We start from the raw sequence: 114,186 nt of genomic DNA, 5'->3' as shown, positions 1-114,186 counted from the left end.
CGGTCACCTCCTCGACGCCATCGCGGCATCCGCGCAGCGCGTGGCGATCGGACTCACCATCGGTGTTCTCATCGGCGTCGGGCTCGGCCTGCTCGTCGGGCTGAGCAAGTACGCGGACTCGATCGTCGACCCCAACATGCAGGCAATCCGAGCACTTCCGCTGTTCGGACTGATCCCGCTCTTCATCCTCTGGTTCGGCATCGGGGAGATGCCCAAGGTGTTGCTCGTCGCCCTCGGCGCGCTGTTCCCGCTGTACCTCAACACCTCGGCCGCCATCCGGCAGATCGACCCCAAGCTCGTCGAAACCGCACGGGTGCTGGGATTCTCGAGACTGACCACCATCCGCGACCTCATCGTCCCCGGCGCGATGCCGCAGATCCTGGTGGGTCTCCGCCAGGCCCTCGCGATCGCCTGGCTCAGCCTGATCGTCGCCGAACAGATCGCCGCGACCTCCGGCCTGGGATACCTGATCAACAATGCCCGGGACTTCCTCCGCACGGACATCATCTTCTTCGGCCTGATCGTCTACGCCGCACTGGGTTTGATCACCGACGCCATCGTGCGCGCCCTCGAGCGCTACACCACCCGGTACCAGAACCGTTGACGTACAACACACCAGACCATCCGAGACCATCCCGACCAGGAGAGCCTCAGTCATGACCGCCATCGCCACCCGCGACCTCGAGGTCACCGCCTCCTCCGCCCCGGGGGAGACGGCCACCTACGCCGCCGAGGTCGACAACGCGAGCCTCAGTTACGGCGACAACCCCGTCCTGCGCGACGTGACCCTCCGCGTCGGCGCGCACGAGATCGTCGCGCTCATCGGGCGCAGCGGCAGCGGCAAGTCCACGTTGCTGCGTCTGCTCGCCGGTCTCTCCCAGACCGAAACCGGCACCGTGCGCACCGCCGGTTACCCCGCGGTCTCGTTCCAGGAACCACGCCTCTTCCCGTGGCGCACCGTGCTGCAGAACGTCGGTTTCGGTCTGGTCCGGGAGAAGGTCGGCAAGTCCGAGGCCAAGGAGCGCGCCCGCACAACCCTCGACGAGGTCGGTCTGACCGACAAGACCGGCGCCTGGCCGGCGCAGCTGTCGGGTGGTCAGGCGCAACGTGTTTCGCTCGCCCGCGCCCTGGTCGCACGGCCGCAACTCCTGCTGCTCGACGAACCGTTCGGCGCGCTCGACGCACTGACCCGCCGCACCATGCACGAGCTCCTGATCTCGCTCTGGCGCGACAACCGGTTCGGCGCACTGCTCGTCACCCATGACGTCGACGAGGCACTCCGACTCGCCGATCGTGTCGTCGTGCTGGCCGACGGCCGCATCGTCGAGGACATCGCCGTCCCCAACCCGCGCGGCGCCGCCGGCCGGGGCGACGGCTCCGACGACATCGTCGATCCCGAGATCCCGCGGCTGCGTGCCGAACTCCTCACCGCGCTCGGCGTCGCCGAGCCCGCGCACTGACCGTTCACCCACCTGTACTCCGACACCGAAAGCACCTCGCCATGACGAACTCCGACGTTCCCGCACGCCCGTCTCGTCCCAGACCCTCCGGCCGACGCGTCCTCGCCGCCGTGCTCGTCACCGCCGCACTGACAGTGGGCCTGGCCGGCTGCGTCCAGCGGGACGATGCCACCGACTCGATCGCCGACGAGACCGTCGACGTCTCCTCGCTGCAAGACCTCACGCTCCACGTCGGTGATCAGAAGGGCGGCACCGCAGCGCTTCTGCGTGCTTCCGGTGAACTCGAGAAGCTGCCGTTCACGGTCGATTTCTCCACCTTCACGTCGGGACCGCCGCAGATCGAGGCGGCCACCGCGGGCAAGATCGACTTCGCCGTCACCGGCAACACCCCGCCCATCTTCGGCGCCGCGTCGAACGCGAAGGTCAAGGTCGTGGCCGCCTTCTCGAACAATGCGTCCGGCGACGCCATCCTGATCCCGGGGAACTCGACTCTCACCTCGGTCGCCGATCTCGCCGGAAAGAAGGTCGCCGTCGCCAAGGGCAGCTCCGCACACGGACACCTGCTGCTGCAGCTCAACAAGGCCAACCTGACCCTCGGCCCCGGCAAGGACGTCGAGCCGGTGTTCCTGCAGCCCGCAGACGCGCTGTCCGCGTTCACCTCCGGCAACGTCGACGCCTGGGCCATCTGGGACCCGTACACCGCGATCGTGCAGTTGGAGAACAATCCGAAGACCCTGGTCACCGCCGAAGGCGTCTCCAACGGTTACGGATTCGGCATCGCCGGCGACCAGGCGCTCGCCGACCCGCGACGCAACACCGCGGTACGCGAACTGGTGGCCGGTATCGCGCGCGCCGGCAACTGGGCCAAGGCCAATCCCGATGTGTGGGCGGAGAAGTACTCGGCCGAGATCGGCATCGACCCGCGTGCCGGCAAGGTCGCCCAGGGGCGCAGCCTCCGACCGGCGGTCCCGCTGGACGGCAGCGTCGTCGAATCCCTGCAAAAGCTCGCCGACGCCTTCGCCGAGTCGGGACAGCTGCAGGGTGAGGTCGACTTCGCCGCCTTCGTCGACAACCGCTACGACGGGGCGCTGACGGAGTACTTCGCGGAACCCGCATCCTGACCGAACGTCTCGAACCATCCGGCACGACCCACCCGTCTGGAAGGGAAGTCTGATCGATGAGCCGTTTCCACTGGTTCCTGCCCACCGCCGGTGACAGCCGCGGGATCGTCGGGGCATCGCATGCCTCGGCCACCAAGCGGCACCCGCCGGGCTACCGCGCGCCGGAGTTGCCGTACCTGATCGACGTCGCTCGCGCCGCGGACCGACTCGGCTATGAGAGCGTGCTGACCCCGACCGGAACCTGGTGTGAGGACGCCTGGCTCACCACCGCGGCGGCGATCACCCACACCGAGAAGCTGTCGTTCCTGGTCGCCTTCCGGCCGGGACTCATCTCGCCGACCCTGGCGGCACAACAGACCGCGACCCTGCAGCGGTTCTCCGGCGGCCGGGTCGCGGTGAACATCGTGACCGGCGGCGACGAGGTGGAGCAGCGCCGATTCGGCGACTGGGTCGACCACGACCGCCGGTACTCGCGCACCGACGAGTTCCTGGAGATCGTCGAGCGGCTGTGGACCGGCGAGACGGTCGATTTCGACGGCGAGTTCTACAAGATCGCCGGTGCCTTCCTGCCGGACCCGCCCGAGTCGAAGCCGCAGGTGTTCTTCGGCGGATCGTCGGATCCGGCGCTGACCGTCGCGGCCGCGCGCGCCGAGGTGTACCTGACGTGGGGCGAACCGCCCGCGGTGGCGGGGGAGAAGATCGCCGAGGTCGCACGACGCGCCGCCGCAGTGGGCCGGACGCTGGAATACGGTGTGCGCCTGCACGTCATCGCGCGGGAGACCTCCGAGGAAGCGTGGCGGGTCGCCGACGCGCTGCTGCAGGGGATCACCGACGAGGAGGTCGCGACCGCGTTCGCGCTGCACTCGGTTTCGGATTCGACGGGTCAGCGCCGGATGGCCGAACTCCACGGCGGTCGACGCGACGCCCTCGAGATCCATCCGGGACTCTGGGCCGGCGTCGGGCTGATCCGCGGAGGTGCGGGCACCGCCCTCGTCGGCAGCTACGACGAAGTCGCCTCGCTGATCGGCGAATACGAGGCGCAGGGATTCGAGCACTTCATCCTCTCGGGCTACCCGCACATCGAGGAGGCCCACTGGTTCGCCGAGGGCGTCCTCCCCGTGATCCGGGAGAGGGTCGACGCCCTGGCGTGAGCCGTGACACGGTGGCAGCGACGTGACACTGGTGGCGTCGTGCCAGGATGTTCTGCATGATTCTCGCCGAGTCCGCGTCCCCCGACACCTCGGTGATCGTGTCGCTGTTCTGGATCGTCCTCATCGCGGCGGTGTCGCCACTGCTGTCGAAGCTGTCCCGCGGCTACGTGCCCGACGCCGTGCTGTTGCTGGGCTTCGGGATCATCATCGGTCCGCACGCGCTCGGCTGGGCGGACCGCACCGGCATCGACATGCTCAGCCAACTGGGCCTGGGCATGCTGTTCCTGCTGGCGGGCTACGAACTCGACCCGAAGCTGTTGAGCGGCAGACCCGGTCGTGTCGCGCAGGCGTCCTGGCTGGTGAGCCTCCTCATCGCCTGGGGGTCGGTGGCTCTGGTGGCCACCACCCTCGCGCTGGGGCTGGGCGAAGCCGGGTTCACCGCCCACATCGCCATCGCGATCACCCTCACCTCGACCGCGCTCGGCACCCTGCTGCCCATCCTCAAACAGGCCGGCCTCGACAACACCCGCCTGGGTCGTGCCGTGATGGCGCACGGCGCGGTCGGCGAACTCGGACCGGTTCTCGCGATGTCGCTACTGCTCACCAGCCGGAGTTTCGGTGGTGCGGTGATCGTGCTGGTGCTCTTCGTACTGGCCGCCCTGCTGATCGCGGCTGCCCCCAACGCATCCTCGCGCGCATCCCGGGTCTCGGGACGGCGATCAGCCAGATGGCCGGTGGAACCGTGCAGCTGCCGGTGCGCGTCGTCGTCCTGCTGCTCGTCTCCCTCATGACGGTGGCCGCGGTCTTCGACCTCGACGTCGTGCTGGGGGCGTTCGCGGCGGGATTGATCCTCCGGCGACTCATCGGACCGGAGCATCCCCATGTCGGTAAGTCGCTGGAGGTCATCGGGTTCGGAGTGCTCATCCCGATCTTCTTCGTCACCTCCGGGATGAACATCGACGTGTCCGCGGTCGCGTCCGAGCCCGGCACCTGGGTGGTTCTGGTGCTGGCCATCGCCATAGCCCGCGGCGTCCCGGTCTGGTTCAGCGCACGCTATCTCGACGACGGTCACTTCCTGCGCCACCGGCGCGAACGGGGTCAGTTGGCGTTGTTCGCCGCGACCGGCCTGCCGATCATCGTGGCGGTCACCGAGGTCGCGGTGTCGTCGGAGCTGATCTCGGCTGCGCTCGCCTCCACGCTGGTGGCTGCCGGCGCGACGACGGTCCTGCTGTTCCCGCTGGCCGGTCGGCTCATCGGGAAATCCACTCCAGCAACCGATCCGACGACCACGTCGTGACGATCCGGTCCGGGTCGATGTCGTGCTCCACCGCTCGACGCGCACCCAGGACCTTGAACTCGAGCTGGCCGGGCGCGTGCGCGTCGGAGTCGATCGCGAACAGACATCCCGCGTCGAGCGCGATCTCGATCAGCTCGTCGGGCGGGTCCACGCGCTCCGGACGCGAATTGATCTCCACGATCGTGTCATTCGCCGCGCATGCGTCGAAGACGGCGCGGGCGTCGAAGGTCGACGGGGCCGGTGGCCGCGTCCGCTGAGCACCCGCCGGCCGGTGCAGTGACCGAGCACATGGACCCGAGGGTCGGAGACCGCGTTGACGAGCCGCGCCGTCATAGCGTCGTGGTCCATCCGTAAGTGTGAGTGGACGGAGGCGGTCACGATGTCGAGGCGGTCGATCATCTCGTCGGACTGGTCGAGCGCGCCGTCGTCGAGAATGTCGATCTCGATACCCCTGAGGAGATGGAAACTGTTGTCCTGCGCGCTGTTCCACTCGTCGATCACCTCGATCTGGGCGGCCAGCCGGTCGGCGCTCAATCCGTTGGCGACGGTCAGGCGCGGCGAGTGGTCGGTGATCGCCAGCCACTCATGCCCCATGGCCTGTGCGGCAGAAGCCATCTCGTCGATGGGCGCTCCGCCGTCGCTCCACTCGGTGTGTGCGTGGAGATCGCCGACGACGGCGGTGACCAGATCGTCGGCGCCCTCCGGCGGGTACGGCGGGTCCTCGTCCTGGAGCCGGGCGAGGTACTCCGGGACCCGGCCGTCGACGGCCTGCCCGATGACGGCGGCCGTGGTCTTCCCGATGCCCTTCACCGTGGTGAGCGACCGGCTCGTCCGCAGGTCGTCCGGTGAGAGCCGGGCCGCGGCCTGGGCGGCGCGCCGGAACGCCTCCACCCGGTAGGTGCTCTCCCGTCGTTGCTCGAGGAGCCAGGAGATCCGGGTCAGCGCCTCCACCGGGTCGACCGGGGAGGTGAGCGGTTCGAGCGGTTTCATCCGGCGCCCCGGTCACAGACGCCTACCGCCCGGCGCACGATGTGCAGCCGGGCGGTAGGCCGGGACGGGCGAGGAGTTCCTCACGCGGGACCGGTCAGTGAGCGGCCTCGAAGGCCTCGATGATGCTCTGCGGGATGCGGCCGCGGTCGCTGAGTTCGTAGCCCTCGCGGATGGCCCATTCGCGGATCGCCTTGGTGGTCTCCTTGTTGCGCCCGCCGCCGGCAGCAGCGGTGGTGGCCGTCGCGCGCTTGGCGACCCGGCCGGTCTGGCGCGAGATGTCGAGGTACTTCGAGAGCGAATCACGGAATTGCTGAGCGTGCTTCGACGAAGTGTCGAACTCGTAATTCTTGCCGTCGAGTGACCATCGAACAGTTTCGTACTGATCCAAAACCTTGCCGTCGAGATCGTCGATGACCTGAACGATTTCCTTCTTCGCCATGAAACGCTTTCCCCTCGATTTGTGTCATGCGACCAACCCGGCCGTGGATGGTCTGTTAAACCTTATCCGTACCGTTTTGATCTATTCTTCGGTGCACAGCTTAGACCCAAACTATGAGTAGCCGCTGAGAACCCCCGCCTAGACCATAAAGTATCGAAATGATTCAGGGAAGTCGGGACACGAGAATTCTTAGGGAGTTGGCACTGTACTGCTGTTCGACGACCGCGTTCGGGGTGCATCGGCGGGAGGTGACGTCCGTGATGTCCGAGTTGAAGACGTGATGGTCGTCGCACTTCGTGCTGATTCGTCCGTTTCTTCAGGCGTGAGTGCCACGAGGGCTTCAGGTGCACGATCAGCGGCATAGATCGTTCGGTAACCGCTGTCGGTCACCGAGAATCCCGATTTCGAACGGGATTCGAGACAGAACAAGCCGACAGTCTCGACAAGGCACGAGAATCGCGAAATGGAAATCGTGTACCCGAAGTCGACTATTGAAGACCGATAGAGAACGGGATAGCGATTGGCGCAGGCGCCGTGCTGCGGACCATCAGAACTGAGGATCGCGTAATCGGCCGCCCAGTCGCAGGAGGACGATGCCTCCGCCGGACGGCTGCGTCGAGTCGAGGGCCCCGGGTTGCCCCCGTCGTTGATACGGCAGGCCAGCGTCGACGACCCGTTGGTCCCCGTCGAGCAATTGACTGATCGATCGGGCGTCGAGAAATGGAAGCCGGACGAGTCCTGGATGGGTGAATCCGGAGTCACCGAACCCTGGTGGAATCGAGAATTGTCGACCCGGGGGGCCAATGCCACTACTCGGCCAATTGTCCAATCGGGAAGATTCTGTGCCCTGTCCTCACCCGTGGTGGATGTGGTGGACGCCGACTCGACCTCGGTGAGGGTGGACAGTTCGTCGGTCGGTGGAATGACGATTCGTGAAGGCGCGGTGTCGGTGGGTAACGAACACCCCGCGACGGTCACGATTGTCGCGGTTGCCACGATTGCGAACGAAGCGCAGATCACACGGCCGAAATGGGCCGACCGCCGGCGGGGGACGGGTACGGGCCGCCGTGGTCGATTTCCGTACCCTTGCATTGTGTCGACCCCCAAGATCGTTCTGTTCTACGTCTTCGTCCCGCTGCCCGATCCGGAAGCCATTCGGTTGTGGCAGCTGTCGGTGTGCGAGTCGCTCGGGTTGCGGGGCAGGATCATCGTGTCACGACACGGAATCAACAGCACCGTCGGTGGCGACATCGCCGCGGTCAAACGCTACGTCAGGGCAACCCGTTCATATGCCGGGTTCGCCGACGCGGACATCAAATGGTCCGACGGCACCGGCGACGATTTCCCGCGCCTGAACGTGAAGGTGCGGCCGGAGATCGTGACCTTCGGTGTTCCCGACGAGATCGTCGTCGACGAGAACGGCGTGGTCGGCGGGGGTACCCGGCTGTCGCCGGAGGAGATTCACCAGCTGGTCGACGAGCGCGGTGACGAGGTCGTCTTCTTCGACGGCCGGAACGAGATAGAGGCGCAGGTCGGCCGGTTCGACGGGGCGGTCGTCACCAAGGCGCAGACCACTCGCGACTTCATCCCGCTGATCGAGAGCGGGGCCTATGACCACCTCAAAGATCGTCCGGTGGTCACCTACTGCACCGGGGGCGTCCGCTGCGAGGTCCTGAGCACGGTGATGCGCAACAGAGGATTCAACGAGGTCTATCAACTCGACGGCGGCATCGTGCGATATGGCGAGCGCTACCGCGACAAAGGTCTCTGGCGGGGTTCGCTCTACGTCTTCGACAGTCGGATGAGCACGGAGTTCTCCGATCATGCCGAGGTGCTCGGGGAATGCGTCGAATGCGGGGGATCGACCAACAACGTCGCAAACCATCCCGACCGCGAGGGCCGGGACCTCGCCGTAATCTGCCCGGCATGCCTGGCCTGAACGCGTCCCGATCGGCTCGGCCGCCGGTTCCGGTGATCGTCGTCGCCGGGTTCCTCGGGTCGGGCAAGACCACGCTGCTCAATCATCTGCTCCGCAGCGCGGGAGCCGGCGGGACGAGACTGGGTGTACTGGTCAACGACTTCGGATCGGTCAACATCGACGCGCTGCTGGTCTCCGCCCAGGCCGACGGTGCGGTGAGCCTGAGCAACGGGTGCATGTGCTGCACGGTCGACGCCGACGGTCTCGCCGACGCGTTGACCTCCCTGGTCCGGCCGAGCGCGCGGATCGACGCGATCGTCATCGAGGCCAGCGGCATCGCCGAACCGAAGTCGCTCATCCGGATGGTCACGGCCGTACCGGACCCCCGCCTCCGCTACGGCGGTCTGGTCTACGTCGTCGACGCCGCGCACATCGGCGCGCTCCGTGAGGAACACCCAGAGGTCGACGCGCACATCGCGATTGCCGATCTCATCCTGGTCAACAAGGCCGACCTGATCTCCGACGAGGAGCTGCGGATCGTCGAAGGGGTTGTCGCGCAGCTGAATCCGACCGCCGCGGCGATGGTGACGCAGGACGCCCGGATCGACCCCGCGCTCCTGTTCGACATCGACGAGTCCGCCGCCGCCGACGAACCTCGAAGTGGCCAGCTCACCCTCGACGAACTGCTTCTCGAAGATCGCGACCACTCCGATCACGAACACCTGCACGCCGGATACGAGGCCGTCACCTTCTCCAGTGACGAACCGCTCGACCCGCGTCGACTCGCACGGTTCCTCGAACGCCCACCGAGCGGCTGTTTCCGGATCAAGGGCATCGTGCACTTCGATCTGCCGCGGTATCGCCAGAAGTTCGTCGTCCACGGTGTCGGCGGTTTCGTCCGGGTGCACCGCGAGTCGTGGGAGGCGCAGGCCCCGTCGACCGAACTCGTCGCGATCGGTCGCGGCCTCGACCCGGACGCCGTGACCGCCGAACTCCGGGCCGCTATCGCGCGTCCGGAGGATGCGGCGGACGAACACGGCATCCTCAGCGTCCTACGTCACGTGCCTGCCTGAGGCGGGCTCGCCGCGACACCTGTGTCGTGGATCACGCGACACGCCGGGCCGGATGTCACATCTGGCTAACGAAATCGTGAACGCCCAGGTCGCGCATTTCGCAAACTCCGCCCACCCTGTTTCACTGTTAAGTCTGTGACCAGTGTGACCAATGGTGCCAAACGGGAGGAGTGAGGTGAATGACCAGAGCTGAGATGCGCGGTCGTCGCCTCGAAACGCCGATGTTCCAGAAGATGATGAAGAAGCGCACGATGACGACCGCTCTCGCCGTGGCCGCGGTGGCGTCGACCGTGATGGCGTCGAACCTGGTGGTGGCGCCGGCCCAGGCCGCGCCGGCCCGCGGGACCGCGTTGGCGGGAAAGACGGTCTTCCTGGACCCGGGACACCAGGCGAGCGCGGCCGGCCGCAACCTCGCCGCGCAGGTGCCCGACGGACGCGGCGGCAAGAAGAACTGCCAGACCACCGGCGCGACCGGGGTGAACGGTGCCAAGGAGCACACCGTGAACTGGCAGATCACCCAGCTGGTGAAGGCCGGCCTGGAGAGCCAGGGCGCCCGCGTCGTGCTCAGCCGGCCCGACGACACGGGCTGGGGCGGCTGCGTGGACGAACGCGCCGCCGCGGCGAGCCGGTCCGGCGCAGCGGTGGCGGTGAGCCTCCATGCCGATTCGACGAGTCGCGGGGCGGACGGCGCCAAGAAGGGCTTCCACATGATCGTGCCGTCGTTGCCGATCCCGGACGCCACGGTGAACCGCGTGCAGTCGGGTGAGGGCCGCAAGGCGTCGTCGATCATGCGCGACTCCTTCCTCGCGGCCGGCTTCCCGTCGGCCAACTACGCGGGCGTGAACAACGGCATCCAGACGCGTCCGGACATCGCGGCGGTCAACCTGACCAAGGTGCCCGCCGTCTTCATCGAGATGGGCAACCTCTCCAATCCCGCCGAGGCAGCCGCGCTGGCCGGACGCGACGGGCAGCTGAAGTACGCGATGGCCATCACCGACGGCATCCTGAAGTACGTCAACGGCAATGCGGCGACGGGCGCCGCACCCGCGCCTTCGGTGCCGCTGGCCGACGACGCGAGCGGTCTGTCCGTGGTGATCCCGTTCGTCCAGCAGCTCCTCGCCACCGAGGAACCCGAGGCCGTCGTGCAGTTGCTGGCCACCCAGGGTCAGGACGTGTCGGCGCAGGTCCTCAAGGCGATGCTGACGATCCTGTACGGACTGTTCGACGGGAAGCTGCCGATCGGCTGAGCATGCCCGCCTCCGGCGGCTAACCTCGGCCCCATGGGCATTCGAGATCTCCTGGTGATGGACACACCCGTGCCGTCGCTGCACGGACGCAAGGTGCTGATCACCGGCGCGGCGAGCGGGATCGGGCGGGCGACCGCCGAGGCGGCCGCCGCCCAGGGGGCCGAACTCGTGCTCACCGACCTACATGCCGATCAGCTCGACGAGGTCGTCGCCGGGATCCTCCGGGCCGACGGCACGGTGCTGTACCACGTTGCCGGCGACGTCTCCGACTACGACTGGGTGGCCGGCTTCGCGCGGCAGGTCGACGCCGAGGTCGGCGTGATGGACGTCGTGATGAACGTCGCCGGGATCTCAGCGTGGGGCACGGTGGAGAACCTCGAGCACAAGCATTGGCGGTCACTGGTCGACGTCAACCTGATGGGCCCGATCCATATCATCGAATGCTTTGTGCCGCAGATGGTCCGCCGGGGGAGTGGCGGACACATCGTGAACGTGTCCTCGGCCGCGGGGCTGCTCGCCCTGCCCTGGCACGCCGCGTACAGCGCCAGCAAGTTCGGGATCCGCGGCGTCTCGGAGGTCTTGCGATTCGACCTGCGACGGCACGGTATCGGGGTGTCGCTGGTGTGCCCGGGCGGCGTGGACACCCCGCTCGTCGACACCGTCGAGATCGTCGGCGTCGATCGCGACGATCCGCGAGTCAAGGCCGCCATCAACAACTTCCACAAGGTCGCGGTGTCTCCGGAGACCGCCGCCGCGGCGATCCTCAAGGGAATCCGCAAGAACCGCTTCATGGTCTACACCTCCTTCGACATCCGTTTCGGCTACTGGTGGGCGCGGAAATTCGCCCTGCCCTACGAGATCGTGATGCGGGTGGCCAACGACCGTTTCGACAAGCTCGCGCGGATCAGCGGCAGCTCGCTCGAGGCGCGGGCGCGCGACCACCATTCCGCGCAGTGACCCGCGTCTTCCGTAAGACGATGCGGGGCAGCGGACCGCCGGGCGGCCATCCGGACTTCTTCGCAGCCGAGGCCGCAGGCCTCCGCTGGCTCGCCGATTCCGGTGCGCCGGTCGCACAGGTGCTCGCTGTGAGCGAGGATGCCATCGAGCTCGAGAACCTCGACACGACGCGTCCCGACCGCGAGGCCGCTCGAGCCTTCGGCGCAGCGCTGGCGAGGATGCACGACGCGGGTGCCCCGCACTTCGGATCGCCACCCGCCGGTTTCGACGGGCAGTTGTTCATCGGGCGGCGGACCCTCAGTTCCGTCGAGTACGACTCGTGGGGCGAGTTCTATGCCCGGGAACGCGTCGAACCGTATCTGCGTCCGGCTCGTGAGGCCGGCAATCTGACCGCTGCGGATTCCGACGCCGTCCGCGTCGCCTGTGAGCTGATCGCGAGCGGTGCGTTCGACGACGACGAACCGCCGGCCCGCATCCACGGCGATCTGTGGAACGGCAACGTGCTGTGGACCTCGTCGGGCGTCGTGATGATCGATCCGGCGGCGCACGGAGGCCACCGGGAGACCGACCTCGCGATGCTCGCGTTGTTCGGCTGTCCGCTGCTCGACGACATCATCGACGGCTATCAGCAGACGCATCCGTTGGTTCCGGGTCGCCAGGACAGGATCGCGGTCCATCAGCTGCACCCGCTCGCGGTACACGCCGCCGGGCACGGGCCGGGCTACGGCACGGCGCTGGGTCGAGCCGCTCGGGCGTCCTCGGCGCTCGCGCGTGGATGAGGCACGCGATAATCACCCGGTGTCTGATGACGGTGTGCGTGGGAGTGGTGTGTCCGGGAGTGTCCTGATCGTGTCGGCGACCCGAGCGGAGGCGCAGCATGTGCCCGCGGGTTCGCGGGTGCTCGTCACCGGGATCGGCAAGGTCCGGGCGACGTTGGCGTTGAGTCGCGAGCTCGCCGCCGGCGCACCGGTCCGTCAGGTGATCAACATCGGCACCGCGGGGGCGCTGCGCGACGGCGTCGTCGGTCCCGGCCGCGATCTGTTCATCCCCTCGGCGGTGCTCGAGCACGACATCAGCAGTGCCGAACTCCGGGCCATGGGCTACGAGATGACCGACCGCTGGGAACTCCCGGACGGCGACGGCACCGTGCTGGCCTCGGGGGACACCTTCGTCGCCGACCCGGTCCGGCGGGCCGAGCTGGCACGCCACGCGGACCTCGTCGACATGGAGGGATGCGCGGTCGCCCATGTGAGCGCGCAGTTCGGCATCGCGTGCCGGCTGGTCAAGGCGGTCACCGACAACGCCGACGAGGGTGCGATGGAATGGCCCGATCTGGTCGACGCCGCGGCCCGCAAGCTGGGGCACTGGATCGAACTCAACGTCGGCTGACGCCTACCGACGACACCATGCGAGGTCAGGAACGGGTGTCGGCGACGCCCGCCGGGCCGGCGTCCGTGACCGACTCGTAGGCCTGGAAGCCCGACGGCGCGGGCTCGGTGCGCGGAGCGTCCGCCTGACCCGAGAGCGGGGCGTCGGACGGGGTGAGGTCGGGCGCGGCGAGATCCGCGACCGTCGGTCGCGTCGCGGCCGGGGTGCGCTGGGCGGTGGTCCGTTCCACGGTCGCCGTACGCGCGGACGCAGACGTGGACGGGCGCTCCGTCGCAGAGCTGGGACGGGACCGCTGGGGGCGCGACCGGCTCGTCGGCGACTTGCTCGTCTGCCCGGCGCCGGTCTGGGCCGCGCTGCTCTTGGCTCGACGATGTGTCGTCGCGCGCTCGGTCGGCTCCCCGGTCTTCGCGCGAGCGGCCTTGTCGCGGCTTGCCCGGCTCGTCGACGCGCTCCGGGTGCCGGTGGGCTTTGTGCGGCCACCGGAGTTCTGGTCCTCCTCGCCGCGGGTCAGGAACCACCGCACGAGAACCAGCGCCAGCGTGACCAGGAAAACCGTCAGCATCCAGGGGAAATCGGCGGCGATCGGCAGCAGCACCTTGAAGATCAGGCTCTTCAGGCCGGACGACGCCTGCTCGGAGTTGAGTCCGTACAGCGTGACGATGCCGACGAAGAACGCGATCAGCGGGGGCTGCGCGGCGGCGGTGAACAATGCGCGGCGACGGACTGCGAGGGCGGCGACGACGCAGCCGACGAGATAGCAGAACTTGTAGATCCCGCCGAGCGAGTCATTGCTGCCGGCATCGATCGCCGCTCCGAGGGCCGTGATCCCGGTTGCCAGGAGAACGGCACCCCACCACGGCACACCGCGGACCGCGGGCATCACGGACTGCTGGTCCAGTGGTACCGCGGTCTGTAGACGTTGCGGGGAAGGCACATGGTCACGGTACCGGTTCATCGGCGGAAATCGCTCCACCCCCGGACCGTGGCGTGGAGGCGGCCGCCGATGTAGTCGCAGGTGCCGCCACAGATCCCGCCGACCGGCAAGTGTCGTGGATCACCCGGGGCCGTGGGGGTTCGCTCACCTCGCCCAACGCGTCGAGTTCGGCCAGGCGGCGCGCGGTGACACCCAAACGGCTCTCGACCGACCCGATCGTCGAGTTGTAGGCATCGACGGTGCGCTGCAGTGATGTGCCGAGTGTCCCGAGATGACCGAGGACACCGGCGAGACGCTGGTGGAGTTCCATGCCGAGTGCGTGGATGACCGCGGCGTCGCGGGCCATCGCGTCGTGACGCCAGCCGAGGGCCACGGTCCGCAGCAGCGCGATGAGGGTCGTCGGGGTGGCGATCACCACATTGCGGGCGAAGCCGTACTCGAGCACGTCGGGGTCGGTGCGCACGGCGGCCTCGAGGACCGCGTCGGCCGGCAGGAACAGCACCACCATCTCCGGCGTGTTCTCGAAGGCCGTCCAGTAGGCCTTCGCGGAGAGTCGCGCGATGTGTCCGCGCAGTGCCCGGGCGTGTTCGCCGATGAGGCGATCACGGGCAGCGGCGTCGGTGGACTCCGCGGCACGCAGGTAGGCGTCGAGCGGGACCTTGGCGTCGACGACGATGTCCCGTCCGCCCGCGAGGTGGACAACCAGGTCGGGCCGGACCGTCGCGCCGTCCTTCGTCTTGTCCGGCAGCGACACCTGAGTACTGAAATCGCAGTGTTTGGTCATCCCGGCGAGCTCGACGACGCGTTCGAGCTGCACCTCGCCCCAGCGGCCGCGCGAATGGGAGCTGTGCAGGGCGTTCGCGAGCTGCCGGGTCTGGTCGTTGAGCGCAACGGACGCCGCGTGGATGCCGCGGACCTGCTCGGTGAGCCCCGCATAGGCGCCGATCCGATTGGACTCCACCCGGCGCAGTTCGTCGGAGAGCTGGGCGAGCGTGGCGCGCAGCGGCTCCACGATGTGCTGTACCTGGCCACCGATGGCGGTGGACTGGCGTCGTGCCGCATCCTCGGTGGCCCACGACAACGACGACGCCACCTCACTGCGGCCCTCGCGCAGCATCTCGACCTCGGCGCGGGCAGCGGCGACCACCCCGGCGCTGCGCGCGGCATGCGCCCACCACCCCAGCGCGATGCCGAGCAGGACGCCGAACACGAGTGACAGGGCTGCTGCGATCATGCCCCGATGGTGTCGGATGCCCCCGACAAAACCGTCCGGGCTCCCGTCGCGCCGGTTCACTCCTCGGCGGGAGCCTCGAAGTCGAGCAGCCACTTCTTGGTCTCGAGTCCGTAGCGGAAGCCGCCCAGCGATCCGTCGCTGCGCTTCACGCGGTGACACGGCACGAAGAGCGCCGCCGCGTTGCGTGCGCAGGCGGTCGCCGCGGCCCGGACGGCTGCCGGTTCCCCGGCGCGCTCGGCGAACTCGGTGTAGGTGACCGGCCGGCCGGGATCGACGAGACGCAGAGCGTCCCAGGCCTTGTTCAGGAAGGTGCCGCCGGAGAGCTGGACCACCTCGACCCGGGCCGGTGCATCGACCTCGCCCGCGTAGTACGCCGCCACCGCGTCGGTGAGTCTCCCGAGCGCTTCGGAACGCTGCAGGGATTCCGGGCGCAACGATCGGTGGATGAGCGCGGAGAGGTAGGCGGGGTCTTCGGTCCACCCGGAGGCGAGGACGCGCTCGACGTCGTCGGCGATCACGGTGAACGGACCGTTGGGTGTGTCCAGGGTGGCGTAACCACCGGTGCCGGCGGCGGTGGTGGTGGTGGTGTCGATCGTGCCGTCGGAGACGGCGGGGGACGGTGCGGACATGTCGCTCCTGTCGGGTCGGGGTTCGGGTCGAATCGGTGTGAGGTGAGCCGTCATCGGATCAGGCGTCATCTGGGGTCCGCTCGTCATACGTCTTCGCCGGCGCCGGCGAGGCGGTGTCGCCACAGGTGCATCGTCGCGTACGAGCGCCACGGTGCCCAGTGATGTGTGTCGCGCAGGTCCAGTCCCAGGTCGGCGGCGGCCTTGGCGACGACCAGGTCGTTCGCGAGCAGGACGTCGGGATCGCCGGTCACGCGCATGGTGACGATGTCGGCGGTCCAGGGGCCGATGCCGGGCAACTCGATCAGTTGCGCACGTAGATCAGACGCATCGACCCCCACATGCGGTTCCACCCGGCCGTCGGCGATGGCCTCGGCGACCCCGATGACGGCGTCGATCCGACGACGCGGTCCGCGCAGGACATCTCGTCCACCGGCGGCGATGGCGGCCGCGGTCGGAAATGCCTTCGGGACGTGGTCGCGGTCGGTGGGGTCCGAGTCGTGCAGCGGTTCGCCGAGCGCATCGACGAGCCGGTCGATCTGATGCCGGGCGGCCGCGAGACTGACCTGCTGGCCGAGCATGGTGCGGAAGATCGTCTCGTCGGCGTCGAGAGTGCCGGGCACGCGCAATCCGGGTGCGGTGCCGATGAGGGTGCGCAGCGTCGGGTCGTCGGCGAGGGTCTCCTCGGCGGCGGTGATGTCGGCGTCGAGGTCGAGGAGCCGGCGCAGCCGGTTGACCGCGGCGCCGAGGTCGCGCATGTCCAGATGGGAGAGGGCGACGCCGACGTTGTCGTCGTGGGGTTCGATCTCGACGACCGCGGGTCCGTGTGGAAGGGCGATGACGCGCCGGAACCGCCAGCCCAGTGGCGCGTCGGGATCGTCGATGATCGTCTCGACCCCCGCCGCCGCGTGCGCCGACAGGAACCATCGCATCCACTGCCAGCGGTAGGGCGCGCGGAACGGCAGGCGCAGGGTGACACTGCCCGGGGCCGACGGCTCGTCGGCGGGCGGTCGGGAGCGGCGGCTGCGGAGTCTTCTGAGCTCGGTCGGGGTGAGCCCGAAGACTGCGCGGATGGTGTCGTTGAACTGCCGGATGCTGGAGAAGCCGGCGGCGAAGGCGACGTCGGACATCGGCAACGAGGTGCACTGGATGAGCACCCGGGCGTTGGTCGCGCGGTGTGCGCGGGCGAGGGCGAGCGGACCGGCACCCAGGTGGTCGGTGAGGACGCGGTTGAGATGCCTGGGTGAATACTTCAGCCGTGCGGCGAGGCCGGCGACACCCTCTCGTTCCACGACCCCGTCGGCGATGAGGCGCATCGCGCGGGCCGACATGTCGGCGCTGACGTTCCACAGCGGTGATCCGGGGACGGCGTCGGGTGCGCATCGCCGGCAGGCCCGGTAGCCCTGCTGCTGGGCCGCGGCCGCGGTCAGCACGAACGCGACATTCTGTGGCCGCGGGGTCTGTGCGGGGCAGGACGGCCGGCAGTAGATCCCGGTGGTCCGGACGGTGACGAAGAACTGGCCGTCGAAGCGTGCATCCCGTGCCTTGACGGCGCGGTAGCAGCGATCGAAGTCCGGAGCCGAGCCCGGGACGGCCGGTTCGACGGATGCGGTGGTCACCCGTCCACTCTGACATCCTCGGTCGAACGGTTCTGGCGGAAATCGGACGTGACGTCTCCACTGGAATGTGTGACCTGGGTAACAATCCTGTGGCACGATATGCGCCATGTCCACACGGTTCGATGGCCGACGCGGAAGCCGGCACGACGACCCTCCTCTCGCCGGACTGCCCGGATGGGGCCTGGAGATGATGATGGGCCTCTACGGCCCGGAGACGATCAGACGTGCGCTCGAGGAAGAAGCCGAGCGGGGCGTCGAGCCCGTCTCCTGGGATCGCGAACGGGCCGACGAGTCACCGCACCGGCCGCTCGACGCGTCCGATGTCGAGATGTGCGGCCGCGACGACATCCCGCAGGTCTTCAACCAGGTCGACGCCGAACTCGAGGCGGTCAATTCGCTGATCCGCTTCATCGGGCGCAAACTGCGCCGACGCTGACCGGGTGGTGACGCCGGCGCGGCGTCACGTATGTGCCATCCGTCGCGTCGACGTCGCAATGTGATCGCGGTGTGTGAGGATCCACGGGTGACTGACAGCTCGGATGATCAGCGTCCAGACGGCGATGCCGGAACCGACAAGACCGATTCCATCCCGGTGGGTGCCGACGCCGTCCTCGGCGGTGACGCCGTTCTGGGCGGCGTCGAGGACAAGGCGTACCCCACTCGCGCCCAGGTGATGATGGCCGGCCTGCGGTCGTGCGCCACCGTGGGTCTGCAGATCGTGCTGGTGGCCGCGGCTCTCTGGGTTCTGTTCTGGCTGCTCGGCAAGTTCTGGGTGATCCTGCTGCCCGTGCTGTTCGGTGTCATCATCTGCACCATCTTGTGGCCGCCGGTCCGGTGGATGCGCAATCACGGTGTTCCCGCCGCAGCGGCGTCGCTGGTGATGATGCTGGTCGGACTCGGTGTGCTCGGCGGGGTCGTCGGTCTGATCGTGCCGTCGATCGTCGATCAGGCCCCCGAACTCGCGCATCGCGCCACCGACGGCGTTCGCAAACTCCAGGACTGGGTGCAGGGACCGCCGCTCAACATCGAGGACGACCAGCTCGACAACATGGTCGACGCCATCACCAGCAAGCTGCAGTCGAGCGCGACGACCATCGCATCCGGTGTCTTCTCCGGGGTGGGCACCGCGACGTCGCTGCTGGTCACCCTCTTCACGACCTTCGTGTTGGTGTTCTTCTTCCTGAAGGACGGACCGAAGTTCGTGCCGTGGCTCGACCGTTCGGTCGGCAAGCCCTCGGGCACCCACGTCGGTGAGGTGCTGACCCGGATGTGGAACAGCCTCGGCGGCTTCATCCGGACGCAGGCGATCGTCAGCTTCGTCGACGCCGCGCTCATCGGCATCGGCCTGTTCGTCCTCGGGGTGCCGCTGGCCGGCGTGCTCGTGGTGGTCACCTTCCTCGGCGGCTTCATCCCGATCGTCGGTGCCTTCGTGGCCGGTGCCCTCGCGGTGCTCATCGCCCTGGTGTCGAACGGGCTGACCACCGCGCTGATCCTGCTCGGCGTCATCCTGGCGGTGCAGCAGCTCGAGGGCAATGTGCTGCAGCCGTGGTTGCAGGCGAAGTCGATGGATCTGCACGCCGTGATCGTGCTGCTCTCGGTCACCTTGGGCGGCACCCTGTTCGGCATCACCGGTGCCTTCCTCGCGGTGCCTGCGGTCGCCTCGCTCGCGGTGGTGCTGCGTTACCTGAACGAGCAGATCGCCGAACGTGCCGGGGAGTCGCTGGCACCGGAAGGCGCGCCCGTCACCAAGCAGAAGGGCGTGCCCGACGAGGAGCCGCCCAAGGATCCGCCGAACCCGGTGAAGGGATTGCTCGACCGGGACTGACCGCCGGGGCCAGCCACTAGTCCGACGCAGCGTCGGGCGTCGTGACCGGTGCCGATAGACTGGGCGCCCGTGAGTCTCACCCTGGGAATCGTCGGCCTGCCCAACGTCGGTAAGTCGACCCTGTTCAACGCCCTGACCCGTAACGATGTACTGGCGGCCAACTACCCGTTCGCCACCATCGAGCCCAACGTGGGCGTCGTCGAGTTGCCCGACGCGCGTCTGAAGCGCCTCGCGGAGATCTTCGGCAGCGAGCGCATCCTGCCCGCCGTGGTGTCGTTCGTCGACATCGCCGGCATCGTCAAGGGCGCCTCCGAGGGTGAGGGCATGGGTAACCAGTTCCTCGCCAACATCCGTGAGGCCGACGCCATCTGCCAGGTCGTCCGGGTCTTCGACGACGGCGACGTCGTGCACGTCGACGGCCGCGTCGACCCGTTCGCCGACATCGAGGTCATCGAGACCGAGCTGATCCTCGCCGACATGCAGACCCTCGAGAAGGCGATCCCGCGCCTGGAGAAGGACTCGCGCAAGAACAAGGACCTCGTCGAGACCCTCGAGGCGGCCAAGAAGGCCCAGGAGATCCTGGACAGCGGCAAAACGCTGTTCTCGCAGAAGGATTCGTTCGACCTGTCGTCGGTGCGCGAACTGCACCTGATGACCGCGAAGCCGTTCCTCTACGTGTTCAACTCCGACGAGGGCGTCCTCACCGACGATGCGAAGAAGGCCGAGCTGCGCGCCGCCATCGCGCCCGCCGACGCGGTGTTCCTCGACGCGAAGGTCGAGAGCGAGCTCCTCGAACTCGACGAGGAGGACGCCCAGGAACTCCTCGACTCCATCGGTCAGGACGAGCCCGGCCTGACGTCGCTGGCGCGCGCCGGATTCCACACCCTCGGTCTGCAGACCTACCTCACCGCAGGTCCCAAGGAGTCGCGCGCCTGGACGATCCGCCAGGGTGACACCGCACCCAAGGCGGCCGGCGTCATCCACACCGACTTCGAGAAGGGCTTCATCAAGGCGGAGATCGTGTCCTTCGCCGACCTCGACGAAGCCGGATCGATGGCCGCGGCCAAGGCCGCCGGAAAGGTCCGCATGGAGGGCAAGGACTACATCATGCAAGACGGTGATGTGGTCGAGTTCCGCTTCAACGTCTGACCGGTTGCCGCCCTGCCCGGAGTGCTCGCAGGAATTCACCTACGGGCAGGGCGCGCTGCTGGTGTGTCCGATGTGCGGACACGAGTGGTCGGCCGATGAGGCCGCGGCGGCTGCCGCCGACGCGGTGGTCAAGGATTCGGTCGGCAACGTCCTCACCGACGGCGACACCGTGACCATCGTCAAGACCGTCAAGGTCAAGGGCGGTGGCGACGGCGTCATCAAGATCGGCACCAAGGTGCGCAACATCCGGTTGATCTCCGACGGCGTGGGCGACCACGACATCGACGCGAAAGTCCCCGATTTCGGTCCGATGCAACTGAAGTCGAGCGTGGTGAAGAAGGTTCTCTGAGCCTGTCAGTCCGCGACCGAGCGGGCCGAACCGCGGCGAGTTCTCGTTGCGGTTTGTCTCGGTTCGCGGGACAAAACGCAACAGCTGCCCGCCGTCAGGGGGCGACGGGGTAGTGGCTCCGAATCGCGACGCGGTTCCAGGCATTCATCACGACCGCGAGCCAGCTGACCGCGGAGATCTGTTCGTCGTTCAGCGAGCCGTTGTTCCAGTCCTCGCGCGGGTGCACCGACAAGCGGGTGACCTGCTCGGCGAGGCCGAGGGCAGCCTGCTCCTGATCGGTGAAGTACTGCGATTCCCACCAGGCGGCGATGACGGCGAGACGGTCGGCGGTCTCGCGCATGGCGACGGCGTCGCGGGTGTGCATCCGCAAGCAGAACGCGCAGCCGTTCAGTTGCGACACACGGATTTTCACCAGCTCGCCGAGTAGGGGATCGAGGCCGGCCTGTTTGACCGCTTCGTCGGCTTCGCCGTTCAACGCGATCAGGCTCTTGTAGGCAGACGGGTGCTGTTTGCTGAGATTGACCATGTTCTTCGACGCTACTCCCGGGAGATTCCCCGATCTATAGCTCGAACCCGCGCTGAACGCGGGTTGGAGCTATGAAGCGGAGGGTGGGGTTACCGTGGCGTGCATGGCCATCAAACTCGAGAACGTCGGAATCGCCGTCCGGGACATCGAGGCGGCGATCGCATTCTTCACCGACCTCGGCCTCACCGTCGTCGGTCGTGACGAGGTCAGCGGCGAATGGGCCTCCACCGCAGTCGGTCTCGATGGCAACCATGCCAAGGTGGCGATGCTGCAGACGCCCGGCGGGCAGGGGCAACTCGAGCTGTTCGAGTACATCCACCCCGATGCCATCGAGACCACTCCGACGCTGCCGAACGAGATCGGCATGCACCGCGTGGCCTTCTCGGTCGACGACATCGACGCCGCGCTCGAGATCGCCGCGCGGCATGGATGCCACCCGCTCCGCGGCGTCGCAAACTACGAGAACATCTACAAGCTGACCTATGTGCGCGGTCCCAGCGGCATCATCGTGATGCTCGCGCAGGACCTCAGAACGAGCTGACGGCCGGGCCATTCGTGATCGATAGCTCGAAGCCGCGCTGAGCGCGGGTTGGAGCTATATGACGAGGTCACGCAGCGGCCAGCTCGGCAAGCCTCCCGAGGTCCTCGCCGAGCGCAGCCCGCCGATCGCGGTGACGCGCCTGCCTGCCCTGTTTTCAATACAAGGGGTGTCAGATGAAATAGTCGAGGCGGCTCGTCAGCTGGTCAGGGGATCTGGCCGAAGGGATTGATGCCGAAGGGGAGCGGAGATCCGCCCGATCCGTCGGATTCGGGAACCGTCGTCTGCTGCTTGTCGACGACGCTGCCGAGTTCGACCTTCACGGTGCGCGCATCGGACCCCGAGCCGATGGTGACCGGTACGGTCTCGCCCGGTGCGTGCGTGAGCACCTGGGCCATCAGGTCGGCATAATTGGCGACGGGGGCGTCGCCGATCTTCGTGATCACGTCGCCCCGGGAGATGCCGGCTTTCGCGGCGGGCCCGCCGCTCTCCACCGATGAGACGGTCGCGCCGTCCCCGGCGCTCGCCGACGACAACGAACCCGACACGCCCAGAACGGGTTTGGTCGCCTCGCCGTTCTGCAGCAATTGGTTCGCGATGCGCTTCGCGGTGTTGATCGGGATGGCGAAACCGAGTCCGAAGGACTGGGGTCCCCCGCTCGATGCCTGCCCGGTGTCGACGGCGGAGTTCACCGCGACCACCTGCCCTTGCAGATTCACCAGCGGCCCGCCGGAGTTGCCCGGGTTGATCGGGGTGTCGGTCTGCAGGCCGTTGTACACCGTCACCGCGGAACCGCTTTCATCGCCGGCGGTCACCGTGCGCGACAGTGCACTGATGATTCCCGAGGTCACCGTGTTGGTCAGGGCGTCGGGGCTGCCGACGGCCACCACCTGCTCGCCGACCTGCAGGGAGTCCGAGTCGCCGAGCGTCGCGGGTGTCAGTCCCGACGCGCCGTCGAGCTTGATCACGGCGAGGTCATACGACGGGGAGGTGCCGGTGACCTCGGCGGAGTGCTGTTTGCCGTCACTCGTGGTGACGGTGATCTTGCTGCCCGTGCCGGCCCCGGCCACCACGTGGTGGTTGGTCAGGACGTATCCGTCCTCCGAGAGCACGATCCCGCTGCCCACCGCGGTTCCGTTGGCCATCTGCACCTTGATGTCGGCCGCCGACTTCGATGCGACCTGCGCGGCATAGGTCACCGAACCGGGCTTGACGTCGGCTGCGGTCACGGTGTTCGCCGGCTGGGAGTTCAGGACCGGCGCAGTCGGGCTGCCGTGTTGGTCGAGCAGGGCGCTGCCACCGACACCGATCGCGCCGCCGAGCAGGCCCGCGAGCAGCGCGGTCACCACGATCGGCTTCGTCACGCCGCCGGCACGTGGACGTGGGTTCGGGGCGTGCGGTGAGGTGATGGGACCGCCATCCCACTGGTTGTAGAGCGGGGCGGTGGGCTGCGGGGGCGCCGGGTATTCGGGGGCCGGAGAGTTGTCGCCGGGGGACTGAGGTGCGTTCACGTCACCACGGTGCCGCGGTTGTATGTGAGTAGGTCACCAATAAGCTGCGGATTTCCTGTCAACCGTGAGATCGGATCTCAGGCGTTTCTCGACAAGGCGTCGCCGGTGTCAGGAGGCCCGTTGCTATTCGACTGTGATCGGTCCGATCTTCGACGCCGGGCCGTTCCCCCAGAGGAGCTCGGAGCGACGCCGGTAGCCGCGCTTGAAGCCGTGAACGAGAAGAAATCTCGGTATCGGTGGTACCAGGCCGTACATGTAGTCGCGGGTCTCGGGGTCGACGCCGTCGACGATGAAATGGGCCTCTCGACCGAGTTCGGTGAACCCTTTCGGTTTGATGAAGTACTCGTTCTCGACCTCGAGGTACTTGGGGGTGCTGATGGTGGCCGCGACGACCGGCATCGTCTCGAGTTCCTCACGCTCGAGGTGCGGCAGCAGGACTCCGGTGAGGCGATTCAGCGCGTCGAGCAGGAGATCGCGTGCGTCGGGATCGGCGCGGTAGGCCGCCGCGGCGTCGTTCATCGCGTCGATCGCCGGGCCGATCCGCCGGTGGTCGGCCGCCATCTGGTCGATCAGCCCGGCGGTCTCGGGGCTTCTCGCACGGATCAACGGCCAGAGCCCGGTGTCCTCGGCGGTGTGATGCTCGTGCAGGAACTCCATCATCCAGGTCACATGGTCGGCGAGTGCGCGGCGTCGTGCATCGTCGGGATAAGGCGGCGACTCGAGTACGACGCGGGTTCGTTCCAGATCACGACGCAATGCACTGTGTACGACGCCCATGCTGCGTGTGTTGGCGGGTTCGTGCGTCGCGGGTTGCTGTGGGGTGGTGGACATGTCGTGACCTCTCATCTGAGGGTGCGGGTCCGGATCCGGCTGTCCGGACGACGCCGCATCGGCTCGCGACGACGGGTGCGTATACGCGGCGCCCAGGAAGTGAGAAGCTTTGTGCCGGAAACGAACTTGATATTCGGGTGAACAGTTGCGGCGAGGACCCGTGCGGTGATGTCGTCCGCGTGGTCCCGCCGGTCGGGCGAATCGAAACGTCGCATGTTGTACCGTCACCAAAGGTTGAGCCGACCGACTCGTTATCGAGTATGCGACTGTTCGGGTGACGGACACAAGGGTCGTTCGCAGAAGTCGGTCGCCGGCACCGACCGACCCGACCATCCCTGCCGGGAACTATCGGGTTCGGTGCGTGCGCAGGGGCCATGATCGTGGACGAAAGGAGGGCCATGATCGGCACACTCAACGACCTGGTCGACCTCGTCGACCGGCACACCGATGAGCCCATCGACCTCGCGGGCTTCGCCCGGTCCCACGGGACGACCGAGTATCACCTGCGCCGGATGTTCGCCGCGCTGGCCGGGCTGCCGTTCTCGGAGTACGTGCGTCGTCGTCGAATGACGCTCGCCGCAACGGATCTCGTGAGTGGAGGCACCGGTCTGCTGGACATCGCGGTGCGCTACGGCTATTCGTCGGTCGAGGCCTTCGGCCGGGCGTTCCGGTCGGTGCACGGGGCATCGCCGTCGGACGTGCGGACTCATGGCGGCCCTTTCACAACACAAGCCGTGCTCAGGTTCCGCCTGACCGTCGAAGGGAGCCGTCCCATGGACGTCACGATCACCGACCGACCCGCGTTCGTACTCGCCGGCCATGCAGCGCAGGTGCCGCTCATGTACGAGGGCATCAATCCGCATATCCGGCAACACATCGCGTCGATCGCGCCGCAGGAACACACACGCCTCAAGTCGCTCAACGACGCCGAACCCGAGGGCATCCTGGCGATCACGGACGGAAGCGAACCCGATGCGCCGGAGGGCACCCCGATCACCTACCTGCACGGAGTTGCGCTGCAGGAGGATTCGGCGACGCCGGAGGATCTGTCGAGTATCTCCGTGGCCGCCGGCGCATGGGCCACGTTCCGCTCGACCGGGCCCTTCCCCCAGACGCTGCAGGACACATGGGCTGCGACCGCGACCGAATGGTTCCCGTCGAATCCGTGGCGTCTGCGACCCGGGCCCACGTTCGTGCGCTACCTGGAGCTGACCGAGTCGCACGCCGACGCGGAGATCTGGATGCCGGTCGAGCGCGCGTGAGTCCGCGCGATCCATGGCTTCACACCGCGCTCACCGCGGTTTGGGGCTACGAACCTGGGCGGGTGTCGGCATCGACCAGTTCGGCCAGCGGGGCAGGCGTCGGTTCTCCGGAGTCTCGGACGTCGGGCACCGTCGAACGGGCAGGCTCCGGCACCGCGGACTTTCGCGGGTTGGTGAACAGCGACGCGACGGCGCCGATCACGCAGCACACGATGGCGAAGGTGAACGCCGCCGACAGGCCGTCCGCGAACGGCGAACTGATCAGGTGCGGGAAGAAGTCGAGGCCGGTGAGGGTCTCGCGACTGGCGTCGGGGATGCCGTTCAGCTGGTCGCCGAGAAGCATCTCGATCGGGTTGTATCCCAGGAACGCGGCGAACAGCACGGCGACCGCAGGCAGCTGCGCGATCTGTGCGGCGTCGGCGTCCGGAACCCCGTTCGCGACGAGGCCGGACTGCATCGTGTCGGGCAGGTGGGTGGCCAGACCGCTGATCATCAGGCTGAAGAACAGGCCGATCGACAGCACCATGGCGGCGTTCTGGAAGGTCGTCATCATGCCCGACCCGGACCCGCGGGCGTCGACGGGCAGACTGTTCATCACCTCGGCGCGGTTGGGCGAGGAGAACAGACCCATGCCGATCCCGTTGAGCAGCAGGATGATCGCGAAGGCGGGGTAGGAGAAGTCGACCGGCAGCGCGACGAGCGCTGCGAACGTACCGGCGGTGATGACCATGCCGGTCGTGGTGAACCACTTGGTACCCATCCGGTCGGAGAGGGCGCCGAAGATCGGTGCGATGAGCAGGAATCCGACGGTCATCGGCACCATGTAGATCGCCGCCCACAGCGGGGTCTTCTCGAAGGTGTAACCGTGCTGGGGCAACCAGATGCCCTGCAACCAGATGATCAGGATGAACTGCAGGCCACCGCGTCCGATCGACGCCATCAGGTTGGCGATGTTGCCGAAGGTGAACGAGCGGTTGGCGAACAGATGCAGATTGAACAGGGGCTCGGCGACCCTGGTCTCGATCACCACGAACGCTGCGAGCACCAGCGTGCCGCCGATGAGAGAGCTCAGCACCATCGGCGAGGTCCAGCCCATCGCGCTGTCGCCGTAGGGCTGTATGCCGTAGGTGATCCCGACGAGTACCGCGACGAGTCCGACCGCGAAGGTCACGTTGCCCCACCAGTCCATCGCGGCATGCTTGCGCACGCCGGTGTCCTCGAGCTTCAGATACGCCCAGATGGTGCCCAGCACTCCGAAGGGCACCGAGACCAGAAAGATCAAGTGCCAGTTGATCGGTGCGAGGACGCCGCCGACGAGCAGACCGAGGAACGACCCGGAGATCGCTGCGACACCATTGATGCCCAACGCCAATCCGCGCTGTTCGGTGGGGAAGGCATCGGTGAGGATCGCCGACGAATTGGCCATCAGGAACGCGCCGCCGATCCCCTGGATGACGCGCCAGAAGATCAGCCAGATCGCGGCCGACGAACCGTCGAACCAGGTGACCGCCAGGAAGATCGACGAGATGGTGAAGATCAGGAAGCCCAGGTTGTACATGCGGGCCCGGCCGAACATGTCACCCAACCGCCCGAAGCTGACGACGAGCACGGCGGTCACCACGAGGAAGCCCATCATCATCCACAGCAGGTAGCTGGTGTTCTGTGGCTCCAGCGGGTTCAGGTGGATGCCGCGAAAGATGTCGGGCAAGGCGATCAGCACGATCGACGAGTTGATCGTGGCGATCAGCATGCCGAGTGTGGTGTTGGACAACGCGATCCACTTGTAGTGCGGACCGTGGTCGTCGGCGGTCGCAGCCGGGCTGGTGAGTGACGTCGTCATGCTGCTCCTGGAAACGGTAGGGGCCGCTGGGCGCGGCGAACGCGAGGAAGTGCTGAGGTGTCAGTCCGTCGGTTCGGCGGCGGGCGGGCCGGATGCGGACAGCGCGTCGGCCAGCGCGGCAATAGTCGGGGCCAGATGTTCACGCGCCGACGGATCGAGAGTCGCGACCGCGTCGGCGAGGAGGCGGGATTTCGCCGAGCGCGCGTGGTTGATCACCGCGACGCCGGTCGCGGTCGCCTGGAGAAGGCGTGCACGACCGTCGTCGGGATCGACGGTCCGCTCGACGAGGCCGCGCTGTTCGAGATTGGCGGCCACCCGGGACGCGGTGGGCATGCCGATCGACTCGATGTCGGCGAGGGCTGACAGGCGTAGGGGACCGTGGTTGATGACGGTCCAGAGCGCGGAGCTGAGGCCGGCCGTCAGGTCGTCGCTGTTGCCCGCGGTCCGGAGCGTGCGGAACACCCGAACGAGGTCGCGGTAGAGCGCGGCGATCTCGCTGGTGTCCTCGGCCGGTTCTGTGGTCGTGGCGTCGAGCGAAGTCATCTGGGCCTCCTGACGAGATGTCTCAGGAGGCCCAGATTAGTTGCTTGATGCGAAGTAAACGAATCGTAAGCGGCTGGTCATGACGTTCTCGTGTCGGGCGGAAATGGCCGCTACCTGGTCGTTCTCACGTTGCTCACCAGTTGTAGTCGAGGAACTTCCCGTCGAAGGTCACGACCACGCGGTCGCCGCCCGGGTCGGCACGACGCTTGATGTCGACGTTGAAGTTGATCGCGCTCATGATCCCGTCGCCGAACTCCTCGTGGATGAGTTCCTTGAGCGCGGGGCCGTAGACGTCGAGGGCTTCGTAGAAGCGGTAGATCGTGGGATCGCTGGTCGCGGCCTCGTCCGGGGTCCGGGTCGGTTGCTGACGCAGGCTCTCGGCGACGCCCTCGCCGAGTCCGAGCATCTCGACCACGGCAGTCGCCTTCTCCGCCGGTACGGGATGTTTGCCGAGAAGCGCCGCGACCGTCCACACCAGCGGCGCATCGATCTTCTCGGCGATCGTCGCCCAGGTGAGTCCCTGCCGGATCCGGGCGGCGACGATGAGGTCGGCGGCGTCGGACTTCGGCATGATCGGGGTGGTCATCGTGTCTCCTCGGTCGGTTGATCTGACGGCCCGTCGACGTGAGGACTGGCGACGTCGCCGAATCCCGTTGGCACGTCGAGGGTTATCTCCACCATGCACAGTCGGGGATCGAATTCCAAGGTGCTGCCGTAACTCTTGCCAGATTTCACACGGCCGACATGCCGGCACGAGAAGGAAGTAATCCTCGCGAAACATCACGGCGGGACATGTCAGGAGAGAGGTCGATGTAACACCGGGTCGTCTCGACGTCATCTCGTCGACATGTGTCCTCGATTCGATGGGGACAAGAGTCACGAATCGACACGTCGGGGAGAATCTCTTGTCATATGTGAATCCGTCCGAATTCGCGGTGAAGATGGTCGACGCCGGTGAGGCGAAGGTGTTCCTGTCCACCCGCGACACCATCATCCGCGCCTACATGGCCGGAGCGATCCTGGCTCTCGCGGCCGCATTCGCCGTCACGGTCACCGTCCGCACCGGGGAACCGCTGCTCGGGGCGCTGCTCTTCCCGGTCGGCTTCTGTCTGCTGTACCTGATGGGGTTCGACCTCCTCACCGGGGTGTTCACGCTCGTCCCACTCGCCCTACTCGACAAACGACGCGGTGTGACGGTGAAATCCATGCTGCGCAACTGGAGTTGGGTGTTCCTGGGAAACTTCCTGGGCGCCATCACGGTCGCGGTGATGATGGCGGTGATCGTGACCTACGGCTTCAGCGTCGATCCGGACGAGGTGGGCCGGCAGCTCGGCGAGATCGGGCACAGCCGGACCGTCGGATATGCCGAACACGGCGCCGCCGGCATGCTGACGTTGTTCATCCGGGGCGTCCTGTGCAACTGGATGGTGTCCACCGGTGTCGTCGGGGCGATGATGTCGACGTCGTTGCCCGGCAAGGTCATCGCCATGTGGATGCCGATCATGTTGTTCTTCTACATGGGATTCGAACACTCGATCGTCAACATGTTCCTGTTCCCGTCGGGCCTGATGCTCGGGGGTGACTTCTCGATCGGCGATTACCTCGTCTGGAACGAGATCCCCACGGTCATCGGTAATCTCGTGGGCGGCCTCACTTTCGTCGGGCTGACGATCTATGTCACCCACGCACGCACCGGCGCCGACCGTCGGCCCGTCTCCCACGATGAGACGACCGAGGTCGACGTCGCGCCCGCCGAGGTCGAAGCCGTCAAGACGGTCTGACGGGGGTATCGGGTCCCGGGGTCGACGCCGACTCCGGGAGCCGCTCGCTCTGCAGCGCCCTGGCGTACCAGGCGCCGAGGCCCAGCAGGATCAGGCCGGTCACGATGAAGACGAGGACACGGAAGATCCCGTCGAGGGTGGCCAGGTCGAAGAGGAACAACTTGGCCATCGACGCGGCGACCAGGACCAGCCCGCCGGTGAGTGCGGCAGTGCGCTCGCTGCCCGTACGGTGCCGGGCGAAGGCCAGCGCCGCGCCGGCGAGGACGACCCAGCAGGTGGTCGCGACGACATGCCCGCCGAGGAATCCGTCGGCGCCGGCGATCAGCACCCCGGAGGTCACGCTGATGGCGGTCACCGCGTACACCACGACCACCGCGGCCGCGGTATAGGCGACGCGGGCCAGGTCGCCGGCCGTCAGCCGTGTCCACCCGACTGCGATGGCGATGGCCCCGGCGGCGGCGAGCACGCTGCCCACCAGGATCGACAGGGAGGCGTTCTCCTCGACGAGCCGCGCCTGGGCCAGGACGTAGGGCGGCATGTCGTCGAGCAGCGCCGCGAAACCGATGCCCCAGATCACCGTGCTCCCGGCCAGTAGGACCAGCGACGTCGCCGACCAGGACCGGGCGACCAGCGCCGTCACCGTCGCGAGGCCGAGCACCGCGGACACGGCCACCGCCCCGTCGAAGCACACGAGGATCGCGACGAACAGCACGACGAGCGAGGTCGCGGTCCAGATCTGTGCCACGACATCGGGCAGCGATTCGAAGCGCTCGGTCCGCGCCACCGAGCAGATCACGGTGACACCGATGACGAGCACGGCGACCGCGGACTGCAGCGCGACCGCACCCGCGGTGTCCATCACCGCACCGGCGAACAAGACCGGAACCGTCGTCGCCGACGCCAGTCCGGCGAACACCTCACGGAATCGGGTGGCGGGCATCGCCACGAGCGCGCCGGCGAAGCCCAGGACGATCACGACGAGTGTGGCAGCGGCGAACTGGAAACCCGTGTCCGCGGTGCTCGTGCCGCCCAGGGCCGCCACGCCGACGATGGTCAGGGGAATCGTCGGCGCTGCCAGTCGCACCGTGTGCAGCCAGATCCAGTCGCGGTGCCACTGCACCCACGACGACGCGGCGGCGAGCACCACCATGAAGGCGATGAGCGTCATGTCAAGACCGCCCGTCAGCACCGGGCCCAGCACGATGAGCGGTACCACCACGAGCAGTCCGAGATGCTCACTGCGCCACCGGTAGGCGAGGACAAGGCCACCGGCGGCGACGATACCGGCCACCGTCAGGCCCGCCACGATGGGCAACCATTCGTAGATCTTGGTGGCCGCCAGGACGTCGAGATATCCGGCGGCGATACCCGTCGCGGCCGTCGCGATCGCACCGATTCGTCCGTCGGGCTTGCGGCGCAACCAGATTCCGGTACCGACGAGGGCCGCCGCGAGCAGGGCGCCGCCCGCGACGCGGAACTCCGGGCGCAGGATGCCGGCCTGGGCGGCCAGCACGAGGAGGAGGGCGATGCCGATCAGCGTCACGCCCACACCGGCGGTGGCGAGGATCTTGCCGACCAGACCCCGCTCGGCCGCCGCGGCGACGCGCTCGGACAGCGGGCGTGCCGGCGGGCGCGGTGGCAGGGGAGCGGCCGCGGGTTGCGGGACGCGCGCATACGCGGGATGCGGCATCGGACGCGGAGGTACCGGACCGGTGGGCGGCCCGTAGGAATGGGTGGCCTGAGCCGCCGCGGGGCCGGGCGATGCCCACGGAGCCGGCGGGCGCTGCACGGGAGGCGGACTCACCGTGGGCGGGAACGTCGGGGGCGCGGGCGAAGGGGCCGGCACGGGTGTCACCCCCGGCGCGGTGAGGGGGCTCGCCGGAGCTTCCTGCTCAGCCTGCGCGGGGGTGGCCCCGGTGTCTTCGACGATGCGCTTCAGCTCGGCGAACTCGGCCGAGACGGTGGACATCTGGCGGGCGATGGCGGCGAACTCGGTGGAGATCCGCGCGAGCGTCGCGGCCCCCGGATCGCCACCGAACGAACTGCTGGAAGTGGTCATGTACCGACCCTGTCCGCTCGCGGCCCGCGGGACATGCGTAGTGCTACTCACCGGGGTTGAGGGTTTCGAGCGGTGGGAGGCGTGGGTACGCCTCCGTCATGAACGATGTACGGAATCCCACGGATCGCGGTCGCGCAGACGTGGAGAAGAGATGGCAGGACACCGGTACCTATCGGTCCGCGGCTCTCTATGTGGCGGCAGTCGTCGCGGTCGGTGCCGCCGCGTGCGCGATCTTCCTCGCCGTCGACCGCAGCAACACGATCCTCGCGTCCCTCGTCCCCGGTGTGTGCGCCGTCGGCGGTCTCGGGGCGCTGGTCATCGCGTACCGCACCTACCGACGAGGCGGGACCTGGCCGATGTGGCAGGGCGCCGCCTGGTTCCTCTTCGCGTTGATGCTCGTCGCCCTGTCGTTCCCGGCCATGGCCGCGTGACGACAGCCGGTCTCGGGCTCCGGAGAGAAGACACCCCGCGGGGCTGACCGCGACGGCCGCGGCACGGCGACTGCGGCATGATGTCTGCCATGTCGACCTCGCCGCGTACGAGCACGCTTGCCGTCGGCACCATGGTCCTGCTCACGGCGCTCTATTTTGCGCAGGGTCTGCCGTACGGATTCTTCAGTCAGGCCGTGCCCGTCATCCTGCGGGAGGAGGGGTATTCGCTCACGCAGATCAGCGTGTACGGGCTGCTGTTCGCGCCGTGGGGGCTGAAGTTCCTGTGGGCGCCGTACATCGATCGCTACGGGACACGACGCCGGTGGCTCCTGGCGATGCAGCTGACGTCCGCGACGATCGCACTCATCCTGGCCTGCCTCGACCTCTCCGGGACATTGCTCTGGATGCTCGTCGGCATCGCGGTGATCAACCTGGCGTCGGCGACCCAGGACATCGCCACCGACGGACTGGCCGTGCAGACCCTCGAACCTCGGCAACGTGGTCTGGGCAATGGGATTCAGGTGGGCGCCTACCGGGTCGGGATGATCGTCGGCGGCGGCGGACTGCTGTGGCTGTTCTCGATTGCGGGCTGGCGCAGTCTCTTCGTCGCGATGTCGGTTCTGCTCGTCGCGCTGACGGTGCCGGTCTGGTTCCTCGCCCGCACTCCCGCCGACACGACGAAGTCACCTACAGATCAGACCGCGCATGATCCGTCGCCGTCGCCGACCCTGCTCCTCACCGGCTGGCTCGCACGGCTACGACGCCCCGGCATCGTGGTCTTCATCTTGGTCGTCGGGGCGTTCAAGTTCGGCAACTCGATGGGCTCGGCACTGGTCGGGCCGTTCATGTCCGACATCGGGCTCAGCCTGGCGCAGATCGCCCTCGTCGAAGGGGCGTTGTCGTCGGTCGGAGCGCTCGCCGGCGCGGCCCTCGGCGGGTGGCTGGCGTTTCGTTACGGGCGCCGGCAGGCGCTGCTGTTCGGTGGCATCACCCAAACCCTCAGTCTGGCACTGTATCTGGTGGCGGCGTTCGGCATCGGCGGGTTCTGGCTCGTGGTGACGGCGAGTCTGGCCGAACACATCCTCGGCGGGGCGGCGACCGTCGCGGTCTTCACCCTCATGATGGATGCGTGCGAGAAAGGTTATGAGGGAAGCGATTACACCTTGTTGGCCTGCGCCGTCGTCGGTGTACAGGGCGCAGCCGGATTCGCGGCGGGCATCGTCGGTGATCTGTTCGGCTTCCCGACGTTGTTCGGGACGTCGTTGGTGCTCTCGGGCATCGGTGTCGTCGTGATGATCCGGGCACTGGACCGCGGCATGGGGCCGGAGTCGATCCAGGCGCTCGCGCGGACGGGGCCGCGTTCGGCGGGGTGATGGGTTGTGGGGATCCTCGCCCGGCCTTCGAGGCTCGTCGCTTGCGCTCCTCGCACCTCAGGCAGCAGACCTGGGTGTGTCGCGCTCATTCGGATCAACCATCGGAGCTGGGTGCGTCGCGCTCATTCGGATCAACCATCGGAGCTGGGTGCGTCGCCTTCCTCCGGATCAGGCAGCGATGGTTGTGCGCGATCTCTTGGATCAGCCGGCGGTGGGGGGTTCAGCGACGACCGGGTATGAGCGTCGCGAGAGCCTCGTCGACGACCCGCTCGAGATCGTCGCCGAGGCTGCCGGCGAGGAACTGTTGTGCCAGTTCGGCCATGGCGCCGGTGAAGATGGCCGCGCGCACCCGCCCGGTGAGTGGATCGGTCTCCCGGGAGTCGGCCTCGGCGAAGGAGAGTTCGAAGAGCATGTTCTGGGTGGCGGCGCGTCGTTGCGCGAGCACCGGGTTCGTGAGTGCCTCGGTGAACAGGATGCGACCGCGCCGGGGATCCTCCGACGCGTGACCGAGGACCGCGAGCATGCCGGCGCGGGTCCGGGCTCGGACCGACCGTCCGGCGGTGGTCATGGCGGCCTCGACCACCGCGCCGAGTTCGGCGGCCGTGGCGTCGTACACCGCGCCGAGGAGCTCGTCGGTGTCGGCGAAGCTCTCGTAGAAGTAGCGGGTGTTGAAACCGCAGTGTCGGCAGACCGAGCGAACCGAGAGCTCGGTTTCCGGTCCGGTGCCTCCGAAGATGTCGAAGGCCGCGGCGATCAGGATCGCTCGTCGCTCAGCGCGGCGATCCTCCAGGGGGACGCCGGCCCATCGGGTCGGACTGGACATCGTTCCACCATAGTCGGGCGGACCCGGAGTCGAGCAAGGTCTGGTCACGCATGTGCCCAAAGCGTTAAAGTGGGTACAACCGTGACCACAAAGGGTCCCTGCCTGCGGGGAGTCGCTGTATCGGCGGTCCGGGTCGGGGAGGAGTCCGCCCGGGTGCCGGTGCCGAGAAAGGACAATCGATGAACGTGCCACTGGCGCCGGTACGACTGCCGTCGGCGGAATGGCTTCCGCTGGATCTGCCGCACGAGATGCTCGGATCGTGGCTCAACGGCAAGTTCGACGAGAACGTCCGCGCCAAATTCTTCCGCGGGATGGAGTTCGAGAACCCGGCCGGTGATCCCGGGTGGTTCGGGCCCGACAGCGCGACCTGGTACGTCCATTCACACACGCCCGCGCTGATCTTCGGATTGCAGAGTGCGTCGTACATCGAGCGTCTCGATCCGAGCATCTTCTGGATGGGGATGCATCACTCGCGGCTGGTGCGGAGGCGTGAAGACGGCACCGCGACCACTGCCATCGACCCGGACGGCGCCACGACGCGGCTCGGCCACTCGCTGGCCTTCTTCATGGGGACCGCCTACGGATCGACGGAAACCGCTGAGCGGCTGGCTCGTACCGTGCGCGCCATGCATCACACCATCAAGGGTGTCCGGCCCGACGGCGCCGCCTATGACGCCGACGACCCGGACTGGTTGCGATGGAACTACGCGACGGTCGTGTGGGGTATCGCCACGGCCCACGAGATCTACCATCCGCGTCCGCTCCGTGGCGCCGAACTCGACCGGTACTACGGGGAATTCGTGCGCGTTGGCCATTCGCTCGGCGGTACCGACCTGCCGACCACGAAGGCCGAGACCCTCGAATGTCTCGAGTCCTACCTGCCCCAGCTGGCGTTGACCCACGGCAACGCGATGGCCACAGGTGCAAATCTGCGGAATCGTGCTCAGGCAGTGGTGGATTGGGCGATCCGAGACATTCAGCCGCGCTGGGCGAAACAGCTCATCTCCTACCGGCCGCCGAATCCGGTCGAGCGCCGGGCGCGACGTTCCGCGGTCTGGACCATCATCAACTCGGCGCACCTGACGATGGGGGAGGCGCCGGAGTTCGTCGCCGCCAGACGACGGGTCGCCGGCGGCACCGACGTGCCGCACACTCTGCCCCGGTACGAACTCGGCTCCGATCCCGAGCTCAGTCGCGCAGAGGTCGAAGCCGCATTCTCCCACTAGGTCGTTGACTCGTAGGGCGGCGCGTCCTAACGGATGTGTCGCCGTTTGTCATCGAAAAAACCATTCCCTCAACAAGATTCGTCAGTGTGAATCCGGCGTGAGCCTATCTGAAGCGGAAACAGGGAATTCATCTCACGTCACGCCGGTGTAACAAAGCCTAAATACGTTTACCCGACATACGCGAGATCGCTGACCAAGTTAGCGGCGCGTATCTCATCGGGGGGTCGAGGTGCGGAGTTGCACCTGCTGTCTGTCATGGCCCTGCCGAGCCGACCTGAGACGTATTGAGAAAGGCTTCCGGATGCCGTTAGATTCATTGCCGTCCGCCGTCACCCCCACACGCCGTCGGCGGTACGGCATCCTCATCCCCGCGGCACTGTCCGCCGTCGCGCTCGCGCTGAGTGCCTGTGGCAGCTCGGCCAGCGAGGAATCGGCATCGAGCGCGGAGTCGTGCGTCGACACCTCGGGCGACACCGTCAAGGTCGGTTCGCTGAACTCGCTGTCGGGCACGATGGCGATCTCCGAGGTCACCGTGCGTGACTCCATCAAGCTCGCCGTCGACCAGATCAACGACAACGGCGGTGTGCTCGGCAAGCAGATCCAGCTGATCGGCGAGGACGGCGCATCCGAGCCCACCATCTTCGCCGAGAAGGCGGAGAAGCTGATCTCGAGCGACTGTGTCGCCGCGGTGTTCGGCGGCTGGACGTCGTCGAGCCGCAAGGCGATGCTGCCGGTCTTCGAGGACAACAACTCCCTGCTGTACTACCCGGTGCAGTACGAGGGGCTCGAGTCGTCGAAGAACATCTTCTACACCGGTGCCACCACCAACCAGCAGATCGTGCCGGCGCTGGAGTACCTGAAGGAGAAGGGCGTCAAGTCCCTCTACCTCGTGGGCAGCGACTACGTCTTCCCGCAGACGGCCAACCGCGTGATCAAGGCCTACGCCGCGGCCAACGGGATCGAGATCAAGGGTGAGGACTACACCCCGCTCGGCTCGACGGACTTCTCGACCATCGTCAACAAGGTCCGCACCGCCGACGCCGACGCCGTGTTCAACACCCTCAACGGCGACTCCAACGTGGCCTTCTTCCGCGAATACAAGAACGTCGGTCTGACGCCGCAGGCGATGCCGGTCGTGTCGGTCTCGATCGCCGAGGAGGAAGTCGGCGGTATCGGTGTCGAGAACATCGAGGGCCAGCTCGTCGCATGGGACTACTACCAGACCATCGACAACCCGGCGAACAAGTCCTTCGTCACGGACTACAAGGCCGCCTACGGCGCCAACAAGCCCACCTCCGATCCCATGGAGGCGGCGTACGTCTCGGTGTACCTGTGGAAGAACACCGTCGAGAAGGCGAACTCGTTCGCGGTCGCCGATGTCCAGAAAGCTGCTGGCGGAGTCACTTTCGAGGCTCCCGAGGGCCTGGTGACCATCGACGGCGAGAACAACCACATCACCAAGACCGCCCGTATCGGTGAGATCCGCGGTGACGGACTCATCTACACGGTGTGGGATTCGGGCCAGCCGATCGAGCCGGACCCGTACCTCAAGTCCTACCCGTGGGCCGAGGGCCTGAGCAGCTGACACGACGTGGCCCGTCTCGTACCGGTGTACGAGACGGGCCACGCCCGCAGTTCCTCATCGACCACCACGACGAACGGATGGTGACGTGGAAACCGTTATCGGACAGCTCTTCACCGGGCTGAGTCTCGGCTCGATCCTGCTCCTGGCAGCACTCGGCCTGTCCCTGACCTTCGGTCAGATGGGCGTGATCAACATGGCCCACGGGGCGTTCATCATGGCCGGCTCCTACACCGCGTACTCGGTGCAGGAATACCTGATCTCGAATGCCGGTGTGTCCCTGATCGTCTCGCTCTTCATCGGCTTTCTCGTCGGTGGTCTCATGGGTGTGCTGCTCGAGGTCACCCTCATCAAACGCATGTACGACCGGCCCCTCGACACGCTGCTGGTGACGTTCGGCGTCGGACTCATCCTGCAACAGCTCGCGCGCGACATCTTCGGCGCTCCGGCGGTCGACGTGACCGCCCCGTCGTGGCTGTCGGGAGGCGTCGACATCCTCGGCGCCGTGGTCCCCAAGACCCGGCTGTTCATCATGCTGCTGGCGGTGATCGCGGTGACCGCGATCGCCATCACGATGAAGTACACGCCGATGGGCCGTCGCATCCGTGCCGTCGTGCAGCACCGCGACCTCGCGGAGACCAGCGGTATCTCCAGTCGCACGACCGACATCACCACCTTCTTCATCGGTTCCGGACTCGCCGGCGTCGCCGGTGTCGCGCTGACGCTCATCGGTTCGACCAGTTCGAACACCGGTATGACGTATCTGATCGATGCCTTCCTGGTGGTCGTCATCGGCGGCCTGGGCCAGATCAAGGGCGCGGTCATCGCGGCCGTCGCCCTCGGCCTCCTCAACTCGTTCATCGAATACAACACGACCGCATCGGTGGCCAAGGTCGCCGTGTTCGTGATCATCGTGATCTTCCTGCAGATCCGCCCCCAGGGCCTGTTCACGGTCCAGTCGAGGAGTCTCGTGTGAAGGACTATTTCAGCGGCCACTGGAAGGTTTACGCGGGATTCGCCGTCGCGGCGGTACTGCTGTTCGCCGTCGCTCCCGCGGTGCTCTCCGATTTCCGGCTCAACCTGCTCGGCAAGTTCCTCTGCTTCGGCATCGTCGCGGTCGGCATCGGCCTGGCCTGGGGCCGTGGCGGCATGCTGACCCTCGGTCAGGGCGTCTACTTCGGCCTCGGCGCCTACATCATGGCGATGCACCTCAAGATCGCCGACGCCGAGCTCCGCGGCGACGACGTACCGGACTTCATGCAGATCGCCGGTATTCGCGAACTCCCCGGGTACTGGAAGCCGTTCGCCTCACCGCTGGTGACGATCCTCGGCATCCTGTTCGTGCCCACCCTGATCGCGGTCCTGCTGGGCCTGGGCGTGTTCAAGCGAAAGGTCAAGGGTGCCTACTTCGCGATCCTGTCGCAAGCGCTCGCAGCGGCCTTCGCGATCCTGCTCATCGGCCAGCAGACCACCGGTGGTAGCAACGGCCTGAACCGTTTCCGCAGTTTCTTCGGGCTCGCACTGAACGATCCGGTGAACCGGCGACTACTGTTCTTCATCGCTGCCGCGACCCTGCTCGTCGTCGTCGCACTCACCCGGCAGTTGATGTACAGCCGCTACGGCGAACTCCTCGTCGCGGTGCGTGACCAGGAGGAGCGCGTCCGCTTCCTGGGTTACGACCCGGCCAACGTCAAGGTCGTCGCCTACGCGATCGCCGCCCTCTTCGCGAGTATCGCCGGCGCCCTGTTCGTACCCATCGTCGGCATCATCTCGCCCGCCGACGTCGGGATCGTCCCGTCCATCGCCTTCCTCATCGGTGTCGCGATCGGCGGCCGCACAACACTTCTCGGTCCGGTACTCGGTGCCATCGCGGTCGCCTGGGCGCAGACCAGCCTGTCGGAGAACTTCCCGTCCGGGTGGACCTACGCGCAGGGCATCCTGTTCATCGTCGTCGTCGGCTTCTTCCCGGCCGGACTCGCCGGGATCGGTGTCCTGCTCAAGTGGCGCCGGAGGAAACCGGCCGATCCATCACCCACCGGTGACATCGACGAACACGCCGGCAGCAAGGTAGGAGCCTCCTCATGAGCGGATTCGAGACGGTGAGCACGGCCGAACCGGTCGCCGGTGGAAATGCCGGCATGGACAGCGACTACCTGCAGGTGCGCGGACTGTCCGTCGAGTTCGACGGCTTCAAAGCCGTCACCGACGTGGATCTGACGCTGCTGCAGGGAGATCTGCGCTTCCTGATCGGCCCCAACGGTGCCGGCAAGACGACCATCATCGACGCGATCACCGGTCTGGTGAAGGCCACCGGGTCGATCCAGAAGTCGGGTGTGGAACTCGTCGGCAAGAAGGTGCACCAGATCGCGCGCCTCGGTGTCGGCCGGACCTTCCAGACCGCCAGCGTCTTCGAGGAACTGAGCGTGCTGCAGAACCTCGACATCGCCGCCGGTGCGGGCCGCTCGGTGTGGACGATGCTCCGGCGCAGGCCCACCGAGATCCCCGAGGGTATCGCCGAGGCCCTCGAGACCATCGGACTGCAGGATCTACGCGACACCCCGGCCGGGGTGCTCGCGCACGGGCAGAAGCAGTGGCTGGAGATCGGCATGCTGCTGGTGCAGAACGCGTCGGTGCTGCTACTCGACGAGCCGGTCGCCGGCATGAGCCACGAGGAACGTGAGGAGACCGGGAATCTGTTGCGCCGCATCGGCGGTGAGCGCACCGTGGTCGTCGTCGAACACGACATGGACTTCATGCGGGCGTTCGCGACGTCGGTGACGGTCCTCGCCCGCGGTCAGGTGCTGGCCGAGGGCAGCGTCGCCGAGGTGCAGGCCAATCCGAAGGTCCAGGAGGTCTACCTCGGAACCGCCGCCGGCGGTGAGGAACTCGAGGAGATCGCCGCCGAGACCGAAGGCACCGATACCGGGGATGTCCCCGCCGTGTCGGCCGAGAAGAAGGGCTGAGAAGGAGATGCTGAAACTCTCCGGGGTGCACGCCGGATACGGCCGGACCGAGGTCATCCACGGTGTCGACATCGAGGTTCCCACCGACGGTGTCGTCGCCGTCATGGGGCACAACGGCGCCGGCAAGACGACGCTGCTGCGTGCCGCGGTCGGTCTGGTGAAGACCACCAAGGGCTCCATCACCTTCGACGGCGTCGACATCACCAAGGCCCGTCCGAGTACACGGATCAAGAACGGCATCGCCTACGTCCCGCAGGGACAGCAGAGTTTCGGCCACCTCACCACCGCGGAGAACCTGCAGGTGGTGGCCGACGGCCGTAGACGCGGCAAGGAACTCGTCGCCGAGATGCTGGACATGTTCCCGGCGCTGAAGGAACTGTTGGGCCGGCGTGCGGGTCTGCTGTCGGGCGGTCAGCGTCAGCAACTCGCGATCGCCCGGGCCCTCATCACCGAGCCGCGAATGCTCATCCTCGACGAACCGACCGAGGGTATCCAGCCGTCGGTGGTCGCCGAGATCGAACAGACCATCACCACCCTCACCCAGCGGGGCGGACTCGGTGTGCTGCTCGTCGAACAACACATCGGTTTCGCTCTCGAAGCGGCACAACAGTATTACGTGCTCGAGAGCGGCCGGGTCACGTCGTCGGGTGAGGGCGGTACGGCTGCCGAGGCCACCGTCCGCGAGGCCATGACCATCTGATCGCGGCCCGATCCGACGGGTGCGGGGTCACACGCCCTTCACGTTGAGCAGCTGGGTCAGCACGGCCTCGACCTCGACCAGATCACGGGCGTCTTCCATGATCTGGTCGATCGGCTTGTAGGCGGCGGGGATCTCGTCGATCCACTGCGTGCCGTGCCGGTACTCGATGCCGGTCATCGCCTTCGCGAGATCGTCGAGGGTGAACAGCTTCTTCGCCTTGGTCCGCGAGAAGCGGCGGCCTGCTCCGTGCGGCGCGGAGAACAACCCCGACTCGTTCCCGAGTCCGCGCACCACATACGACTTGGTCCCCATCGACCCCGGGATGAGGCCGTGGACGCCGGCGCCGGCGTCGATCGCTCCCTTACGGGTGAGCCACACCTGCCGGCCCGCGATCTCCACCTTCTCGGTGTAGTTGTGGTGGCAGTTGATCCGTCGCACCTCCACCGAGTCGGGGGAGCGGAAGGCGTTGCCGCCCAGCCACTCACCGAACACGGTGACGAACCGGTCCATCATCTCGGCCCGGTTCTCGAAGGCGAACCGCTGCGCCCATCGCAGTTCCCGGATGTAGTCCCCGAACTCCGGTGTGCCGGAGGCGAGGTACGCGAGGTCGGGATGGTCCAGCTGGATATGCCAACGGCGGCAGAGCTTCTGGGCGACCTTGATGTGCTTCTGCGCGATCTTGTTGCCGACGCCACGGCTACCGGAGTGCAGGAACAGCCAGATACTGCCGGTGGCCTGGTCCCCACCCTGTTCGTCCCCGACCTGCTCGCACAACTCGATGAAATGATTGCCGCCGCCGAGTGAACCGAGCTGCTCGCGCCACTTCGGTGAGTGCGAGAGGTCCACGCCCTTCTCCGCCGCAGCCTGCTCCAATTCGACGATCCTGGCCTCGGTGTGCGAGTAGAGGACCGATCTGTTGTAGTTGCCCGGCGACAGCGGAATCGCTTTCTCGATGCGCCCGCGCAGGTCGGCGAGGTCGAAACGGGCGATGTCGGTCGCGCGAAGCGACGTCTGCACGCCGATCATCCCGCAGCCGATGTCGACGCCGACCGCGGCGGGGATCACGGCGTCGACGGTCGGGATGACCGTGCCGACCGCGGATCCCCTGCCCGCGTGGGCGTCGGGCATCAGCGCGACGTGCGGATGGATGAACGGCAGTGACGAGATCTCGTTCGCCTGCGCCCTCGTCGTGTCGTCGAGGATCGAGGCGAAGTTGAGTACCTTCGGTGCGATCATCTCGGGCATGTGTTCCCCCTGGCGATGATGTGTGGTGTCGATGGCGGGCTTGTGGCCCGCACCGGCCGGTCAGTCCATCCCATCGGCCATCAGGTGTCAACGGTATTTCGTTCTGCGCTACGGCAGATGGACCGCGATCTCCGGTCCGAGGGTGTGCGGTGCGTGGAGGGGGAGACGGTCGCCGCTCCAGAACCGGCCGGGGTCGAACCAGTTGGAGTCCTTGGTGGTGTCGAGGATGTCCATGTCGCGATAGGTGATCGCGACGACCTCGGCGCAGTAGGCGGCCTCCAGGCTCACCGGCTCGGGTGCCGATACCTCCTGCCGCCGTTGTTCACGACGTTCCCGGACCTTGCGGTCGAGGTAGGGAATGCCGCGCACCAGGTCGGCCGAGTTGGGGACGCGGCCGCGGAACCATCGTCCGGCGAGACGGGCGGTGGTCGGGAACGGGGTGCCGTCCAGTCGCGCGATGACCTTGAGCAGCTGGTCTTCCTGCTCCCTGCTGACCTCGGGGCTGAGCTGGCGAATCCAACACGCCTGCTCGTACCGGACCATCCACTGCTCTACGGCTTCGCGTGCGTCGTGCAGCTGGACCCCGCGGTGATTCGACCCGGTCCAGACGTCGGTCAGTTTGTCGCCGAGTTCGGCATGCCAGAGGAGCGGCGGCAGATCGTCGATGCAGACCGCCATCGCGACGTGGTTCACCGGCGCGTTGGTGAGGGTGCGGATGGCGCGGTCGGGGCCGGAACGGCCACGGAACAGCCAGACGTCACCGGTCCGGGTGGCTTCGAGCGCGGTTGTCAGCGAGACGCCGGCGGACTCGCCGGCGAGGTCTGCGCGGCGTGGTCTTCTGCTGGTGGGCACCCCCGAAGACTAGAGCTTGCGGGTGAAGACGGCCATCGGCGGCGGAAGCGACTTATCCTGCCCGCATGAGGAATCTGTGGAAGTGGGTGGGACTCGCCGGGGCCGTCGGTGTCACGACCGGCGGTGTGCTGATCGCGCGGGACCAGCGTCAGCGCAACGCATACTCGGCCGATGAGATCCGCGAGCGTCTGCACCGGCGTTTCGAGGCGTCCGACACCGCTGGTGGCGGAGACGAACGATCCTGAGGACACTGGTTGGCAAGGTCGGCCCCCACGGTCGGCCGGGCAAGCCGAACCAGAGATAGGGAACATCATGACCGACAACAGCGGATTCGGCGGCGGACCGTTCAACTTCGGCCCCGAGGACTTCGACCGCTTCGCGCGTGAGGCCGGCGACGGATTGCGCGACATGGTCGGCAAGCTCTTCGAGGGCCAGGCAGGTCCCGGAGCGTTCTCGATGTTCTTCGACGACGCTGCACGCGGCCGCACGCGGACCCAGCCGCGACCGGAGACCGCCGGTGAGACCGGTTCGGGCGTGTGGGCCGTGTTCGTCGTCGACGAGGACGGCGGTGCCCGCGTCGAGCAGGTCTACGCCACCGAACTCGATGCGCTTCGCGCCAACAAGAACAACACCGACCCGCATCGCAAGGTGCGGTTCCTGCCGTACGGCATCGCGGTGAGCGCTCTCGACGAGGCGCTCGACGGGGAGCCGGGCGAGGACGAGAAGTCCGACTGAGGGCTTTCTGGAGACGCATGAGGCCGGTGAGTCCGAGATGGACTCACCGGCCTCATGGCTGTGCGAAGCACTGTGTGTACCTCTGGTGATGCAGTCACGGCACCTCGGGCGCCGGTGCTGCTATCAGAGGTTCGCGCCGCAGACCGGCCACGCACCGGGGCCCTGGGTGGCGAGGACGTTCTCCGCAACGCGGATCTGCTCCTCGCGCGAGGCGTTCGCCGGGTTGCCGGAGCCACCGTTGGCCTCCCAGGTGCTCTGCGAGAACTGCAGTCCGCCGTAGTAGCCGTTGCCGGTGTTGATGGACCAGTCGCCACCGCTCTCGCACTGGGCGACAGCGTCCCAGTTGCCGGAGGCGGCCGACGCGTTGGACGCCAGCATGCCGAGGGGGGCTGCGGTGAGGGCACCGACGACGGCGGCACGGGCGACGAGCTTGGTCATGTGGGTCTTGCTGATACGCATGGTCTTCGTTCCTCCTGATCACCACCCGGGGTTGGCAAGGTGGTTGATTTCGGACGGGGCCGACCCTACGTGCTTGGTAACGGTCAGGTCACGTCGACGTCCTGACCTGCGGAGTTTTGGTCACACTCGAATAACGCTGTTAGGTTTGGGGCAAAACCCCAGCGCACCGCGGAATTCCGCGGTTGTCCGTGGAACCCGATGTTCGGACGCGTTCGATGACGAAGGTCACAGCGATAATGTGATGTGTCCCACTTGATCGGGGCGTGTGGTGAGACTAAGCGCGCCGTTCGAGGGCGATGCGTCCCCCGCGTGAGGGAGCGTAGGCCACGCCTCGCGAGAACCAGCGTTCGGCGCGGTCGTCGGTCGGCAGCAGCTCGAAGTCGCTCAGCACTGTCCGGAGCACCACGTCCATCTCCATCGTCGCGAACGCGGCGCCGATGCAGCGTCGGGTACCGCCGCCGAACGGCAGCCAGGCCGGCGGCGGCGTGGTGCCCAGGAAACGGGTCGGATCGAACCGCTCGGGATCGGCGAACTCGCGGCTGTCGTCGTGGAGCAGGGCGATGGACACCATCACGTTGTGGCCGCGCGGGATGCGCCAGGGTCCGAGCTCGAGGTGGTCGGCGACCACGTGCCGGGCGGCGAAGTCGATCACGGGGCGGCTGCGCTGCGTCTCGAGGATGGTCGCGTGCCGGTACTCGGTGCCGCCGGCGTCGACCTCGGCGGCGAGTTCGGCCAGGACGCCGGGGTGGCGACGGAGGCGCTCGAACGCCCAGGCGAGGGTGGTGCCGGTGGTCTCGTGGCCCGCCGCGAGCATGGTGAGCAGCTCGTCGCCGATCTCCTCGTCGTCCATGCCCGTGCCGTCCTCATAGGTGCTGCGCAGCATCAGGGCGAGGATGTCGTCACGCTCTTCCAGACGTGGGTCGTTGCGCGACTTGGTGATCAGGTCGCCGATGTAGGTCTTGTACTCGGCGTGCATGCGGGCGTAGCGCTGGTTGGGGTCGACGGCGCGCAGCGGCCGGGGCAGGTTCGGGAAGGTGGCCGCTCGCGAGCCCGTCACGACCATCGGCGGGATCATCCGGCGCAGGTTCTCCAGATCCCTGCCCTGTGCGCCGAAGACTGCCCGCAGGATCACGTTGAGCGTGATCCGCATCATCGGCTCCATCGAGGCGAACTCGGTGCCGACGGGCCAGGTCGCCGACTCGGCCCTGACCTCCTCCTCGACGATCTGCTCGTAGGTCTTCATCCGCTTGCCGTGTAGCGGTGGGGTCAGCAGCTTGCGGCGGGCGCGGTGTTGCCTGCCCTCGAGGGAGAAGATCGACCTGGTGCCCAGGATTCGGCCCAGGTTGGGCTGGACGTTGATGACCTTGTCGCCGGCGGTGAACAGTTCCCGCGCGAGGGTGGCGTCGGAGATGACCACCGCCGGCCCGAAGACCGGCAGGTGCACCGTGAACGCTGATCCGTGGCGTTTGTGGAGGTGACCGAAGAAGTGTCTGCGGGAGGTGACCGCGGCGACGCCCTGGACGGCTGACGGCAGTCGGGTGGCGGGCGGCAGGATCACGGTGTCACTCATGACGGGTGTGCTCATCGGGGTCGAGGCCTTCCGGGGAGTCTGGTACGTCCGCGTACCCCAAGCGGTACGCCGGCGTACCACGGACGGTACGCGGACGTACCGGGGAGGGCAAGAGGCATATGCTCAACTGCGTGAACTCGCAGCTGTGGCCGGAGGGTGCGTCGTCGACGCGGGAACGTCTCCTGGCGGCGATGCTCGCCTGTGTGGCCGGGTCGGGTTACCGCGAGACCACCGTGGCCGACGTCGTTCGCGTGGCGCAGACGTCGCGGCGCTCCTTCTATCAGGAGTTCGCCGACAAGCAGGACTGCTTCTTTGCGCTGGTGCGTCGGACCACGCGGCTGACCATCGACGAGATCGCCCGCCATGTGGATGCCGAGGCGGCGCCGGAAGAACAAGTGCGGCAGGCTGTTTCGTCGTATGTCGCCGCCAGCGACCGGTACCCCGGGCTAATGCTGAGTTGGATTCGCGAACTCCCGGCGTTGGGGCGGCCGGCCGAGCTCGTGAAGAACGAGGCGGTGGAGGACTGGATCGAGCTGTTCGTCAGCCTCACCTCGACGCCGACGATGATCGCGGCGGGCGTGTCACCGATCAGTCGCGAGCGCGCGGTGTTCCTGTGGGGCGGGGTGCGGGAGCTGACCGCCGACGCCGTGGAGTCGGGCGCGCCGCTGTCGGGGATCATCGAACCCGCGACAGCGGCGTGCCTCGCCCTGCTCAGAGCCGGCGGAAGCTAGCGCCAGGCGCCGCGCAGATACTGCGGCGGGTACGGCGCCTCGTCGCGGGGGAGGCCCAATTCGTGTGCGGCTCGCTGCGGCCACGACGGTTCGCGCAGCGCGACCCTGCCGAAGAACACGGCCGTGATGTCGTCGTCGCCGGCGATCTTCTCCGCCTGATCCGGTTCGACGATGAGTCCGACCGCCGCGGTCGGGACACCGGAGTCCCGGTGGACCGAGCGGGCGAGGTCGACCTGATAGCCGGGGCCGACCGGGATGTCGGCGAGTACGTTGCCGCCGGAGGAGACGTCGATCAGGTCGACGCCGCGGGCGGCGAGGATCTCGGCGAGGCGGGCGCTCTCGGCGACATCCCAGCCGCCGTCGCGCCACTCGGTGCCGGAGAGCCGAATGAACAGCGGCTTCGACTCCGGCCAGACGGCGCGGACGGCTTCGACGACCTCGAGCACGATCCGGGTGCGGCCGGCGAAGTCGCCGCCGTAGGCGTCGGTGCGGGTGTTGGAGAAGGGCGACAGGAACTCGTGCAGCAGGTACCCGTGCGCCGCGTGGATCTCGACGACATCGAAGCCGGCCTCGTCGGCCCGACGAGCGGCCTGGGCGAACGCGTCGACGACCTCGGCGATCTGATCGACCGTGAGCGCATCCGGATCGGCGAGTCCCTCGAAGGGCACCTCCGACGGACCGACCGGCGTCCAGCCGCCGTCCTCGAGGGGGATCGAGCCCGAACCCTCGCCGAAGGGGGAGTACGTGGACGCCTTCCGCCCGGCATGGGCGATCTGGGTTCCGATGACCGCACCCTGCCCGTGTACGAAGTCGACGATCCGGGACCAGGCCCTCGCCTGCTCGTCGTTCCAGAGTCCGGCGTCGTGGGGGCTGATCCGGCCCTCGGGGACGACGGCCACGGCCTCGGTGAGGATCAGTCCGAAACCGCCGGTGGCACGGGCGCCGAGGTGGGCGAGATGCCAGTCGGTGGGTACGCCGTCGCCGGCGAAGCAGCTGTACTGGCACATCGGCGCAAGCCAGATCCGGTTGGGGATCTCGACGTCGCGGAGCGTGATCGGTTCGAAGAGCGCGGTACTGGTCACAAAAGGAGTCAACCGCTTCCGCGTCGAGCTATTCCCCGGACGGTAGGTTCTGATCTATGACGCAGCATCGGCGAAGTCCGCGCAACGAGATCCCCGCCGACTGACGAATCTCCGGAAGGGAGTCCGACGATGAGTGAAACGACCGAGACGCAGGCGGTGTCGGTGGAGGTGGATGCGCCGCTCGGCGTGATCACCCTCGGCGACGCACGGCGTCGGAACCCGTTGTCCTCCACCACGATGAAAGCCGTCACCGCCGGACTCCGCCGATTCGACGAGGACCCCGACGTGCGCGTCATCGTGATCCGTGCCGAAGGCCCGGCCTTCTCCGCCGGTCACGACCTCGGCGAACTCGTCGACCGCACGCTGGACGACGAACGCGCCGTCTTCGACACCTGCGCAGAGCTGATGCGGACCGTCCACGAGGTGCGTCAGCCGGTCATCGCGGAGGTCGCCGGAATGGCCTTCGCCGCCGGATGTCAGCTCGTCGCGACGTGCGATCTCGCGGTCGCCGGGCGCAGCGCGAAGTTCTCGACGCCGGGCGTGCGGATCGGCTTGTTCTGCTCGACGCCGATGGTTGCGCTGACGCGGGCCGTCGGCCGCAAACGTGCCATGCACATGCTGCTGACGGGCGAGGCGATCGACGCCGACACCGCCGCCGAGTGGGGGCTGCTCAGCGGCGTCGTCGACGATGCCGACCTCACCACGACGGTCCGGGAGCTGGCGCTGCAGATCGCGGGATCGAGCGCGCGGACGGTGTCGATCGGCAAGCAGGCCTTCTACAAGCAGATCGAACTCGACGAGGCGTCTGCCTACGTGGAGATGTCGGAGACGATGTCGACCAACGCGATGACGTGCGATGCGCAGGAAGGGATGTCGGCGTTCCTCGCCAAGCGCGCGCCGGTGTGGACGGACAGCTGACGGAGCTGTTCCGCTGAGCTGAAATCGTGTGGTAGCCGACACACCCTGGTTCCTAGGCTTTCCTCATCCGAGGAAGGGATGGACCAATGCAGCCGCTCGTCTGTCGAACCTGCGACGCTCGTGTGTCAGTCGCGAAATACAGTCCTGCTCACACGAGCATCCAGTGGACCACCGAGGCCAAACAGTCCTGTCATGAGATGGCGTCCGCATCCGCTGTCGGAAACGGCAACTGCGGTTACGTTCTCCGTTGTGCGGCACTGGATCGCAGCATCGACGCCGCCGTGAGGCGCGGGGATATCCCGATGTCGACGAGGTCGGAGCCCCGCGTCCGGCCACTGTCCGCCGGCGATGTCGTCGCCGAATCCCCGGCGGCCGTGCCGTCCTAGCCGCCACCGCGAGCGCGACGCCTTCTCATCTCAGCCCGTCAGTTCAGCCCTACACCCATTGGAGAGACCATGACCGTCGAACAGGAACGAATCGAGATCCGCAGCATCGACACCGGAACCAACCCGACGCGTTTCGCACGTGGATGGCACTGCATCGGGTTGGCGAAGGACTTCCGGGACGGAAAGCCCCACCAGGTCCAGGTATTCGGGACCGACCTCGTCGACTTCGCCGACTCGACCGGCGAACTCCATGTCCTCGACGCCTTCTGCCGCCACATGGGCGGCAACCTCGCCCGGGGCGAGATCAAGGGAGACACCATCGCGTGCCCCTTCCACGACTGGCGGTGGAACGGCAAGGGTCGCTGTGAGTCCGTGCCGTACGCGCACCGAATCCCCAAGGTCGCACGCACCAAGGCGTGGACGACCATGGAGCGCAACGGCGTTCTGCTGGTGTGGCATTGCCCGCAGGGCACCGAACCCGCCCCGGAACTCGCGATCCCGGAGATCGAGGGTTACGAGAACGACTGATCCGCTGGCTCTCGGCGATGGTGTACGGCCAGTCGCTGGTGACCGAGGAGCTCATCGAGGAACGGTGGGAACTGGCCACCGAGCCGGAAACCCTCGAGATCGCGCGACGCATGTACAGCACCAAGGCCTTCACCGCGACGATGGCCGCCAACGCGATGGCCGACACCGTCCCGTACTGGGTGCAGCTGCACAAGGTGACGTCACCGACGCCGATCACCTGGGGCCGCGACGACCGCGTGAGCCCCGTCGACTCGGCGATCCTGCCGATGCGCGACATCCCCGACGCCGAGCTGCACGTCTTCCCCCGCTGTGGGCACTGGGCGATGATCGAAGCCCGCGAGGCCTGGCTGTCGGCCGTGCTGGCCTTCCTGAAGCGCGGTGCGGGATGACGTCGTCACCGGTCACCGGGACACAGCCGACCGGGACACAGCCGACCGGGACACAGCCGACCGGGACACCGGCGAACACGGGCGAGTGGCGCGGCGTCGATCTCGGCAGCCGCACGGTCTCCTATGACGAGCGGGACGCGATCCTCTACGCGCTCGCCGTCGGGGCGTCGGCCACCGAGCTCGACCTGGTCTTCGAGAAGCAGTTCCGTGTGCTGCCGACCTTCGTGCTGACCCTCGCACAGTGGGCCCCGGATGAGCTCGGCTCCCGTGGCGCCTTCGATCCGACCACCGCCCTGCACGGCTCGCAGCAGCTGGACGTGCTGGCACCGTTGCCGCCGCGCGGTGAGGTGACGATGACCGCCTCGGTGGGGGAGGTCTGGGACAAGGGCTCGGCCGCGGTGCTCGAGGTGGTGGTCCGCAGTGACTACTTCGTCGCCACCTGGTCGTTGTTCGCGCCCGGTGCCGGCGGTTTCGGCGGCGACCGCGGCCCCGGCAGGCCGGCTGCCCCGCAGGGCGCTCCGACGATGACCGGACGATTTGAGACAACCCCGAATCAGGCTGCGCTGTATCGCCTCACGGGTGACCTCCACCCGATCCACATCGACCCGGCCGCGACGTCGCGGATCGGACAACCGCGTCCGATCCTGCACGGGCTGTGCGCTCTCGGCGCCGCAGTACTCGACGTCGCGCGGCTGATCGGCGCCCATCCCGCGGATCTGCGGTCGCTCGACGGCCGATTCGCCACCGCGATCTTCCCCGGCGACGACGCGGAGTTCCGCGTGTTCGGTGCGGGGCGCGAGGTGACGTTCGAGATGGTGCACGATGGCAAACCGGTCATCGCGAACGGGGCGGCGGGTTTCGACGAGTCCGGAAGGCGGCAATGAGCATGACCATCACCGACGCGGCCGAACAGGTCACGACGTCCTCGCGCGGGGTGCCGTTGGAGGTCGCCGAGGTGATCGAGGAGACCCCGGATGCGCGTTCACTGGTGTTCACGGTCCCGGCCGACCGCCACGCCGAGTTCGCCTACACCCCGGGGCAATTCCTCACGCTGCGGATTCCGAGTGAACGCACCGGTTCGGTGGCCCGGTGCTACTCCCTGGCCAGCTCACCGTTCACCGACGACCTGCTGAAGGTGACGGTGAAGCGAACCAGCACCGGCTATGCGTCGAACTGGTTGTGCGACAACGTCAGAACGGGCGACCTGATCGAGGTCCTGCCGCCCGCCGGGGTGTTCACACCCAAGGACTTCGACGACGACCTGTTGTTGTTCGCCGGTGGAAGTGGCATCACGCCGGTGATGTCGATTCTCAAGGCAGCATTGAGCGAGGGATCGCACGAAGTGGTCCTCTTCTATGCGAACCGCGACGAGAGCTCGGTCATCTTCGCCGGCGAACTGCGTGAGCTCGCCGCCGCATACGCAGGCCGGCTCACGGTGCTGCACTGGCTCGAAAGTGTCCAGGGGGTGCCGACGGTCGCTCAGCTCGCGGCACTGTCGGCGAAGCTCGACGGCCACCGGGTGTTCACGTGCGGGCCTGCACTTCGAACTCCAGGTGCGGATCGCGTTCGAGGAAATCGACCACCTCCGGTGCAGTCGTCACATAGGCTTCCTGCCGGTCGGCCCCCGTGTCGCCGAGCAGCGTCCGCAGATAGGTGCGGGCCTTGTCAGTGGAGTCGTCGAGTCCCGCCCCTTTCTGTACGACGCTGCCGCGCAGCCACAGTGACGCACCCGAGTACGACGATGTGCCGCCGAAGACCGCGGTCTTCTCCAGAACGACCGTGTCCAGTCCGTTCGCCGCCGCCGTGTACGCGCCGGTGAGGGCTCCGCCGCCCGATCCGACCACCACGACATCGCAGCGAATATCCCAGTCCTGCATGCTTTTACCTCCGAGTTGTTCGTAGGTCTCATGCAATCGCACAGTGTGACCGGACGCACGTGGATTCCCGCCCATTGAACACCGCGCCCATCGAACAACTCGGACGCAGAACTCCCCCGACGCGACGGTGGCCGTCGCGGCGGGGGAGCAGGTGCGTGCGTGTCAGACCTCGATACGCGGCGTCTTCGCTGCGCTCGGTTGTCGCTACTCGGCCAACAGGGTCTGCGCGGTGGCGGCCGCGAAGCGGGCGAGATGCGCGTCGGCGGTGCCGAATTCGTACTCGATCGCGGTGAGGCGCTTGAAGTAGTGGCCGATGGCCAGCTCCTCGGTCATACCCATGCCGCCGTGCAGCTGCACCGAGTTCTGCCCGATGAAGCGTGCGGCCCGGCTGATCGTCGCCTTGGCGGCGGAGACCGCGGCGGCGCGCTCGGCGGGTTCGGCGTCGAGCGACAGGATCGCGAAGTACTGGGCGGCCACCGACTGCTCGAGCTGCAGATGCATGTCCACCATGCGGTGCTGCAGCACCTGGAAACTGCCGATCGGGACGCCGAACTGCTCACGCTGCTTGGCGTATTCGACGGTGTCGGTGAAGACCTTGCGCATCAGTCCGACGGCCTCGGAGACCACCGCGGCGGTGGCGGTGTCCCAGGCCTTCTCGAGCAGGTCGATGGCACCGTCGCCGGCGATGAGTGCGTCACCGGGGAGCCGGACATCGGTGAACGTGATGTCGGCGGCCTGCCGGTCGTCGATGGTGCGCAGCCGCTGGAGTTCGAGTCCCTCCGGTGCCCCGTCGGCGAGGTCGACGAGGAACAGCGACACGCCTGCGGGGTCGTGCGGCTCGCCCGAGGTGCGGGCGCTGACGATGAGATAGTCGGCGATGGGTGCGGTGGTGACGACGGCCTTGCGGCCGTTGAGCTTCCATCCCTCACCGTCGCGGTCGGCACTGGTCTCGATTCGCGACAGCACGCCGCCCGAGCCGTCCTCGAGTGCGGCGAGTGCACTGAGGGCCTCGCCCGCGGCGATGCGACCGGCTGCCTCGAGCGCGAAGGCTTTGCCGGTCGAGTGCAGCAGTCCGGCACCGAGAACCACCGAGTCGACGAACGGCTCGACGACGAGCGCGTGTCCGAGTGCCTCGGTCACGACCATCAATTCCTCGGCGCCGCCGCCGAAGCCGCCGATCTCCTCGGGCAGGCAGGCGCCGACGACGCCGAGATCCTCGACGAATGCCTTCCAGATCTTGGGCTGCCAGCCCTCGCCGACCTTCGCCGCGTCGCGGCTGACCTGCAGGTCGTAGCGTGCGTCGAGGAACTTGTTGAGTCCGTCGGACAGCAGCTGCTGTTCGGGGGTGAGTGTGAAGTCCATCAGTTTTCTCCTGTGACCCGTCAGAGACCCAGAGCCGCTTTGGCGAGGATGTTTCGTTGAATTTCGTTGCTACCCGCGTAGATCGAGCCGGCGCGGTCGTTGAAGTAGTGCAGCGGGGCGACGGCCTGCCACGGCTCGCCGCTGACGTAGCCGTCGGTGGGAGGCGTGTACTGGAAGATCGGACCGCCGGGGCGCGTGGCGTGGGGCTGGAAGACGCGGCCGTGCGGGCCGGCGGCCTCCAGGGACAGCGTCGTGATCTCCTGGCTCAGTTCCGTTCCCAGGATCTTGAGCATCGACGCGATCGAACCCGGGTCCTTTCCCGAGGTCATCGCGGCGAGGGCGCGGTACTCGAGGACCTCGAGGATCTTCGCGCGGACCTGGAGGTCGGTGAGCTTGGCCGCGAACGCCGGGTACTCCGACAGCGGGCCGCCGTCGGGTGCGGTCACCGAGGCGGCGTCCCGACCGAGCTGCTCGGCCATGACCTGCAGCGCCGGGGCAGCCGCGCCGCCACCACGCTCGAAGACGAGGAGGTACTTGGCGACGGTCCAGCCGTCGTCGATCTTGCCGAGCACGTTCTTCTTGGGGACGCGCACGCCGTCGAAGAACACCTGCGCCTGGACCTGCTCACCGGAGGCGAAGACGAGGTTCTGGACTTCGATGCCGGGGGAGTTCATGTCGATGAGCAGGAAGGTGATGCCCTGCTGCTTGCGCTCCTGGCGGGAGGTGCGGACCAGGCAGAAGATCCAGTTGGCCTCGGAGGCGTGGGTGGTCCAGATCTTGGAGCCGGTGACCACGAGGTCGTCGCCGTCGTCGACCGCGGCCATCGACAGGGACGCGAGGTCGGAACCGGACTCGGGTTCGGAGTAGCCCTGGCAGAAGAAGACGCTGCCGTCGAGGATGCCGGGCAGGAAGAAGTTCTTCTGCTCCTCGGTGCCGAACGCCATGATCGCGTGGGAGACCATGCGGATGCCCATCGGCGACAGCGACGGTGCGCCGGCCAGGATCGACTCGCGGCTGAAGATGTAGTGCTGTGACTGCGACCAGTCGCAACCGCCGTACTCCACCGGCCATGCCGGCGCGGCCCACCCGCGTTCGTGCAGGATGGCCTGCCACGTCATCGAGGCCTCGTGGTCGGAGTAGACCGACGTACGCAGCGTGCCCGCCGCCCGCAGGTCGGGGGTCAGCTTCTCGTCGAGGAACGCCCGTACCTCGTCGCGGAACGCGGCGTCGGCCGGAGACCAGTTCATGTCCATGAGCGATGCGCAACCTATCTGTAAACGGTTGTGGTCAGATTGGGGTCGAATGGCAATCTACCGAATGTTCGCTCCGGAGCGTAGCCCGGCTCATGTTTCGCTTTCCAGTGTGACGTCCGCGGGGTCGTCCGGGGGGTCGTCCGGGGGCGGTTCCGGCTTCGACGACGACAGCAGGACATCGGCCCAGCGGGTCGCCGGGTCGATGTCGATGAGCAGCGCCTTGGCCAGCAGGGTCAGCGGTACCGCGAGGATCGCTCCCAGCGGTCCGATCGCCCAGGCCCAGAAGATCAGCGACAGGAACGTCAGCGTGGTCGACAGGCCGACGGCGTCGCCCACGAACTTCGGCTGGATGACCGACTGGATGATCACGTTGATGACGCTGTACACCGCGATGACGATGAGCATCTTCGTCACCCCGCCGTCGAGCAGCGCCAGGAGCGCGGGCGGGACGAGTCCGATGACGAAACCGATGTTCGGGATGTAGTTGGTGATGAACGACAGCAGGCCCCACAGGATCGGCAGCGGGACCGACAGCAGTGCCAGGGCGATGCTGTCGAACACGGCGACGATCAGACCGAACACCGTCGAGACCCACAGGTAGCTCCGGGTGCCCTGGGCGAAGGAGCCGAAGGCCGACGCGATGTCGGGTCGCATTCCGCGCAGGTGTTCCATCCGGTCGTCGAAGCCGACCGAGTCGGCCGCCATGAACAGCAGCAGGGCCAGCACGAGAACGAGGGCCGACGCGACGCTGAGGGTGCTGGCCAGCAACTCGGTGACCACGTTGACGACCTTGCCGGTGTCGACGTGGGAGATCATGTCGTGGACCTTGTCCTGGCTCACGCCGTGGCTGGTCAGGAAGTCCTGGAATCCCGTGATGATGTCGTCGAACTTGTCGTCGTAGTCAGGCAGGATCGACGCGAGCCGGGCGACCGAGAACACCAGCGTCGCGAACAGCCCGATCAGGATGCCGTAGACGAGCACGATCGTCGTCAGGAAGGCCGCCCAGCCGGGAAAACCCTTGGTGCGCAACCATCTCGGCACCGGCTGAACGGCCACGGTCAGCATCAGCGCCAGAAACGTCGGCGCGGCGAACGACGAGACCGCCTTGATGCCGCCGACCGCCACGACCAGTCCGGCGATGGTGATCAGCACGATCGTCCCGCGGGGGAGCGTCCAGGCCGGCGGGTCGGTGCGGTAGGACGGGGCCTCGGGCGCGCGTGTGGCGTCCCGGGAGCTGTTCGTGCTCCGACGTGCCATGCTCTCGCCTCACTCTCGCCTCCGACGCGGCATCGTGCACGGTGTGCGCGACCGTCGTCCAGTGTTCAGTACGACGAACTGCGGCGGAGCGCTTTCCGGGGACGACTCTGCGGCCGGTGGACCTGCGGTCGGGGCCGTCGGCGGGGGTGTCACCCGTCGATGATGTGGGCGCGTCGTGCGAGCGTCGAACTGGCTCCCGCCGCGGCGGCGCGAACCGCGGTCGCGTGGGCGCGGGGCTGGAATCGGTGTACCGGGCCGGTGACGCTGATCGCGGCGAGCGGGGCATCGTCTGCGTCGACGATCGGGGCGGCCACACACACGAGGCCCAGGGTCGACTCCTCGAACTCGAAGGAGATCCCGTCCTCGGCGATCTGGGCGAGCTGTGCCCGTAGCAGCCCGGGGGCGACGATGGTGTGGGGTGTGCGCCGGCGCAGTGGGCGACCGAGCTGGTCGGCGATGACGGAATCCGGCGAGCTCGCCAAGAGTGCCTTGCCGATAGCTGTGCAGTACAACGGCATTCGACCACCGAGCCGCGACGGTGCGTCGGCCTGCCGGTGCCCGCCGATCTTCGCGACATAGACGACCTCGCGGTCCTCGAGGATGCCGAGATGGACGGTTTCGCCGGTGCGGACGTAGAGGTCCTGCATGAAGGGGGTCGCGACCTCGATCAGTCCTCGCTCGGGAGACGCACGCATGCCGAGCTCGAACAGTCCGCTGCCGAGTGCGTACCCGCCCGCGGTGCGGTTGAGAAGACGAGCGGCGACGAGCTGACCGGCGAGCCGGTGAACCGTTGTCTTGGGGAGGGCGGTGCGTCCCGCGAGTTCGGCGAGCGTGACCTGTCTGTCGTTGGAGTCGAAGGCCTGGAGCACGGTGATCGCCTTGCCCAGCACGCTCGAACTATCGAGTTGTTCCTCGCTCATCTGCGACCTCCCTGGCGTTCCGCTCATCGGAACGCGATGCTCGACCCAGGGTATAGCGGCGCCCCACGATGGTCGGGAGCCGCCCGAGGAGATCGCGGCCGACGACCGAACCGACAGCAGAGGCAACACATGAGTTCCCCGGGCCCCGCCCCCTCCGATCCCGACACTTCCGATCCCGACACTTCTGATCCCGACACTTCTGATCCCGACGCCGCGATCGCCGCTGCGGCACAACGACTCAGCCGGGCGCTGGCGCAACGCCGGCCGTGCGTCCCGATCCGGGATCTCATCGCGCCCGACGACATCGAGTCGGCCTACCGCGTCCAGACGCTGTTCAACGCCGACCGCACCGCTGCGGTGGTCGGCCGCAAGATCGGGGCGACCTCGGCGGCCGTGCAGACCCAGCTCGGCGTCGACCAGCCCGACTTCGGAGTGCTGTTCGCCGACATGGCCTTCGGCGACGGTGACACCATCCCGATGGGGACACTGCTGCAGCCCAAGGCCGAGGCCGAGGTCGCGTTCATGCTGAAGAGCGACCTGGCAGATGGTGACCTCGACGTCGAGCAGTGCCGTGCCGCCATCGAGTACGCGGCACCGGCCCTGGAGATCGTCGACAGCCGGATAACCGACTGGGACATCACTTTCGCCGACACCGTCGCCGACAACGCATCCGCCGGGGTGTATGTGGTCGGCCCCGCGCGTCGGACCCTGGACGAGTATTCACCGGTCGATTCGACGATGACCATGACGATCGACGGCGAGGTCGTCTCGGAGGGTAGCGGGGCCGCGTGTCTCGGGGACCCGCTCAATGCCGTGGCGTGGCTCGCGCGCCGTGCGCGTCAGTTCGGGGAACCCCTGCGTGCGGGCCAGCTGATCCTGTCCGGAGCGCTGGGACCGATGCGGCCGATCGCCCCCGGGGCCACGGTGACCGCCGAGATCGGTGAACTCGGCTCGGTGACGGCCCATTTCACGTCCAACTGACTTCCCACATCCAAGGAGAACAACCATGACAACAGAGACGCCACGGACCAAGGTGGCGATCATCGGCTCGGGCAACATCGGCACCGACCTGATGATCAAGGTGCTGCAGCAGTCGCAGTATCTGGAGATGGGGGCGATGGTCGGGATCGATCCCGACTCCGACGGCCTCGCCCGGGCCCGCGCGAAGGGCGTGCCGACAACGCACGAAGGCGTCGAAGGCCTCACCCGCATGGAGGGTTTCGACGAGATCGAGATCGTCTTCGACGCCACGTCGGCCAAGGCCCACATCGCCAACGATGCACTGCTCCGTCCGCTGGGCAAGCGGATGATCGACCTGACGCCGGCCGCCATCGGCCCGTTCGTGGTGCCCGCGGTCAACCTCGCCGATCACATCGACGCGGAGAACGTGAACATGGTGACCTGTGGTGGTCAGGCGACGATCCCGATCGTCGCGGCCGTATCGCGTGTCACGCCCGTGGCGTACGCCGAGATCGTCGCCTCCATCTCGTCGCGGTCGGCCGGGCCGGGAACCCGGGCGAACATCGACGAGTTCACCGAGACCACGTCCAAGGCGATCTGCTCGGTCGGCGGCGCGCAGCGCGGGAAGGCGGTCATCATCCTCAACCCCGCCGAGCCCCCACTGATCATGCGCGACACCGTGTTCTGCCTCGTCGATGCGCCCGATGAGGGCACGCACGAGGAGATCCGGTCCTCGATCGAGAAGATGATCGGCGACGTCGCCGCCTACGTTCCCGGGTACCGCCTCAAGCAGGAGATCCAGATCGCCGCGATCCCGGCCGATCAGCCTGTCCACACCCTGCTCGCAGACGGCACCGAGATCACCCCGACCCACCAGGTGTCGGTGTTCCTCGAGGTCGAGGGCGCCGCTCACTACCTGCCCGCCTACGCGGGAAACCTCGACATCATGACCTCCGCCGGCCTGCAGGTCGCCGAGCGGATCGCGCAGCAGAAGGACAACGCACGATGACCAAGATCTTCGTCCAGGACGTGACCCTGCGCGACGGCATGCACGCCGTCCGCCATCGCATCACCCCGGAGAACGTCGGCAAGATCGTGCGCGCCCTCGACGCGGCCGGTGTCGACGCCATCGAGGTCGCCCACGGAGACGGCCTCGCCGGCGGCTCGGTCAACTACGGTCCGGGCAGCAACACCGACTGGGAGTGGATCGAGGCGGCCGCGGCCAACATCACCGACGCCCGCCTGACCACCCTGCTGTTGCCGGGTGTCGGCACCATCGAGGAGCTCCAACACGCCTACGACCTGGGCGTGCGGTCGGTGCGGGTGGCGACCCATTGCACGGAGGCCGACGTCTCGGCCCAGCACATCGCGAAGGCGCGAGAGATCGGCATGGACGTCTCGGGCTTCCTGATGATGAGCCACATGGCCGAGCCCGCGAAGCTCGCCGAGCAGGCCAAACTCATGGAAAGCTATGGCGCACACTGTGTTTACGTCACCGACTCCGGTGGCCGCCTGACCATGGACGGCGTACGCGACCGGGTCCGCGCCTACCGTGACGTGCTCGACGCGGGCACCGAGATCGGTATCCACGCGCATGAGAACCTGTCACTCTCCGTGGCCAATTCGGTGGTCGCGGTGGAGAACGGGGTGTACCGTGTCGACGCCTCGCTCGCCGGACACGGTGCGGGAGCTGGTAATTGCCCGATCGAGGCGTTCATCGCGGTCGCGAACATCAAGGGCATGGAGCACGGTTGTGACCTCTTCGCGCTGCAGGATGCCGCCGACGACATCGTCCGTCCACTCCAGGATCGTCCGGTACGCGTCGACCGGGAGACGCTGACCCTCGGCTACGCAGGGGTGTACTCGAGCTTCCTGCGCCATGCGGAAGCCGCGAGTGCCCGCTACGGCGTCGACGTGCGGTCGATCCTCCTCGAGGCGGGCAACCGCAAACTCGTCGGCGGGCAGGAGGACATGATCGTCGACATTGCCCTGGATCTCGCCGCAGCGGACGTCGCGCAGGCCAGCTGAAATAGCCATCTCGCAGAGGGGGTTTGGAGCGAGCCCGCCACCTCGCTCCCTGAGGTGCGAGGAGCGATAGCGACGAGCCTCGAAGGGCTGGCGAGATGAGCTCGCCAGCCCTTCGGGGCTCGCTGCGCTCGCACCTCAGGGAGCGGACGGGGTCCGCTGCGCTCGCACCTCAGGGAGCGATGGCGTTTTTGTCAGCGACCCTTCCACTCCGGGGTCCGCTTCATCACGAACGCCATGATGCCCTCGAGGGTGTCGCCGCTGATGATCAGCGAATCGAGGACGCTGGTGCTCGCGCGGACGGCCTCGACGGTGTCGGTGATCGCGTCCGACTGCTCCATCGTCGCGATCGACGCGCGGACCGACGTGGGCGACGCGGCGAGGATCTCCTCGGCCACCCCGCGGGCGGTCTCGAGAACCTTTCCGGCCGGGGCGATCCGGCTGACCAGTCCGGCGGCGGCGGCCTCGCCGGCCGAGATCCGGCGACCGGTCAGGATCATGTCGCGGGCCAGCGCCGGCGGGACAAGCCGCGGCAGACGGACCAGACCACCTGCGGCAGCGGCCAATCCGACCTTCACCTCGGGCAGTCCGAAGGAGGCCTCCTCGTCGGCGACGATGATGTGGCAGGCCATCGCGATCTCGCAGCCACCGCCGAGCGCGAAGCCGTTGACCGCGGCGATGACCGGCTTGGGCAGGCTCTCACGTGCGGTGAGACCGGCGAATCCGTTCTTGGGCACCGACAGCGCGGCCGGGCTGGCGGTCGCGGCCAGGTCGTTGCCCGACGAGAAGGCCTTGTCGCCCTTGCCCGTCAGGATCGCGACCCACAGGTCGTCGTCGGCGAAGTAGGCGTCGAAGATCGAGTCCAGTTCGGCGTTGGCGGCCGGGTTGAGCGCGTTGCGGGCGTCGGGCCGGTTGATCGTCACCTCGAGCAGGTGTCCGTCACGACGGATCTCGACATGCTCGTAGCTGTCCCGGAACGCCGGTGCGACCGCGGGGTATTTGGCGTTCATCGCGGCCTCGGTCAGCTTGACCCGGTTGCCCTTGTCGAACGACCGCACCACGATCTCGGTGCCGGCCGGATCGTCGGAGGTCAGCAGGAGGTCGAAGAACTCGTCGTCGTCGGAGTCGAGATTGGCCACGAAGCGTGCACCGAGCCCGTCCGGCGAGGCGTCGTCGATCAGGCGACCGATCACGGCGCCCGTCCGCTTGCCGCTCTTCGACGGGATGACGGTGTAGGTCTCGAGGATCGCCGGCCCGTCGGCGTCGCCGATGGTGGGAACGGTGGGCACCGCGTCGAGCTGGGCCTGGACCTTGGCGCTGTTGTCGGCGCGCCAGGGTGCCGGAGTGGTCGAGTAGACGCCGGCCGCGTGCTTGCTGAGTACGCCGCCGTTGGCGATGACGAGGCCGAAGTCGCCGGGGGATCGCCGTACGCGCGTGACGATCTCGGCGATCGCGTGCAGCGAGTAGTTGTTGCCGGGGCCGCCGAAGAATGGCAGGCCGCCGGTGGCGGTGAGTCCGCGCGGGTCGTCGGGTGAGATGCCGAGCCCGTCGAGGATGTTGAAGACCGCGATCGGGAAGCAGCTGTAGATGTCGATGACGGAGACATCGTCGAGACCGATCTCGGCGACCTCGAGCGCGTGCTTCACGGCAGCAGGGGCGGCCGGCGCGGAGCCGAGATCGGGTCGGTCGAGCGAGGTGCGCTCGACGGTCTCGGCGTGACCGTGCAGGAAGACCCACTTGGACGGATCGATGCCGGCGGCCTGCGCGGCCCGGACGGACATGACGACGACGGCGGCCGACTGGTTCACCTGGTCGCGGGCGACGATGTAGCGCGTGAACGGATCGGCGACGACCCGGTTGCCGTCGGTCGGGGTGACCAGCTCGGCGGCGTCGCGTTCGGTCGGGGCGGCCGAATGCGGGTTGGCCGCAGCGACCTTCGTGAAGGGTGCGAAGAGCTCGCCCATCGCCGTGGCGTAGGCCTCGCGGCCCAGGCCGGTGTTGTGGCGGCGGGCGTTCTCCAGCAATGCGTACTGGGGGATCACCGACGCGAGACCATGGCGCATCTCGGCGACGGTGATGATGCCCTTGAGGCCGTAGCCGCGGTCCTCGAGCTGTCCGCCAACCTCTTCGGCGAAGCTCGGACGTTCGTCATCGGGCTTGGACTGCAGGTCACGCACCGTCGACATGACCTCGGCACCGAAGATGACCGCCGCCTCGGAGTCACCCGCCGCGATGACGCCGGCGAGTTCGGTGAGCATCGTCTGCGGGGTCTGGCCGCCGGTGACGGCCTGCACGGCGCGACGCGGGTCGGCGCCGACGCGCTTACCGACGGCGCGGGGCATGTTGTCCGGGCGGCCGAGCGGCGACGCCGACAGCGGACTGGAGATCTCGAACGAACGGATCGCGGCGATGGTGTCGATGGACGAGGCCAGGTCGGACGCGCCGGCGTCGTCGAAGGCAGCGGTGACGGCGCGCGCTGCGAGGTCCGCTTCACCCAGTGCTTCGTACCCGGGATCGGTCAGGCGCTCGGAGGCCTGGCCGACGCCGACGACGACGGGGGTGTTCGGATCGAGATCAGCGATCGAGATTGGCATATGCACACAATGGCACAAACGCGTGACCGTCGTCTCAACGTGGTTCGCCGATAGCCCATACCTGCGGGTTCGGTGATCAGTGTGCCCGGGGATCGGGTGCTTGGGAACGCTGCGTTCACCGCGGTTTCAATCGTGGCCGAAGGTCGGGGAGGCGACCACACTATCGGCCGACAAGTTTGTTTCGAAAGGACGTTTGATGACCGCAACCGTGTCCGCAAGCACGTCGGCCGCCGGGACCACCGACGAGCGGCTCGACGAGGTGTTCGCCCCGATCTTCGCCCGTATCGCCGAGGGGGCGGTGGCTCGCGAAGACGATCGCCGGCTCGCACACGACGAGGTGTCGTGGCTGCGGGAGGCCAGGTTCGGTGCGCTGCGCGTGCCGGTGGAGCTCGGCGGGTACGGCGCCACGGTGCGTCAGGTCTTCCGGCTGCTCATCGATCTGGCCACCGCGGAGTCGAACCTCCCGCAGGCGCTGCGCGTCCACTGGTCGTTCGTGGAGGACCAGCTGACCGCGCTTCCCGATCCCGAGGCCGAGCGCTGGCTGCGCAAGGTCGGGGAGGGGACGCTCGTCGGCAACGCCATCACCGAGCCCGGTGTCGGCGCCATCGACCACTACCAGACCCGCCTCACGGCCGACGGCGATGCGTGGCGCCTGGACGGCACCAAGTACTACAGCACCGGCAGCCTGTACTCCGACCACATCCTGGTCGCCGCCGATCAGGACGGCGAGCGGGTGTCGGTGCTCGTCGACGCCGACGCCGAGGGCGTCATCCAGCACGACGACTGGGACGGGTTCGGTCAGCGTCTCACTGCCAGTGGGACCACCGAGTTCAGCGGCGTGCAGGTGGCGGCAGACCGCATCCTCGGCGCCGGCTACGGCGTCGCCGGCCGCACCTACGCCACCTCCTACCTGCAGCTCGTGCAGCTGGCGGTGCTGGCGGGCATCGCGCAGCGTGCCACCGATGACGTCAGCGCCTGGGTCCGGGACCGCAAGCGCACCTTCACCCACTCGACGGCCGATCTGCCCCGCCACGATCCGCTGGTCCAGCAGGTCATCGGCCGGCTGACGGCTGCCGCCTACTCGGCGCGCACCATCGTCCTCGACATCGCCGACCAGCTCGATCGTCTCGCCGGGACCGGCTGGCAGGACGAGAAGCTGCTCGACAAGGTCGAATTCGACGTCGGCCGCGCGCAGGCGACGGTCATCCCGCTGGTGCTCGACGCGACCACCCAGCTGTTCGAGGTCGGCGGTGCGTCGATCACCTCCGAGCGGCTGCGCCTCGACCGCCACTGGCGCAACGCCCGGGTGATCTCGGTGCACAACCCGCTCATCTTCAAGCTGCAGGCCATCGGTGACCACGTCCTCAACGGCACCGAGCTGCCCTACGCGTGGAGTGCCGGCCAGAAGTAGGGCTACCCTGGCCGCATGCAGCGGATGGCAGCGGCGGACGCCGCGTCGTACTGGATGTCCGTGCGCATCCCGAACGACCAGTTCTTGCTGTACTGCTTTGCCACACCGTCGATCTCGATCGACGGATGCGCGCGACGGTTGCTGGCGAGGGCTCGGCACGTCGACGACCTGTGTCTGCGTGTCCACGACGTTCCGGCCACCGCCGACCGTCCGTACTGGGTCTCCGCCGAACCCGACCCCGACCAGGTCCGCGTCGACACCACGACGCGGACCTGGTCGTCGTGTCTGGACTCGGTCGCCGGCCTCATCGGCGAACCGCTCGTCCCGTCCCGGGCCGCGTGGCGCCTGCATCTGTTCGGTCCGGTGACCGACCTTCCGGTAGGCGATGACGAATCGGTCACGGGAGTCGTTGTGGTGCTCCAGATCTCACACGCCCTCGGCGACGGTCGTCGTGCGTCGCAGATCGCGCGGGACCTGTTCACCGCGCCGTACGACGAATGCGAGCGCGGCGGCCTCGGCGTCCCCGGGCCGGTGCGCGATGGCGGGACCCTCGCGCTCGGTGCGCTGCGGTTCCCGGGCGAGTTCGTCACGACGATCCGACGCGGAATCCGGGTTGCGCGGGCTGGGGGACAGTCGAATCCGGGGAAGCCGGGTTATCCGCTGACGGCGCTGAACCGGAATCCCGGGCCGCGGCGACTCCTGCGGGTCATCGTGCTCGACCGCGAGCGTCTGGCCGCGTCCGGGTCGCCGGTCACCGTTGCCGTGCTCGTCGCGATCTCGCAGGCGCTACCGAGGTACCTCGGCGACGGTTGTACACGTCTCGGTGTGGAGCTCGCCGTCGGGAGATCCGATAACGCGCAGGCGCGCAACAACTTTAGGAACGTGGGGATCGATCTGCACCTCGACGTCGACGATCCGTATGAACGTGCCCGACTCATCCGCGGTGAGATCGACGCCGCCCGTGCGGCCGACGCCGATCCGGCACGAGTCGCGCAGCGACGGGTCTCGGAAGTCACTCCGGCGATCCTCGCGCGCTGGGGTATCCGGGCCTTCGATCTCGACACCCGGCCGGAGGCGGTCACCGGTGTCACCGTGGTGTCCTCGGTGAACCGCGGAGCCGCCGATATCGAGCTCGACGGCGCTGAGATCCTGTTCACCACCGGCTTTCCCGCGCTGTCACCGGTGCAGGGGCTCACACACGGCGTGCACGGAATCGGAGACCGCATCGCGGTGTCGGTGACCACCAGTCCGGAGGTCATGCCCGACGTCGATCGGTATGTGGATCTGCTGCGGGCAGGTTTCGATACGCCTCGTCGCTAGCGCTCCTCGGCTACTCGACCGGCGGTGGTTTCCCGCTGGACCGTTTCCTTCCCGCGGTGTCGATTTCCTTCCCGCGGGCGCTACCCGGTAAGCGGGAAGGGATCGGTCACGCGGGAACATCTACTACCGAAAGTCGTTGACAGTGGCTGTGATTCGATGATTCGGTGCCGGTCAGGATTGTCGGTGGCTGCTCGTATGGTGGTGTCATGGCTTTCGAGTTCGGCACCATCGACCCCGCCGGGGATGTCCCCGACCCGGGTTTTGATGTGTTCGAACCCCTCGCCGGACTCTCCCCGGAAGCCTTGATCGCCACTGCTCAAGTTTCGGCGTCGATGAACGCGGTCAACACCTGCCGCATGGCGATGGCCGCCAGTCTGCTGCACGACCACCGCGAGGAGGACTACCAGCTGCGGCGCAGTCAAGTCCATTCCGGGCAGGCCGAGTCGGTCGACGACCTGATGGCAATGACCGCCGAGGTGTTGGCCGGTCGCGATCCGTATGAGGAGTTCGGTCCGAACGGGTTCGAGCAGGCCACCGCCGAGTTCGGCGCCGCGATGAACATGACCTCGGGCCAGGCGCGGGACATGATCCGTACCGGCGGTGCGATGCGATACCGACTCCCACTCACCGGCACCACCCTGGCCTGTGCCCGCATCGACATGTCACGGTTCCAGATCGCGATGAAGCGCACCGATTTCGTCGACGATGCCACCATGCCGACCGTCGACGCGGCGTTGGCCGAGGCCATCCTGGCCCGCGACCCGATGTCCACCACACGGTTCACCACGATGGTCGACCAGATCGTCCACACCCACGCCCCCGATGCGGTGAAACGCCGCAACGAACACGCCGCCCGCGACCGCGGTCTCACGATCCGCCCGGACCGGCACCAGCCCGGCCAGTCGCGCATCGCCGGGCATGTGCCCAACATCGACGCCGCCGCGCTCAACGCCCGTCTGACAGCGATGGCCACCGGTGTCCACAAGCGTGATGGACGCACCATGAGCCAGCGCCGCGCCGACGCTCTACTCGCACTCGCGCACGGCAGACAAGATCTGGACTGCCAGTGCCGGGACTGTGTACCCGAACCGCTCGCGCACGACCTCGACACCGGTGCGCCAGTCGACACCACAGTCGGAGACGTCCCGGAGACCGAACCCGTCGGTGAATCCGATACGGGCGCAACAGTCGTCGAACCTGCCGCGACCGACGCTGGTGTAACCGACTCCGGAACCGCCGCAACGACGAAGCCGACCGAGAAGTGCAAGTGCTCCTGCTCCACGTGCCGTGCTCCTCGCCCGACCTATCACATCATCGCGAATCTCACGACGTTGCAGGGGCTGGACGATGATCCAGGCATGCTCGACGGCCACGGCCTCATCGACGCCCACACCATGCGCCGACTCTTCGTCGACGCCATCCACTCCTTCATCACGACAGGTGTCCGCACCGAACCCTCGGAGGCCGACGCGTCAGCCAGCACCTACGTGCCGAGCAAGAAGCTGCAGGCACTGGTCCGCGCCGGTGAATTGTGTTGCACCTTCCCGGGCTGTAATCAGCCGGTGTGGACCGTCGACCTCGACCACACGCACCCGTTCGACCACACCAACCCCGCCCGCGGTGGCAAGACCCTTCAGGGCAACCTGAAACCGTTGTGCCGGTTCCACCACCGCATCAAGACCTTCGGGGCGTGGCGGGATTCGCAAGACGAGTACATGTCGATCTGGTTCGAAGCGCCCACCGGCCATGTGTACCTGGGGAACCCGTATACCGGACGGGACCTGTTCAGCTCGTTGAAAACCCAGCCGCCCGACCATCCGGCGAGGCGGCGACTCGACGACGAACGCGCTGCCCGCACCGACACCCATCGCCGACAACAAGACGACTGGGACCGGAAGAACCCACCACCGTTCTGACACAGCCCGGTGTGGCGGGTTTCGACGCGACGCCTCGCGTTGCTCGGTGTCGGCTCAACCGGCATGGGGTTGCGTGATGTGGAAGTTCCGTGCGTCGGCTCGTGCCTACTCAACGGGCAGGGGCTCAGGCCTTCGGGTAACCGTTGGTGTCTGCCGGGGCGGCGTCCCCGTTGCCGTTGCCGCCGGAACCCTTGGGGCCGCGGGTGAGTCGCTTGGGCAGGCGGTCGGCGAGGCCGCCGAGCGGTGCCACCGTCTGATTCAGCAGGTCCACGGTCTCGGCGAGTTCGTGCACGGTCTCCTGCATGGCGAGCAGGTTGGGTGCGAGCTGACCCATCACCTCGGTCAGCTCGGTGAACCGATCCAACGGACCGCCCGGCGCAATGGCGCGCTCGACCGCGCCGCCCTCGCCGACGAGCTGGTCGAGGAGGCCCGCCTCGGCGGCGAAGCGGTCGAGGATGCCGCCCGGAGCGGTGACCTTCTCCAGGATGCCGTCGGGTGCGGTGAGTTTGTCGACGACGCCGCCCTCGGAGGTGAGACGTTCGAGGATGCCCTCGTTCTCGGTGAACTGGTCCACCACGCCGCCGGGGCGGGTGAGGCGATCGAGTGGCCCGTCCTTGGCGGCCAGGCGCATCAGGATGCCGCGGTCGTCGGCCATCTGGTCGAGGAGCCCGCCCTTCGCGGTGAGTCTCTCCAGCAGACCGTCGGGTGCGGTCAGCCGGTCGATGACCCCGCCGGGGTTGAGCAGACGTTCCAGGGGGCCGCCCGAGGCCAGGATGCGTCCGAAGGGCCGCTCCGGACCCAGCAGTTCGGACAGCTGGTTGAGGAGCGCGAGGGGGGTACGCGCCGCGTTGAGTTCGTCCTCGGCGCCGATCGCCAGGCTGATCTCGTGCTGAACGCTGCCCGCGGTGATCCGTGCGATCGTCACCGCGGATTCGGCTGCGGCGAGGACCACTCCGGTCACCGTGAATCCCAGCCGGAGCGGCATCTCGAGGAGCAGACGACTCGGACTGGTCCCGGGAGGTGCGCTTCTTCGTTCGGGAAGAGACTCCATGGTTCCCGACACTAGGCCACCGGATCGCGATCGGGGGTGAAGGTCGGGTGATTCCCGGTCAGGTGACCCACAGCGACGCCCCTACTCCTTCGCGGCCTTTGCCGCCGCCTTGGCCGCCTTCTTGAAATCGCGGACCTTCTGCAGCGAGTCGGGGTCGACGACGTCGGCGACCGACCGGTACCCCTGCTTGCTGTAGTCGCCGGCGACCTTGGTCCAGCCGGAGGGCTTGACGTCGAGCTGCTTGGCGACGAGGGCGACGAAGATCTTCGCCTTCTGCTCGCCGAATCCGGGCAGGTCGCGCAGCCTTTTCATCAGGTTGGCGCCGCTGGTCGCCTCGGTCCAGATGCGCGAGGCGTCACCACCGTACTCCTCGGCGACGACCTTCGCCAGCGCCTGCACCCGCCCGGCCATCGAGCGGCCGTAGCGGTGGATCGCCGGGGGAGTGGAGCACAGATCCGCGAAGGCCTCGGGCTCGGCGTCGGCGATCTCCACCGGGTCCATCGTGCCGAAGCGGTCACGGATCTTGGCGGGACCGGCGAAGGCCCGTTCCATCGGGAACTGCTGATCCAGCAACATCCCGACGAGCAACGCGAACGAGTCGGTCGAGAGCAGTTCGTCGGCCGCGGGTTCCTGGGCGATCTGGATCTTCGGCATGGGACCGATTCTGGCAGACGCGGTGGGCGCGCGGCTCTAGACTGCCCCCATGATCAGCGGGGAGAGCATTTCGGGGCGGCACGGATCACGTCGGGCGTCACGCGCGGGTATCGGTGCGGTGATCGTCGGGTTGGTGGCCGCGCTCATCGGCGTCGGGCCCGGGGCCGCGAACGCGATCCCCGACTACACCGAACCGAACTACGTCACGACGCTGGCCTGCGACAGCGTGAACCCGTGGCCGGCGGGCACGGTGAAGGTCCGGGTCGACGTGTTCAACAACATCCGCTTCCCGGCCGACGGCCTGCCCGGCCCGGCGATCGCGCTCATCGGCACCGACCGGGCGAAACCCGTTGCGCTGGAATACACCTACGACGTCACCGTGTCGTGGCGGAACCTGCGGACCGGGCGAACCGGCACCACCTTCGTGCCGGGTCGTGGATTCACCGTCAAGTGGCAGGTCGACATCCATCCCGGCAGCGGGCCCGTCGCGTTCACCATCAAGCAGAAGCTCGGCGCGATGGCCTTCAACCCGATGGTCAATCCGCAGTCCTCGTCGTGCAGCGGACGGGCGACGGCCTGATCAGCGGCGTCGGAGGCGTTCGCTGAGCCCGCCGATGAGCAGGTACTGCGCGGCGAAGTAGCTGCCGAGGACCCAGGCCTCGCCCGCGATCCGGATGCGGGGATCGGTGACGAGGTGACGGCGGTTGATGATCGCCAGATCAGACAGCAGGAACGTCACACCGCCGATCCGCAACCGCGGCTGCGGATCGGACATGGCGCTCGCCGTCGCCGACATCGTCGCGAGGGTGTTGCCGTAGGTGCCCAGGACGGGCAGCAGTGCGGGCCGGTGGCGCGCGAGGACCGCGGCCGATTCGGCGAGCAGCCCGACGCGGGGGAGCAGTTGCTTCGCCGACGGCCGGGCTCCGGCTCGCCACATCGTCGCGATGTAACTCAGCTGCGCGCCCGTGAACAGCGTCGCACCGAGCCGTAGGTAACGGTCCTTGGCGACCGGCTCGGTCTCGAACTCCTCGAGCAACATCAGCCGGTCGCCCGCCATCGAGAACGCCAGGGCTCCGGCCAATCCGGCGTTGTCGAGGGCATCGCGTTCACGCGCCCCGGCCGCCGTCCGGGCCGCCAGCAGCAGCATCGGCAGCGGCTTGGTCAGGCCCGCCGCCCGCCGATGCCCCAGCGCACCGGTGACGGTCGCCGCCGCCGTGGTCGCCACGAAGGCGAGATCGAACAACTGTCGATTCGAGAGGCGGCGACCCATCATCGACTCACTTCAGGACTTTGGCCATGAAGGCGCGGATGTCGTTGTCGGACAGCTTCGCCGACTGCGCGGCGTCGAGCGTGAGGTAGGTGCGGGCCTGCACCTGACGATCGGCGCGTACCTCGTTGAGGTACTTCAGCGACAGCGGCACGACGACCGAGGTGTCCTGGAGCGACTGGGTCACGATCAGCGGCTTGACGAACCCACGGGTGGGGAGCGCGGTGGCCTCGTTGAGCAGGCTCGTCAGCTCGGTGTTGCCCGACACCGGCTTGGCGAAGAGCGAACCGAGGGCGAGGCCGTCGACGTTCTTGCGGAACTCGGTGATGCACTCGTTGGCGGCCCTGGTCATCCACTTCTTGCCGGTGTCGGTGAGCAGTGAGTCGACGTCGAGCTTCGGGTTCACGTTGCGGATCGCGCTGAGGGTGTACAGCGCGTCGGCGGCGAGTCCGGACGGCATGCTCGCCGACGACGGACCGAGATTCGCCAGCAGCGCACCGAATTCGGCCGGGACCGACGTCGCCGCGGCACCCTTGAAGTCGAGCGAGTTGCGCGCCTTCAGCTGCGGCGCCAGCCGGGCCAGCGTGATCGCGGCCGCGGCTCCCTGACCCTCGCCGACAACAGCCCACGAACGCGACAGGTTGTCGGAGACGTCGCGCGCGGCACTCACCGCATCGACGATGTTGCGGGAGGTGGCCTCGAGGTCGTAGTACTGCGGGGTTCCCGGTGTGCCGACCCCCGCGTAATCGGTGGAGACGACGGCATAGCCGCGGCCGAGCCAGCGGCTCAGTTCGGTCGTGTCGTCCTTGGTCGGACGCTCCGAGGGTGCGCACTTGTCGGCGATGCCACGCGAGCCGTGCGCCCAGGCGACGACCGGCCAGCCGCCGGCGGGTGCCCGCCCGGCGGGAACCATCAGCACGCCGGACGACAGATGGGCCTTGCCGTCGGCGCCGGTGCTCCAGTAGGTGAAGTCGTTGCCGGAGGCGGAGCCGGCCACCATGCGGGCACGGGGCAGGTCACGGTTGGCGTAGACGGCACCCGGCGCCTGGCCGGGACCACGGGCGTCGATAGTGCCGGCGTTGTCGTCGGCCGGTGCACCCGTCTCGTCGTCGGTGGCGTCGGTGGCGTCGGTGGTGGCGCCGGGCTCCGGCGCGCTGGTCGACGGTGTGGTCGTGATCGGTTCGGCGACGGCCTCGGTGGCGAGACCGAACGTGGTCAGGCCCATCGTGAGGGCGGCGGCGAGTGCGACCGTGCGGGCGAGAGGGGCACTCCGACGGGTTGAAGAGATGCCATGCGTGTTCATGTGTCGTCTATTCGTTCTGTGTGTGGGGGTGGGACTGTCTTCGGCAGAGCGGGGGTTTCACGCGTCGACAGGTGGTTTCATGCGTTGACGCTGTTTCAGGCGTTGACCAGGCCGACTGCCGGGAGGAACCAGCAGTTCTGGGCGCCGTTCTGCGCGGTGCCGAAGACGGCGGACAGGATGGTGCCGTTGCCGGTCTTCACCGGCGCGAGCCGCACACCCGAGAGCAGGGGCAGCGCGGTGAGAGCGGTCTTGTCGGTGACCGGATCGAGGTCGGCGAAGCCGCCCTGCAGGGTGCTGGTGTTGAACCAGGCGACCTGCATGGTGCCGCCGTTGCCGGCCTTCGGGGAGGCGGGCACGAATGCGTACGCGGTTTCGCCGTTCTCGACCAGGTTCAGCTTCTCCGGGATCTTGACGCCGGGGAGCATGTCCAGGAGCGGCTTGAGCTGCGTGAGCGGATCGGTCTTCATCGGCCACGGACCCGCGACGGCTCCGGCTCCCGCGGTGACCAGACCCAGCGGGTTGTCCGCGGTGGGGCGGTGCAGAACGGCGCGACCGACGGGGTCAGCGTCTGGATGCCCAGGGTCTTGAGCAGGGCGATCGGATCGGTGGCGGCCACCGGCCGGGGAGTGGAGGCGTCGTGAGCCGCGGGCTGAGGTGCGGATGCGTCGAAGGGCAGCGCGCCGGCGCGCCCGACGACGTCCTGAACCGACAGCTGGCCGGAACTGCCCATGACCGCCTGGGCGGCCTTCAAGGCCATCTGGTCGACGCCCGCGGACTTCAGCAGACGGACCGCGCCGGCGAGTTCGGCGTCGAACGGGATCGAGTAGGCACTCAGCAGGTTCGGCTCGAGGAGGGGGAGCCCGGGCACCGCCGAGGCCGGAGCGGTCGAGGTGACCGCTGCAGCGGCCATCGCCATGCCCACGAGGCCCACGCCGCAGCGCCGGATTCCGCGTCGCCCGACAGATGGACGTGTGAACCGAGACGTGATGGACATGGCACTCCTTCAAACAGCCGAACACCCCGCCACGTGTGGCGGGTGTGACAGATGGGATTCAAGTTAAAAGAGACCACGACTGGGACGACCCCGGCAAGTCGCGAGTCCGACCTGTGACATTCGCGCGATCGGCGAGATACCGACATTCCCGACGACCTGGTGTTTTCGGTCAGCGCCGGCTGAGACGGGTGCCACAGGCGAGGCGCCGTGGGCGACGTCGGTGCGGTGTCGCACGGAGGGGTAACTCGACACAAAAGCGGCACCCCGGCGGTGAGCCGGGGTGCCGCTGGTGAAGTCGCGCGGATCAGATGATCGCGAGGCCGATCACCGGGACGATCGTGCAGGACACGACCTGACCCTTCGTCTTGGTGGTCACGTTGCCGTGGATCGCGGAGATGACACGGCCCTTGCCGGTCCGGGCGATGGCGGTGAAGGTGCCCGGGCCTTCCTTCACGTTGATCTTCGCGTTGCGCTTGAGCGACGTCGTTCCGGTGCGGCCGGTGTCGACGTTGAACCAGCTCACGGTCAGCGGCTTCGCGTTGTTGTCGATGGCGGGACCGGTGCCGAGTGCGGTGTAGACGTAGCCGCCCTCGCCGCGCTTGGGTCCGGGAGCCGGTGCTTCCTGCGGGCCGGCGGTGACCAGGGCGCGGCCGAGCGATCCACCGCCGGGGATGCAGCCGAGACCGAAGGTCGGGTACAGGAATTCCTGGATCTTCGGGGCGTTGGGGCCCTTCGGGATGTCCGGATCGCCGGGCTTGGCCTCGGCGGCGAGTTCGCGGGCGGCCTGCTTGCGGCCGGGTTCACCCAGGAAATCGGCGACCGAACGCCAGATCTTGCTGACCTCGGCGGGCATTCCGGGCGCCGTGGCGAAGCTCTCGGCCTGCTTGAGGAGCTCGGCGTTGACCTTGCCGTCGGGTCCGGGCGTTGCCACCGACCCGATGATCGCCGGCGCGAACGCACCGAGCGAGTCCAGCACGCGCTGATCGACCTTGGGAGCGGGCGCAGCACCGGCGACGGCCGGGAGTGCGAGGCCGGCCGCGGCGACGACGGCCGATGCGCTGAGGAGGACGCGGTGGCCCCGGGTCCGGTGCGGGCGAGAGGTGGTGGAACGCAACCTCGACGGCCTTGTGAAACGCACTGGTGTGTCCTATCGGTCGTGGCGCTGCGTCGGCCGGAACTGCGGGCCTCGTACGCCTCGTGGTCTTGTAAATCGTGGTTGTGAATCGCCCGGGGTCTGTGGGGCGTTCGTCGATCTTCCCACCCCGGACGTCGCGGGTCATTCTAAGCCCCCTGACGCTATCTGTGTCCAGGTAGTCCAGCAGGTTGCGACTGTGACGTGTGTGGTTATTGATGCAATTGTTACAGAAGTGATTTTTCATTGGCGCGAATCGTGTGCCTGGGCAGCACCTGGTTGGATATGGGGGTGGATGTGACAGGGACAGCGGGTCGCGAGGAGTCGGATGTGAACCAACGGCGGGGCGTGAACGAGCCGGCGGCCGCGGGCGGTACCCGCCGTCGTCGTGGACGGGCGGGAGTCGTCTCCCGGATGGTCGCGCTCACCGTCGGTGTGGGACTGGTGTTCACGACCGCGGTGGCGTGCGCCGACGAGTCGACGACCGGCGGTGAGGTCACCCTCCTGACCCATGAGTCCTTCGAGCTGCCCGAGTCGGTCATCGACGGTTTCCGCCAGCAGACCGGTCTCACCCTCAAGATCGTGCGCTCCGGCGACGCCGGACAGCTGGCGTCGACCGTGTCCCTGACCCCCGGCGCGCCCAAGGGCGACGCGGTCTACGGCATCGACAACACCTTCGCCTCCCGCCCGATCGAGGCCGGTGCCCTGGAGTCCTACGAGTCTCCGCTCGCCGGCGGCGGTGCGAGCGACTACGCGGTTCCCGGTGCGGCCGACCAGCTGACCGCCGTCGACCGCGGCGACGTCTGCCTGAACATCGACGACGCCTGGTACAAGTCACGATCGCTGACCCCGCCCGCGAGCTTCCGCGATCTGGTGAAGCCGGAGTACGCATCGCAGGCCGTGCTGACCGATCCCGCGACCTCGTCTCCGGGTACGGCCTTCCTGCTGACGACGGTCGGGGCCCTGGGCGACGGCTGGCAGGACTACTGGAAGCAGGTGGTCGGCGGAGGCGCCACCATCGTCTCCGGCTGGGAGGTCGCCTACAACCAGCTGTTCAGCGCGGGCGAGGGGAAGGGCGACAAGCCGATCGTGCTGTCCTACGCGTCATCGCCGGCCGCCACACCCGACACCAGCGCCCTCCGCGACAGTTGCTTCCCGCAGGTCGAATACATCGGCATCCTCAAGGGCACCCGCAACTCGACCGGCGCCCGCAAGCTGGTCGACTACATGTTGAGTCCGGAGGTGCAGTCGGCGCTGCCGGAGTCGATGTACGTCTACCCGGTGCAGCGCGACATCGCGCTGCCCGAGGGCTGGCCGGCGCCGACGGCGGTCCCGGCGTGGATGTCGTCGCTGCCGCCGGCCACGATCGCGGAGAAGCGCGAGAGCTGGCTCGACCAGTGGCGTGACGCCGTCGGCAGGTGATCGCCCGGTGACCCGGGCGGTGGCGCGGCCCGCGGCGCGGACGGCGACGGTCGCAGGCCGGGTGACGCTGCGTCTGATCCCGGCGCTGTTCATCGCCGTCCTCTTCGCCTGGCCGGTGCTCGCGCTCATCCGCCGCGCCGTGAAACTTGCTGCCGCGTCGGGTGAACGGCTCGGCGACCTCCTCTCGCGAACCGACGCGCCGGCGCTCCTGGGTGTGACGCTCGGGCAGGCGGCGGCGTCGACCGTCCTCGCCCTCGTCGCGGCCGCGCCGATCGCGTGGCTGTACGCCCATGTCGGCGGCCGCGCATCGGTTCTCCTCGCCGTCGCGGTGACGGTGCCGTTCGTGTTGCCGACCGTGGTCGTCGGTGTCGCCTTCCGGTCGCTGCTGACCGGCCCGCTGTCGTTCCTGCACATCGAATCCGGGCTCGGCGCGGTGCTGGCCGCGCACGTGTTCATCAATGTCGCCGTCGTCGTCCGAGTGGTGGGTGCGGCGTGGCGAAACCTCGACCCCCGACTTCTGGAGGCGGCGCGAACGCTGGGTGCCGGACGGCTGCGCGCGACGCGGACCGTGGTGATCCCCAGACTGCTGCCCGCCATCGCCGGGGCCGCCGCGCTGATCTTCCTGTTCTGCTCCACCAGTTTCGGCGTCGTGATCATCCTCGGCGCGGGCGAGCTGCGCACCCTCGAGACCGAGATCTACACCCAGGCCATCGGCTACTTCCGCATCCCCGAGGCGGTGGTGCTGTCGATGGTGCAGATCGTCGTCGTGCTCGCGGCCCTGACGCTCACCCGCGTGTTCGCCGACCCCGCCGGAACCGGCTCTGCCCGTGGGGGAGTCGAGCGCCGTCGTCGGGACGCCGCCTTCGCGGACGGGCGGTTCGTGCGCCCGGCGATGTGGCTGGTGGGCGCGTGGACGGTGGTGCTGCTCGTCGGGCCGGTCGTGGTGCTGATGGCGCGGTCGGTGCGGCCGTCGGTCGGCGGTGACTGGACGCTCGCCGGATACCGGGCACTCGCCGAACCGGTCAACGGGGTCACTCCGCTGGAGAGCCTCGAGTATTCGCTGGTGTCGGCGGCGCTCGCGACCGTCGTCGCCCTCGTCGTGGGCATGCTCGCGGCCGTCGCGCTGCACCGTTCCCGCGGGGTGGTCGGTGCGATCGCGTCGGCCATTTCCCTGGTACCGCTCGGGATCAGCGCGGTCACTCTGGGTTTCGGCTACCTGATCGTGCTGGCGTCGATGCCCTATGCGATAGCGGCGTCGCCCGCGGTCATCCCCTGTGTCCAGGCGCTGATCGCGATCCCGATGGTCATCCGCATCATGCTCCCGGCGCTCGAGTCGGTGCCCGTCCGGCTGCGGCAGGCGGCCGCGACGCTGGGCGCCCGACCCGCCCGGGTGTTCGCGACCGTCGATCTGCCGATCATCGGCCGTTCGATGGGTGCCGCCGCCGGGTTCGCGTTCGTGATGGCGCTCGGCGAGTTCGGCGCGACGAGCTTCCTGGCCCGGGCCGACACGACGACTCTGCCGGTGCTGATCGGATCGGCTCTCAATCGCCCGGGGGCCACCAACCTGGCGACCGCGATGGCCGCGTCGGTGCTGCTCGTCGTCGCGACCACCCTCGCCGTGCTCGTGGTCGAGGCGTTCCGGCCGCGATCGGAGGTGCCGCTGCTGTGACCGGAACCGAACGAGAGGCCGCGACGGCCTCGCACGCGCGCCTCGAGATCTCCGACCTCGCGGTAGCCTACGGCGGCCACACCGTGATCGACGGATTGTCCTGGCGCGTCGGGGGAGCGGGGGCGCTGGTGACCGCCGTCCTGGGCCCGTCCGGCTGTGGCAAGTCGACGCTGCTCCGAGCGGTCGCCGGGCTGGAACGGCCGACGCGCGGGACCGTGCGCTTCGACGGTCAGGACCTCGCCGGGGTGGAGGTGCACCGGCGCGATTTCGGTGTGGTGTTCCAGGACGGGCAGCTGTTCGGCGGGCGCAGCGTCGCGTCGAACATCGGTTACGGCCTGCGGATGCGGCGGTGGCCGCGCCGCCGCATCGCCGAACGCGTGACCGAACTGCTCGAGGTCATCGGTCTCCCCGGCTACGAGAAACGCTCGGTCGACACGTTGTCCGGAGGTCAGGCGCAGCGCGTCGCACTGGCACGTGCACTCGCGCCGCATCCGCGACTCCTCCTGCTCGACGAGCCGCTGGCCGCGCTCGACCGTCGGCTGAGAGATGAACTGGCGGTGGAGATCTCGGAGATCGTGCGCGCGGCGGGGGTCCCGACCGTCGTCGTCACGCACGATCACGCCGAAGCCGCGACCATGGCCGACGAGATCGCGGTGATGCGCGACGGCGCGATGGTGCAGGTCGCCACGCCCTCGCACCTGTGGCGACGCCCGGTCGACGAATGGACGGCGCAGTTCCTCGGCGTCACCACCGTGATCGACGCGCAGATGCGTGCCGGTATCGCCGACACCGTGCTCGGCGAGATCGCGCTCGACCTGCCGGACGGTTCGCGTCGGCTCGGCCTGCGCCCGGAATCGGTGGAGGTCGTCGCGGCGGCCGGTGACGGCCCCGTCGATCCGGACACGAACTACGCGACGGTCGTGCTCGTCGCCGAACTGCCCGCCGGTCCACGCGTGCGCATCGAGACCGCGGTCGGCGAGATCGACGCCGTGGCAGACGAATCCGTCGCCATCGGTGATCGGGTGCGTACGCGGCTCGTCCCCGAGCGGGTCGCCGTGATCGGGTGACGGGGATCTGATGGAGGCCACGGCTCGGCGTGAACTGCTGCTCCCGCCCGGCCTCATGGTGCTCGGCGCGACGTCGATGTATCTCGGGGCGGCGGTCGCCGTCGGATTGTTCGACGACGTCGCCCCGTCCGCGGTGGCCTGGCTGCGCATCGCCGGTGCCGCACCGGTGCTGCTGATCTGGGTCCGGCCGCCGCGCGCGGCGTGGCAGCTCTCCCGCCTCCGGCTCGCCGGGTGCTTCGGTCTGATCACCGCCGGGATGAACATCGCCTTCTACGAGGCGCTCGCGCACCTCCCGATGGGGACCACCGTCGCGCTGGAGTTCCTGGGTCCGATCACGGTGGCGGCCTTGGGTTCCCGGACCCGCCGCGACATCGCGGCACTCGTGCTGGCCGCTGTCGGGGTGATCCTCATCGCCGACGTCCGATGGTCGGGGAGCGGGCTGGGTGTGTTGCTGGCCCTGACGGCGGCCGCCTGCTGGGCCGGCTACATCGTGCTGGGCAAGCGGGTCGCGGCGCGCGGCGCCGGCGTCGAGGATCTCGCAACCGGTTTCGTGATCGCCGCGCTGGTCACCTCGCCGCTGGCGTGGTGGGTGGCCGAGGCGGTGCGCGACGGGGTGTCGCCGGCCGCGCTGGTCGGGCAGGGACTGGTGCTGGGCGTGGCGTCGACCGCGATCCCGTACGCCCTGGACCAGATGGTGCTGCGCCGGGTCGGTCGCGCGCGGTTCGCCATCCTGCTCGCCCTGCTCCCGGTGACCGCGGCGGTGATCGGGCTGATCGTCCTCGGCCAGGTTCCCCGGCCACTGGAGGCCATCGGGATCGCGGCGGTCGCGCTGGCGGTCGCCGTCCGCTCGGTCGACCCCGAGGAGCGGCCGATGAACCCCGAGGAGCGGCCGATGAACCCCGACGAGATCCCGCCGAACTGACGGATCAGGCGGATCAGGCGGCGCGTGCCTTCTTCAGCGCCTTGCTGAGCTCCTTCTTGGTCATGTCCGAGGTGTCGAGCTTGCGCATCCGGTGGATCACCACAGGACACCGCACGCACCGCTTGGAGCTCTTGCAGCACTTCTTCTTGGGCTTCAAGGAGCCCACCTTGGCCGCGTCGACCTTGCTCATGCGGCGAGGTTAGCAGACCCTAACAACGGTGGTTCCGCCGCCTGTGATCGCGGTCTCACCGGATAAACCGATACTCTGTAGCGTTGAATCCCTAGGTGATCTGCACTTGTCGCCGGTCAGAGTTGTTCGGCCGCGAGCCCATGAGTCGTTCGGCTCGCCCCGAGTGCCGGCCGCCGACGCGGTCCACCAACCACACGAAAGAGAGCCTGTGAGCGCTGCCCCCACCTTCCGTAACGTCGCGATCGTCGCGCACGTCGACCACGGAAAGACCACCCTCGTCGACGCCATGTTGCGCCAGTCCGGCGTCTTCGGCGAGCGCGCCGAGGTCGTCGACCGGGTGATGGACTCCGGTGACCTCGAACGTGAGAAGGGCATCACCATTCTCGCCAAGAACACCTCGGTTCACCGGCGCCAGCCGGATGGCACCGAGGTGGTCATCAACGTCATCGACACCCCCGGTCACGCCGACTTCGGCGGTGAGGTCGAGCGCGGCCTGTCGATGGTCGACGGAGTCGTGCTGCTGGTCGACTCGTCCGAGGGCCCGCTCCCGCAGACGCGCTTCGTGCTCCGCAAGGCCCTCGCGGCCGAGCTCCCGGTGATCGTGGTCGTCAACAAGACCGACCGCCCCGACGCGCGCATCCAGGAAGTCGTCGACGAGACGCAGGACCTGCTGCTCGACCTAGCGTCGGACCTGGACGAGGAGGCCGCCAAGGCCGCCGAGCTCGTCCTCGAACTGCCGGTGCTCTACGCCTCCGGCCGCGCCGGCGTGTGCTCCACCGAGCAGCCCGCCGACGGCGAGATCCCGGCCGCCGAGAACCTCGACGCATTCTTCGACGTCCTGCTCGAACACGTCCCGGCGCCCAAGGGCGATCCGGAGGCCCCGCTGCAGGCCCACGTCACCAACCTCGACGCCTCGGCCTTCCTCGGCCGTCTCGCGCTCGTCCGCATCCACAACGGCACCCTGCGCAAGGGCCAGCAGGTCTCCTGGTGCCGCGAGGTCGACGGCGAGCCCGTCGTCGAGCGCGCCAAGATCACCGAACTCCTCGCCACCGTCGGCGTCGACCGCGCACCGGCGGAGTCGGCGGTCGCCGGCGACATCGTGGCCGTCGCGGGTATGCCGGAGATCATGATCGGCGACACCCTCGCCGACCTGGAGAACCCGCAGCCGCTGCCGCGCATCACCGTCGACGAGCCGGCCATCTCGGTCACCATCGGCACCAACTCCTCGCCCCTGGCGGGCCGCGTGTCCGGCCACAAGCTGACCGCCCGAATGGTGAAGCAGCGCCTGGACTCCGAACTCATCGGCAACGTGTCGCTGCGCGTGCTCGACATCGGCCGTCCGGACGCCTGGGAGGTGCAGGGTCGAGGTGAGCTCGCGCTCGCGATCCTCGTCGAGCAGATGCGTCGCGAGGGCTTCGAGCTGACCGTCGGCAAGCCGCAGGTGGTCACCCGCAAGGTCGACGGCAAGGTCCACGAGCCGTTCGAGCACCTGACCGTCGACGTGCCCGAGGAGTACCTCGGCGCGGTCACGCAGCTGCTGGCCGCCCGCAAGGGCCGCATGGAGCAGATGAACAACCACGGCACCGGTTGGGTCCGCATGGAGTTCATCGTCCCGTCGCGCGGTCTGATCGGCTTCCGCACCGACTTCCTCACCGAGACCCGCGGCACCGGTATCGCCAACGCCGTCTTCGACGGTTACGACTCCTGGGCCGGCGAGATCCGCGCCCGCCACACGGGCTCGCTCGTGAGCGACCGCTCCGGCACGGTGACCCCGTTCGCGATGATCCAGCTCGCCGACCGCGGCACGTTCTTCGTGAACCCCGGCGACGACAGCTACGAGGGTCACGTCGTGGGCATCAACCCGCGTCACGAGGACCTCGACATCAACGTGACCCGCGAGAAGAAGCTGACCAACATGCGTCAGTCCTCCGCCGACGTGATGGAGACGCTGGCCAAGCCCATGCAGCTCGATCTCGAAGCCGCCATGGAATTCTGTGCCGCCGACGAGTGTGTCGAGGTCACTCCCGAGGTCGTGCGTGTGCGTAAGGTGCACCTGGACTCGAACACGCGTGCACGCGAGCGTTCGCGGGCCAAGTCCCGGGACGCAGCGGTCAGCTGACCGCCGAGCCGGTCTCCCGCCGACGCGGGGGACCGGCCTCGTCCGATCGACCGAGAAGCATCGTCATGGGGGTATCCGAGGTGAATCGCGCGAGATCACAGCGGGGTCGCGACGCCACGAACCGGAGCCGTGTGCTCGGGTTGCTCTCGTGCGGTATCGCGCTGTTGCTGGCCCTGTCGGCGTGCACAGCGGATCCGCCGCCGCCCGTCCGCGAATCCGGGCCGCCGCCGACACCGACCGAGTACCCGGTCGCGAAGACGGTGTTCATCGCCACCGATTCGGTCGGCAACGGGTTCAACCCGCACATCGCCGCCGACCAGAATCCGGTGACCACCGCGGTCGCCGCGATGACCCTGCCGAGTGCGTTCTCACCCGTACAGACGCCGGCCGGACCGGTCTGGGAACTACAGCGCCAATTCGTCACCTCCGCCGAGGTGACGTCGCGGCAGCCCTTCACGGTGACCTACCGCATCCACACCGACGCCCAGTGGTCCGACGGACTCCCCGTCACCGGCGACGATTTCAGCTACCTGTGGCAGCAGATGTCGCGGCAGCCCAACGTGGTGGCCCCGGCCGGCTACCGGCTCATCGACTCCGTGCAGTCCCGCGAGGGCGGCAAGGCCGTCGAGGTCCGCTTCGAGCGGCCCTATCCGGCCTGGCGTGAGTTGTTCACCGGTCTGCTGCCCAGCCACGTCCTCAAGGGTGCACCGGCCGGGTTCCAGACCGGCATGGACACCGGCAAGCCGGTGTCCGCGGGCCCGTACGCCATCGTCGGGATCGACAAGACCCGCGACGAGGTGCGCCTCGCGCGCAACGACCGCTACTGGGTGACGCCGCCGCGGCTGGACCAGGTCGTGCTCCGTCGCGCCGGCAACAACGCGCAGATGCTCGACTCCGTGCGCTCGGGTGACTCCGAGATCGTCGCGCTCGGTGCGTCACCCGCGACCGCCGCCGAACTGGCGGCCCTCCCCGGTCTGGAGACCGAACGCAGCCTCACCTCGCGATCGCTGGGGATCAGCGTCAACGCCCGCACCGATGCGATGAGCTCGGTGGAGGTCCGGCGCGCCATCCTCGGTCTCGTCGATCCGCGGCTGACCACGTTCGCCGGTGCGGGGGACTGGATCGTCGAACCGTATGCCAACACGGTGTTCGCTCCGTCGGACCCCGGATACACGCCGGTGTCCCGCCCGCGTCCCGATCGCGCCGCGGTGGACGCGCTCCTCGCCGACGCCGGGTTCCGCCGGGCCGATCCGGAGACCGCCGGGCAGAGCTCACCGGTCCCCGAACCCTCCACCGATGTGCCCGCATCGGGTACGCCGTCCGCACCCGGTTCGGCTTCGCCGTCCACGCCGTCGGTGACGCCGACCCCGGGTGCCGTCGAGGTCGCGGATCTGCCCGAGGGCATCCTGCCGTTCCAGAAGGAGGGCCAGGACCTGCTCGTGCGCGTGGGAGCCGTCGCCGGCGACCCGCGCGCCACGTCGGCCGCCGCGAGCGTCGTCGACCAGCTCCGCGGCGCCGGAATCCGCGCGCAGGTCGTGACGATGCCGAACAGCGAGCTGTACGGCTCGGCGCTGACCCAGAAGCGGGTCGACCTCGTCGTCGGTTGGACCGGGCTCGGCGTGCCGCCGGCGGCGTCGCTGGCCTCGACCGTCGACTGCAACCAGCCCAAGCCGAGTACCGAACCGTCGCCCGCCACCCCGCCGACCCCGACCAGCATCGCGCCGAGCGGCGGGGACGTCGGTGACAGCTACGCGAGCAACATCTCGGGTCTGTGCGATCCAAGGCTGATCGAACTCGCGCGCAACGCGCTGTCCGAGGAGGACCCGATCGCGACGCTGAACCAGGCGGAGCCGCTGCTGGCCGCGCAGGCCATCTACCTGCCGCTCTACCAGGACTCGATGATCGTCGGGGTCACTCCCGCGGTGCGCGACGTGCCGCTGACCGGACCGATCCAGGAGTCGATCTTCGGGACCGCGGTCGGCTGGGAACTCTCGTGACAGACGCCTCCCCGGCCGCTGACCGGCGGCTGCTGCTCGTCCATGCCCACCCCGACGACGAGACGATCATGACGGGCGGGACGATCGCCCGCTATCTCGCCGAAGGCGTCGACGTTCGCGTCCTGACCTTCACCCTCGGCGAGGAGGGCGAGGTCATCGGTGACGAGTACGCACAGCTCGTCGCGGACGGCGGCGCGGACCAGCTCGGCGGATACCGCATCGCGGAGCTGACCAGCGCCCTCGCGGCACTGAGCCCGGCCGACGGCCCGACCCTGACCCCGCGCTTCCTGGGCGGCGCCGGGCGCTGGCGGGACTCCGGAATGGCCGGGGCGCCCTCGGCGAGCAACCCGCGCGCGCTCGTGCAGGCACCCTTCGACGAGCCGGTCGGCGTCCTGCTCGACCTCCTCCTCGACTTCGCCCCGCAGGTGGTCGTCAGCTACGACGCGTCGGGAACCTACGGTCACCCCGACCACAAGCTCGTTCACGAGGTCACCGCGGCAGCGGTCGCACGTGCCCGGGAGGCCGGTGCGGGCCCGTCGAAGCTGTACGAGTCGGTCACCGAGCGCAGCGCGCTGGAGAACGGTCTGGCAGCGGCTCCCGGTGTGCCCGACGGCTGGCGCATGCCGCGGCCCGGCGAACTGCCCAGCTACCCCGACGACCAGATCACGACCGAGGTCGACGTCCGGGCGTATTACTCGCACAAGGTCGCCGGACTCGCCGCACACGCCACGCAGGTGACCGTCGCGCCGTCGGGAACCGAGTACGCGCTGTCGAACAACATCCTGCAGCCGATCTGCGGGCATGAGCACTTCATCCTCACCGACCACGATCCGCGTGACGCTTCCGGCGGCAACCGGGAGACGGACCTCTTCGCCGGGATCGGGTAGAGACGATGGCAGCCCTCGATCCGCACGTCCGCAACCGCCTCCTGCTCGCACTGCTGACCTTCGACGGCTTCGTGGTGGGCCTCCTCAGCGTGGCGTTCGCCTATCAGCGGTTCGGTGGGGTCGCACTGCCGGTCGCGGCCCTGATCGGTGGCCTGCTCAACGCGGTGCTGCTGTGGCTGGCAGCCGGATACACCTCGGCGGTCTGGCGGTACGCCCCGCTCGGTGCGTGGGGTCTCGTCGTGGTCATCGCCGGCGGAATCCCGGGACCGGGTGGCGACGTCATCCTGAGCACGTCGGGGAACTACCTGGTGCAGACCCTGCTGCTCCTCGTTCTCGGCGTCGGGCCCGCGGCGGTGCTCGGTTGGACCCACCGGTTACCCGAGGCCGACGACTGATCTCGCCGACGCCGATCCCGCGGGGGCGCGGGGCGTCGCCGATCGAGCGTTAGAGTATGGACATGGTTCTGCGCGCGTGGGCCGAAGACACCCCGGCCCCGATCGAGCGCGTCACAGCGGCCCTGAGCCGACTCCGTGACGACCCGACAGCCCTCGGCCCCGATGCCCTCGACGACGAGGGCTGGGTCGCGCTGCTGGGCGCCTCCGGCACCCAGCTGGAAGAACTGTGCGACCTGGCCGACACGGTCCGTCGTCGGGTCACCGATCCGGACGTCCTGACCTTCGTCGTGAACCGCAATCTCGACACCGGGGTCGCCGCCCGCCTCCTCTCGGGTGAACGCCGATCCGGCGATCCGACGCTCGCCGATCTGGTCGGGGAGGCCGTCGGACTCGGCGCCACCGAGATCTGCATGCAGGGCCCGTTGCCGGCCGACCGTCCGGCCGCCGACTACATCCGCCTCGTCGAGGAGATCACCGGTGCGGCGGACGGTCTGCACCTCCACGCCTACCGCGCAGCGGAGATCGCCGACGGCGCGGCCCGGACCGGGGTGTCGGTCGTCGAACACCTCCGGCGGCTCCGCGCCGCCGGACTCGGATCGATCCCCGGGACCGCCGCCCAGATCCTCGACGACACCGTCCGCGGACACCTGTCGCCGACGGGGTCCGCACCGGCCAGTGAGTGGGTGGAGGTGATCGAGGCCGCCCACGGCGTCGGTCTGTTCTCTACGGCCACCATCGTCTACGGGCACGTCGAGACCCCCGGACAGCAGGTCGCGCACCTGAGGACCCTGCTCGGAATCCAGCGCCGCACGGGCGGATTCACCGAGCTGATCCTGATGCCGATGGTCGCCTCCAACACGCCTCCGCATCTGGTCGACGCCGCGACGTCGACCGCGTCGCAGCGGGAGACCAGGGCCCTGCACGCGGTCGCCCGCCTGATGTCCGTCGGGCTCGTCGACCACCTGCAGGTCGCCTGGACCAAGCTGGACACCGACACCGTCGACCTCCTGCTGCGCGGGGGTGCCGACGACATCGGCGGCCTGCTGCTCGACGGCCTGCTCATGCCGGAGGCCGGACCGGAGGCGGGACGCGTCCTCGACGCCGACACCCTCGTCGCCGTCGCCGAACGTGCCGGGCGCGCACCGCGTCAGCGCACCACCCGCTACACCGAGCCGGAAATTCATCGGCTGCTCCCGATCCCGCAGGTACGTTCGTGACCGGGACGACGACGCAGGGGGGTGACCGGGTGGACGAGATCGACCGTCCACACGAGCTCGACGTCGCCATCATCGGTGCCGGCTTCGCCGGCCTGGGGATGGCCACGCAACTCGCCCGCCGCGGCCGCGAGTCCTTCGTCGTCCTCGAGCGTGCCGACGCGGTGGGCGGGACGTGGCGCGACAACGTCTATCCCGGCATCGCGTGTGACATCCCGGCGCATCTTTACTCGTTCTCGTTCCGTCCGCCGGCCGACTGGGCGTCGCGGTATCCGAGCGGCCGGGAGATCCGCGACTATCTGGAGCAGACCGTCGCCGACGAGGGTCTCGCCGAGCACATCCTGCTGAACACCGAACTGCGGCAGGCGACCTGGGACGAGGCCTCGTCGGATTGGGTCATCACCGCGGCCACCTCGGACGGGCCCGGTCGCACGTTCCGCGCGCGCAGTCTCGTCCTCGCCGTCGGCCGGTTGTCGGAGGCGAAGATCCCCGACATCGAAGGCCTGGAAGGTTTCCCGGGCCAGATCGTCCACACCGCGGCCTGGCACGACGACGTCGCCGTCGACGGCGCCCGGGTCGGGATCGTGGGAACCGGCGCTTCGGCGGTGCAGCTCATCCCGCATCTGGCCGACTCCGCCGAAGAGCTCGTCGTGTTCTGTCGGACCGCTCCCTACGTGGTGCCGCGGGAGGATCGCCGCTACACCGCCGACGAACGCGCCGCGCTGCTCGACCCCGAGGTCGCCGGCGAGGTCCGTCACCGGCTCCTCACCGAGGCCGACGGGGCGTTCCGGCAGCGCCTCGGGCTCCACCCCGACATCGACGAGATCCGGGCGCGGGCCCGCGACCACCTGCACCGGCAGGTCGACGATCCGATGTTGCGTGAGCTCCTGACCCCGATTACGAGATCGGTTGCAAGAGAATCCTGCTCAGCGACGACTTCTATCCGGCGCTCCAGGAGCCGAAGGTGGTGTTCGAGCCGAGCGCGCTGGACTCGGTCACCGAATCGAAGGCAACGGCACGCAGCGGACGCACCTTCGATCTCGATGTCCTGGTGATGGCGACGGGCTTCGAGTCCGCCCGTCCGCCGGCGGCGAGCCGGGTCGTCGGCCGTGCGGGGCTCCGGCTGTCCGAGCACTGGTCGTCGGGGATGACGTCGTATGCATCGACCGTCGTCAGCGGGTTCCCCAACATGTTCGTCCTCGACGGGCCGAACGCGGCGCTCGGGCACAACTCGGCGATCTACATGATCGAGACGCAGCTGGACTATGTGCTCGGCGCGCTGGAGTTCATGGGGGACACCGAGGTTCGCGCGCTGGAGGTCTCCGCGGAGGCCGAGACCGCCTACACCCGCGAGATCGACGAGCGCAGCGCGTCGACCGTATGGCTGACCGGTTGCGACAGTTGGTATGTCGACCCGGACAGCGGACGGCTGACGCTGTTGTGGCCGGGCACCGCGGCGTCGTTCCGCGAACGTAACGGCACCTTCGATCCCGCGCCGTATCTGACCATCACCGACTCTCCGGAGGGGGAACGATGACCGACCTCAGCATCCCGATGGTTAGGGCCGACCCCGCGGAACATGCTGCGGTGGAACGTCCTTCGCGGGAGGCGCTCGATGCCGCGCTGGCCGCGGCCGAAGCCCGCGAGCCCATCGACATCGATCAGGCCGTCACGTTGCTGTCCTGCTCGGGTGACGATCTCGCCCGTCTGCAGTCGGTCGCGAGTGCGATGCGCGACGAGGGGCTGGACGCGGTCGGGCGTTCGCGGCAGGTCACCTACTCGCGCAAGGTGTTCATCCCGCTGACCCGGCTGTGCCGCGATCGCTGCCACTACTGCACCTTCGTGACCGTGCCCGGCAAGCTGGCCCGCGCCGGCGAAGGCCTGTACCTCGAACTCGACGAGGTCGTCGACCTCGCCCGTCGAGGCGCCGAACTCGGTTGCAAGGAGGCGTTGTTCACCCTCGGTGACCGCCCCGAGGAGCGATGGCCGGAAGCGCGGGAATGGCTCGCCGCGCGCGGCTATTCGTCGACCCTCGACTATGTCCGCGCCGCCGCCGTGGCCGTGCTGACCGAGACCGGACTCCTGCCGCACCTGAATCCCGGGGTGATGAGCCTCGAGGAGATCCGGCGGCTGCGACCGGTGGCCCCGTCGATGGGCATGATGCTCGAGACGACGTCGCGTCGCCTGTTCACCGAGAAAGGCCAGCCGCACTACGGCAGCCCGGACAAGGACCCGATCGTCCGGATGCAGGTGCTGCGCGACGCCGGGACCGCCCGCGTCCCGTTCACGACCGGCATCCTCGTCGGGATCGGCGAATCACTGTACGAGCGAGCCGAATCCCTGTTCGCCATCGCCGAGGTGCAGGCCGATGGCGGTCACGTCCAGGAGGTGATCGTGCAGAACTTCCGGGCCAAGCCCGACACCGCCATGCGATCCACCCCCGACGCGGAGATGACCGAGTTCCTGGCGGCCGTCGCGGTGGCGCGGATCGTCCTCGGACCCCACATGCGCGTGCAGGCGCCCCCGAACCTGGTGTCGCCCGCCGAGTGCGCCGCACTGATCGCCTCCGGCGTCGACGACTGGGGTGGGGTGTCCCCGCTGACTCCCGATCACGTGAACCCCGAACGGCCCTGGCCCAACCTCGACGCGCTCGCCGCACGGACCGCGGAGTCGGATTTCGTTCTCACCGAACGGATCACCGCACAGCCGCCGTATGTGCTCGACGGTGCGGGCTGGATCGACCCGGCCCTCGCCCACCATGTCGCGGCTCTGGCCGATCCGACGACCGGACTCGCCGTTGACACCCGGCCCGCCCCGCGGCCCTGGCCGGCGGTCGCCTGAGCCGGCGTCAGGAGTTCGCGGCGCGGTGCAATGCCTGCGTCAGGTCGTCGATGGTCTCCGGTTGGAGACGCTGTCCGTCGAGGAAGAACGTGGGTGTGCCCTGGACGCCGAGGGCGAGGCCGTCGGCCACGTCGGCCCGGATTCGTTCCAGGGTTGCCGGACTGTGGTAGGCGGTGTCGAAGGCGGCCATGTCCAGACCGAGGTCGGCAGCGAATCCGCGGAACAGGTCGTCGGCGGGAACCTGCTGTTCACCCCACTGGCTCTGCGTGAGGAACATGCGCTGATACATCTGCCCGAAACGGCCCTGCTGTGCCGCCGCCTCGACGGCCCGGGCAGCGCGTTCGGCGTTGAAGTGTCCGGGCATGGGAAAGTACCGAACCACGAAGGTGATCTGGTCGCCGTAACGGCGCCGTAGATCCTCGATGACCGGGTAGACCGCACCACAAGCCTCGCACTCGAAGTCCAGGAACTCGACGAATTGCGCGCGTTCCGGTGAGGGAGAGGACAGGCGGTGGCTGTCCGGTCGTACCACGAGTTCGGAGATCCTGGCGGTGTCGACCGGGGCCGGTCCCGTGTCCCGGCCGTCGACCAGCACCGCGACACCGATGCCCACGATGACCGTCACTAGCAGCGCCCAGGCGATCTTGGTCGGTCTGCTCATGCGACCAACGTAGCCGCTATGTCGTCGGGGATCGGCATCGGCGTCATCAGGCCGGCGCCGACCCGTCCGGTGTTCCCCTCGGGGTAGCGGCCGGTCAGGGATCCCGGCGCGGCGACGACGATTCGCACCACCTGCCCGATCGCTTCGCGTCGATCATGTTGGCCGACAGCGAATCTGAACATTGCGACGTGGTTACAGGTGTGCAGCCACGGGTCTGGCTGAGACACGATGTGGGCGCGTTCGAGATGGCGCCACCGCTCGTCGGGTTTCGTGGTGGCCGCGGCTGCCGCCATCTCGGACCGGTACAGCGCTCTCGCAGAGTCATCGAGTCGAGCCATGAGTGTCCTTTTCGTTGCAGCACGAGCAGTTGTCGTCGGTGTGGTCGCTCCGGCCGATGGCACAGCATGCGTCTCCTCGCCACGCGTTCCGTCCTTCGCGGACCGCCACCGCCGCGATGACCAGAGCCGCAACCGGATCGGCCCACGACCACCCGAACAGGCTGTTGAGCGCCAACCCGGCCAGCAGCACGGCGGACAGATACGTGCAGAGCAGTGTTTGTTTCGAGTCGGCGACCGCGCTTGCCGAGCCGAGCTCCCGGCCGGTGCGACGTTCGGCCCACGACAGCGCCGGCATGATCACCAGACTGACCGCGGCCAGGGCGATCCCGATGGAGGAGTGTCGTGCCTGCTCGCCGAGGCCGAACAGCGAGCGAAGCGACTCGACGCCCACGTAGGCCGCGAGGGCGAAGAAGGAGAAGGCGATGACCCGGAGTGCGGCCTTCTCCCGCCGGGCGGGGTCACCGCCGGCGAACTGCCAGGCGACCGCGGCGGCCGAGGAGACCTCGATGACCGAATCGAGTCCGAAACCGATCAGCGCGCCGGATGAGACACGTGCGCCCTCGCCGATCGCGATCGCGGCCTCGACCACGTTGTAGGCGATGGTTGCCGCGACCAGCCATCGAATCCGACGATGCAGCAGTTCACGGCGGCCGGCGCTCATCGGCGGGTGTGCCGTCGACATCTCGGGACCGGAGACCATCAGCAGCACCCGGTGGTCGCGGATTCGTCGCAACAATCCGGGTCCACTGCCAACACGAGCCCCAGAAGATCGTCGAGCGCATGGCCGATGCGCGCGTCGGCGAGCTCGTATCGGGATCGTCGCCCTTCGGGCACCGCCACCACCAGACCGCATCCCCGTAGGCAGGCCAGGTGGTTGGACAGTGTCTGCCTCGATACCCCGATGGCGTCGGCCAGATCCGACGGGTACGCCCCGCCGTTCTTCAGTCGCAGCAGGACCTGCGTTCGTGTCGCGTCGGACAGGGCGTAGCCGAATCTCGTGAGCGCGTCACGCTGTGCGATTGCCACGGTATCCATCGGCGCAACGGTACACCGAATTCTGTATTCAGAAAATGGTGTACCCGGATGGCGTCAGTCGATTCAGCGCACCGATCGCCCGACGATCGGCGCCAGCGCCTCGTAGCCGCCGATCACGTCGGTCGCGCGATGCAGCCCGAGGTCCTGCAACGCCGCCGCCGCGAGGCTGGACGTATAGCCCTGCTGGCACAGGATGATCCACCGCACGTCATGGTCGACGGCCTGCGGGATGCGGGCATCGCTCGCCGGATCGCACCGCCATTCGAGGACATTGCGCTCGATCACGAGCGCACCCTCCGCCTCACCCTCCGCGGCGCGCTGGGCGGCCGGCCGGATGTCGACGAGGATCGCGCCGGACGCGAGTTCGGCGGGGACGGACGCGGCGTCGATCCGCTCGATCCGGTCGCGGGCCTCGGCGAGGACGTCGTCGATGGTGCGAGGAGCGGGTTTGTCGCTCATTCGGGTTCGTCGGTCAGGACCGTGCGGGTGCGACGCAGGTGGCCGGCGTCGGCGACCTCGTAATAGGACATCGCGGTCAGCGGCGGGGAGTAGGCGTGGACGCTCAGGGTCGGCCCGGCCACCTGGATCGTCGGGTTCTTCACGACGTCGTGCACCCACCCGAGGGGAAGGCGGCCTGGTCACCGGCATCGAGGACACGCACCGCCATATCGTCCCCCGTCCAGTGGTACTCCCGCAAGGATCCCGACAGGACGGTCAGCGCGCCGAGCGAGCCGGCGTGGTCGTGCAGTTCGGTTGCCTCGCCGGGAGTCCAGCTGATGAGCCACACGTCGAGATCGTCGTCGGCATGGAGACGCGTCGACCAGCGGTGCGTGGCGTCCCATTCGGCGGGCAGCAGGGCGTCGTGGCGGCCGTCGAGGACGTCGGCGACGCCCTGGTCGGTGATGCGCAGCAGATCGGCGGGTCGCAGGTGCGTCGGCAGATGGGTTCGGGGGCGCGGCGCGTCGGCGGCCACCCGTGTGCGTGCGATGGGCGTGACGTTCTGCGAGCGGAGGGCGGCGGATGTGGTGCGGGCAAGGGTCGAGGTCATGAGGAGATCCTTGAGGGGGAGTGGACGTGCGGGTCGGGACCGAGGATCAGCGACAGCACATACACATGGCCCGCGACGCCGGCTCGAGCCCCGACACAGCCCACAGGCTGGTGTGCGGGCGACCCACAGCGATCGGATTCACGACGACCATGCCGACGAGAATGCCCGACGGATCGGGGCTCGTCGAGAATTGTCGGCACGCTGGGCGAAATCCCACATCTTTAGTGTCCGGTGGGTTGAGGGTCGTCACACTGCCGTAACCCAGGAATTCGCGCGGTCCTGTGGTGGTGCCAATAGTCGGGACGGTAACCGATCCCGACTTGAGGCGGCACATGATGAATGCACCAGCTACGGCTATCACCGCACCACTCGCCGAGCGAGATAGCGGCCCAGATCCGGCGGGCGAAATGATTCCGAGGACGTGCGCAGACGCAGTGAACATATACGAAGCGTTTGCGTCCGGTTCACCGGTCATCGTCACCGCACGCGGCGATGCCGGATTCGAGGCGCATATGTGTTTCGCGGGCGAGTCGTTCGGAACAGACGCCGCCGCATTCTTGGTGCGTCATACATCGGGCTTCGTGCTCGCAACGGTCCCTGAAGAGGTGATGGTGCGAACCGGGCTGACGTTGATGACGCCCGGATTCGACCGGGACGGTGGTCGGTTCTGTGTTGCAGTTGACGCTTCGGCCGGCGTCACGACCGGCATCTCCGGGGCAGATCGTGCTCACACAATAGGTCTCCTCGCCGATCCTGAGGCACGTACAGATCATTTCGTGCGCCCGGGCCACGTGATCCCCATCGCGGTCGGCGGTGCTTTCAGCGCTGCGCGATGGTCGATCTACGACTCGATGTGGTCGATGAGCTTGTCCGCGGGATTGAACGGGGTCGTGGCCACAGCATCGGTCGTCAATGAGATGGAAGAACTCGACGAGGCGTTCGTGTCGGCTCTTGCGCGACGTCTCGGAATCAGGGTTGTCGACGTTCATGATCTCGGTGTGGAGCGTTGCAACCTCGCGTCGGTATCGACGGCGCTGGACTCATGAACAGTTCGGCACCCTCGTCCGAATCACGACAACGGAAGGTAACTACGATCGGAAGTGGCGTCACAAGCAACGGTTGTGCTCATACAAATTCTAATTCGGGAGGGTTGGCGGTCGAAACATCGGCGATACATTACGTACCCCTCCTGGAAACGCTGTCGGTGCTCGGGCAGTCCCAGAGCATCAGTCAGGCAGCCGAACGTCTCAACATGACCCAGCAGGCGGTGTCAGCTCGAATCAAACGTCTCGAGCGTTCGGTCGGCCAGCAGCTCGTGTCGCGAACCCGATTCGGGTCAGTGCTCACCCCAGCAGGCGTCACCCTAGCCGGAATGGCGGAGGAACTGCTCGGGGTAGTCGAGCGAATCGACACGACGATGGGGTCCTTACGCGGAGGCGACCACGCGGTCGTGCGCGTTGCGGCAAGCCTGACCGTCACCGAGTACCTCTTCCCGCGCTGGCTCGTCCAGCTTCGCGAACTGTTCGGAGACGCCGCGGCCGTTACCGCTGCGAACAGCTCCACGGTGTTCGAACTGGTCCGCGGCGGCGGGCACAACCTGGGTTTCGTGGAAACTCCTGATCTGCCGGGTGATCTGCGTAGCAGGAAGGTATCGCGAGATGAGCTTGTCCTGGTGGTTGCCCCCAGCCATCCATGGGCAGCAGGGCATCGGACCGGGGCAGACGCCGAAGGTGTCTCGCTGGCGCAGCTCGCCGCGACGCCGCTGGTGACGAGAGAGATCGGATCGGGAACGCGACTCAGCTACGAGCGCATGGTTCAGTCGAGGCTGCCCGGGACCGCGATTGCTCCTCCCGCACTGGAGCTCCCGACCAACGCGGCCGTCAAGACCGCGGTGATCGGCGGAACCGGTCCCGCTGTGCTCAGCGTGCTCATTGTCCGAGACGACATCGAGTCGGGCCGCATGCAGGTGATCCCGATCAAGAACACCCGGCTGATCCGCAACATCACGGCCGTGTGGTCGCCGCGCAACAACGCCCTCACGGAGCCTGCCCGTCACCTCCTCGAGGTCGCGGAACGACGAAGTTTCAGACGGTGATCTGACGCCGGTAACACATCCGCAACAACAGGATGTGTGCTGACCGGAGCACGTGCCCTACAAAAAGGGTGTGCCTCGGCCGTTTCCGAGATTTGGCTCCTCTCAACGGATCACGTATCGACCGGGCGCGCACCTGTTCGTCAGTGGCGACGCACTGGGTCCATACATCAACCAGGTGAACTCTTCGACAGTCGGGCATCGGAGCCCAGGCATCGACAAGTCACCACACGCACTATGGGAACGCTTATGACACTGTCACCCGAGCTTGGCTACTGCCTGCTCATCGGGCTCGGAGCATGCCTGTTGGCAATCGCGCTCGTTGTGAAGAAGCTTGTCCACGGCACAGGAGACTTCATCGTCGCCGGCCGTCGCGTCGGATTCGGCTTCGGAGTGGGATCGATCATCGCTGTCTGGACATGGTCCATGGCGGTGATGATGTCGTCGGCTCAAGCATTCAGCTTCGGAACCAGCGGCCTACTGTGGTTCGTCGTACCGAACGGACTCGCGGTCATGCTGATGATCCCGTTCGCAGTCCTCCTCCGCCGACGCATGCCGGAGGGTTACACCATCGTCGAGTTCATCCGGAAGCGCTTCGACAACCCGATGGTCGCGAGTCTGATGCTCGTCGTGATGGTCGCCATGATCATCTGCGAGATTCTCATCAACCTCTTCGGAATCGTCCTCGTCATGGACGTGGTGTTCGGACTGCCGGCCACCGCGGTTCTGATCGTCGCACTGATCGTCGTCACCGTGTACTCGTACTTCGGCGGTATCTGGACATCGGCCATCACCGGAGCGCTCTGCACCCTGGGGACGACCGTTCCCGCCGCGCTGGTCGTCCTGTACGTCCTCGGTAAGGCCGGCGGCGCAGACGCCGTGTTCAGCCGGGTCGGTGCTGCCGATCCGGAGAACCTCCAACCGTTCGCACCCGCCGCGGCGGTGAGCTTCGGTATCACCCTGGCACTCGGCTTGCTCGCTTCGACGATGGCCGACCAGACCTTCTGGCAGAAGGCTTGGTCGATGAAGCCGAAGACGATGGCACGCACCTTCCTGTGGGCCGGTCTGTGGTTCTATCCGATCCCGTTGACCCTCGGTCTGCTCGGCCTGGTGGGTATCTCCATGGGAGTCAGTGACGACGACCTCGGCGCCAACGGTGCCGGAGCGATCGGACCCTACGTGGTGACCCACATGGGTCTGCCCGTGATCATCATCGTGCTCTACGTGATGATCATTCTGCAGGCGTGCTACTCCACCGTCGACGGGGCATTCTCCGCACTGTCCTCGCTGGTGGCCACGGACATCGTCCGACGCCGCTGGCCGTCGATGTCGGACCGCAATCTCCTGAAGATCACCAAGGCAAGCATCGTCGCCGGCGGAATCATCGGCGGCGTGGTCGTTCTGGCGAGCAGTGACTACATCACCACGGTCAACACGATCTACTTCTTCAAGGCCGCATTGATCGTTCCACTGGGCGCCGCGATCTTCTGGCGTCGGATGAACGCATGGGCCTTCATCCTCGGCGTCCTCGTGTCGGCTGCGGTGGGCTTCTATGTCCGCGAGACCGTGAACGAATTGGCCGGCACTGCAACACTTATCGGTCTTTCGATTCTCATCGTCGTGGCCGTCAGCCTGATGACCAAGACGAACTACGACTTCAGCCGCCTCGACAAGGGTGGCGACCAACTTGCCGACGGCGACGAGTCGGAAGACCTCATCGCATCGAATTCTGCGGAGGCGCAGTCATGACACTCTTCTGGATTGCCGTACCCGTCGCGATCGTCATCGCGGTGCTCTACATTGCGCACATGGTCACCGAGTTTCGCCACCTGCGGTCGGGCGCGGACAGCGGTGTTGCTACCGAACCGGTGAGTGCAGTCGGATCATTCGCGGTCAAAGCCGTTGTGGGAGTGCTGGCTTCGACGAGCTTCCTCCTGCTCATCAGCTACACCAGCTGGGGTTGGTATCTCCTGCCGGTGTTGAGCATGGGCAGTGCCGTCGCGGTCATCGCGGCGTTCCGTCTCGACGCGAAATCCCATCCCGCCGAGCCGAAGCCGACCGAGACGACCGAAATCGTCACGGTCGAGCAGTAGGGGAGTGTCGACGCCGTCCCGTGGCGCACGCCTTCCGTCCATCCAAAATTGAGGAGCGACCAAGATGTCGAAGAAGATCCACCTGCTCGGGTTCATCCAGAACGGCGTCAACAGCCACGCGACCGGAATGTGGCGTCACCCGCGTGACAAGGTCAACTGGAAGTTCACGGACCCGGAGTACTGGGAGCACATGGCCCGTGTTATGGAGCGTGGCCTGTTCGACGGCGTGTTCATCGCTGATGAGCTCGCGCCCTACAACACGTATGAAGGCAGCTCGGACGCAACGGTGAAGTACGCCGTGCAATGCCCGACCCATGAACCCTCGACGATCGTCCCGATCATCACCGGAGCGACCGAGCACCTGGGCGTGGGCGTCACGCTGTCGACCGCATTCGAGCACCCGTACTCGATGTGCCGGCGCCTCTCGAGTCTCGACCACCTCTCGGGCGGACGCGTGGCCTGGAACGTGGTCTCGTCGTACTCGAAGAGCGAGTGGGACGCCTACGGCCAGGAAATGGCACCTCGAGGCGATCGCTATGACCGCCTCGAGGAGTACATGGAGGTGTGCTACAAGCTTTGGGACTCGTGGGAGCCCGACGCGATTATTGCCGACGCCGAGAGCGGCATCTACGCGGATCCGGACAAGGTCGCGGTCGTCGACCACAAGGGTGAGTACTACCAGTGCCGTGGCCGGCACTTCGTCGCGCCATCTCCCCAGGGGCGTCCGGTGCTGTGGCAGGCGGGCGGATCTCCGCGCGGTCGCGACTTCGCCGCCAAGCATGCCGAGGCGATCTTCGCGGTGCATCCGAACATCGAGCGTATGAAGGAATACACCTCCGACCTCGATTCCCGCGTGGTGACGTTCGACCGGGTGCCTGGTGATGTGAAGTACTTCTTCGGAGTCCAGACCGTAGTCGCCGAGACCCACGACGAAGCCGTCGCGAAGTACGAGCGCATCAGGTCGTGCATCCCCCTCGAGGGTGCGCTGGCCTGGATCTCGGGACACTTCGGTCTCGACTTCTCCACGATCGATCTCGAAGACTTCGTGCAGGACATCGAGGTGCCGGGCATCCAAGGTCTGTTCGAATCCATTCTGTATGCCAAGGGTGGCGAGCCCGTCACGGTTCGTGAGGCTGCGCAGATCTATGCGATGGGAATGGGCATGCCTGTCCTGGTGGGAACTCCGGCGGAGATCGCCGATCGGCTCGAGGCCTATGTCGACGAAGGCGGCGCAGACGGCTTCATGCTGATCGCGACCTACACGCCGGGTTGCTATGAGGAGTTCGTCGACATGGTTGTCCCCGAGCTCCAGCGGCGCGGGCGCTACCGCACCAAGTACACCGGAGCGACGCTCCGCGACCACCTCCTGGAGTCTTGACAGACACCGAAACCCTGACCGAACCGGCACCGAGCCCTCCGAGCCGTTCCGCCGGTCTCATGAACTTGCTGCGCGCAGCAGGATTCCTGGCGGTCGGGGTGTGCATCGGAACCTATCTCCACACCCAGATCAGCGTGTTCGGCACGCTGACCTGGTCTGTGGTGATCGGCATCGCGATGGCCAATCTCGGTCTGGTGCCGGAGAACCTCGGTGACAGTCTCGCGAAGGCGACGAAGGTGACGCTCCGATCCGGAGTCGCCTTGCTGGGGTTCTCGTTGCCCCTGCAGGCCGTCGCGAGTCTCGGTTGGGGAGTAGTCGCGACCGCAGTCCTCAGCACCATCATCACGTTCGTGACGATGGTGTGGCTGGGTAGGCGCCTGAACATCGCACCGTCAGGTTCCCTCCTCATTGCCGCCGGGACATCGATCTGTGGTGCCTCGGCGATCGCCGGAGTGCGTGATCAGGCCGACGCGGACGACAACGAGGCTGGTCTCGCGATCGGACTGATCACCCTGTTCGGAACCGCGGTCATGTTCGGCTGGCCGCTCCTGCATCCGGTGCTCGGGCTCGGTGACCGCAGCTTCGGCATCGTGGTCGGCTCGAGCACCCACGAGGTCGGCCAGGTGGTGGCGGCGGCGAGTACGGCCGGGTCGGTGGCCTTGGGGGTGGCAATCCTGGTGAAGCTCACCAGGGTCGTCCTCCTCGCGCCGATCGTCGCGACGGTCGGAGTGCTCCGCTGGAAGTGGCCGTCGGTGCTCGGCTTCGAGGAGTCACATGAGGCGGATCCTGACGGCACTCGCAAACGGCCACCACTGATCCCGCTGTTCGTGATCGCGTTCCTCGCCTTCGCGGGGGTTCGGTCGACCGGAGTGCTGCCCGCCGGTTTCCTCGACGTGGTCGAGACCTGGCAGACAGCGATACTCGCCGGCGCGATGTTCGGACTCGGTGCCGGGGTGAGTCTCCGGACATTGTTTCGATCCACCTGGCGTCCGGTGATTCTCACTTTCACCGGCACGGCGCTCATTTCGGGATTGTCCCTGCTCGGTGTCTTCGTTCTCGTTCGTTGACGCCCGTCGGGGTCGAGCGCGCCGGTGCCTCGCCCGCGCTCGACCCCGGTTTCCTCACTTCGCTCTCACAAGACAAGGAAGAACTGTGTCTCACGTCGATGACATTCCACGCCAGGCAACGCCCGATGTATTCGGCGACTCTGCCAGCGTGATGGCTTCTGTCCGTTCATATTCCATCGAGATCATGACAGCGTTCAGCGCTTTTCCGGCAGCCGTGGGCGCGCTCTGCGCGGTGGTCGACGGTGAGCCGCGGGGGCTGGTGGCAACGTCGTTGGCGGTGGGGGTGTCCTACGCGCCGCCGATGGTCTCGTTCTCGGTCCGCAACGAGTCCACGACATGGCCGATCCTCAGCCGGGCCGATCGCATCGGGATCTCCGTTCTCACCGAGGATCAGGGGGCCGTCTGTCGGAAGCTCGCCGGCCAAGACGGCGACCGTTTCTCGGACGTGCGGACGACCGTCACCCCGAGCGGTGCGCTTTTCGTCGACGACGCGTCCACGTGGATGGAGTGTGCAATCGCCGGGGCTGCACCAGTCGGAGATCACACGATCGTCACCTTCGAGGTCCTGTCGGTCGGACATGAACGGGCGGCGTCGCCGCTGATCTTCCGGAACAACGGATTTCTCCGACTCAGGTAGTCGCGAACTATTCGGAGGCGCCACGACCGGCGCTCGGGTATACGTGAGCAATGCCGAGCACGGTCATCGAAGTACGCACCGAACATCCCGACCTCGTGGAGGAAGGTCTCATCGAGGCCGTCCACTCCGCGCTGGTCACCGCGTTCCGTATCCCGGAAGAGGACAAGCACGTCCGCCTGGTGGTCCACGAGCCGCGGCGGTTCGCGGTGCCACCGACCCTCGCCGAACCGGAGAAGTACACGGTCGTGACGGTGGACTGCTTCGCCGGACGCAGCGTCGACGCGAAACGGCGGTTGTACGCCGAGGTGGTTGGTCGCATCGCCGAGTTCGGGATTCCGCGCGACCACGTGACCGTCATCGTCCGGGATCTGCCCACCGAGAGCTGGGGCGTCCGGGGCGGGCAGGCGGCCTGCGACGTCGACCTCGGATTCGATGTGACCGTATGACCCGTCTGTGATGTGATCCTCGTTACAACCGGGGCTTTTGTTCGCCCTGGAGCCGGGGGTGATTTCGTCGTGGGCACCACCGGGGCGGATACTCTGGGGTGCGATTCGACCAGCCCTCGGATCGCGCCGGCGCCGACGCCGGAGGGGTGCTCGTCGCCGAGCTTCTCACCGTGTCGGCCCGACAACGATCTTCCCTAGCGAAGGAGTGAGTGGTGACCTACATCATCGCGGAGCCTTGCGTCGACGTCCTGGACAAGGCTTGCGTGGAGGAATGCCCCGTCGACTGCATCTACGAGGGTGGACGCATGCTCTACATCCAGCCGGATGAGTGCGTCGACTGTGGTGCGTGCGAGCCGGTGTGCCCGGTCGAGGCGATCTTCTACGAGGACGATGTCCCGGATGAGTGGGAGCCCTACGTCAGCGCCAACGCCGACTTCTTCGACGACCTCGGCTCGCCCGGCGGAGCCAGCAAGGTCGGCAAGACCGACGCCGACCCGGCTTTCATCAAGGGCCTGCCGCCCATGAACGAAGAAGACTGAGGATCCACTTCTTCGACGTAGACCGCCCGGACGGATAGGACTGGCCGCAGTGAGCACACCCACCTCCCGCGCAGCAGCGCCGCTCCGCGTGTCGGCGACGCGCGTGAGCGGTCGGCTTCCCGACTTCCCGTGGGACACCATCGCGGGTGCGAAGGCCACGGCGCAGTCGCATCCCGACGGGATCGTCGATCTGTCCGTGGGCACGCCGGTGGACCCGGTGCCGGAGCTCATCCGTGAAGCACTGGCCGCCGCCTCCGGGTTCCCGGGGTACCCGACGACCGTCGGCACCACCGAGCTCCGCGAGGCCGCCGCCGAGTCGTTGATCCGCCGCCACGGCGTCACCGATCTCGACCAGTCGGGCGTCCTCCCGGTCATCGGCACCAAGGAGGCCATCGCCGGTCTGGCGTCGACCTTCGGCCTGGGCCCGGGCGACGATGTGGTGATCCCCGAGGTCGCCTACCCGACCTACGAGGTGAGTGCCCTGCTGGCCGGTGCCCGCGCCGTGCGCGCGGACTCGACCGTCGCACTGGGGCCGACGAACCCGGCACTCATGTTCATCAACTCGCCGTCGAACCCGACCGGCAAGATCCTCGGCGTCGACCATCTGCGCAAGGTCGTCGGGTGGGCGCGCGAACGCGGCACCGTCGTGGTGTCCGACGAGTGCTACCTCGGACTGAGCTGGGAGGGCGAGCCGCTCTCCATCCTCGACCCGCGGGTCTGCGACGGTGACCACACCGGCCTGATCGCCGTCCACTCGCTGTCGAAGATCTCCAACCTCGCGTCGTACCGTGCGGGCTTCTTCGCCGGCGACCCGGAGCTCATCGCCGAACTCCTCGCGGTGCGCAAGCACGCCGGTCTCATGCTGCCGTTCCCGATCCAGGCGGCCATGACCGCTGCCCTGCGCGACGACGCCCACGCCATCGAGCAGCGGGAGCGTTACGCAGCGCGACGCCGCACCCTGCTCGCCGCGGTCGAGGCGGCCGGCTTCCGTGTCGACCACTCCGAGGCGGGCCTGTACCTGTGGCTCACCCGCGACGAGCCGTGCCGCGACACCGTCGCCTGGCTCGCCGAACGCGGAATCCTATGCGCCCCCGGCGATTTCTACGGTCCGGCAGGGGAGAAGCATGTCCGCATGGCACTCACCGGCACGGACGAGCGCATCGCGGCGGCGGCCGCGCGACTCACCGCATAAACCCACCCTTTTTGGGCAAACCCGCCACCCGTCAGGGTGCTGGGTTTGCCGAAAAAGGGTGGGTTTGCGGCGACGTCAGTTGTGCTTGTGCAGCGCCTCGTTGAGCGCGATGCCGTCACCCTTCCACGGCACGACCTCGACCGCGCCGGTCAGGCTGTTGCGACGGAACAGCAGGTTCGACTGACCCGACAGGTCGCGCGCCTTGATCTGCGTGCCGTCCGGACCGGTCACCTTGGTGCCGGCGGTGACATACAGGCCGGCCTCGATGACGCAGTCGTCGCCGAGCGGGATGCCGCAGCCGGAATTCGCGCCGAGCAGGCAGCGCTTGCCGAGCGAGATGATCTCCTTGCCGCCACCGGAGAGCGTGCCCATCGTCGACGCGCCGCCGCCGATGTCGGAACCGTCGCCGACGACCACGCCCGCCGAGATGCGACCCTCGACCATCGACGACCCGAGGGTGCCGGCGTTGAAGTTCACGAAGCCCTCGTGCATCACGGTGGTGCCGGCGGCGAGGTGCGCGCCGAGGCGGATGCGGTCGGCGTCACCGATGCGGACACCGCCGGGGACGACGTAGTCGACCATGCGCGGGAACTTGTCGATCGAGTAGACGGTCACCGGACCGCGGGCGCGCAGCTTGGCGCGCACCGTCTCGAAGTCCTCGATCGCGCACGGACCGTGGTTGGTCCAGACGACGTTGGTGAGCATCCCGAAGATGCCCTCGAGGTTGGCGCCGTGCGGCTCGATGAGCCGGTGGGAGAGCAGGTGGAGTCGGAGGTAGACGTCGTAGGCGTCGACCGGGGCGGCGGTCAGATCGGCGATGCCGGTCCGGACCGCGACGGTCTTGACCCCGCGGGCCTCGTCGACACCCACCAGGTCGCGCAGTTCCGCCGGCGTCGACTCCTCGTCGAGGACGACGGTCTCGGCGGTCTCGACGCCGTCGAGTTCGGGTGCGGGGAACCAGACGTCGAGCACGACTCCCGGAGTCGACCCCCCGTCGATCACGGTTGCGATGCCAGTTGCGTGTGCGCCAGTAGTTGTCACGACACCCGAGTCTAGGTGATCGGCCCTAGTGATCGGCGCCGCGCCTCCCGCCGGCCCGAGATCGGGACACACGGTGCTCACCCGTCATCCGAATGGCTCAAAGACCTGGTCGGAGGGTCCTCGCGGCTCGTATCGTCGCAGCCATGACCGGCTACGACCGACCTTCCCCGCCCGCCCCGCGGCGCCGCCGCCGTTGGCCCTGGGTGCTCGGTGGTGTCGGGTTCGTGGTCGTTCTCGGTGTCGCGGTCGCCGCGGTGATCTTCCAGCCGTGGCTGATCTTCGTCGACACCGAGGTCGACGACGAGATCCCCGTCGCCGTGACGCCGTCGACCTCTCAGGTCGGACAACCGCCGCAGGCCGCGCCCATCGTCCTGTCGGAGGGGCGGCTCATCAGCCATGAGCATTCGACCTCCGGCACCGTGTCGATCATCGAGAAGCCGGACGGGTCAAGGGTTCTCGCGATCGAGAATCTCGACACGACGACCGGACCCGACGTCCACGTCTGGTTGTCGCAGGCCGAGGTGGTCGAAGGGTTCGGCGGCTGGCGGACCGCCGCCGACCCGCCGCACGTCGACCTCGGGATGATCAAAGGCAACAAGGGCAACCAGGTCTACGAGATCCCCGCCGACGTCGACCTCGATGCCTATCCCGCGGTGTTCCTGTGGTGCGTGAAGTTCAGCGTTTCCTTCGGTGCTGCGGAACTGACCGCACCGCCCGCCTGACCCATGCCGGTTGAGCTTGTCGAAACCCCGCTACCGTTGGGTCCGTGAGCACCGCACTCGACCTCGCCGCCGAACCCGTCGAACTGACCGCCGCCCTCGTCGACATCGAGAGCGAATCGCGCAACGAGTCGGCCATCGCCGACGCGGTGGAAGCGGCACTGCGAGAGCAGACGACGGGCTTCGAGATCCTCCGGCACGGCAACCGGGTACTCGCCCGCACCAACCGGGGCAAGGCGCAGCGCGTCATCCTCGCCGGTCATCTCGACACCGTGCCCGTCGCCGGCAACCTGCCGTCGCGCCGGGAGACGCATCCCGAGGAGGGCGACGTCCTGCACGGGTGCGGCACCGTCGACATGAAGTCCGGGGATGCGGTGTTCCTCCATCTCGCCGCGACACTCGAGGATCCCGCACACGACCTGACGCTGATCTTCTACGACTGTGAGGAGATCGCGGCCGAGTTCAACGGCCTCAACGACATCGAGCGGGAGCTGCCCGAGTGGCTCGCCGGTGACGTCGCGATCCTCGGCGAACCCACCGCCGGTCTCATCGAGGCGGGATGCCAAGGAACCCTGCGGGTTCGGGTGTCCACGTCGGGTACGCGGTCGCACTCGGCCCGATCGTGGATGGGTGACAACGCGATCCACAAACTCGGGGGAGTCCTGACGACGCTGGCCGCTTACGAGCCGCGCCGGGTCGACATCGACGGTTGCGAGTACCGCGAGGGACTCTCGGCGGTCGGACTCGGCGGCGGCGTCGCCGGCAACGTGATCCCCGACGCCGCGCACGTCGACGTCAACTTCCGCTTCGCCCCCGACCGATCCGTCGATCAGGCCCTCGACCACGTCCGTGAGGTCTTCGCCGCCGATCTCGCCGACGGCACCGTCACCCTCGAGGTCACCGACGCCGCTGCCGGTGCGCTGCCCGGCCTGGCCCACCCGGCGGCGGCCGCCCTGGTCGAGGCCGCGCAGGGGCGGTTCCGCGCCAAGTACGGCTGGACCGACGTCTCGCGGTTCTCCGCGCTCGGCATCCCCGCGGTCAACCTCGGCCCCGGCGACCCGAACCTCGCGCACCGCCGGGACGAACGCGTCCCGGTCGAACAGATCCGCACCGTCACCGAACTGCTGCGCGCCTACCTGTCCTGAGCCGGCCGACGGCAGCCGGGAGTGGCGTCGCACGCTGCTAGCGTGAGCCGCATGTCGACCGATCCGGAACCTGCCGCCGATCCCGCCGCTGACGACGTCTGCTACGTCGGACCCATCCGCATGCGCCCGGAGCAGCGCGGCAAGACCACGGACCGGCGGCTTCTCGAATGGGTCGACCCGCGCGATGCGGATCGTCGCGCCGAGCGCACGATGCGCGACTCGTGGCGGGTGCTGCGCATCCAGTCGGAGTTCGTCGCCGGCTTCGACGCGATGAGCGAGGTCGCCGAGGCGGTGACGGTCTTCGGTTCGGCACGCCTCGCCCCGGACTCGCCGGAGTACGCACTCGGCGTCCGTGTGGGTCGTGCGCTCGGCGAGGCCGGCTACGCGGTGATCACGGGCGGCGGGCCCGGCGCGATGCAGGCGGCCAACCAGGGCGCGCACGAGGCGGGTGCCCAGTCCATCGGCCTCAACATCGAGCTGCCCTTCGAGCAGGGACTCAACCCGTGGGTCGACCTCGGGATGAACTTCCGCTACTTCTTCGTCCGCAAGACCATGTTCGTGAAGTACGCGCAGGCCTTCGTCTGCCTGCCCGGCGGCATGGGCACGCTCGACGAGCTGTTCGAGGCCCTCACCCTGGTGCAGACCAAGAAGGTGGTGCGTTTCCCGATCGTCCTGGTGGGCAGCGATTTCTGGGGCGGTCTGCTCGACTGGATGCGCGACGTCCTGGCCGCGCGCGGGATGATCTCGCCCGAGGACCTGGACCTGCTGACCGTCGTCGACGATCCCGACGACGTCGTCGCGGCCATCGAGGCGGCGGCGCCGACACGGCCCGGCGCGAACCCGCCGGGTGTCGATGGCACGATTGCCCGGTGAGTGCCATCTGTGTCTACTGTGCGTCCGGTCCCGTCGAGCAACGCTTCCTCGACCTCGCCTCCGAGGTGGGGGCGGCCCTCGCGCGTGCGGGCCACACCGTCGTGTCCGGCGGCGGCAACGTCTCGATGATGGGCGCGCTGGTCACCGCGGCGCGTGCGGAGGGCGGCAACACGATCGGCATCATCCCCAAGTCGCTGATCGAACGGGAGGTCGCCGACCTCGGGTCGGACGAACTGGTCATCACCGAGACCATGCGCGAGCGCAAGCGCCTCATGGATGAGCGGGCCGACGGTTTCATCACGCTCCCAGGGGGTATCGGAACACTCGAGGAGCTGTTCGAGACCTGGACCGGCGGCTACCTCGGCATGCACGACAAGCCGGTGGTTCTGCTCGATCCTTTCGATTTCTACGCGCCGCTCCTCAACTGGCTGCGAGAGTTGTCGACAACCGGATTCGTCTCCCAGCGATCGCTGGACCGGCTGCTGGTCACGGCGTCGGTCGACGAGGCGATCGAGTTGGCGACACAGCGGTAGAACTTTCCTACCGGCCGGTAAGGTAGCGCGGTGAGTGCGCGGGGCACTCACGACGCCCAGCGGAGAGCGGAGGCCACATGTCCCCAGACATCCAGCGCAAGGACGTCCAGAAGGACGCGACAACGGACGACTCGAGCAACGGGAGTCCGTCGAAGGACGCGGTGAAGACCGTCGGGGTGGGGGATCTCCTTCGCGGCGTGGTGAAGATGGCGCCACACGCGACCGGGATGATCAAGCACGCACCGGGGCTGATCCGGCGGCCACCGGAGGCCAAGAAGACCATCGGGTCGGTGTTCCAGAAGCACGCGAGTGCGCATCCGGATCGCCCGTTCGTCCGGTTCGAAGGACGCACGACCACCTACGGCGAGGCCAATCGCCGGGTGAACCGTTACGCCGCAGTCCTTTCCGAGGCCGGTGTCGGGAAGGGCGACGTGGTGGCGCTGCTCTCCAAGAACAACACCACCGATCTGTTGCTGATGCTGGCGACGGTGAAGCTCGGCGCGATCGCCGGGATGCTCAACTACAACCAGCGCGGTGACGTCCTCGAACACTCGGTCAAGCTGCTCGGGGCCAAGGTCCTTGTCCACGATCCGGACTGTGCCGAGACCTTCGAGTCGATCCCGGAATCGGCGCTGCCCGAGCATGTCTACGACTTCGCGGAATTCGACGTCGCCGCCGAGGGGAAGCCGGACGCCGACCCGGAGATCACCGCGCAGCTGCCGGCCTCGACCAAGGCCTTCTACATCTTCACCTCGGGCACCACTGGGATGCCCAAGGCCAGCGTGATGAGCCACAACCGCTGGCTGGCCAGCTTCTCCGGGATCGGTGGCCTCGCGGTCCGCCTGCGCCACAGCGACACCTTGTACGTGCCGCTGCCGCTCTACCACAACAACGCGCTGTCGGTGTCGCTGTCGTCGGTGCTGGCGTCGGGGGCATGCTTCGCGATCGGCCGTTCGTTCTCGGCGTCGAAGTTCTGGGACGACGTGATCCTCAACCGCGCCACCGCCTTCTGCTACATCGGCGAACTGTGCCGCTACCTGCTGGCGCAGCCCGAGAAGCCCACCGACCGGCAGCACTCGGTCCACACCGTCGTCGGCAACGGGATGCGACCCGACATCTGGGACGAGTTCCGCGAGCGGTTCGGCGTGGACCGCGTCGTCGAGTTCTACGGCGCCAGCGAACTCAACCTGGCCTTCGTCAACGCCTTCACCGTCGACAAGACGGCCGGGTTCTGCCCGCTGCCGTACAAGATCGTGGAGTACGACGAGGAGGGCAACCCCAAGCGCAACGCAGACGGCCGGCTGACCCAGGTCGGCAGAGGCGGCACCGGTCTGCTCCTCGCGCAGATCTCCGACCGGGTGCCGGTCGACGGCTACACCGACGAGGAGGAGACCGAGAAGAAGATCGTGCGTGACGCCTTCAAGAAGGGCGACGCGTACTTCAACTCGGGTGACCTGGTCCGCGACCAGGGCTTCGCGCACATCGCCTTCGTCGACCGGCTCGGCGACACCTTCCGCTGGAAGGGCGAGAACGTCGCCACCACCGAGGTCGAGGGTGCGGTCGATTCCTACGACGCGGTGGCACAGTCGGTGGCCTACGGCGTCGAGGTGCCCGGCACCGACGGCCGCGCCGGAATGGTGGCGATCAAGTTGCGCGACGGAGCCGACCTCGAGCCGAAACGGCTCGCCGAGCACCTCTACAAGGCGCTGCCGTCCTATGCGGTGCCGCTGTTCGTGCGGATCGTCGACGACTTCGAGCAGACCTCGACGTTCAAGAACCGTAAAGTCGAACTCCGTAAGGAAGGTTATGCCGACGCCGAGGCCGATAAGGTCTATGTGCTGGTCGGCAAGGAGAAGGGCTACGTGGAGTACTACGAGGATTACCCCGACGACGTGGCCGCCGCCAAGGTCCCCAAGGGATGATCGTTTCGCCGACCCTGTGCGGTCGTCCGGTGGCCACCGACCGCGCGTTGGTGATGGCGATCGTGAACCGCACCCCCGACTCCTTCTATGACCGTGGCGCCAGCTTCGACGACACGGCCGCGCAGCGACGCGTCGACCACGTGGTCGCCGAGGGCGCCGACATCATCGACGTCGGCGGGGTGAAGGCAGGGCCGGGCGAAGAGGTCGACGCGGCGACCGAGGCCGCCCGCGTGGTGCCGATGATCGCGTGGATTCGTGCGCGCCATCCCGACGTGCTGATCAGCGTCGACACCTGGCGCAGCGAGGTCGCCGACCAGGCGTGTGCGGCCGGGGCCGATCTCGTCAACGACACCTGGGCCGGATACGACCCCGAGGTCGTCGCCGTGGCCGCCTCACGGGGCGCCGGGATCGTCTGTTCGCACACCGGTGGCGCCCTCGTACGGACCCGCCCGCACCGCGTCGCCTACGGCGATTCCGTCGACGACGTGGTGGCCGACGTCCTCGCGGAGGTGACCGGCGCGGCCGAGCGGGCCCTCGCCGCAGGTGTACATCGAGACGCGATCGTTATCGACCCGACGCATGATTTTGGCAAGAACACCCACCACGGGCTGACCTTGTTACGCCGTGTAAAAGATCTTGTTAATACGGGTTGGCCGGTCCTGATGGCGCTGAGCAACAAGGATTTCGTGGGGGAGACTCTGGGTACGGACCTAGAACAACGGTTGGAGGGAACTCTCGCCGCGACCGCTCTGGCCGCCGCCGAAGGCGCCCGGATCTTTCGCGTACACGAGGTCGCCGCCACCCGTCGTGTGGTCGACATGGTCGCTGCCATCGCGGGAACGAGACCGCCCGCCCGAACAGTCAGGGGACTTGCATGACCAAGCAGAAGCGACGTAACCCCATCAGTCGCGACAAGGCCGCCGTCTGGCCGACGCCGGCCGAGGGTCTCGGTGCCAAGCGGCAGTGGTCGGCAACCCACACCTGGGAACAGCCGGACTGGACGATCGACGAACTCGTCGCCGCGAAGGACGGACGCACCGTCTCGGTGGTCCTGCCCGCTCTGAACGAGGAGGAGACCGTCGCCGACGTGATCGCCACGATCATGCCGCTGTACGGGACGCTCGTCGACGAACTGATCGTCCTGGACTCGGGCTCCACCGACGCCACAGCCGAGCGCGCGCTGGCCGCCGGTGCGCAGGTGATCAGCCGCGAAGAAGCGGTGCCGGAACTCGAACCCGTCAAGGGCAAGGGTGAGGTGCTGTGGCGCTCGATCGCCGCGACCACCGGCGACATCATCGCCTTCGTCGACTCCGACCTCATCGACCCGGACCCGATGTTCGTGCCGAAGATGCTCGGCCCGCTCCTGGTGAACCCGGAGATCCACCTGGTCAAGGGCTACTACCGGCGGCCGCTGCGCACCGGCGGCACCCAGGACGCCAACGGCGGCGGTCGCGTCACCGAACTCGTCGCCCGGCCGCTGCTGGCCTCCCAGAAGCCCGACCTCACCGCGGTCCTGCAACCGCTCGGCGGCGAGTACGCCGGCACCCGCGAGATGCTGTCGTCGGTGCCGTTCGCGCCCGGCTACGGCGTGGAGATCGGTCTCCTCATCGACACCTACGACCGGTACGGTCTCGGCGGCATCGGCCAGGTGAACCTCGGCGTCCGCACCCACCGCAACCGCCCGCTCATCGAGCTCGGCGTGATGAGCCGCCAGATCGTCGGCACTCTCATGCGCCGGTGCGGCATCGAGGACTCCGGCGTCGGACTGACCCAGTTCACCGCCGAGCTCGACGGCTCGTTCACGCCGCACACCACCGAGGTCTACCTCGAGGACCGTCCGCCGATGAACACCCTCCGCTCGATCGACTCCAAGGTGATGGCCTCCTAGCCATCCGGCCACACCCCGACTCCGGCGACACCCTGGCACGCCTACGGCGTGCCGCAGTGTCGCCGGATTCGTGTGCGGAGGCGATCGCCGGCCCGGCCGCCAGGTGCCGCCGGGGCTGCGCGCCGGCGGTCTGTCAGGATGGGATGCATGCAGACCCTGCTGCTGTACCTGCTGATCATGGCGCTCGTCGCCGGGGCAGTGTTCGCCGTCGTGTGGTTCGTCTTCGGGCGCGGGGAGGAACTGCCCCCGGTCGAACCCGACACCACACTGACCCGCCTGCCGAGGGTGGGGATCGGCGGCGACGACGTTCGCGCGTTGCGTTTCGCGCAGACGTTCCGGGGTTACAAGCAATCCGAGGTCGATTGGGCGCTGGCGCGTCTCGCACGCGAGGTCGACGACCTCCGCGCGGTCATCGCACGGCTCCGGGAGCGCGAGTCGGGGTCAGGTCCGCTCCCCGGCGCCACGGGCGTCCCCGAGGCTGCCGAAGACGATGCCGCCGCCCCCGAGAACGGCCGGGAGCAGGCGGCTTACGACGACCCGACCCCCAATCCCGCCTCCCGCGAAGCGGGTCCGTCGATACGCTCGGAGAGGTGAGCAGAGCACTCCGGAACAACGCTTGTGTCGCGCACTCGCATTCGATTGAGACGACGACACGTATCATGTTCGAAGCAGGGACACTGTGAAGGGAGCTTGAGAATGGCGGCAATGAAGCCACGTACTGGGGACGGCCCCCTCGAAGCGGCCAAAGAAGGGCGTGGAATCGTTGTCCGGATTCCGATCGAGGGCGGAGGTCGCCTCGTCGTCGAGTTGACCGCCGACGAAGCCGCCGCACTGGGTGAGGAACTCCGCGGGGTCACCGGCTGAACGGAGATCTCGCCGACGTCGTCGAGCTGCTTCGATGCCCGGTGTGTGCCGGGCCATTCGAGACCGGACCTCTCGGGACCGGGCACGACGAAACTTCCCCGGCCGCAGCCGGGTCTGGACCGTCACCGCGTGGAGTCGCACTCCGCTGCGGTGACGGTCACTCCTTCGACATCGCCAAACAGGGTTACGTCTCGCTCCTCGACGGACGTTCGGGATCGCTACGTGCCGACACCGCGGCAATGGTCGCGGCCCGCGCGCGTGTCCACGACGCCGGATTCTTCACCCCGGTTCTCGCCGCGGTCGCGGACCGGACACGCGAATTCGGTGCCGGTGTCGACAAACCCGTCGTACTCGACGCCGGAGCCGGTGGCGGTCACTACCTTCGCGCCGCGGTCTCCGCGCTCGCCGACTCCTCGCCGTCCGTCCGGGCACGGGGAATCGGCATCGATCTCTCCAAATTCTGTGCGCGGGCGATCTCCCGCGGCACCCCACGACACGCCGCAATCGTCGCCGACATCTGGCGTGGCCTACCGATCGCCGATGATGCTGCCACTGTTGTGCTCTCGGTGTTCGCCCCGCGCAACGCCGCCGAGTTCGCACGGGTACTCCAACCCCACGGTGGGCTCGTCGTCGTCAGCCCGGCTGCCGACCACCTCGCCGAGATCATCGAACCGATGCAGATGCTGCGGGTCGACTCCGGCAAGTCCGAACGCCTCCAGGCCACCTTCGCCGACGGTTTCGAGGTCGTCGACTCGTCGACGATCCGGCACGTCATCGAACTCGACGCGCAGACCGTGGGCGACCTGGTGGCGATGGGGCCGTCGGCCTTTCATGCCGACGACGCCGACATCCGCTCGCGTGCAGACGCATTCATGGGAGGTGGCACCGTCGGCGTGACGCTGTCGGTGGTCGTGACGACCTGCCGCCCGATCGCGCAGGGCTGACCTGCCGCAACGGCGCGCCGTCAGCGGAGTACGGACCGGTACACCCCTAGGGTCTGTTCGGCGATCGTCGACCAGGAGAACTCGGCTTCGGCACGCTCGCGGCCGGCCGCACCCATCGCCGTGGCCGCGACGGGATCCCCGACGACGGCGTTGACCGTCTGGGCGAGATCGAGTTCGAAGGTCTGCGGATCGACGGGATCGTAGGGCACCAACCGGCCGGTGACGTGATCGCGCACCACCTCCGGGATACCGCCGACCTCCGACGCCACGACGGCGGTCCCGCAGGCCATGGCCTCCAGGTTCACGATGCCGAGCGGTTCGTACACCGACGGGCACACGAAGACCGATGCTGCAGTGAGGATCTCGCGGATGCGGGGGAGCGGCAGCATCTCCCGTACCCAGTGCACGCCGGGTCGTGACGCGGACAGCTCGCCGACCGCCGACTCGATCTCGGCGCCGATCTCCGGGGTGTCGGGGGCGCCGGCGCAGAGCACGAGCTGGATGTCCGGATCGAACCGGTGGGCGGCAGCGACGAGGTGGGCGACGCCCTTCTGCCTGGTGATACGGCCGACGAAGGCGACGATCGGACGCTCCGGATCGACGCCGAGCGCGGTCAGCGTCGATTCGGGGCCGAACGGGTCGTCGACGGGATACCACTGGTCGGTGTCGATGCCGTTGCGCACCACGTGGACACGTTCGGGATCGAGACGCGGATAGGTGGTGCAGATCTCGCTGCGCATCCCCGAGCTCACGGCGATCACCGCGTCGGCGTACTCGACCGCGTTGCGCTCGACCCAGCTCGACACCCGATATCCACCGCCGAGCTGTTCGGCCTTCCACGGCCGCGACGGTTCGAGCGAATGCGCGGTGAGGATGTGAGGGACGCCGTACAGCTGCGCGGCGACGTGCCCGGCGAGGCCGGTGTACCAGGTGTGGGAGTGCACGACGTCGGCGCCCTCGGCGCCGACGGCCATCCGCAGGTCGGCGGACAGCGTCGTGATCGCCGCATTCGCGCCGGCCAGGCCCGGGTCCGGCGAATAGACCGCCGCGGTCTCCCGCTCGGCACCCATGCAGTGCACGTCGACGGTGGCGAGATCGCGTAGGTGGCGGACCAATTCGGTGACGTGTACACCGGCGCCGCCGTACACCTCGGGTGGATACTCCCGTGTCATCATCGCCACCCTCATATCGACGACGCTAGTGGCATCCGCAGCAGTTCGCCATCGCAGAGTGAACACAACCGCGAATCCGATGGCGCGGCCATCTGGCCGAGGCTCCCGATCGCGGTTAAGTTGGGGGAGTGAGATCACAGCCGCACGTCCTCGGCATCGTCCTCGCGGGCGGCGAAGGTAAACGCCTTTACCCGCTGACGATGGATCGGGCCAAGCCTGCGGTGCCCTTCGGCGGTGCCTACCGGCTGATCGACTTCGTGCTGTCGAACCTGGTCAATGCCGGATACGAGCGCATATGCGTGCTGACACAATACAAATCGCACTCGCTGGACCGGCACATCTCGCAAACCTGGTGGACATCGGGATTTCATGGCGAATACATCACCCCGGTGCCCGCGCAGCAGCGCCTCGGTCCGCGCTGGTACACGGGTAGCGCAGATGCAATCTTCCAGTCCATGAACCTGATCACCGATGAACTGCCGGAATACATCGTGGTGTTCGGTGCCGATCACGTGTATCGCATGGACCCGTCGCAGATGGTCGAGGCGCACATCGCATCGGGAGCCGACGTCACCGTCGCCGGCATCCGCGTACCGCGTGCGGAGGCCGTGGCCTTCGGGTGCATCGACTCCGACGCGTCCGGCAAGATCACGCGCTTCCTCGAGAAGCCCGCGGACCCGCCCGGGACCCCCGACGATCCGGACTCGACCTTCGCCTCCATGGGCAACTACGTGTTCACCACCGAGGCTCTCGTCGACGCCCTGCGCGCCGACGCCGCCGACTCAGACTCCGACCACGACATGGGCGGCGACATCATCCCCGCGTTCGTCGCGCGCGACACCGCCTACGTCTACGACTTCAAGGACAACCAGGTGCCCGGGGCCACCGAGCGCGACAAGGGCTACTGGCGTGACGTCGGAACCCTCGACGCGTTCTACGAGGCGCACATGGACCTCGTGTCCGTGCACCCGATCTTCAACCTGTACAACGGCCGCTGGCCGATCCGCGGCGAGACACACAACCTGCCGCCGGCCAAGTTCGTCCAGAGTGGCGTCGCCGAGGACTCGGTGGTCGGTTCGGGCTGCATCATCTCGGGTGGGACGGTACGCAATTCGGTGCTGTCGTCCAACGTCATCGTCGAGGACGGCGCGATCATCGAGGGCAGCGTCCTCATGCCGGGCGTACGCGTCGGCAAGGGGGCGGTCGTGCGCAGGGCCATCCTCGACAAGAACGTCGTCGTCGGCGACGGTGAGCAGCTCGGTGTCGACCCCGACGCCGATCGCGAACGCTTCTCCGTCAGCGCCGGAGGTGTGGTGACGGTCGGCAAGGGGATTCGGGTCTAGCGCCGAACGCCTGGTCCGCGGAGCGAGAGTCGGGACGCTGCGTATCGAGGTCCCGTCAGCCCCGCAGCGCGGCCCGGATGAGCTCCGGGATGTCGGCGTCGGTGTCCGGCGGTAGGTCGTCGATCGGCCACCATTGCAGGTCCACCGATTCCTCACTGCGTTCGAACGCCGGGAGGCTGCCGTCGGCGGTCGGGGCGGCGACCACCCGGTAGCGCACGTCGAGATGTCTGGTCGGCACGCCGAGCGAGCAGGTGATCGGGTGGGTGTGCAGGTGCACGATGCCACCACTGTCGCCGACGCGATCGAGGTCGAGACCGGGGATGCCCGATTCCTCGCGGGCTTCCCGCAGCGCGGCGTCGGCCAGGGTCTCGTCGGTCGGCTCGCAGTGGCCGCCGAGCTGAATCCACCTGCCCACGCGGGGGTGCAGAGTGAGCAGGACATGGCTGCGATCGGCGTCGAAGACGATGGCCGACCCGGTGAGATGCCCTGCCGCGCAGGCCCGCAGGCAGGCGTCGGGGGTGGCGGCGAGGAACGCGAGGTAGGCGTGCCGGAGACTGTCCTGCGCCGAGTCGGGTGCCTGCCATGCGGTCAGTGCCTCGACGGCCGATGCGTGCAGCGACTCGGCACTCACAGTTCGATCACCCACTCCCCGGTCGGGGCGGCGTCGCGCAGCGGGGCCGCATCGAGCGGATGTCCGATGGCGACCGCGCCCAACGGCTCCCACGATGCGTCGAGTTCGAGGACTCGACGCACGGTCGGCGCGGCGAAGATCGTGGAACCGACCCAGCAGCTGCCGATCTCGCGGACGGACAGCGCGATGAGCAGGCTTGCCACGGCACCACCGGCGGCCACGGTGAACATGGTGTGCTCGGCGGCATTGCGACGTTCGTCGGGATACTCGTGCACGCCGTCGGGCACCAGGAACGGGATCACCAGTTCCGGCGCGTCGTACAGGATCTGACCGCGACGGAGGCGCTTGGAGATCGATTCGGGTGTCTTGGAGTCGGATTCGAGGTCGGTGCGCCACTCGGCATTCATGGCGTCGAGCAGCGCACGACGCCGCTCGGCCGACCGCACCCACACGAATCGCACCGGGTGTGTGTGGTGCGGCGCGGGGGCGGTGAGGGCCTCACCCAATGCCGCGCGCAGCGACTCGGGATCGACCGGCCGGTCGTCGAAGGCGCGCACGGACCGTCGTGTGCGGATGGCCTCACGTCGTCCCTGGAGGATGGCCTCCTCGGTGCCGAGACGGAACAGGTCCTCCTCGGCGGGCCGGATCAGGTCGGCGGCGGTTGAACCGTTGTCGACGGGTGCGAACCCGCGGACGACCGCGACCGGAACGGCCGCGAGCTTGCCCTTGACCAGGTCGGCGGCCGCGGCCAGTTCGTCGGCCACCGCGATGTCGGTCACCACCAACGGATTCCCGTAGTCGTCGGTGCCGCCGTCGTAGGGGTGGGTGACGGCGATGCCCGCCGAACCGATCGCGACATCGGTCTGTCCGGTGCGCCAGGCGCGGCCCATCGTGTCGGTGATGA

The 114,186-nt window shown here is 67.8% G+C and carries 106 protein-coding genes and 9 pseudogenes (2 of these 115 only partly in view); 73 read left to right on the top strand and 42 right to left on the bottom strand.

Features of this window, described 5'->3' with window-relative positions; genetic code table 11:
• The 5 genes and pseudogenes from BLU62_RS12290 to BLU62_RS12270 all read left to right on the top strand — a co-directional run.
• Positions 1-604: the 3' portion of an ABC transporter permease gene (locus BLU62_RS12290; protein ID WP_074849866.1), read on the top strand. Its footprint begins 245 nt before the window's first position; the window shows 604 of its 849 coding nt (coding positions 246-849); the start codon falls outside the window, past its left edge; it ends in the stop codon at positions 602-604.
• A 52-nt stretch (positions 605-656) separates the two neighbouring features.
• The gene (locus BLU62_RS12285; protein ID WP_074849865.1) at positions 657-1,460 is read left to right on the top strand and encodes an ABC transporter ATP-binding protein; all 804 of its coding nucleotides are present in this window, start codon (positions 657-659) and stop codon (positions 1,458-1,460) included.
• Between the two features lie 41 nt (positions 1,461-1,501).
• On the top strand, positions 1,502-2,581 hold the full coding sequence (locus BLU62_RS12280; protein WP_074849864.1) for an ABC transporter substrate-binding protein: 1,080 nt from the start codon (positions 1,502-1,504) through the stop codon (positions 2,579-2,581).
• Positions 2,582-2,637: 56 nt separating this feature from the next.
• Entirely contained in the window at positions 2,638-3,732 is a 1,095-nt protein-coding gene (locus tag BLU62_RS12275) for an LLM class flavin-dependent oxidoreductase (RefSeq protein ID WP_074849863.1), read from the top strand.
• A 56-nt stretch (positions 3,733-3,788) separates the two neighbouring features.
• Positions 3,789-5,029, top strand: a pseudogene (locus tag BLU62_RS12270) (cation:proton antiporter).
• Here the strand turns inward: BLU62_RS12270 and BLU62_RS12265 are convergent.
• Together BLU62_RS12265 and BLU62_RS12260 are read right to left on the bottom strand one after the other, a co-directional pair.
• Positions 4,983-6,019 (bottom strand): annotated as a pseudogene (locus BLU62_RS12265) (PHP domain-containing protein). The pseudogenes BLU62_RS12270 and BLU62_RS12265 sit on opposite strands and share 47 nt — an antisense overlap.
• A 94-nt stretch (positions 6,020-6,113) precedes the next feature.
• Positions 6,114-6,458 (bottom strand): histone-like nucleoid-structuring protein Lsr2, encoded by a 345-nt coding sequence (locus BLU62_RS12260; RefSeq protein WP_074849862.1) that lies wholly within the window; start codon positions 6,456-6,458, stop codon positions 6,114-6,116.
• Positions 6,459-7,551: 1,093 nt separating this feature from the next.
• Here BLU62_RS12260 and trhO point away from each other — a divergent pair.
• From trhO to BLU62_RS12225, 6 genes are all read left to right on the top strand, one after another.
• Positions 7,552-8,397 (top strand): oxygen-dependent tRNA uridine(34) hydroxylase TrhO, encoded by an 846-nt coding sequence (gene trhO, locus BLU62_RS12250; RefSeq protein WP_074849860.1) that lies wholly within the window; start codon positions 7,552-7,554, stop codon positions 8,395-8,397.
• Entirely contained in the window at positions 8,385-9,449 is a 1,065-nt protein-coding gene (locus BLU62_RS12245; RefSeq protein WP_074849859.1) for a CobW family GTP-binding protein, read from the top strand. Before trhO ends, BLU62_RS12245 begins: the two co-directional genes overlap by 13 nt.
• 221 nt (positions 9,450-9,670) lie before the next feature.
• Positions 9,671-10,696 carry an N-acetylmuramoyl-L-alanine amidase gene (locus BLU62_RS12240; protein WP_074852866.1) on the top strand — a complete coding sequence of 342 codons (1,026 nt, stop codon included), beginning with the start codon at positions 9,671-9,673 and terminating at the stop codon, positions 10,694-10,696.
• Positions 10,697-10,729: 33 nt separating this feature from the next.
• The gene (locus tag BLU62_RS12235) at positions 10,730-11,653 is read left to right on the top strand and encodes an SDR family oxidoreductase (protein WP_074849858.1); all 924 of its coding nucleotides are present in this window, start codon (positions 10,730-10,732) and stop codon (positions 11,651-11,653) included.
• Positions 11,650-12,432, top strand: coding sequence for a fructosamine kinase family protein (locus tag BLU62_RS12230; protein ID WP_074849857.1), 783 nt, complete (start codon positions 11,650-11,652; stop codon positions 12,430-12,432). The genes BLU62_RS12235 and BLU62_RS12230 overlap by 4 nt, the downstream gene beginning before the upstream one ends.
• Positions 12,433-12,481: 49 nt before the next feature.
• A complete protein-coding gene (locus BLU62_RS12225; RefSeq protein ID WP_074849856.1) occupies positions 12,482-13,042 on the top strand; it encodes a nucleosidase in 561 nt (186 codons plus the stop codon).
• Positions 13,043-13,067: 25 nt separating this feature from the next.
• Here the strand turns inward: BLU62_RS12225 and BLU62_RS12220 are convergent, their stop codons facing one another.
• The 4 genes from BLU62_RS12220 to BLU62_RS12205 form a co-directional block, all read right to left on the bottom strand.
• Positions 13,068-13,976 carry a DUF6542 domain-containing protein gene (locus BLU62_RS12220; RefSeq protein ID WP_208863630.1) on the bottom strand — a complete coding sequence of 303 codons (909 nt, stop codon included), beginning with the start codon at positions 13,974-13,976 and terminating at the stop codon, positions 13,068-13,070.
• 4 nt (positions 13,977-13,980) lie between these two features.
• Complete coding sequence (locus tag BLU62_RS12215; protein ID WP_074849854.1) at positions 13,981-15,210, bottom strand: DNA recombination protein RmuC; 1,230 nt, start codon at positions 15,208-15,210, stop codon at positions 13,981-13,983.
• A 56-nt stretch (positions 15,211-15,266) separates the two neighbouring features.
• Complete coding sequence (locus BLU62_RS12210; RefSeq protein WP_084811784.1) at positions 15,267-15,839, bottom strand: methylated-DNA--[protein]-cysteine S-methyltransferase; 573 nt, start codon at positions 15,837-15,839, stop codon at positions 15,267-15,269.
• Between the two features lie 83 nt (positions 15,840-15,922).
• Positions 15,923-17,455, bottom strand: coding sequence for a DNA-3-methyladenine glycosylase 2 family protein (locus BLU62_RS12205; RefSeq protein WP_084811783.1), 1,533 nt, complete (start codon positions 17,453-17,455; stop codon positions 15,923-15,925).
• Between the two features lie 106 nt (positions 17,456-17,561).
• Between BLU62_RS12205 and BLU62_RS12200 the strand changes: the two genes are divergently transcribed.
• The 4 genes from BLU62_RS12200 to BLU62_RS12185 all read left to right on the top strand — a co-directional run bounded on the left by BLU62_RS12200 (position 17,562) and on the right by BLU62_RS12185 (position 20,778).
• Complete coding sequence (locus BLU62_RS12200; protein WP_244278148.1) at positions 17,562-17,891, top strand: hypothetical protein; 330 nt, start codon at positions 17,562-17,564, stop codon at positions 17,889-17,891.
• 87 nt (positions 17,892-17,978) lie between these two features.
• On the top strand, positions 17,979-19,280 hold the full coding sequence (locus BLU62_RS12195; protein ID WP_074852863.1) for an AI-2E family transporter: 1,302 nt from the start codon (positions 17,979-17,981) through the stop codon (positions 19,278-19,280).
• Between the two features lie 69 nt (positions 19,281-19,349).
• A complete protein-coding gene (gene ychF, locus BLU62_RS12190) occupies positions 19,350-20,429 on the top strand; it encodes a redox-regulated ATPase YchF (protein ID WP_074849853.1) in 1,080 nt (359 codons plus the stop codon).
• Positions 20,401-20,778, top strand: a complete 378-nt coding sequence (locus BLU62_RS12185; RefSeq protein WP_074849852.1) for a zinc ribbon domain-containing protein YjdM — start codon at positions 20,401-20,403, stop codon at positions 20,776-20,778. The genes ychF and BLU62_RS12185 overlap by 29 nt, the downstream gene beginning before the upstream one ends.
• Positions 20,779-20,872: 94 nt before the next feature.
• On the opposite strand, the gene BLU62_RS12180 is transcribed toward BLU62_RS12185, so the two are convergent.
• Entirely contained in the window at positions 20,873-21,304 is a 432-nt protein-coding gene (locus BLU62_RS12180) for a carboxymuconolactone decarboxylase family protein (protein ID WP_074849851.1), read from the bottom strand.
• A gap of 103 nt (positions 21,305-21,407) precedes the next feature.
• On the opposite strand from BLU62_RS12180, the gene BLU62_RS12175 reads away from it, so the two are divergent.
• On the top strand, positions 21,408-21,845 hold the full coding sequence (locus BLU62_RS12175) for a VOC family protein (protein ID WP_074849850.1): 438 nt from the start codon (positions 21,408-21,410) through the stop codon (positions 21,843-21,845).
• 203 nt (positions 21,846-22,048) lie between these two features.
• Here the strand turns inward: BLU62_RS12175 and BLU62_RS12170 are convergent, their stop codons facing one another.
• Together BLU62_RS12170 and BLU62_RS12165 are read right to left on the bottom strand one after the other, a co-directional pair.
• On the bottom strand, positions 22,049-23,353 hold the full coding sequence (locus BLU62_RS12170) for a S1C family serine protease (RefSeq protein ID WP_244278146.1): 1,305 nt from the start codon (positions 23,351-23,353) through the stop codon (positions 22,049-22,051).
• Positions 23,354-23,476: 123 nt separating this feature from the next.
• Complete coding sequence (locus BLU62_RS12165; protein WP_074849848.1) at positions 23,477-24,184, bottom strand: hemerythrin domain-containing protein; 708 nt, start codon at positions 24,182-24,184, stop codon at positions 23,477-23,479.
• Between the two features lie 398 nt (positions 24,185-24,582).
• Between BLU62_RS12165 and BLU62_RS12160 the strand changes: the two genes are divergently transcribed.
• Complete coding sequence (locus BLU62_RS12160; RefSeq protein ID WP_074849847.1) at positions 24,583-25,446, top strand: AraC family transcriptional regulator; 864 nt, start codon at positions 24,583-24,585, stop codon at positions 25,444-25,446.
• Positions 25,447-25,492: 46 nt separating this feature from the next.
• Here the strand turns inward: BLU62_RS12160 and BLU62_RS12155 are convergent, their stop codons facing one another.
• From BLU62_RS12155 to cynS, 3 genes are all read right to left on the bottom strand, one after another.
• A complete protein-coding gene (locus BLU62_RS12155) occupies positions 25,493-27,286 on the bottom strand; it encodes an MFS transporter (protein ID WP_074849846.1) in 1,794 nt (597 codons plus the stop codon).
• A 60-nt stretch (positions 27,287-27,346) separates the two neighbouring features.
• On the bottom strand, positions 27,347-27,829 hold the full coding sequence (locus BLU62_RS12150) for a MarR family winged helix-turn-helix transcriptional regulator (protein ID WP_074849845.1): 483 nt from the start codon (positions 27,827-27,829) through the stop codon (positions 27,347-27,349).
• Between the two features lie 133 nt (positions 27,830-27,962).
• Positions 27,963-28,415 carry a cyanase gene (cynS, locus tag BLU62_RS12145; protein ID WP_074849844.1) on the bottom strand — a complete coding sequence of 151 codons (453 nt, stop codon included), beginning with the start codon at positions 28,413-28,415 and terminating at the stop codon, positions 27,963-27,965.
• Between the two features lie 319 nt (positions 28,416-28,734).
• Here cynS and BLU62_RS12140 point away from each other — a divergent pair, with 319 nt between their 5' ends.
• Complete coding sequence (locus tag BLU62_RS12140; RefSeq protein ID WP_074849843.1) at positions 28,735-29,610, top strand: formate/nitrite transporter family protein; 876 nt, start codon at positions 28,735-28,737, stop codon at positions 29,608-29,610.
• On the opposite strand, the gene BLU62_RS12135 is transcribed toward BLU62_RS12140, so the two are convergent.
• Positions 29,597-31,669, bottom strand: a complete 2,073-nt coding sequence (locus BLU62_RS12135; RefSeq protein WP_074849842.1) for a DUF2339 domain-containing protein — start codon at positions 31,667-31,669, stop codon at positions 29,597-29,599. The two genes, BLU62_RS12140 and BLU62_RS12135, sit on opposite strands and share 14 nt — an antisense overlap.
• A gap of 98 nt (positions 31,670-31,767) precedes the next feature.
• Between BLU62_RS12135 and BLU62_RS12130 the strand changes: the two genes are divergently transcribed.
• Together BLU62_RS12130 and BLU62_RS12125 are read left to right on the top strand one after the other, a co-directional pair.
• A complete protein-coding gene (locus tag BLU62_RS12130) occupies positions 31,768-32,100 on the top strand; it encodes a hypothetical protein (RefSeq protein WP_074849841.1) in 333 nt (110 codons plus the stop codon).
• Between the two features lie 89 nt (positions 32,101-32,189).
• A complete protein-coding gene (locus BLU62_RS12125; RefSeq protein WP_074852862.1) occupies positions 32,190-33,473 on the top strand; it encodes an MFS transporter in 1,284 nt (427 codons plus the stop codon).
• Between the two features lie 220 nt (positions 33,474-33,693).
• On the opposite strand, the gene BLU62_RS12120 is transcribed toward BLU62_RS12125, so the two are convergent.
• A complete protein-coding gene (locus tag BLU62_RS12120; protein WP_074849840.1) occupies positions 33,694-34,296 on the bottom strand; it encodes a TetR/AcrR family transcriptional regulator in 603 nt (200 codons plus the stop codon).
• A 179-nt stretch (positions 34,297-34,475) separates the two neighbouring features.
• Here BLU62_RS12120 and BLU62_RS12115 point away from each other — a divergent pair, with 179 nt between their 5' ends.
• From BLU62_RS12115 to urtE, 6 genes are all read left to right on the top strand, one after another.
• Positions 34,476-35,522: an oxygenase MpaB family protein gene (locus BLU62_RS12115; RefSeq protein ID WP_074849839.1), complete on the top strand. Its 1,047-nt coding sequence runs from the start codon at positions 34,476-34,478 to the stop codon at positions 35,520-35,522.
• Between the two features lie 301 nt (positions 35,523-35,823).
• Positions 35,824-37,107 (top strand): urea ABC transporter substrate-binding protein, encoded by a 1,284-nt coding sequence (urtA, locus tag BLU62_RS12110; RefSeq protein WP_074849838.1) that lies wholly within the window; start codon positions 35,824-35,826, stop codon positions 37,105-37,107.
• 85 nt (positions 37,108-37,192) lie between these two features.
• A complete protein-coding gene (urtB, locus tag BLU62_RS12105; RefSeq protein ID WP_074849837.1) occupies positions 37,193-38,080 on the top strand; it encodes an urea ABC transporter permease subunit UrtB in 888 nt (295 codons plus the stop codon).
• Positions 38,077-39,189, top strand: a complete 1,113-nt coding sequence (gene urtC / locus BLU62_RS12100; RefSeq protein WP_074849836.1) for an urea ABC transporter permease subunit UrtC — start codon at positions 38,077-38,079, stop codon at positions 39,187-39,189. The genes urtB and urtC overlap by 4 nt, the downstream gene beginning before the upstream one ends.
• Entirely contained in the window at positions 39,186-40,067 is an 882-nt protein-coding gene (urtD, locus tag BLU62_RS12095) for an urea ABC transporter ATP-binding protein UrtD (RefSeq protein ID WP_074849835.1), read from the top strand. The genes urtC and urtD overlap by 4 nt, the downstream gene beginning before the upstream one ends.
• 7 nt (positions 40,068-40,074) lie before the next feature.
• Complete coding sequence (urtE, locus tag BLU62_RS12090; protein WP_074849834.1) at positions 40,075-40,767, top strand: urea ABC transporter ATP-binding subunit UrtE; 693 nt, start codon at positions 40,075-40,077, stop codon at positions 40,765-40,767.
• Positions 40,768-40,794: 27 nt separating this feature from the next.
• On the opposite strand, the gene BLU62_RS12085 is transcribed toward urtE, so the two are convergent.
• Positions 40,795-42,012, bottom strand: a complete 1,218-nt coding sequence (locus BLU62_RS12085; RefSeq protein ID WP_074849833.1) for an RtcB family protein — start codon at positions 42,010-42,012, stop codon at positions 40,795-40,797.
• A gap of 108 nt (positions 42,013-42,120) precedes the next feature.
• Positions 42,121-42,864, bottom strand: coding sequence for a guanylate cyclase (locus BLU62_RS12080; RefSeq protein ID WP_074849832.1), 744 nt, complete (start codon positions 42,862-42,864; stop codon positions 42,121-42,123).
• A gap of 65 nt (positions 42,865-42,929) precedes the next feature.
• On the opposite strand from BLU62_RS12080, the gene BLU62_RS12075 reads away from it, so the two are divergent.
• Complete coding sequence (locus BLU62_RS12075; protein ID WP_074849831.1) at positions 42,930-43,109, top strand: hypothetical protein; 180 nt, start codon at positions 42,930-42,932, stop codon at positions 43,107-43,109.
• Between the two features lie 67 nt (positions 43,110-43,176).
• A complete protein-coding gene (locus BLU62_RS12070) occupies positions 43,177-43,599 on the top strand; it encodes a hypothetical protein (protein ID WP_074849830.1) in 423 nt (140 codons plus the stop codon).
• Positions 43,600-43,722: 123 nt separating this feature from the next.
• On the opposite strand, the gene BLU62_RS12065 is transcribed toward BLU62_RS12070, so the two are convergent.
• Together BLU62_RS12065 and BLU62_RS12060 are read right to left on the bottom strand one after the other, a co-directional pair.
• Entirely contained in the window at positions 43,723-44,058 is a 336-nt protein-coding gene (locus tag BLU62_RS12065; RefSeq protein WP_074849829.1) for a transglycosylase family protein, read from the bottom strand.
• Between the two features lie 274 nt (positions 44,059-44,332).
• Entirely contained in the window at positions 44,333-45,643 is a 1,311-nt protein-coding gene (locus BLU62_RS12060; protein ID WP_074849828.1) for a cytochrome P450, read from the bottom strand.
• 116 nt (positions 45,644-45,759) lie between these two features.
• Here BLU62_RS12060 and BLU62_RS12055 point away from each other — a divergent pair, with 116 nt between their 5' ends.
• Complete coding sequence (locus BLU62_RS12055; protein WP_244278145.1) at positions 45,760-46,359, top strand: TetR/AcrR family transcriptional regulator; 600 nt, start codon at positions 45,760-45,762, stop codon at positions 46,357-46,359.
• Here BLU62_RS12055 and BLU62_RS12050 read toward each other — a convergent pair.
• Positions 46,356-47,441 carry an NADH:flavin oxidoreductase/NADH oxidase gene (locus BLU62_RS12050; RefSeq protein WP_074849827.1) on the bottom strand — a complete coding sequence of 362 codons (1,086 nt, stop codon included), beginning with the start codon at positions 47,439-47,441 and terminating at the stop codon, positions 46,356-46,358. The two genes, BLU62_RS12055 and BLU62_RS12050, sit on opposite strands and share 4 nt — an antisense overlap.
• A gap of 129 nt (positions 47,442-47,570) precedes the next feature.
• On the opposite strand from BLU62_RS12050, the gene BLU62_RS12045 reads away from it, so the two are divergent.
• The 5 genes and pseudogenes from BLU62_RS12045 to BLU62_RS12020 form a co-directional block, all read left to right on the top strand.
• Complete coding sequence (locus BLU62_RS12045; protein WP_074849826.1) at positions 47,571-48,359, top strand: enoyl-CoA hydratase; 789 nt, start codon at positions 47,571-47,573, stop codon at positions 48,357-48,359.
• 455 nt (positions 48,360-48,814) lie between these two features.
• A pseudogene (locus tag BLU62_RS12035) lies at positions 48,815-49,267 on the top strand (Rieske 2Fe-2S domain-containing protein); the annotation flags it as partial.
• Positions 49,249-49,662, top strand: a pseudogene (locus BLU62_RS12030) (alpha/beta fold hydrolase); the annotation flags it as partial. The pseudogenes BLU62_RS12035 and BLU62_RS12030, both read left to right, overlap by 19 nt.
• Entirely contained in the window at positions 49,659-50,546 is an 888-nt protein-coding gene (locus tag BLU62_RS12025; protein WP_074849824.1) for a MaoC/PaaZ C-terminal domain-containing protein, read from the top strand. The pseudogene BLU62_RS12030 and the gene BLU62_RS12025, both read left to right, overlap by 4 nt.
• A 2-nt stretch (positions 50,547-50,548) precedes the next feature.
• Positions 50,549-51,199 (top strand): annotated as a pseudogene (locus BLU62_RS12020) (FAD-binding oxidoreductase); the annotation flags it as partial.
• On the opposite strand, the pseudogene BLU62_RS12015 reads toward BLU62_RS12020, so the two are convergent.
• The 5 genes and pseudogenes from BLU62_RS12015 to BLU62_RS11995 form a co-directional block, all read right to left on the bottom strand.
• Positions 51,195-51,539, bottom strand: a pseudogene (locus BLU62_RS12015) (FAD-binding protein); the annotation flags it as partial. The pseudogenes BLU62_RS12020 and BLU62_RS12015 sit on opposite strands and share 5 nt — an antisense overlap.
• Positions 51,540-51,743: 204 nt before the next feature.
• Entirely contained in the window at positions 51,744-52,901 is a 1,158-nt protein-coding gene (locus BLU62_RS12010) for an acyl-CoA dehydrogenase family protein (protein ID WP_074849823.1), read from the bottom strand.
• Between the two features lie 20 nt (positions 52,902-52,921).
• Positions 52,922-54,154, bottom strand: coding sequence for an acyl-CoA dehydrogenase family protein (locus BLU62_RS12005; RefSeq protein ID WP_074849822.1), 1,233 nt, complete (start codon positions 54,152-54,154; stop codon positions 52,922-52,924).
• Between the two features lie 90 nt (positions 54,155-54,244).
• Complete coding sequence (locus BLU62_RS12000; RefSeq protein ID WP_074849821.1) at positions 54,245-55,411, bottom strand: AI-2E family transporter; 1,167 nt, start codon at positions 55,409-55,411, stop codon at positions 54,245-54,247.
• Positions 55,412-55,560: 149 nt separating this feature from the next.
• Positions 55,561-56,331, bottom strand: coding sequence for an IclR family transcriptional regulator (locus BLU62_RS11995; protein WP_074849820.1), 771 nt, complete (start codon positions 56,329-56,331; stop codon positions 55,561-55,563).
• Between the two features lie 129 nt (positions 56,332-56,460).
• Between BLU62_RS11995 and BLU62_RS11990 the strand changes: the two genes are divergently transcribed.
• Genes BLU62_RS11990 through dmpG form a run of 3 tightly spaced genes read left to right on the top strand, consistent with a single transcriptional unit; the run spans position 56,461 to position 59,319 of the window.
• Complete coding sequence (locus BLU62_RS11990) at positions 56,461-57,312, top strand: 2-keto-4-pentenoate hydratase (RefSeq protein ID WP_244278143.1); 852 nt, start codon at positions 56,461-56,463, stop codon at positions 57,310-57,312.
• Between the two features lie 25 nt (positions 57,313-57,337).
• Positions 57,338-58,300, top strand: a complete 963-nt coding sequence (locus BLU62_RS11985) for an acetaldehyde dehydrogenase (acetylating) (RefSeq protein WP_074849819.1) — start codon at positions 57,338-57,340, stop codon at positions 58,298-58,300.
• The gene (gene dmpG / locus BLU62_RS11980) at positions 58,297-59,319 is read left to right on the top strand and encodes a 4-hydroxy-2-oxovalerate aldolase (protein ID WP_074849818.1); all 1,023 of its coding nucleotides are present in this window, start codon (positions 58,297-58,299) and stop codon (positions 59,317-59,319) included. The genes BLU62_RS11985 and dmpG overlap by 4 nt, the downstream gene beginning before the upstream one ends.
• Before the next feature lie 191 nt (positions 59,320-59,510).
• Here the strand turns inward: dmpG and BLU62_RS11975 are convergent, their stop codons facing one another.
• On the bottom strand, positions 59,511-61,910 hold the full coding sequence (locus BLU62_RS11975; RefSeq protein WP_074849817.1) for an acetyl-CoA acetyltransferase: 2,400 nt from the start codon (positions 61,908-61,910) through the stop codon (positions 59,511-59,513).
• A 196-nt stretch (positions 61,911-62,106) separates the two neighbouring features.
• On the opposite strand from BLU62_RS11975, the gene BLU62_RS11970 reads away from it, so the two are divergent.
• The 3 genes from BLU62_RS11970 (at position 62,107) to BLU62_RS11960 (ending at position 66,557) form a co-directional block, all read left to right on the top strand.
• Positions 62,107-63,321 (top strand): acyl-CoA dehydrogenase family protein, encoded by a 1,215-nt coding sequence (locus BLU62_RS11970; RefSeq protein ID WP_074849816.1) that lies wholly within the window; start codon positions 62,107-62,109, stop codon positions 63,319-63,321.
• Positions 63,322-63,336: 15 nt separating this feature from the next.
• The gene (locus tag BLU62_RS11965) at positions 63,337-64,641 is read left to right on the top strand and encodes a WS/DGAT domain-containing protein (RefSeq protein ID WP_074849815.1); all 1,305 of its coding nucleotides are present in this window, start codon (positions 63,337-63,339) and stop codon (positions 64,639-64,641) included.
• Between the two features lie 206 nt (positions 64,642-64,847).
• On the top strand, positions 64,848-66,557 hold the full coding sequence (locus tag BLU62_RS11960; protein WP_074849814.1) for an HNH endonuclease signature motif containing protein: 1,710 nt from the start codon (positions 64,848-64,850) through the stop codon (positions 66,555-66,557).
• A gap of 124 nt (positions 66,558-66,681) precedes the next feature.
• Here the strand turns inward: BLU62_RS11960 and BLU62_RS11955 are convergent, their stop codons facing one another.
• Together BLU62_RS11955 and BLU62_RS11950 are read right to left on the bottom strand one after the other, a co-directional pair.
• A complete protein-coding gene (locus tag BLU62_RS11955) occupies positions 66,682-67,608 on the bottom strand; it encodes a hypothetical protein (RefSeq protein WP_074849813.1) in 927 nt (308 codons plus the stop codon).
• Between the two features lie 81 nt (positions 67,609-67,689).
• Entirely contained in the window at positions 67,690-68,262 is a 573-nt protein-coding gene (locus BLU62_RS11950) for an HhH-GPD-type base excision DNA repair protein (RefSeq protein WP_074849812.1), read from the bottom strand.
• A gap of 49 nt (positions 68,263-68,311) precedes the next feature.
• On the opposite strand from BLU62_RS11950, the gene BLU62_RS11945 reads away from it, so the two are divergent.
• The gene (locus tag BLU62_RS11945) at positions 68,312-68,842 is read left to right on the top strand and encodes a hypothetical protein (RefSeq protein ID WP_074849811.1); all 531 of its coding nucleotides are present in this window, start codon (positions 68,312-68,314) and stop codon (positions 68,840-68,842) included.
• On the opposite strand, the gene BLU62_RS11940 is transcribed toward BLU62_RS11945, so the two are convergent.
• The 4 genes and pseudogenes from BLU62_RS11940 to BLU62_RS11925 form a co-directional block, all read right to left on the bottom strand.
• Complete coding sequence (locus tag BLU62_RS11940; protein WP_074849810.1) at positions 68,843-69,532, bottom strand: lysoplasmalogenase family protein; 690 nt, start codon at positions 69,530-69,532, stop codon at positions 68,843-68,845. It lies immediately after the preceding gene.
• Between the two features lie 7 nt (positions 69,533-69,539).
• Positions 69,540-70,832 (bottom strand): lipase family protein, encoded by a 1,293-nt coding sequence (locus tag BLU62_RS11935; protein WP_074849809.1) that lies wholly within the window; start codon positions 70,830-70,832, stop codon positions 69,540-69,542.
• A gap of 95 nt (positions 70,833-70,927) precedes the next feature.
• A pseudogene (locus BLU62_RS11930) lies at positions 70,928-71,826 on the bottom strand (hypothetical protein).
• Positions 71,827-72,130: 304 nt separating this feature from the next.
• Complete coding sequence (locus tag BLU62_RS11925) at positions 72,131-72,964, bottom strand: Rv1157c family protein (RefSeq protein ID WP_074849808.1); 834 nt, start codon at positions 72,962-72,964, stop codon at positions 72,131-72,133.
• A gap of 324 nt (positions 72,965-73,288) precedes the next feature.
• On the opposite strand from BLU62_RS11925, the gene BLU62_RS11920 reads away from it, so the two are divergent.
• Genes BLU62_RS11920 through BLU62_RS11905 form a run of 4 tightly spaced genes read left to right on the top strand, consistent with a single transcriptional unit; the run spans position 73,289 to position 78,038 of the window.
• The gene (locus BLU62_RS11920) at positions 73,289-74,380 is read left to right on the top strand and encodes a thiamine ABC transporter substrate-binding protein (RefSeq protein WP_074849807.1); all 1,092 of its coding nucleotides are present in this window, start codon (positions 73,289-73,291) and stop codon (positions 74,378-74,380) included.
• A gap of 7 nt (positions 74,381-74,387) precedes the next feature.
• On the top strand, positions 74,388-76,049 hold the full coding sequence (locus BLU62_RS11915) for an ABC transporter permease (protein ID WP_074852859.1): 1,662 nt from the start codon (positions 74,388-74,390) through the stop codon (positions 76,047-76,049).
• The gene (locus tag BLU62_RS11910; RefSeq protein ID WP_074849806.1) at positions 76,046-77,116 is read left to right on the top strand and encodes an ABC transporter ATP-binding protein; all 1,071 of its coding nucleotides are present in this window, start codon (positions 76,046-76,048) and stop codon (positions 77,114-77,116) included. The genes BLU62_RS11915 and BLU62_RS11910 overlap by 4 nt, the downstream gene beginning before the upstream one ends.
• 10 nt (positions 77,117-77,126) lie before the next feature.
• Positions 77,127-78,038, top strand: coding sequence for an EamA family transporter (locus tag BLU62_RS11905; protein WP_074849805.1), 912 nt, complete (start codon positions 77,127-77,129; stop codon positions 78,036-78,038).
• A 13-nt stretch (positions 78,039-78,051) separates the two neighbouring features.
• Here the strand turns inward: BLU62_RS11905 and BLU62_RS33045 are convergent, their stop codons facing one another.
• On the bottom strand, positions 78,052-78,228 hold the full coding sequence (locus BLU62_RS33045) for a hypothetical protein (RefSeq protein WP_099047851.1): 177 nt from the start codon (positions 78,226-78,228) through the stop codon (positions 78,052-78,054).
• A gap of 208 nt (positions 78,229-78,436) precedes the next feature.
• Between BLU62_RS33045 and typA the strand changes: the two genes are divergently transcribed.
• The 7 genes and pseudogenes from typA (at position 78,437) to cofG (ending at position 87,681) form a co-directional block, all read left to right on the top strand.
• Positions 78,437-80,347 carry a translational GTPase TypA gene (typA, locus tag BLU62_RS11900; protein WP_074849804.1) on the top strand — a complete coding sequence of 637 codons (1,911 nt, stop codon included), beginning with the start codon at positions 78,437-78,439 and terminating at the stop codon, positions 80,345-80,347.
• A 65-nt stretch (positions 80,348-80,412) separates the two neighbouring features.
• A complete protein-coding gene (locus BLU62_RS11895; RefSeq protein WP_074849803.1) occupies positions 80,413-82,344 on the top strand; it encodes an ABC transporter family substrate-binding protein in 1,932 nt (643 codons plus the stop codon).
• Positions 82,341-83,231 (top strand): N-acetyl-1-D-myo-inositol-2-amino-2-deoxy-alpha-D-glucopyranoside deacetylase, encoded by an 891-nt coding sequence (gene mshB, locus BLU62_RS11890; protein WP_074849802.1) that lies wholly within the window; start codon positions 82,341-82,343, stop codon positions 83,229-83,231. The genes BLU62_RS11895 and mshB overlap by 4 nt, the downstream gene beginning before the upstream one ends.
• A gap of 5 nt (positions 83,232-83,236) precedes the next feature.
• Entirely contained in the window at positions 83,237-83,626 is a 390-nt protein-coding gene (locus BLU62_RS11885) for a facilitated glucose transporter (RefSeq protein ID WP_074849801.1), read from the top strand.
• Positions 83,627-83,688: 62 nt separating this feature from the next.
• Complete coding sequence (locus tag BLU62_RS11880; protein ID WP_074852858.1) at positions 83,689-84,843, top strand: FO synthase; 1,155 nt, start codon at positions 83,689-83,691, stop codon at positions 84,841-84,843.
• Positions 84,844-84,941: 98 nt separating this feature from the next.
• A pseudogene (locus BLU62_RS11875) lies at positions 84,942-86,377 on the top strand (flavin-containing monooxygenase).
• On the top strand, positions 86,374-87,681 hold the full coding sequence (gene cofG / locus BLU62_RS11870) for a 7,8-didemethyl-8-hydroxy-5-deazariboflavin synthase CofG (RefSeq protein ID WP_208863628.1): 1,308 nt from the start codon (positions 86,374-86,376) through the stop codon (positions 87,679-87,681). Before BLU62_RS11875 ends, cofG begins: the two are co-directional and overlap by 4 nt.
• 7 nt (positions 87,682-87,688) lie before the next feature.
• Here cofG and BLU62_RS11865 read toward each other — a convergent pair whose 3' ends face one another.
• The 6 genes and pseudogenes from BLU62_RS11865 to BLU62_RS11840 all read right to left on the bottom strand — a co-directional run bounded on the left by BLU62_RS11865 (position 87,689) and on the right by BLU62_RS11840 (position 90,763).
• A complete protein-coding gene (locus BLU62_RS11865) occupies positions 87,689-88,342 on the bottom strand; it encodes a DsbA family protein (protein ID WP_074849800.1) in 654 nt (217 codons plus the stop codon).
• A complete protein-coding gene (locus tag BLU62_RS11860) occupies positions 88,339-88,680 on the bottom strand; it encodes a DUF3703 domain-containing protein (RefSeq protein WP_074849799.1) in 342 nt (113 codons plus the stop codon). The genes BLU62_RS11865 and BLU62_RS11860 overlap by 4 nt, the downstream gene beginning before the upstream one ends.
• Positions 88,664-89,380 (bottom strand): cation efflux transmembrane domain-containing protein, encoded by a 717-nt coding sequence (locus BLU62_RS11855; protein ID WP_074852856.1) that lies wholly within the window; start codon positions 89,378-89,380, stop codon positions 88,664-88,666. The genes BLU62_RS11860 and BLU62_RS11855 overlap by 17 nt, the downstream gene beginning before the upstream one ends.
• Positions 89,380-89,715 (bottom strand): ArsR/SmtB family transcription factor, encoded by a 336-nt coding sequence (locus BLU62_RS11850; protein WP_074849798.1) that lies wholly within the window; start codon positions 89,713-89,715, stop codon positions 89,380-89,382. Before BLU62_RS11850 ends, BLU62_RS11855 begins: the two co-directional genes overlap by 1 nt.
• A 63-nt stretch (positions 89,716-89,778) precedes the next feature.
• Positions 89,779-90,174, bottom strand: coding sequence for a rhodanese-like domain-containing protein (locus BLU62_RS11845; protein WP_074849796.1), 396 nt, complete (start codon positions 90,172-90,174; stop codon positions 89,779-89,781).
• Positions 90,171-90,763 (bottom strand): annotated as a pseudogene (locus tag BLU62_RS11840) (cysteine dioxygenase). Before BLU62_RS11840 ends, BLU62_RS11845 begins: the two are co-directional and overlap by 4 nt.
• A 332-nt stretch (positions 90,764-91,095) precedes the next feature.
• On the opposite strand from BLU62_RS11840, the gene BLU62_RS11835 reads away from it, so the two are divergent.
• The 10 genes from BLU62_RS11835 to dapC all read left to right on the top strand — a co-directional run bounded on the left by BLU62_RS11835 (position 91,096) and on the right by dapC (position 100,207).
• On the top strand, positions 91,096-91,809 hold the full coding sequence (locus tag BLU62_RS11835; protein ID WP_084811781.1) for a 3,4-dihydroxy-2-butanone-4-phosphate synthase: 714 nt from the start codon (positions 91,096-91,098) through the stop codon (positions 91,807-91,809).
• Between the two features lie 104 nt (positions 91,810-91,913).
• Positions 91,914-92,858: a LysR family transcriptional regulator gene (locus BLU62_RS11830; RefSeq protein ID WP_425284553.1), complete on the top strand. Its 945-nt coding sequence runs from the start codon at positions 91,914-91,916 to the stop codon at positions 92,856-92,858.
• A 246-nt stretch (positions 92,859-93,104) separates the two neighbouring features.
• Complete coding sequence (locus tag BLU62_RS11825) at positions 93,105-94,604, top strand: sodium:solute symporter family protein (protein ID WP_244278139.1); 1,500 nt, start codon at positions 93,105-93,107, stop codon at positions 94,602-94,604.
• A complete protein-coding gene (locus tag BLU62_RS11820) occupies positions 94,601-94,948 on the top strand; it encodes a hypothetical protein (RefSeq protein WP_074849790.1) in 348 nt (115 codons plus the stop codon). The genes BLU62_RS11825 and BLU62_RS11820 overlap by 4 nt, the downstream gene beginning before the upstream one ends.
• A gap of 64 nt (positions 94,949-95,012) precedes the next feature.
• Complete coding sequence (locus tag BLU62_RS11815; RefSeq protein WP_074849788.1) at positions 95,013-96,326, top strand: LLM class flavin-dependent oxidoreductase; 1,314 nt, start codon at positions 95,013-95,015, stop codon at positions 96,324-96,326.
• Positions 96,323-97,393, top strand: a complete 1,071-nt coding sequence (locus tag BLU62_RS11810) for a YeiH family protein (protein WP_084811780.1) — start codon at positions 96,323-96,325, stop codon at positions 97,391-97,393. Before BLU62_RS11815 ends, BLU62_RS11810 begins: the two co-directional genes overlap by 4 nt.
• Before the next feature lie 184 nt (positions 97,394-97,577).
• Positions 97,578-98,030, top strand: a complete 453-nt coding sequence (locus BLU62_RS11805) for a flavin reductase family protein (RefSeq protein ID WP_244278137.1) — start codon at positions 97,578-97,580, stop codon at positions 98,028-98,030.
• A gap of 50 nt (positions 98,031-98,080) precedes the next feature.
• Positions 98,081-98,476 carry a tautomerase family protein gene (locus BLU62_RS11800; RefSeq protein WP_074849784.1) on the top strand — a complete coding sequence of 132 codons (396 nt, stop codon included), beginning with the start codon at positions 98,081-98,083 and terminating at the stop codon, positions 98,474-98,476.
• A 209-nt stretch (positions 98,477-98,685) separates the two neighbouring features.
• Complete coding sequence (gene fdxA, locus BLU62_RS11795; RefSeq protein WP_004019217.1) at positions 98,686-99,015, top strand: ferredoxin; 330 nt, start codon at positions 98,686-98,688, stop codon at positions 99,013-99,015.
• 49 nt (positions 99,016-99,064) lie between these two features.
• Positions 99,065-100,207, top strand: coding sequence for a succinyldiaminopimelate transaminase (gene dapC / locus BLU62_RS11790; protein WP_074849782.1), 1,143 nt, complete (start codon positions 99,065-99,067; stop codon positions 100,205-100,207).
• 75 nt (positions 100,208-100,282) lie between these two features.
• Here the strand turns inward: dapC and dapD are convergent, their stop codons facing one another.
• Positions 100,283-101,248 (bottom strand): 2,3,4,5-tetrahydropyridine-2,6-dicarboxylate N-succinyltransferase, encoded by a 966-nt coding sequence (gene dapD, locus BLU62_RS11785; RefSeq protein ID WP_074849780.1) that lies wholly within the window; start codon positions 101,246-101,248, stop codon positions 100,283-100,285.
• A 203-nt stretch (positions 101,249-101,451) separates the two neighbouring features.
• Between dapD and BLU62_RS11780 the strand changes: the two genes are divergently transcribed.
• The 10 genes from BLU62_RS11780 (at position 101,452) to BLU62_RS11735 (ending at position 110,136) form a co-directional block, all read left to right on the top strand.
• Positions 101,452-101,970: a DM13 domain-containing protein gene (locus BLU62_RS11780; protein WP_074849778.1), complete on the top strand. Its 519-nt coding sequence runs from the start codon at positions 101,452-101,454 to the stop codon at positions 101,968-101,970.
• 44 nt (positions 101,971-102,014) lie between these two features.
• Positions 102,015-103,112, top strand: coding sequence for a succinyl-diaminopimelate desuccinylase (gene dapE / locus BLU62_RS11775; protein WP_074849776.1), 1,098 nt, complete (start codon positions 102,015-102,017; stop codon positions 103,110-103,112).
• Positions 103,113-103,163: 51 nt separating this feature from the next.
• Entirely contained in the window at positions 103,164-103,985 is an 822-nt protein-coding gene (locus BLU62_RS11770; RefSeq protein ID WP_074852853.1) for an LOG family protein, read from the top strand.
• Positions 103,982-104,518 carry an LOG family protein gene (locus BLU62_RS11765; RefSeq protein ID WP_074849774.1) on the top strand — a complete coding sequence of 179 codons (537 nt, stop codon included), beginning with the start codon at positions 103,982-103,984 and terminating at the stop codon, positions 104,516-104,518. Before BLU62_RS11770 ends, BLU62_RS11765 begins: the two co-directional genes overlap by 4 nt.
• Positions 104,519-104,595: 77 nt before the next feature.
• The gene (locus BLU62_RS11760; protein ID WP_074849772.1) at positions 104,596-106,440 is read left to right on the top strand and encodes a long-chain-acyl-CoA synthetase; all 1,845 of its coding nucleotides are present in this window, start codon (positions 104,596-104,598) and stop codon (positions 106,438-106,440) included.
• The gene (gene folP / locus BLU62_RS11755; protein WP_074849771.1) at positions 106,437-107,318 is read left to right on the top strand and encodes a dihydropteroate synthase; all 882 of its coding nucleotides are present in this window, start codon (positions 106,437-106,439) and stop codon (positions 107,316-107,318) included. Before BLU62_RS11760 ends, folP begins: the two co-directional genes overlap by 4 nt.
• Positions 107,315-108,328 carry a glucosyl-3-phosphoglycerate synthase gene (locus BLU62_RS11750; RefSeq protein WP_074849769.1) on the top strand — a complete coding sequence of 338 codons (1,014 nt, stop codon included), beginning with the start codon at positions 107,315-107,317 and terminating at the stop codon, positions 108,326-108,328. Before folP ends, BLU62_RS11750 begins: the two co-directional genes overlap by 4 nt.
• A gap of 147 nt (positions 108,329-108,475) precedes the next feature.
• Entirely contained in the window at positions 108,476-108,922 is a 447-nt protein-coding gene (locus BLU62_RS11745; protein ID WP_074849768.1) for a DivIVA domain-containing protein, read from the top strand.
• A gap of 102 nt (positions 108,923-109,024) precedes the next feature.
• Positions 109,025-109,192 (top strand): DUF3117 domain-containing protein, encoded by a 168-nt coding sequence (locus tag BLU62_RS11740; RefSeq protein WP_004019232.1) that lies wholly within the window; start codon positions 109,025-109,027, stop codon positions 109,190-109,192.
• 41 nt (positions 109,193-109,233) lie between these two features.
• Positions 109,234-110,136: a putative RNA methyltransferase gene (locus BLU62_RS11735; RefSeq protein ID WP_244278135.1), complete on the top strand. Its 903-nt coding sequence runs from the start codon at positions 109,234-109,236 to the stop codon at positions 110,134-110,136.
• Positions 110,137-110,156: 20 nt separating this feature from the next.
• Here the strand turns inward: BLU62_RS11735 and glgA are convergent, their stop codons facing one another.
• A complete protein-coding gene (gene glgA, locus BLU62_RS11730) occupies positions 110,157-111,323 on the bottom strand; it encodes a glycogen synthase (protein WP_208863627.1) in 1,167 nt (388 codons plus the stop codon).
• A gap of 113 nt (positions 111,324-111,436) precedes the next feature.
• Here glgA and glgC point away from each other — a divergent pair, with 113 nt between their 5' ends.
• Positions 111,437-112,651, top strand: a complete 1,215-nt coding sequence (gene glgC / locus BLU62_RS11725; RefSeq protein WP_074849762.1) for a glucose-1-phosphate adenylyltransferase — start codon at positions 111,437-111,439, stop codon at positions 112,649-112,651.
• 55 nt (positions 112,652-112,706) lie between these two features.
• Here the strand turns inward: glgC and BLU62_RS11720 are convergent, their stop codons facing one another.
• Together BLU62_RS11720 and BLU62_RS11715 are read right to left on the bottom strand one after the other, a co-directional pair.
• Complete coding sequence (locus BLU62_RS11720) at positions 112,707-113,282, bottom strand: NUDIX hydrolase (protein WP_074849761.1); 576 nt, start codon at positions 113,280-113,282, stop codon at positions 112,707-112,709.
• On the bottom strand, positions 113,279-114,186 hold the 3' portion of the coding sequence (locus tag BLU62_RS11715) for a coenzyme F420-0:L-glutamate ligase (protein ID WP_074849759.1). It continues 442 nt past the right edge of the window; the window shows 908 of its 1,350 coding nt (coding positions 443-1,350); its start codon lies off the right edge, out of view; it ends in the stop codon at positions 113,279-113,281. The genes BLU62_RS11720 and BLU62_RS11715 overlap by 4 nt, the downstream gene beginning before the upstream one ends.

The organism is Gordonia westfalica, from assembly GCF_900105725.1.
Classification (GTDB): domain Bacteria; phylum Actinomycetota; class Actinomycetes; order Mycobacteriales; family Mycobacteriaceae; genus Gordonia; species Gordonia westfalica.
This window is presented reverse-complemented; position numbering and strand designations above follow the sequence as displayed.

Excerpts from the sequence above, each read along its gene's own strand:
- BLU62_RS12005 (WP_074849822.1), bottom strand. The coding sequence starts at position 54,154 with ATGGACATGAACTGGTCTCCGGCCGACGCCGCGTTCCGCGACGAGGTA.
- BLU62_RS12165 (WP_074849848.1), bottom strand. The coding sequence starts at position 24,184 with ATGTCCACCACCCCACAGCAACCCGCGACGCACGAACCCGCCAACACA.
- BLU62_RS12125 (WP_074852862.1), top strand. The coding sequence starts at position 32,190 with ATGTCGACCTCGCCGCGTACGAGCACGCTTGCCGTCGGCACCATGGTC.
- BLU62_RS11940 (WP_074849810.1), bottom strand. The coding sequence starts at position 69,532 with ATGGGTCGCCGCCTCTCGAATCGACAGTTGTTCGATCTCGCCTTCGTG.
- BLU62_RS11835 (WP_084811781.1), top strand. The coding sequence starts at position 91,096 with ATGATGAATGCACCAGCTACGGCTATCACCGCACCACTCGCCGAGCGA.
- BLU62_RS12155 (WP_074849846.1), bottom strand. The coding sequence starts at position 27,286 with ATGACGACGTCACTCACCAGCCCGGCTGCGACCGCCGACGACCACGGT.
- folP (WP_074849771.1), top strand. The coding sequence starts at position 106,437 with ATGATCGTTTCGCCGACCCTGTGCGGTCGTCCGGTGGCCACCGACCGC.
- BLU62_RS11880 (WP_074852858.1), top strand. The coding sequence starts at position 83,689 with ATGGTTCTGCGCGCGTGGGCCGAAGACACCCCGGCCCCGATCGAGCGC.
- BLU62_RS11815 (WP_074849788.1), top strand. The coding sequence starts at position 95,013 with ATGTCGAAGAAGATCCACCTGCTCGGGTTCATCCAGAACGGCGTCAAC.
- urtE (WP_074849834.1), top strand. The coding sequence starts at position 40,075 with ATGCTGAAACTCTCCGGGGTGCACGCCGGATACGGCCGGACCGAGGTC.
- BLU62_RS12185 (WP_074849852.1), top strand. The coding sequence starts at position 20,401 with ATGTGGTCGAGTTCCGCTTCAACGTCTGACCGGTTGCCGCCCTGCCCG.
- BLU62_RS12120 (WP_074849840.1), bottom strand. The coding sequence starts at position 34,296 with ATGTCCAGTCCGACCCGATGGGCCGGCGTCCCCCTGGAGGATCGCCGC.
- BLU62_RS11885 (WP_074849801.1), top strand. The coding sequence starts at position 83,237 with ATGGCAGCCCTCGATCCGCACGTCCGCAACCGCCTCCTGCTCGCACTG.
- BLU62_RS33045 (WP_099047851.1), bottom strand. The coding sequence starts at position 78,228 with ATGAGCAAGGTCGACGCGGCCAAGGTGGGCTCCTTGAAGCCCAAGAAG.
- BLU62_RS12045 (WP_074849826.1), top strand. The coding sequence starts at position 47,571 with ATGAGTGAAACGACCGAGACGCAGGCGGTGTCGGTGGAGGTGGATGCG.
- BLU62_RS11800 (WP_074849784.1), top strand. The coding sequence starts at position 98,081 with ATGCCGAGCACGGTCATCGAAGTACGCACCGAACATCCCGACCTCGTG.
- BLU62_RS12135 (WP_074849842.1), bottom strand. The coding sequence starts at position 31,669 with ATGACCACTTCCAGCAGTTCGTTCGGTGGCGATCCGGGGGCCGCGACG.
- BLU62_RS12000 (WP_074849821.1), bottom strand. The coding sequence starts at position 55,411 with ATGGCACGTCGGAGCACGAACAGCTCCCGGGACGCCACACGCGCGCCC.
- BLU62_RS12150 (WP_074849845.1), bottom strand. The coding sequence starts at position 27,829 with ATGACTTCGCTCGACGCCACGACCACAGAACCGGCCGAGGACACCAGC.
- dmpG (WP_074849818.1), top strand. The coding sequence starts at position 58,297 with ATGACCAAGATCTTCGTCCAGGACGTGACCCTGCGCGACGGCATGCAC.
- glgA (WP_208863627.1), bottom strand. The coding sequence starts at position 111,323 with ATGAGGGTGGCGATGATGACACGGGAGTATCCACCCGAGGTGTACGGC.
- BLU62_RS12130 (WP_074849841.1), top strand. The coding sequence starts at position 31,768 with ATGAACGATGTACGGAATCCCACGGATCGCGGTCGCGCAGACGTGGAG.
- BLU62_RS12215 (WP_074849854.1), bottom strand. The coding sequence starts at position 15,210 with ATGATCGCAGCAGCCCTGTCACTCGTGTTCGGCGTCCTGCTCGGCATC.
- BLU62_RS11750 (WP_074849769.1), top strand. The coding sequence starts at position 107,315 with ATGACCAAGCAGAAGCGACGTAACCCCATCAGTCGCGACAAGGCCGCC.
- BLU62_RS11770 (WP_074852853.1), top strand. The coding sequence starts at position 103,164 with ATGTCGACCGATCCGGAACCTGCCGCCGATCCCGCCGCTGACGACGTC.
- BLU62_RS11995 (WP_074849820.1), bottom strand. The coding sequence starts at position 56,331 with ATGAGCGAGGAACAACTCGATAGTTCGAGCGTGCTGGGCAAGGCGATC.
- BLU62_RS11825 (WP_244278139.1), top strand. The coding sequence starts at position 93,105 with ATGACACTGTCACCCGAGCTTGGCTACTGCCTGCTCATCGGGCTCGGA.
- BLU62_RS12010 (WP_074849823.1), bottom strand. The coding sequence starts at position 52,901 with ATGGACTTCACACTCACCCCCGAACAGCAGCTGCTGTCCGACGGACTC.
- BLU62_RS12085 (WP_074849833.1), bottom strand. The coding sequence starts at position 42,012 with ATGCCCGAGATGATCGCACCGAAGGTACTCAACTTCGCCTCGATCCTC.
- BLU62_RS11945 (WP_074849811.1), top strand. The coding sequence starts at position 68,312 with ATGATCAGCGGGGAGAGCATTTCGGGGCGGCACGGATCACGTCGGGCG.
- BLU62_RS12175 (WP_074849850.1), top strand. The coding sequence starts at position 21,408 with ATGGCCATCAAACTCGAGAACGTCGGAATCGCCGTCCGGGACATCGAG.
- urtD (WP_074849835.1), top strand. The coding sequence starts at position 39,186 with ATGAGCGGATTCGAGACGGTGAGCACGGCCGAACCGGTCGCCGGTGGA.
- BLU62_RS11970 (WP_074849816.1), top strand. The coding sequence starts at position 62,107 with ATGACCGCAACCGTGTCCGCAAGCACGTCGGCCGCCGGGACCACCGAC.
- BLU62_RS12065 (WP_074849829.1), bottom strand. The coding sequence starts at position 44,058 with ATGCGTATCAGCAAGACCCACATGACCAAGCTCGTCGCCCGTGCCGCC.
- BLU62_RS11740 (WP_004019232.1), top strand. The coding sequence starts at position 109,025 with ATGGCGGCAATGAAGCCACGTACTGGGGACGGCCCCCTCGAAGCGGCC.
- BLU62_RS12260 (WP_074849862.1), bottom strand. The coding sequence starts at position 6,458 with ATGGCGAAGAAGGAAATCGTTCAGGTCATCGACGATCTCGACGGCAAG.
- BLU62_RS11985 (WP_074849819.1), top strand. The coding sequence starts at position 57,338 with ATGACAACAGAGACGCCACGGACCAAGGTGGCGATCATCGGCTCGGGC.
- BLU62_RS11960 (WP_074849814.1), top strand. The coding sequence starts at position 64,848 with ATGGCTTTCGAGTTCGGCACCATCGACCCCGCCGGGGATGTCCCCGAC.
- BLU62_RS11965 (WP_074849815.1), top strand. The coding sequence starts at position 63,337 with ATGCAGCGGATGGCAGCGGCGGACGCCGCGTCGTACTGGATGTCCGTG.
- BLU62_RS11805 (WP_244278137.1), top strand. The coding sequence starts at position 97,578 with ATGACAGCGTTCAGCGCTTTTCCGGCAGCCGTGGGCGCGCTCTGCGCG.
- BLU62_RS12025 (WP_074849824.1), top strand. The coding sequence starts at position 49,659 with ATGACGTCGTCACCGGTCACCGGGACACAGCCGACCGGGACACAGCCG.
- BLU62_RS12060 (WP_074849828.1), bottom strand. The coding sequence starts at position 45,643 with ATGAGCACACCCGTCATGAGTGACACCGTGATCCTGCCGCCCGCCACC.
- BLU62_RS12210 (WP_084811784.1), bottom strand. The coding sequence starts at position 15,839 with ATGTCCGCACCGTCCCCCGCCGTCTCCGACGGCACGATCGACACCACC.
- BLU62_RS12245 (WP_074849859.1), top strand. The coding sequence starts at position 8,385 with ATGCCTGGCCTGAACGCGTCCCGATCGGCTCGGCCGCCGGTTCCGGTG.
- BLU62_RS11895 (WP_074849803.1), top strand. The coding sequence starts at position 80,413 with ATGGGGGTATCCGAGGTGAATCGCGCGAGATCACAGCGGGGTCGCGAC.
- BLU62_RS12235 (WP_074849858.1), top strand. The coding sequence starts at position 10,730 with ATGGGCATTCGAGATCTCCTGGTGATGGACACACCCGTGCCGTCGCTG.
- BLU62_RS11975 (WP_074849817.1), bottom strand. The coding sequence starts at position 61,910 with ATGCCAATCTCGATCGCTGATCTCGATCCGAACACCCCCGTCGTCGTC.
- BLU62_RS12115 (WP_074849839.1), top strand. The coding sequence starts at position 34,476 with ATGAACGTGCCACTGGCGCCGGTACGACTGCCGTCGGCGGAATGGCTT.
- BLU62_RS12280 (WP_074849864.1), top strand. The coding sequence starts at position 1,502 with ATGACGAACTCCGACGTTCCCGCACGCCCGTCTCGTCCCAGACCCTCC.
- BLU62_RS11820 (WP_074849790.1), top strand. The coding sequence starts at position 94,601 with ATGACACTCTTCTGGATTGCCGTACCCGTCGCGATCGTCATCGCGGTG.
- BLU62_RS11745 (WP_074849768.1), top strand. The coding sequence starts at position 108,476 with ATGCAGACCCTGCTGCTGTACCTGCTGATCATGGCGCTCGTCGCCGGG.
- BLU62_RS12285 (WP_074849865.1), top strand. The coding sequence starts at position 657 with ATGACCGCCATCGCCACCCGCGACCTCGAGGTCACCGCCTCCTCCGCC.
- urtA (WP_074849838.1), top strand. The coding sequence starts at position 35,824 with ATGCCGTTAGATTCATTGCCGTCCGCCGTCACCCCCACACGCCGTCGG.
- BLU62_RS12180 (WP_074849851.1), bottom strand. The coding sequence starts at position 21,304 with ATGGTCAATCTCAGCAAACAGCACCCGTCTGCCTACAAGAGCCTGATC.
- BLU62_RS11860 (WP_074849799.1), bottom strand. The coding sequence starts at position 88,680 with ATGGCTCGACTCGATGACTCTGCGAGAGCGCTGTACCGGTCCGAGATG.
- BLU62_RS11850 (WP_074849798.1), bottom strand. The coding sequence starts at position 89,715 with ATGGATACCGTGGCAATCGCACAGCGTGACGCGCTCACGAGATTCGGC.
- BLU62_RS12275 (WP_074849863.1), top strand. The coding sequence starts at position 2,638 with ATGAGCCGTTTCCACTGGTTCCTGCCCACCGCCGGTGACAGCCGCGGG.
- BLU62_RS12070 (WP_074849830.1), top strand. The coding sequence starts at position 43,177 with ATGACCGACAACAGCGGATTCGGCGGCGGACCGTTCAACTTCGGCCCC.
- BLU62_RS11855 (WP_074852856.1), bottom strand. The coding sequence starts at position 89,380 with ATGGTCTCCGGTCCCGAGATGTCGACGGCACACCCGCCGATGAGCGCC.
- cynS (WP_074849844.1), bottom strand. The coding sequence starts at position 28,415 with ATGACCACCCCGATCATGCCGAAGTCCGACGCCGCCGACCTCATCGTC.
- BLU62_RS11950 (WP_074849812.1), bottom strand. The coding sequence starts at position 68,262 with ATGCCGAAGATCCAGATCGCCCAGGAACCCGCGGCCGACGAACTGCTC.
- BLU62_RS11990 (WP_244278143.1), top strand. The coding sequence starts at position 56,461 with ATGAGTTCCCCGGGCCCCGCCCCCTCCGATCCCGACACTTCCGATCCC.
- BLU62_RS11955 (WP_074849813.1), bottom strand. The coding sequence starts at position 67,608 with ATGGAGTCTCTTCCCGAACGAAGAAGCGCACCTCCCGGGACCAGTCCG.
- BLU62_RS11865 (WP_074849800.1), bottom strand. The coding sequence starts at position 88,342 with ATGAGCAGACCGACCAAGATCGCCTGGGCGCTGCTAGTGACGGTCATC.
- BLU62_RS11845 (WP_074849796.1), bottom strand. The coding sequence starts at position 90,174 with ATGAGCGACAAACCCGCTCCTCGCACCATCGACGACGTCCTCGCCGAG.
- BLU62_RS12240 (WP_074852866.1), top strand. The coding sequence starts at position 9,671 with ATGTTCCAGAAGATGATGAAGAAGCGCACGATGACGACCGCTCTCGCC.
- BLU62_RS12200 (WP_244278148.1), top strand. The coding sequence starts at position 17,562 with ATGTCCACACGGTTCGATGGCCGACGCGGAAGCCGGCACGACGACCCT.
- cofG (WP_208863628.1), top strand. The coding sequence starts at position 86,374 with ATGACCGACCTCAGCATCCCGATGGTTAGGGCCGACCCCGCGGAACAT.
- BLU62_RS12075 (WP_074849831.1), top strand. The coding sequence starts at position 42,930 with ATGAGGAATCTGTGGAAGTGGGTGGGACTCGCCGGGGCCGTCGGTGTC.
- BLU62_RS11935 (WP_074849809.1), bottom strand. The coding sequence starts at position 70,832 with ATGAACACGCATGGCATCTCTTCAACCCGTCGGAGTGCCCCTCTCGCC.
- BLU62_RS12160 (WP_074849847.1), top strand. The coding sequence starts at position 24,583 with ATGATCGGCACACTCAACGACCTGGTCGACCTCGTCGACCGGCACACC.
- BLU62_RS11760 (WP_074849772.1), top strand. The coding sequence starts at position 104,596 with ATGTCCCCAGACATCCAGCGCAAGGACGTCCAGAAGGACGCGACAACG.
- BLU62_RS11905 (WP_074849805.1), top strand. The coding sequence starts at position 77,127 with ATGGAGGCCACGGCTCGGCGTGAACTGCTGCTCCCGCCCGGCCTCATG.